At 67.2% G+C, this 114,669-nt stretch carries 102 protein-coding genes and 1 tRNA gene (1 of these 103 only partly in view); 70 read left to right on the forward strand and 33 right to left on the reverse strand.

Annotation, left to right across the window (positions count from 1 at the left end):
* The 7 genes from AC1DF4_RS01940 to AC1DF4_RS01970 all read right to left on the reverse strand — a co-directional run.
* Positions 1-163 carry the 5' end (the start) of a CpaF family protein gene (locus tag AC1DF4_RS01940; protein ID WP_476911293.1) on the reverse strand. Its footprint begins 1,316 nt before the window's first position, so the window shows 163 of its 1,479 coding nt (coding positions 1-163); its start codon is at positions 161-163; its stop codon lies beyond the left edge, outside the window.
* On the reverse strand, positions 160-1,365 hold the full coding sequence (locus tag AC1DF4_RS01945; RefSeq protein WP_476911294.1) for a CpaE/TadZ family protein: 1,206 nt from the start codon (positions 1,363-1,365) through the stop codon (positions 160-162). Before AC1DF4_RS01945 ends, AC1DF4_RS01940 begins: the two co-directional genes overlap by 4 nt.
* A complete protein-coding gene (locus AC1DF4_RS01950; protein ID WP_476911295.1) occupies positions 1,362-2,027 on the reverse strand; it encodes an RcpC/CpaB family pilus assembly protein in 666 nt (221 codons plus the stop codon). Before AC1DF4_RS01950 ends, AC1DF4_RS01945 begins: the two co-directional genes overlap by 4 nt.
* A gap of 154 nt (positions 2,028-2,181) precedes the next feature.
* Positions 2,182-3,114, reverse strand: coding sequence for a pilus assembly protein TadG-related protein (locus tag AC1DF4_RS01955; protein WP_476911296.1), 933 nt, complete (start codon positions 3,112-3,114; stop codon positions 2,182-2,184).
* Between the two features lie 80 nt (positions 3,115-3,194).
* Positions 3,195-3,599, reverse strand: coding sequence for a TadE/TadG family type IV pilus assembly protein (locus tag AC1DF4_RS01960; protein ID WP_476911297.1), 405 nt, complete (start codon positions 3,597-3,599; stop codon positions 3,195-3,197).
* Between the two features lie 110 nt (positions 3,600-3,709).
* Positions 3,710-3,928, reverse strand: a complete 219-nt coding sequence (locus tag AC1DF4_RS01965) for a Flp family type IVb pilin (protein ID WP_476911298.1) — start codon at positions 3,926-3,928, stop codon at positions 3,710-3,712.
* Between the two features lie 268 nt (positions 3,929-4,196).
* A complete protein-coding gene (locus tag AC1DF4_RS01970; RefSeq protein ID WP_476911299.1) occupies positions 4,197-4,862 on the reverse strand; it encodes a prepilin peptidase in 666 nt (221 codons plus the stop codon).
* Between the two features lie 293 nt (positions 4,863-5,155).
* Here AC1DF4_RS01970 and rplM point away from each other — a divergent pair, with 293 nt between their 5' ends.
* From rplM to glmM, 3 genes are all read left to right on the forward strand, one after another.
* On the forward strand, positions 5,156-5,599 hold the full coding sequence (gene rplM, locus AC1DF4_RS01975) for a 50S ribosomal protein L13 (protein ID WP_056425332.1): 444 nt from the start codon (positions 5,156-5,158) through the stop codon (positions 5,597-5,599).
* A gap of 38 nt (positions 5,600-5,637) precedes the next feature.
* The gene (gene rpsI, locus AC1DF4_RS01980) at positions 5,638-6,144 is read left to right on the forward strand and encodes a 30S ribosomal protein S9 (protein ID WP_120951090.1); all 507 of its coding nucleotides are present in this window, start codon (positions 5,638-5,640) and stop codon (positions 6,142-6,144) included.
* A 112-nt stretch (positions 6,145-6,256) separates the two neighbouring features.
* The gene (gene glmM, locus AC1DF4_RS01985) at positions 6,257-7,618 is read left to right on the forward strand and encodes a phosphoglucosamine mutase (protein WP_476911300.1); all 1,362 of its coding nucleotides are present in this window, start codon (positions 6,257-6,259) and stop codon (positions 7,616-7,618) included.
* Positions 7,619-7,688: 70 nt separating this feature from the next.
* On the opposite strand, the gene mscL is transcribed toward glmM, so the two are convergent.
* Both mscL and AC1DF4_RS01995 read right to left on the reverse strand, forming a co-directional pair.
* Positions 7,689-8,096 carry a large conductance mechanosensitive channel protein MscL gene (mscL, locus tag AC1DF4_RS01990; RefSeq protein ID WP_476911301.1) on the reverse strand — a complete coding sequence of 136 codons (408 nt, stop codon included), beginning with the start codon at positions 8,094-8,096 and terminating at the stop codon, positions 7,689-7,691.
* A gap of 109 nt (positions 8,097-8,205) precedes the next feature.
* Positions 8,206-8,769 carry a M15 family metallopeptidase gene (locus AC1DF4_RS01995; RefSeq protein ID WP_476911302.1) on the reverse strand — a complete coding sequence of 188 codons (564 nt, stop codon included), beginning with the start codon at positions 8,767-8,769 and terminating at the stop codon, positions 8,206-8,208.
* Here AC1DF4_RS01995 and AC1DF4_RS02000 point away from each other — a divergent pair.
* Positions 8,762-9,112: a hypothetical protein gene (locus tag AC1DF4_RS02000; protein WP_476911303.1), complete on the forward strand. Its 351-nt coding sequence runs from the start codon at positions 8,762-8,764 to the stop codon at positions 9,110-9,112. The genes AC1DF4_RS01995 and AC1DF4_RS02000 overlap by 8 nt on opposite strands.
* A gap of 10 nt (positions 9,113-9,122) precedes the next feature.
* Here the strand turns inward: AC1DF4_RS02000 and coaA are convergent, their stop codons facing one another.
* On the reverse strand, positions 9,123-10,088 hold the full coding sequence (coaA, locus tag AC1DF4_RS02005) for a type I pantothenate kinase (RefSeq protein ID WP_346925930.1): 966 nt from the start codon (positions 10,086-10,088) through the stop codon (positions 9,123-9,125).
* 144 nt (positions 10,089-10,232) lie between these two features.
* On the opposite strand from coaA, the gene glmS reads away from it, so the two are divergent.
* The 8 genes from glmS (at position 10,233) to AC1DF4_RS02045 (ending at position 22,926) form a co-directional block, all read left to right on the forward strand.
* Positions 10,233-12,125: a glutamine--fructose-6-phosphate transaminase (isomerizing) gene (gene glmS, locus AC1DF4_RS02010; RefSeq protein WP_476911304.1), complete on the forward strand. Its 1,893-nt coding sequence runs from the start codon at positions 10,233-10,235 to the stop codon at positions 12,123-12,125.
* 4 nt (positions 12,126-12,129) lie between these two features.
* Entirely contained in the window at positions 12,130-12,477 is a 348-nt protein-coding gene (locus AC1DF4_RS02015) for a holo-ACP synthase (RefSeq protein WP_024366340.1), read from the forward strand.
* Between the two features lie 63 nt (positions 12,478-12,540).
* Positions 12,541-14,055: an NAD(P)H-hydrate epimerase gene (locus tag AC1DF4_RS02020; protein ID WP_476911305.1), complete on the forward strand. Its 1,515-nt coding sequence runs from the start codon at positions 12,541-12,543 to the stop codon at positions 14,053-14,055.
* Positions 14,056-14,146: 91 nt separating this feature from the next.
* Positions 14,147-16,498 (forward strand): glycogen debranching protein GlgX, encoded by a 2,352-nt coding sequence (glgX, locus tag AC1DF4_RS02025; protein ID WP_476911306.1) that lies wholly within the window; start codon positions 14,147-14,149, stop codon positions 16,496-16,498.
* Positions 16,495-18,825: a malto-oligosyltrehalose synthase gene (treY, locus tag AC1DF4_RS02030; protein ID WP_476911307.1), complete on the forward strand. Its 2,331-nt coding sequence runs from the start codon at positions 16,495-16,497 to the stop codon at positions 18,823-18,825. Before glgX ends, treY begins: the two co-directional genes overlap by 4 nt.
* A gap of 28 nt (positions 18,826-18,853) precedes the next feature.
* Positions 18,854-20,617, forward strand: coding sequence for a malto-oligosyltrehalose trehalohydrolase (gene treZ / locus AC1DF4_RS02035; RefSeq protein WP_476911617.1), 1,764 nt, complete (start codon positions 18,854-18,856; stop codon positions 20,615-20,617).
* Positions 20,618-20,633: 16 nt separating this feature from the next.
* The gene (gene mgrA / locus AC1DF4_RS02040) at positions 20,634-21,671 is read left to right on the forward strand and encodes an L-glyceraldehyde 3-phosphate reductase (RefSeq protein WP_476911308.1); all 1,038 of its coding nucleotides are present in this window, start codon (positions 20,634-20,636) and stop codon (positions 21,669-21,671) included.
* Between the two features lie 169 nt (positions 21,672-21,840).
* Positions 21,841-22,926 (forward strand): inositol-3-phosphate synthase, encoded by a 1,086-nt coding sequence (locus tag AC1DF4_RS02045; protein WP_476911309.1) that lies wholly within the window; start codon positions 21,841-21,843, stop codon positions 22,924-22,926.
* Between the two features lie 82 nt (positions 22,927-23,008).
* Here AC1DF4_RS02045 and AC1DF4_RS02050 read toward each other — a convergent pair whose 3' ends face one another.
* The 3 genes from AC1DF4_RS02050 to mshA form a co-directional block, all read right to left on the reverse strand.
* Entirely contained in the window at positions 23,009-23,926 is a 918-nt protein-coding gene (locus tag AC1DF4_RS02050) for a DUF559 domain-containing protein (RefSeq protein ID WP_476911310.1), read from the reverse strand.
* A 119-nt stretch (positions 23,927-24,045) separates the two neighbouring features.
* On the reverse strand, positions 24,046-25,803 hold the full coding sequence (locus AC1DF4_RS02055; RefSeq protein ID WP_476911311.1) for a formate--tetrahydrofolate ligase: 1,758 nt from the start codon (positions 25,801-25,803) through the stop codon (positions 24,046-24,048).
* The gene (gene mshA / locus AC1DF4_RS02060) at positions 25,796-27,148 is read right to left on the reverse strand and encodes a D-inositol-3-phosphate glycosyltransferase (protein ID WP_476911312.1); all 1,353 of its coding nucleotides are present in this window, start codon (positions 27,146-27,148) and stop codon (positions 25,796-25,798) included. The genes AC1DF4_RS02055 and mshA overlap by 8 nt, the downstream gene beginning before the upstream one ends.
* Positions 27,149-27,310: 162 nt before the next feature.
* On the opposite strand from mshA, the gene AC1DF4_RS02065 reads away from it, so the two are divergent.
* Positions 27,311-27,847, forward strand: coding sequence for an N-acetyltransferase family protein (locus tag AC1DF4_RS02065; RefSeq protein WP_476911313.1), 537 nt, complete (start codon positions 27,311-27,313; stop codon positions 27,845-27,847).
* A gap of 26 nt (positions 27,848-27,873) precedes the next feature.
* Here the strand turns inward: AC1DF4_RS02065 and AC1DF4_RS02070 are convergent, their stop codons facing one another.
* Positions 27,874-29,283 carry a family 4 glycosyl hydrolase gene (locus tag AC1DF4_RS02070; protein ID WP_476911314.1) on the reverse strand — a complete coding sequence of 470 codons (1,410 nt, stop codon included), beginning with the start codon at positions 29,281-29,283 and terminating at the stop codon, positions 27,874-27,876.
* Positions 29,284-29,365: 82 nt separating this feature from the next.
* On the opposite strand from AC1DF4_RS02070, the gene AC1DF4_RS02075 reads away from it, so the two are divergent.
* The 6 genes from AC1DF4_RS02075 to tsaD all read left to right on the forward strand — a co-directional run bounded on the left by AC1DF4_RS02075 (position 29,366) and on the right by tsaD (position 34,850).
* Complete coding sequence (locus AC1DF4_RS02075; protein ID WP_476911315.1) at positions 29,366-30,457, forward strand: PfkB family carbohydrate kinase; 1,092 nt, start codon at positions 29,366-29,368, stop codon at positions 30,455-30,457.
* Positions 30,458-30,639: 182 nt separating this feature from the next.
* The gene (alr, locus tag AC1DF4_RS02080) at positions 30,640-31,860 is read left to right on the forward strand and encodes an alanine racemase (protein ID WP_476911316.1); all 1,221 of its coding nucleotides are present in this window, start codon (positions 30,640-30,642) and stop codon (positions 31,858-31,860) included.
* Positions 31,857-32,492: a tRNA (adenosine(37)-N6)-threonylcarbamoyltransferase complex ATPase subunit type 1 TsaE gene (tsaE, locus tag AC1DF4_RS02085; RefSeq protein ID WP_476911317.1), complete on the forward strand. Its 636-nt coding sequence runs from the start codon at positions 31,857-31,859 to the stop codon at positions 32,490-32,492. Before alr ends, tsaE begins: the two co-directional genes overlap by 4 nt.
* A complete protein-coding gene (tsaB, locus tag AC1DF4_RS02090; protein WP_476911318.1) occupies positions 32,492-33,163 on the forward strand; it encodes a tRNA (adenosine(37)-N6)-threonylcarbamoyltransferase complex dimerization subunit type 1 TsaB in 672 nt (223 codons plus the stop codon). The genes tsaE and tsaB overlap by 1 nt, the downstream gene beginning before the upstream one ends.
* A gap of 77 nt (positions 33,164-33,240) precedes the next feature.
* Complete coding sequence (gene rimI, locus AC1DF4_RS02095) at positions 33,241-33,720, forward strand: ribosomal protein S18-alanine N-acetyltransferase (RefSeq protein ID WP_476911319.1); 480 nt, start codon at positions 33,241-33,243, stop codon at positions 33,718-33,720.
* Positions 33,717-34,850: a tRNA (adenosine(37)-N6)-threonylcarbamoyltransferase complex transferase subunit TsaD gene (tsaD, locus tag AC1DF4_RS02100; protein ID WP_476911320.1), complete on the forward strand. Its 1,134-nt coding sequence runs from the start codon at positions 33,717-33,719 to the stop codon at positions 34,848-34,850. The genes rimI and tsaD overlap by 4 nt, the downstream gene beginning before the upstream one ends.
* 27 nt (positions 34,851-34,877) lie before the next feature.
* Here tsaD and AC1DF4_RS02105 read toward each other — a convergent pair whose 3' ends face one another.
* A complete protein-coding gene (locus AC1DF4_RS02105; RefSeq protein ID WP_476911321.1) occupies positions 34,878-36,029 on the reverse strand; it encodes a glutamate--cysteine ligase in 1,152 nt (383 codons plus the stop codon).
* Between the two features lie 229 nt (positions 36,030-36,258).
* Between AC1DF4_RS02105 and AC1DF4_RS02110 the strand changes: the two genes are divergently transcribed.
* Positions 36,259-37,080 carry a shikimate 5-dehydrogenase gene (locus AC1DF4_RS02110; RefSeq protein ID WP_476911322.1) on the forward strand — a complete coding sequence of 274 codons (822 nt, stop codon included), beginning with the start codon at positions 36,259-36,261 and terminating at the stop codon, positions 37,078-37,080.
* A gap of 25 nt (positions 37,081-37,105) precedes the next feature.
* On the opposite strand, the gene AC1DF4_RS02115 is transcribed toward AC1DF4_RS02110, so the two are convergent.
* Complete coding sequence (locus tag AC1DF4_RS02115; RefSeq protein ID WP_476911323.1) at positions 37,106-38,326, reverse strand: class I SAM-dependent methyltransferase; 1,221 nt, start codon at positions 38,324-38,326, stop codon at positions 37,106-37,108.
* A 57-nt stretch (positions 38,327-38,383) separates the two neighbouring features.
* On the opposite strand from AC1DF4_RS02115, the gene AC1DF4_RS02120 reads away from it, so the two are divergent.
* The 3 genes from AC1DF4_RS02120 (at position 38,384) to groL (ending at position 41,562) form a co-directional block, all read left to right on the forward strand.
* Positions 38,384-38,815 carry a hypothetical protein gene (locus AC1DF4_RS02120; RefSeq protein ID WP_476911324.1) on the forward strand — a complete coding sequence of 144 codons (432 nt, stop codon included), beginning with the start codon at positions 38,384-38,386 and terminating at the stop codon, positions 38,813-38,815.
* 763 nt (positions 38,816-39,578) lie between these two features.
* Positions 39,579-39,875 (forward strand): co-chaperone GroES, encoded by a 297-nt coding sequence (gene groES / locus AC1DF4_RS02125; RefSeq protein ID WP_066437027.1) that lies wholly within the window; start codon positions 39,579-39,581, stop codon positions 39,873-39,875.
* Between the two features lie 76 nt (positions 39,876-39,951).
* Entirely contained in the window at positions 39,952-41,562 is a 1,611-nt protein-coding gene (gene groL, locus AC1DF4_RS02130; RefSeq protein WP_476911325.1) for a chaperonin GroEL, read from the forward strand.
* Between the two features lie 110 nt (positions 41,563-41,672).
* Here groL and AC1DF4_RS02135 read toward each other — a convergent pair whose 3' ends face one another.
* A complete protein-coding gene (locus AC1DF4_RS02135; RefSeq protein WP_476911326.1) occupies positions 41,673-42,641 on the reverse strand; it encodes a DUF389 domain-containing protein in 969 nt (322 codons plus the stop codon).
* A gap of 147 nt (positions 42,642-42,788) precedes the next feature.
* Between AC1DF4_RS02135 and AC1DF4_RS02140 the strand changes: the two genes are divergently transcribed.
* The 5 genes from AC1DF4_RS02140 to AC1DF4_RS02160 all read left to right on the forward strand — a co-directional run bounded on the left by AC1DF4_RS02140 (position 42,789) and on the right by AC1DF4_RS02160 (position 50,607).
* A complete protein-coding gene (locus tag AC1DF4_RS02140; protein WP_476911327.1) occupies positions 42,789-44,867 on the forward strand; it encodes an acyltransferase family protein in 2,079 nt (692 codons plus the stop codon).
* Positions 44,868-45,044: 177 nt separating this feature from the next.
* Positions 45,045-46,556 (forward strand): IMP dehydrogenase, encoded by a 1,512-nt coding sequence (guaB, locus tag AC1DF4_RS02145; RefSeq protein ID WP_441404406.1) that lies wholly within the window; start codon positions 45,045-45,047, stop codon positions 46,554-46,556.
* A gap of 276 nt (positions 46,557-46,832) precedes the next feature.
* Positions 46,833-48,182, forward strand: a complete 1,350-nt coding sequence (locus tag AC1DF4_RS02150) for a hypothetical protein (RefSeq protein ID WP_476911328.1) — start codon at positions 46,833-46,835, stop codon at positions 48,180-48,182.
* 109 nt (positions 48,183-48,291) lie between these two features.
* The gene (locus tag AC1DF4_RS02155; protein ID WP_476911329.1) at positions 48,292-48,702 is read left to right on the forward strand and encodes a hypothetical protein; all 411 of its coding nucleotides are present in this window, start codon (positions 48,292-48,294) and stop codon (positions 48,700-48,702) included.
* 63 nt (positions 48,703-48,765) lie between these two features.
* Positions 48,766-50,607, forward strand: coding sequence for an ABC transporter ATP-binding protein (locus AC1DF4_RS02160; protein ID WP_476911330.1), 1,842 nt, complete (start codon positions 48,766-48,768; stop codon positions 50,605-50,607).
* A gap of 16 nt (positions 50,608-50,623) precedes the next feature.
* Here AC1DF4_RS02160 and AC1DF4_RS02165 read toward each other — a convergent pair whose 3' ends face one another.
* Positions 50,624-51,262: a hypothetical protein gene (locus AC1DF4_RS02165; RefSeq protein ID WP_476911331.1), complete on the reverse strand. Its 639-nt coding sequence runs from the start codon at positions 51,260-51,262 to the stop codon at positions 50,624-50,626.
* 87 nt (positions 51,263-51,349) lie between these two features.
* Here AC1DF4_RS02165 and AC1DF4_RS02170 point away from each other — a divergent pair, with 87 nt between their 5' ends.
* The 7 genes from AC1DF4_RS02170 to AC1DF4_RS02200 all read left to right on the forward strand — a co-directional run bounded on the left by AC1DF4_RS02170 (position 51,350) and on the right by AC1DF4_RS02200 (position 62,444).
* Positions 51,350-52,486 carry a GuaB3 family IMP dehydrogenase-related protein gene (locus AC1DF4_RS02170; RefSeq protein WP_476911332.1) on the forward strand — a complete coding sequence of 379 codons (1,137 nt, stop codon included), beginning with the start codon at positions 51,350-51,352 and terminating at the stop codon, positions 52,484-52,486.
* Positions 52,487-52,559: 73 nt separating this feature from the next.
* Complete coding sequence (locus AC1DF4_RS02175) at positions 52,560-54,311, forward strand: glycerol-3-phosphate dehydrogenase/oxidase (RefSeq protein WP_476911333.1); 1,752 nt, start codon at positions 52,560-52,562, stop codon at positions 54,309-54,311.
* A gap of 71 nt (positions 54,312-54,382) precedes the next feature.
* Positions 54,383-54,871 carry a PTS sugar transporter subunit IIA gene (locus AC1DF4_RS02180; protein ID WP_476911334.1) on the forward strand — a complete coding sequence of 163 codons (489 nt, stop codon included), beginning with the start codon at positions 54,383-54,385 and terminating at the stop codon, positions 54,869-54,871.
* A gap of 72 nt (positions 54,872-54,943) precedes the next feature.
* The gene (locus AC1DF4_RS02185) at positions 54,944-55,807 is read left to right on the forward strand and encodes an SURF1 family protein (RefSeq protein WP_476911335.1); all 864 of its coding nucleotides are present in this window, start codon (positions 54,944-54,946) and stop codon (positions 55,805-55,807) included.
* Positions 55,804-56,316, forward strand: a complete 513-nt coding sequence (locus AC1DF4_RS02190; protein ID WP_476911336.1) for a DUF3817 domain-containing protein — start codon at positions 55,804-55,806, stop codon at positions 56,314-56,316. The genes AC1DF4_RS02185 and AC1DF4_RS02190 overlap by 4 nt, the downstream gene beginning before the upstream one ends.
* Before the next feature lie 137 nt (positions 56,317-56,453).
* Entirely contained in the window at positions 56,454-58,043 is a 1,590-nt protein-coding gene (gene guaA / locus AC1DF4_RS02195; RefSeq protein WP_476911337.1) for a glutamine-hydrolyzing GMP synthase, read from the forward strand.
* A gap of 288 nt (positions 58,044-58,331) precedes the next feature.
* The gene (locus tag AC1DF4_RS02200; RefSeq protein WP_476911338.1) at positions 58,332-62,444 is read left to right on the forward strand and encodes an AAA family ATPase; all 4,113 of its coding nucleotides are present in this window, start codon (positions 58,332-58,334) and stop codon (positions 62,442-62,444) included.
* Between the two features lie 73 nt (positions 62,445-62,517).
* Here AC1DF4_RS02200 and AC1DF4_RS02205 read toward each other — a convergent pair whose 3' ends face one another.
* The 3 genes from AC1DF4_RS02205 to AC1DF4_RS02215 form a co-directional block, all read right to left on the reverse strand.
* Positions 62,518-63,345 carry an RcpC/CpaB family pilus assembly protein gene (locus tag AC1DF4_RS02205; protein ID WP_476911339.1) on the reverse strand — a complete coding sequence of 276 codons (828 nt, stop codon included), beginning with the start codon at positions 63,343-63,345 and terminating at the stop codon, positions 62,518-62,520.
* A 124-nt stretch (positions 63,346-63,469) separates the two neighbouring features.
* Positions 63,470-63,727: an FmdB family zinc ribbon protein gene (locus tag AC1DF4_RS02210; RefSeq protein ID WP_476911340.1), complete on the reverse strand. Its 258-nt coding sequence runs from the start codon at positions 63,725-63,727 to the stop codon at positions 63,470-63,472.
* A 146-nt stretch (positions 63,728-63,873) separates the two neighbouring features.
* On the reverse strand, positions 63,874-64,509 hold the full coding sequence (locus AC1DF4_RS02215) for a 5-formyltetrahydrofolate cyclo-ligase (protein WP_476911341.1): 636 nt from the start codon (positions 64,507-64,509) through the stop codon (positions 63,874-63,876).
* A 97-nt stretch (positions 64,510-64,606) separates the two neighbouring features.
* On the opposite strand from AC1DF4_RS02215, the gene galU reads away from it, so the two are divergent.
* From galU to AC1DF4_RS02245, 6 genes are all read left to right on the forward strand, one after another.
* Positions 64,607-65,524 carry a UTP--glucose-1-phosphate uridylyltransferase GalU gene (gene galU, locus AC1DF4_RS02220; protein WP_476911342.1) on the forward strand — a complete coding sequence of 306 codons (918 nt, stop codon included), beginning with the start codon at positions 64,607-64,609 and terminating at the stop codon, positions 65,522-65,524.
* Positions 65,525-65,529: 5 nt separating this feature from the next.
* The gene (locus AC1DF4_RS02225; RefSeq protein WP_476911343.1) at positions 65,530-66,150 is read left to right on the forward strand and encodes a GNAT family N-acetyltransferase; all 621 of its coding nucleotides are present in this window, start codon (positions 65,530-65,532) and stop codon (positions 66,148-66,150) included.
* Positions 66,151-66,267: 117 nt separating this feature from the next.
* The gene (locus AC1DF4_RS02230; protein ID WP_476911344.1) at positions 66,268-67,251 is read left to right on the forward strand and encodes a hypothetical protein; all 984 of its coding nucleotides are present in this window, start codon (positions 66,268-66,270) and stop codon (positions 67,249-67,251) included.
* A 124-nt stretch (positions 67,252-67,375) separates the two neighbouring features.
* Positions 67,376-68,176 (forward strand): SDR family oxidoreductase, encoded by an 801-nt coding sequence (locus AC1DF4_RS02235; protein ID WP_476911345.1) that lies wholly within the window; start codon positions 67,376-67,378, stop codon positions 68,174-68,176.
* Positions 68,177-68,222: 46 nt separating this feature from the next.
* Positions 68,223-68,295, forward strand: a tRNA-Ala gene (locus tag AC1DF4_RS02240).
* Between the two features lie 56 nt (positions 68,296-68,351).
* Positions 68,352-68,903 carry a hypothetical protein gene (locus tag AC1DF4_RS02245; RefSeq protein WP_476911346.1) on the forward strand — a complete coding sequence of 184 codons (552 nt, stop codon included), beginning with the start codon at positions 68,352-68,354 and terminating at the stop codon, positions 68,901-68,903.
* Positions 68,904-69,014: 111 nt separating this feature from the next.
* Here the strand turns inward: AC1DF4_RS02245 and AC1DF4_RS02250 are convergent, their stop codons facing one another.
* Positions 69,015-69,521 carry a hypothetical protein gene (locus AC1DF4_RS02250; RefSeq protein WP_476911347.1) on the reverse strand — a complete coding sequence of 169 codons (507 nt, stop codon included), beginning with the start codon at positions 69,519-69,521 and terminating at the stop codon, positions 69,015-69,017.
* Between the two features lie 347 nt (positions 69,522-69,868).
* Here AC1DF4_RS02250 and AC1DF4_RS02255 point away from each other — a divergent pair, with 347 nt between their 5' ends.
* The 5 genes from AC1DF4_RS02255 to AC1DF4_RS02275 all read left to right on the forward strand — a co-directional run bounded on the left by AC1DF4_RS02255 (position 69,869) and on the right by AC1DF4_RS02275 (position 75,711).
* On the forward strand, positions 69,869-70,411 hold the full coding sequence (locus tag AC1DF4_RS02255; RefSeq protein WP_476911348.1) for a PadR family transcriptional regulator: 543 nt from the start codon (positions 69,869-69,871) through the stop codon (positions 70,409-70,411).
* A gap of 5 nt (positions 70,412-70,416) precedes the next feature.
* Positions 70,417-72,126, forward strand: coding sequence for an ABC1 kinase family protein (locus AC1DF4_RS02260; protein WP_476911349.1), 1,710 nt, complete (start codon positions 70,417-70,419; stop codon positions 72,124-72,126).
* A gap of 57 nt (positions 72,127-72,183) precedes the next feature.
* Entirely contained in the window at positions 72,184-72,651 is a 468-nt protein-coding gene (locus AC1DF4_RS02265; protein ID WP_476911350.1) for a GatB/YqeY domain-containing protein, read from the forward strand.
* 304 nt (positions 72,652-72,955) lie between these two features.
* Positions 72,956-74,059 (forward strand): methyltransferase, encoded by a 1,104-nt coding sequence (locus tag AC1DF4_RS02270; protein ID WP_476911618.1) that lies wholly within the window; start codon positions 72,956-72,958, stop codon positions 74,057-74,059.
* Between the two features lie 59 nt (positions 74,060-74,118).
* Positions 74,119-75,711, forward strand: coding sequence for an ABC-F family ATP-binding cassette domain-containing protein (locus AC1DF4_RS02275; protein WP_476911351.1), 1,593 nt, complete (start codon positions 74,119-74,121; stop codon positions 75,709-75,711).
* Positions 75,712-75,714: 3 nt separating this feature from the next.
* Here the strand turns inward: AC1DF4_RS02275 and AC1DF4_RS02280 are convergent, their stop codons facing one another.
* Positions 75,715-76,107 carry a VOC family protein gene (locus AC1DF4_RS02280; RefSeq protein ID WP_476911352.1) on the reverse strand — a complete coding sequence of 131 codons (393 nt, stop codon included), beginning with the start codon at positions 76,105-76,107 and terminating at the stop codon, positions 75,715-75,717.
* A 150-nt stretch (positions 76,108-76,257) separates the two neighbouring features.
* Here AC1DF4_RS02280 and AC1DF4_RS02285 point away from each other — a divergent pair, with 150 nt between their 5' ends.
* Positions 76,258-76,572 carry a hypothetical protein gene (locus AC1DF4_RS02285; RefSeq protein WP_476911353.1) on the forward strand — a complete coding sequence of 105 codons (315 nt, stop codon included), beginning with the start codon at positions 76,258-76,260 and terminating at the stop codon, positions 76,570-76,572.
* A 27-nt stretch (positions 76,573-76,599) separates the two neighbouring features.
* On the opposite strand, the gene corA is transcribed toward AC1DF4_RS02285, so the two are convergent.
* Both corA and AC1DF4_RS02295 read right to left on the reverse strand, forming a co-directional pair.
* Positions 76,600-77,595, reverse strand: a complete 996-nt coding sequence (gene corA, locus AC1DF4_RS02290; RefSeq protein ID WP_476911354.1) for a magnesium/cobalt transporter CorA — start codon at positions 77,593-77,595, stop codon at positions 76,600-76,602.
* Between the two features lie 75 nt (positions 77,596-77,670).
* On the reverse strand, positions 77,671-78,186 hold the full coding sequence (locus tag AC1DF4_RS02295; protein WP_476864030.1) for an Lrp/AsnC family transcriptional regulator: 516 nt from the start codon (positions 78,184-78,186) through the stop codon (positions 77,671-77,673).
* 157 nt (positions 78,187-78,343) lie between these two features.
* Between AC1DF4_RS02295 and AC1DF4_RS02300 the strand changes: the two genes are divergently transcribed.
* Complete coding sequence (locus AC1DF4_RS02300) at positions 78,344-79,585, forward strand: MFS transporter (protein ID WP_476911355.1); 1,242 nt, start codon at positions 78,344-78,346, stop codon at positions 79,583-79,585.
* Positions 79,586-79,633: 48 nt separating this feature from the next.
* Here AC1DF4_RS02300 and AC1DF4_RS02305 read toward each other — a convergent pair whose 3' ends face one another.
* Positions 79,634-80,140, reverse strand: a complete 507-nt coding sequence (locus AC1DF4_RS02305; protein ID WP_056425512.1) for an Lrp/AsnC family transcriptional regulator — start codon at positions 80,138-80,140, stop codon at positions 79,634-79,636.
* 132 nt (positions 80,141-80,272) lie between these two features.
* On the opposite strand from AC1DF4_RS02305, the gene AC1DF4_RS02310 reads away from it, so the two are divergent.
* On the forward strand, positions 80,273-81,436 hold the full coding sequence (locus AC1DF4_RS02310) for a trans-sulfuration enzyme family protein (protein ID WP_476911356.1): 1,164 nt from the start codon (positions 80,273-80,275) through the stop codon (positions 81,434-81,436).
* On the opposite strand, the gene AC1DF4_RS02315 is transcribed toward AC1DF4_RS02310, so the two are convergent.
* Positions 81,426-82,769, reverse strand: coding sequence for an MFS transporter (locus AC1DF4_RS02315; RefSeq protein WP_476911357.1), 1,344 nt, complete (start codon positions 82,767-82,769; stop codon positions 81,426-81,428). The two genes, AC1DF4_RS02310 and AC1DF4_RS02315, sit on opposite strands and share 11 nt — an antisense overlap.
* A 90-nt stretch (positions 82,770-82,859) precedes the next feature.
* Between AC1DF4_RS02315 and AC1DF4_RS02320 the strand changes: the two genes are divergently transcribed.
* On the forward strand, positions 82,860-83,843 hold the full coding sequence (locus tag AC1DF4_RS02320) for a LysR family transcriptional regulator (RefSeq protein ID WP_476911619.1): 984 nt from the start codon (positions 82,860-82,862) through the stop codon (positions 83,841-83,843).
* Between the two features lie 27 nt (positions 83,844-83,870).
* On the opposite strand, the gene AC1DF4_RS02325 is transcribed toward AC1DF4_RS02320, so the two are convergent.
* On the reverse strand, positions 83,871-84,905 hold the full coding sequence (locus AC1DF4_RS02325; protein WP_476911358.1) for a nitronate monooxygenase: 1,035 nt from the start codon (positions 84,903-84,905) through the stop codon (positions 83,871-83,873).
* A gap of 35 nt (positions 84,906-84,940) precedes the next feature.
* Here AC1DF4_RS02325 and AC1DF4_RS02330 point away from each other — a divergent pair, with 35 nt between their 5' ends.
* From AC1DF4_RS02330 to AC1DF4_RS02370, 9 genes are all read left to right on the forward strand, one after another.
* The gene (locus AC1DF4_RS02330) at positions 84,941-85,879 is read left to right on the forward strand and encodes an N-acetylglucosamine kinase (protein ID WP_476911359.1); all 939 of its coding nucleotides are present in this window, start codon (positions 84,941-84,943) and stop codon (positions 85,877-85,879) included.
* A 46-nt stretch (positions 85,880-85,925) separates the two neighbouring features.
* Positions 85,926-86,378: an NUDIX hydrolase gene (locus tag AC1DF4_RS02335; protein WP_476911360.1), complete on the forward strand. Its 453-nt coding sequence runs from the start codon at positions 85,926-85,928 to the stop codon at positions 86,376-86,378.
* 252 nt (positions 86,379-86,630) lie between these two features.
* Positions 86,631-87,833: a ribosome small subunit-dependent GTPase A gene (rsgA, locus tag AC1DF4_RS02340; protein WP_476911361.1), complete on the forward strand. Its 1,203-nt coding sequence runs from the start codon at positions 86,631-86,633 to the stop codon at positions 87,831-87,833.
* Between the two features lie 286 nt (positions 87,834-88,119).
* Complete coding sequence (locus AC1DF4_RS02345) at positions 88,120-89,214, forward strand: ABC transporter ATP-binding protein (RefSeq protein ID WP_476911362.1); 1,095 nt, start codon at positions 88,120-88,122, stop codon at positions 89,212-89,214.
* The gene (locus AC1DF4_RS02350; protein ID WP_476911363.1) at positions 89,214-89,954 is read left to right on the forward strand and encodes an ABC transporter permease; all 741 of its coding nucleotides are present in this window, start codon (positions 89,214-89,216) and stop codon (positions 89,952-89,954) included. Before AC1DF4_RS02345 ends, AC1DF4_RS02350 begins: the two co-directional genes overlap by 1 nt.
* Positions 89,951-90,697, forward strand: a complete 747-nt coding sequence (locus AC1DF4_RS02355) for an ABC transporter permease (RefSeq protein ID WP_476911364.1) — start codon at positions 89,951-89,953, stop codon at positions 90,695-90,697. Before AC1DF4_RS02350 ends, AC1DF4_RS02355 begins: the two co-directional genes overlap by 4 nt.
* Positions 90,694-91,656: an ABC transporter substrate-binding protein gene (locus tag AC1DF4_RS02360; protein WP_476911365.1), complete on the forward strand. Its 963-nt coding sequence runs from the start codon at positions 90,694-90,696 to the stop codon at positions 91,654-91,656. The genes AC1DF4_RS02355 and AC1DF4_RS02360 overlap by 4 nt, the downstream gene beginning before the upstream one ends.
* Before the next feature lie 163 nt (positions 91,657-91,819).
* Positions 91,820-93,040, forward strand: a complete 1,221-nt coding sequence (locus tag AC1DF4_RS02365; protein WP_476911366.1) for a pyridoxal phosphate-dependent aminotransferase — start codon at positions 91,820-91,822, stop codon at positions 93,038-93,040.
* Positions 93,041-93,108: 68 nt separating this feature from the next.
* Positions 93,109-93,963, forward strand: coding sequence for a PPK2 family polyphosphate kinase (locus AC1DF4_RS02370; protein WP_476911367.1), 855 nt, complete (start codon positions 93,109-93,111; stop codon positions 93,961-93,963).
* A 27-nt stretch (positions 93,964-93,990) separates the two neighbouring features.
* On the opposite strand, the gene AC1DF4_RS02375 is transcribed toward AC1DF4_RS02370, so the two are convergent.
* Complete coding sequence (locus tag AC1DF4_RS02375) at positions 93,991-94,221, reverse strand: exodeoxyribonuclease VII small subunit (protein WP_476911368.1); 231 nt, start codon at positions 94,219-94,221, stop codon at positions 93,991-93,993.
* A gap of 86 nt (positions 94,222-94,307) precedes the next feature.
* Positions 94,308-95,594 carry an exodeoxyribonuclease VII large subunit gene (gene xseA / locus AC1DF4_RS02380; RefSeq protein ID WP_476911369.1) on the reverse strand — a complete coding sequence of 429 codons (1,287 nt, stop codon included), beginning with the start codon at positions 95,592-95,594 and terminating at the stop codon, positions 94,308-94,310.
* A 232-nt stretch (positions 95,595-95,826) separates the two neighbouring features.
* On the opposite strand from xseA, the gene AC1DF4_RS02385 reads away from it, so the two are divergent.
* Together AC1DF4_RS02385 and AC1DF4_RS02390 are read left to right on the forward strand one after the other, a co-directional pair.
* Positions 95,827-96,669 carry a hypothetical protein gene (locus AC1DF4_RS02385; RefSeq protein ID WP_476911370.1) on the forward strand — a complete coding sequence of 281 codons (843 nt, stop codon included), beginning with the start codon at positions 95,827-95,829 and terminating at the stop codon, positions 96,667-96,669.
* A 46-nt stretch (positions 96,670-96,715) separates the two neighbouring features.
* Entirely contained in the window at positions 96,716-97,807 is a 1,092-nt protein-coding gene (locus AC1DF4_RS02390; RefSeq protein ID WP_476911371.1) for a 4-hydroxy-3-methylbut-2-enyl diphosphate reductase, read from the forward strand.
* Between the two features lie 22 nt (positions 97,808-97,829).
* On the opposite strand, the gene AC1DF4_RS02395 is transcribed toward AC1DF4_RS02390, so the two are convergent.
* Positions 97,830-99,152, reverse strand: coding sequence for a DNA recombination protein RmuC (locus AC1DF4_RS02395; protein WP_476911372.1), 1,323 nt, complete (start codon positions 99,150-99,152; stop codon positions 97,830-97,832).
* Positions 99,153-99,304: 152 nt separating this feature from the next.
* Here AC1DF4_RS02395 and ychF point away from each other — a divergent pair, with 152 nt between their 5' ends.
* The 4 genes from ychF (at position 99,305) to AC1DF4_RS02415 (ending at position 105,321) form a co-directional block, all read left to right on the forward strand.
* Positions 99,305-100,390, forward strand: a complete 1,086-nt coding sequence (ychF, locus tag AC1DF4_RS02400) for a redox-regulated ATPase YchF (RefSeq protein ID WP_476911373.1) — start codon at positions 99,305-99,307, stop codon at positions 100,388-100,390.
* Positions 100,391-100,716: 326 nt separating this feature from the next.
* Complete coding sequence (locus AC1DF4_RS02405; RefSeq protein WP_476911374.1) at positions 100,717-102,498, forward strand: ABC transporter family substrate-binding protein; 1,782 nt, start codon at positions 100,717-100,719, stop codon at positions 102,496-102,498.
* Between the two features lie 181 nt (positions 102,499-102,679).
* Complete coding sequence (locus tag AC1DF4_RS02410; protein WP_476911375.1) at positions 102,680-104,221, forward strand: ABC transporter permease; 1,542 nt, start codon at positions 102,680-102,682, stop codon at positions 104,219-104,221.
* A complete protein-coding gene (locus AC1DF4_RS02415) occupies positions 104,218-105,321 on the forward strand; it encodes an ABC transporter permease (RefSeq protein WP_476911376.1) in 1,104 nt (367 codons plus the stop codon). The genes AC1DF4_RS02410 and AC1DF4_RS02415 overlap by 4 nt, the downstream gene beginning before the upstream one ends.
* A 33-nt stretch (positions 105,322-105,354) precedes the next feature.
* On the opposite strand, the gene AC1DF4_RS02420 is transcribed toward AC1DF4_RS02415, so the two are convergent.
* On the reverse strand, positions 105,355-105,984 hold the full coding sequence (locus AC1DF4_RS02420; protein ID WP_476911377.1) for a PH domain-containing protein: 630 nt from the start codon (positions 105,982-105,984) through the stop codon (positions 105,355-105,357).
* 79 nt (positions 105,985-106,063) lie between these two features.
* Between AC1DF4_RS02420 and AC1DF4_RS02425 the strand changes: the two genes are divergently transcribed.
* The 5 genes from AC1DF4_RS02425 (at position 106,064) to AC1DF4_RS02445 (ending at position 113,570) form a co-directional block, all read left to right on the forward strand.
* Positions 106,064-107,893: an ABC transporter ATP-binding protein gene (locus tag AC1DF4_RS02425; RefSeq protein WP_476911378.1), complete on the forward strand. Its 1,830-nt coding sequence runs from the start codon at positions 106,064-106,066 to the stop codon at positions 107,891-107,893.
* 251 nt (positions 107,894-108,144) lie between these two features.
* Positions 108,145-109,830: a peptide ABC transporter substrate-binding protein gene (locus AC1DF4_RS02430; RefSeq protein WP_476911379.1), complete on the forward strand. Its 1,686-nt coding sequence runs from the start codon at positions 108,145-108,147 to the stop codon at positions 109,828-109,830.
* Positions 109,831-109,970: 140 nt separating this feature from the next.
* Complete coding sequence (locus tag AC1DF4_RS02435; RefSeq protein WP_441404458.1) at positions 109,971-110,900, forward strand: ABC transporter permease; 930 nt, start codon at positions 109,971-109,973, stop codon at positions 110,898-110,900.
* Positions 110,890-111,840 carry an ABC transporter permease gene (locus AC1DF4_RS02440; protein ID WP_441404459.1) on the forward strand — a complete coding sequence of 317 codons (951 nt, stop codon included), beginning with the start codon at positions 110,890-110,892 and terminating at the stop codon, positions 111,838-111,840. The genes AC1DF4_RS02435 and AC1DF4_RS02440 overlap by 11 nt, the downstream gene beginning before the upstream one ends.
* An 11-nt stretch (positions 111,841-111,851) precedes the next feature.
* Complete coding sequence (locus tag AC1DF4_RS02445; protein ID WP_476911380.1) at positions 111,852-113,570, forward strand: ABC transporter ATP-binding protein; 1,719 nt, start codon at positions 111,852-111,854, stop codon at positions 113,568-113,570.
* 105 nt (positions 113,571-113,675) lie between these two features.
* On the opposite strand, the gene AC1DF4_RS02450 is transcribed toward AC1DF4_RS02445, so the two are convergent.
* Positions 113,676-114,581 (reverse strand): SGNH/GDSL hydrolase family protein, encoded by a 906-nt coding sequence (locus AC1DF4_RS02450; RefSeq protein WP_476911381.1) that lies wholly within the window; start codon positions 114,579-114,581, stop codon positions 113,676-113,678.
* Between the last annotated feature and the right edge of the window lie 88 nt (positions 114,582-114,669).

Consider the following 114,669-nt stretch of genomic DNA (forward strand, 5'->3'; position numbering starts at 1 on the left):
AATCGGTCTGCAGCTCGGCTGCCGTCTTGGCTTCCAGAATCCGGCCAAGGGTGGCGGGGGCGGCCGGGAGCGGGGCAACGTCCGACTCTGCCGGTGCTTTGTCCAGGTTTGGAGCGGGCTGGGTGCCCCCGCGCAATTGCTGGAATCGGTCTGTGAGGCTCACTGGAATACCGCCCTTCTGTGCAGTTGCTTGTGCGGTCTGGCGGCCCAATCGGGCTTGAACCGGTCGACCAGTTGGCGAAGACCCCTGGAGGCAGGATCCCGGTTGCCCTCCTGGAGCACGGGAACGCCTTTGTTCGTGGAGAACGGGAGGTTCTTGGAACGTGGCAAGACCACGTCAACCGGCGCCCCGATCGTGGCCTCAACGTCCTTCAAACTCAGTCCTGCCCGACGGTCCGCCATGTTCAACACGATGTGGCGTCGCTCCGGTACCAATGCCAGCTCCTCCAGGATCTGGAAGCCCGTCCGGATTCCCCTGATGCTCGGAACATCCATGCCGCAGATCCAAACAGCGTCCGTGGCTTGTTCGAGCGTGGCCAGGACGTGCTCGCCGAGGCCCGGCGCTGTGTCCACCACGATGTAGCGGAACTCCTGCCGAAGCTGTTCCAGCAGATGGGAGACGTGCGCGGCGGTGATCCGGTCCATCTCCACCGGGGAACGCGGTGCGCACAAGGCGTAGATCCCGGCCGGGTGGACCGTCAAATAGGTCTTGAGGACCATCGAATCCTGGCTGGCGGCACCCAGTACCGCGTCAGTGATGGTGAACTCCGGCTCCAGCAGCAACCCGCTGGCCACGTCACCGAATTGCAGATCGAGATCGACAATGACGACGCTCATGGGGGCCGTCTTACCGAGCCCCACCGCGAGGTTGGTGGCCACCGTCGTCTTGCCGACACCGCCCTTCGGCGACATCACGGCGATGATCCGACCGAGGGCGTCATTGTCCACATGCTCGGAAGTTTGGGGGGCGAGTCCCCGACGCCTTCCTGCCGCAGCCAGGCTTGCCCGTTCCAGCATGACGCGGATGGTGTCCGGGTCAGCCCCCGGGTCCAAAAGGTCGCGGACACCAGCCCGCATCGCCTGCAAGACCGTTTCCGGCGTGGACAGCGCGGCCAAAATGACACTGATCTCGGGATACTGAAGGTCAACCACCGACGCGAGTTTCAGCGAACCGTCCACGGAGATGCCCGGACCCAAGATCAGCACCTCGGGCGGCTCCCCGACCATTTGGCGGAGTACATCCCCCGGACCGTCGGGAAGGTAGTCGACCTGAAAGACCTGGAGTGATCCGTGCATTCCGGCTACCGCAAGGCGGACGAGCCGTTCAAAATCGCCGTTGGGCGTGATGAGTACGAAGCGGCTCATCGGAACAACCTTGAGGAGTCCACGTACGATGCTCCCTCTTCCACTGCATCGCCCGGTTCCTTGGACAAGTAGACCTTGCCGAACTCTGCCGCGAAAACGATCCGCTCCGCATCCGCCGAGTTCCTGGCGATGGTGATGAGGTACGTATCGTCGGTCTGTGCCTTGGTGGTGCCGGAAGTAGAGGAGACCTGGCTGGTTCCCGACGCAGCGCCGGCATTGCCGGTCTGCGCTGCCGATCCATTGCTGAACTGTGCCGCCGTTACGAGCACCTTGTGGAAGCTCAGCTGTGTCTTGCTCGATTTAGCTCCCGGCTGGCCGTCCGCCCCGGTGTCGGTGGCCTGTTCCAGCGACAGGAAGACACCTACTGTATCGCCGGCCGTCACTTTGCCGCCGGCGACGCGTTCGATCGGCAATTTGAGCGTGAGTTCCTGGAGCCCGGCCGGGACCTGGATCCGCGACGGGCCAAGGTAGGACTTCTCTTCGACCATCCGGGTGGAAAGCAGTTGTTCGCCCGGGACCAGCGAGACGGCCGCCACCTTCGAACCCAGGGTGGACAGGTCCGTAACGGTTTGTTCGGCCAGCGCCACCTTTGGTACGGACTTCTTGATGACCGATGCTGCAATCTCGTCAGCGGTAGCTCCGGCCGGTATAGCCTTTTGCACCACGTAGATTGTTTCAGTTTCCGTCCCGGCCAAAGCGCGTTTTTCTGCATTTTGAACATACGAGACCAGTAGTACAGTTCCGATAATTGCCACAAGTAATGCGGCGATGCCTCCCAGCAGGCGTGTCTTCATTTTATAGCTCCTTAGAAATTACCTATTTGACGAGCCGAATTTTGACGGATCCGAGATCCGGTCCGCTCCCCACGGGGCCGCCTGCGGAATCAATGGATTCAAATCTTACGAACTGCCCGATGATGCCGCGGCAAGGGTTGTCGCAGGCATTGGCTGCACTTACGTCGGGCACTCCGGACCTGAAGACCCGGATGGAGCTGCTGCCGGTGAACCGCCAGCCGATCATCCTGAACGTTGCGTAGCCGCGGATGTGGAACCAGGCATTGGTGCCGGTGCCACCCGCTTCGTCGTAGACCGGGAAGGTCCCCTCCACGTCGCCGCCGGCCAGGATCGTGTTCTTCCAACCGGTCACGATGGCGTCGCAGGCATCTCCGCCGGGCGGGGTATTGGGATAGTCGGCACCAGTATTGCTGCCCGCGATATCGTCTGCAGAAGTGCTGGCCTGGCAAGGGGCGGTTTGATCAAGCCAACCGAAACCGCCGGGGATGACATGGCCCGCAGTAGACGTGCACGTTCCGCTGCCGGGCTTGTACTTGATCAACTGGATGTCGCCGGTGTCTTCGGCCCCGGAGAGGTCGTACTGGCAGTCCGAGAAGGCCAGGGGGAAGGCGGTCGCTCCGCCAATGGGCTCGACCGCGGCTGTCGCGGTTGCCCTGACCGTCGCCGGTGGCGCATTGAGAGCACTTGCGAACATTTTGGTGAGAAAGGTGTTGGAGCCGCTAACAGTGGAGGTGACGACGGTCACCTGGTTGGGAACGGAGAGGTCCACCGAATCGACGTTGGTGGCGCCGTCGTTGGAGTTGCCACCGGACATTGCCTGTGCCCACGCCAGGGCCTGGTCAGGGCAATCGGACGGCGTGGTGTGGCACTGCTGCATGGCCGCCATGGCTCCGGCGTCGGCCGCGTTCTGGAGTTGTGCGTGTTCGGCATAAATCTGACCGACGTCGACAGCCATCGCCCCGGCTCCGATCAGTACAAGCGTCATCACGGCGACCAGGACTCCGGTGGCGCCCCGCTCTTTGTCGCTGCTCCGCCTCAGCCGCCGCATCGCATTGATCCTTCGCCTTCGAGAGTCAGGCTCGCGCCCAGCAGCCCGGTCAGAGCGCCGGCGGTGTACGTGACAGTGACCGCAGCATTGCCGGGAACTCCCGTGCAGACACTGGTGAAATCAAAACCGAAGGATCCGGCGTCGAGTCCCGGTGCCGCGGCTATGCCGGCCGCCGCAGCCAGTGTCTCGTCTTGTTCCACGGCCAGCGTCCTGGCGGCCACGCGAGCAGCCTGGGTGACGGAGATCTGCAGGTTGTACATATGTGAGAACTCGACAATGCCGCCGATCAGGAGCAGGAGGACGGGGGCCACGAGACCAAATTCGACGGCGGCGGCCCCCCGCTCGCGCCCTTCAACGCCCGCGGCGGGCGCCCTTGACTTGCTGCGCTTCATTGGATCCCCCCAGGGATAGATGCAGCTGAGGATGGAAACGAAATGTGCCGCGTCCGCGAGATACGGACGCGGCACACCGGGTGTTGCTGAGACCAGACGAGAAGTGCGGGCTACGGTCGGACGGGAGCGTCCCAACGGCCGACTTCGGCGCCGAGATCGGTGAACCACTGGCTGAGGGCCGTGCCGAAGGTGAATGTGCCGCCGATAACAATGAAGGCAATAAACGCGACCAGGAGCGAGTATTCCGTCGCGGTGGCGCCCTTTTCGGAAGCGAACTTGTCCTTGACGCCAGAGACAAAAGCGAGCATTGAGACCATGAGACCAGTCATTGTTTTTTCCTTTTCCAGAGATTTGAGTATGAGACGGAGTTCCAGAAAATCCCCTTTGCTAATTCGCTGGAGATCCGTTGGGACAACATTTGCACGGCCCCAAACGGCCCTGCAATGCCGGGAGATACTCGACTTCTGGGAAGGAATATTGGGCAAACACCTAGGCCTTTTGCCGGTGTACTCAGTACGGGAATGCGACCCCTAAGTAACTACCTGTTTTGATACGCACGCTTACTAATGAGCATGAAAGTGACAGGAGTTGCAGGAGTTAGCGAAGGAGCAGGATGACGGCAAGTCCTGCTGCCAGCATCGACGGACCGTAGGCCACCTCTCGTGGCTTGTTTCCGCGGTTTTTTGCTAAGAGAACGGCGGATGCGAGGCCGCCGGCGACGAAGGCCAGGGCGCCGCCATAGAAGAGCTGCGACCAGCCTAGGTAGCCTAAGTACAGTCCAAGTGGCGCGGCGAGCTTCACATCGCCCATTCCGAGGCCGTTTTTGCTGGTCAGGGCCAAAAATAGGTAGAAAAAGAACAAGATTGCGGACCCCGCGGCTCCGCGAAGCAGGTCGCCCGCGGCCCCCGAGACCAGTGCGGCGAAGCCCAGGAGGGCAAAGCCGGCCGCCAGCAGGGGTCCAACGAGCCGGTTCGGCAGTAAATGATGCACGATATCGATGCGCGCTAACGGAACGGCGAGAATGCCGAGTAATACATAAGCGGGAAGGTCCGCAGTATTACCGAAGCGCCAGGCGAGCAGGGCAGAGAGGGCAAAGGAGGCCCCCGCCGTCGTAAGCATCTCCCGTCTGGAGGCATCGCCGGCCAGCTGGGGGAGGGCGCGGCGGGTGAACAGTCCAACCAGTAGCCCCAGCACCGCGCCGGCCAGCCCGATCCCGGCAATAAACAGTGGCGTTGCGGAGCCAGCGGCGGCGGTGTCGAGCACGGTTCCTCCTGGGATGCGGCGGGCCGGGGCGGGCGAGATGCATCCGGACACCCCATTTTGACCCAGTGACACGTCATCGGCTATTCTTGGTAGTCGTTGTGCGTGTCCTTCTCGATGATGCGTGCCCGCTTGGGAATCCGGTTGCAGGATGACTACCCAGCGAGCACATTCGAGACTTCAGGATGACTGGTTACATGGAGCCCTCACCTCTGTTCCGGTAGCGCATAGATAGTAGGTGCACCTTCGTGTGACGCCTAAAACAAGAACGCCAGAACAAGAACGAGGCAAACACCGTGCGTACGTACACCCCGAAGCCCGGCGATATCAACCGCCAGTGGCACGTCATTGACGCCACCGACGTTGTCCTTGGTCGTCTTGCCAGCCAGACCGCAATCCTGCTGCGCGGCAAGCACAAGGCCACCTTTGCGTCCCACATGGACATGGGCGACTTCGTCATCATCATCAACGCTGAAAAGGTTGCCCTCACCGGCGCCAAGCTGGAGCAGAAGCGCGCATACCGCCACTCCGGTTACCCGGGCGGCCTGACCTCCGTTAACTACGCGGAGCTCCTGGAATCCAACCCGGTCCGCGCCGTGGAGAAGGCCATCAAGGGCATGCTCCCGAAGAACTCCCTCGCTGCACAGCAGCTGGGCAAGCTGAAGGTCTACAAGGGTGCCGAGCACCCCCACGCCGCTCAGCAGCCCAAGACTTTCGAAATCACCCAGGTCGCCCAGTAGTCCTGGCCACCAAACAACTTATCTATACAAGGAGAATCGTGGCTCAGAACGAAGAGACCACCGAGGCCGTTGTGGCTGAGGAAAACCTGACCAGCTACACCTCGGAAAGCGGTCCTGCGGAAGCAGAAGCGCCCAAGAAGGAACGCCCGGCCCTGACCGTTGCCGGCGCTGCAGTTGGCCGTCGCAAGGAAGCTGTTGCCCGCGTTCGCGTTGTACCGGGCTCCGGCAAGTGGACCATCAACGGCCGCGAGCTGGCCAACTACTTCCCGAACAAGCTGCACCAGCAGGACGTCAACGAGCCCTTCAAGATCCTCGATCTTGATGGCGCCTACGACGTCATTGCCCGCATCCACGGTGGCGGCATCTCCGGCCAGGCCGGTGCCCTGCGCCTCGGCATTGCCCGTTCGCTGAACGAGATCGACACCGAAAACAACCGCGCCACCCTGAAGAAGGCCGGTTACCTGCGTCGTGACGCCCGCGTCATCGAGCGCAAGAAGGCTGGTCTCAAGAAGGCCCGTAAGGCTCAGCAGTACTCCAAGCGCTAAAAAGCGCTTCCGAGCGCACTTGCGCTTGCACGAAGGCCCGTTCCGCCACTCGGCGGGGCGGGCTTTCGCGTTAAAGTCGGACTTGCTCGGCACATCGACTAAACTTGACCCGATGTCTAGATTATTTGGAACAGATGGTGTCCGGGGATTGGCGAACGGCCTGCTGACGGCCGAGCTGGCGTTGCAGCTGGCCCAGGCCGCCGCCGTCGTGCTTGGCCACGACCGCAATACCAACGCAACGCGGCCGCGCGCCGTGGTAGCCCGCGACCCCCGCGCGAGCGGTGAGTTCATTGCGGCTGCGGTGGAAGCGGGGCTCTCAAGCTCCGGGATCGACGTGTATGACGCCGGCGTGCTCCCGACCCCGGCAGCGGCCTATCTCGTGGCCGACCTGGACGCCGACTTCGGTGTCATGATCTCCGCCTCGCACAACCCCGCCCCGGACAACGGCATCAAGTTCTTTGCCCGCGGCGGCCAGAAGCTTCCTGACGATGTGGAAGACGCCATCGAGGAACAGCTCGGCAAGGAGCCCTTCCGCCCGGTCGGGGGAGAGGTGGGCCGGATCCAGCGCTTCTCCGACGCCGAGGACCGCTATATCGTCCATCTGCTCGGCACCCTCCCGCACCGCCTGGACGGACTCAAGGTTGTGCTGGATTGCGCGCACGGCGCGGCAAGCGGCTGTTCCCCCCAGGTCTTCAAGGATGCCGGCGCCGATGTCATTGTCATCGGAGCCGAACCGGACGGCCTCAACATCAACGAAGGCGTCGGGTCCACCCACCTGGGCCCGCTGAAGCAGGCGGTCCTGCAGCACGGTGCCGATCTGGGCATTGCGCACGACGGCGACGCGGACCGCTGCCTTGCGGTGGACCACGAAGGAGGCGAAGTCGACGGCGATGAGATCATGGCCATCCTCGCCGTGGCACTGAAAGCTTCCGGCAAGCTCAAGGACGACGTCCTCGTGGCGACCGTGATGAGCAACCTCGGACTCAAGATCGCCCTGCGCGAAGCCGGCATCAGCCTGCGCGAAACCGGCGTTGGCGACCGCTACGTCCTGGAAGGGATGCGCGAAGGCGGCTTCAACCTCGGCGGCGAGCAGTCCGGCCACGTGATCTTCGCCGACCACGCCACAACGGGCGATGGAGTTCTCACCGGCCTGCAGATTGCGGCGCAGGTAGCACTCACGGGCCGTCCGCTGAAGGAACTGGCTGCCGTGATGACCAAACTTCCGCAGGTCCTGATCAACGTCAAGGGTGTGGACCGCACCCGGGTCAAGGGCGATGAAGCCGTGGCTGAGGCGGTAGCCCTCGCCGAGGCCGAGCTGGGCGATACCGGCCGCGTGCTCCTGCGCCCCTCCGGCACGGAACCGGTGGTGCGCGTTATGGTCGAGGCGGCCTCCCAGGAGACCGCCCAAGCCGTGGCCGAGCGCCTGTCGCAGGTGGTCCGCACCGAGCTGGCCCTGGAGCTCGTCGCCGACTGAGTCGTCCGATCACTAAACAACAATGGCGCGTCCCCCACCAAGGGGACGCGCCATTGTCGGTTTTGTGCTGCTAAAGGGTTCGCTCCGCGCGGAGGGCGTCGCGGATTTCGGTCAGCAGCGCGATCTGGGGATCCTCGGCCGCTTCCTCCTTGACTTCCTGGTTGATGCCAAGCCGGCGATTGCGCCGTTCGATCATGTGGTTCATCGGCACGACCACCACGAAGTAAATCGCGGCCGCGACTAGGAGGAAGTTGACGATCGCCGTGAGCAGCACACCGAACTTAATGTCATTGCCGTTAAAGGTGACCACGGCGAAGCTGTCGAAGTTGGGCGCGCCCACCAGGCCTGAGATGAACGGCATCAGGACGCTTTGGACGAGTGCCGTTACCACGGCGCCAAACGCGGCGCCGATGACGACTGCGACGGCAAGGTCTATGACGTTGCCTTTGAGTATGAAGTTCTTGAATCCTGTCAGCATGTCCCCAAGCTAACCCGGCCGCGTGAGCACCCTGTGTCTCGGAGGTAAGTTCCGGGCTCCGTGTCGGTGTGTGGCGCCGCGTGCGCCGCCGGGCGCACGCATGGGCTAACTATCGGTACGCCGGCGCCGCTTCCAGCCCAAAGTATTCCTCCAGAGTCGCAATACCCCGGGTGTTCATCTGGCCGGCCGCTTCCACACCCACGTAGCGTAGGTGCCAGGGCTCATAGTAGTAGCCGGTGGTCTCGTGGAACATCCAGGGGTAGCGCACCACGAAGCCGAACAAGTGGGCGTTGGCCTTCGCCCAGACGGCTGCGGGCTGGCTCGCGAACGCTGGCGTGAAGCTGTCCCGCCCGCTGCCGTCGCCGATGTCGAAGGACCAGCCGGTCTGGTGTTCTGAATAGCCGGGCCGCGCGGAGGCGGTGTCCGCCGCGGCCTGCCCGTCCGCCTGCACCCACTTGTTGTAGGTGGCGATCTGGGTGTTGAACGAGCGGTATCCGCTCGCGAGCGTGATGACGACTCCGCTGGCTGCGGCGGCCGCGAACATCCTCTCCGCCGCTGCCGCCGTCGTGCTGTTGAGCAGCGCCGCCTCGCCGGAGGTCGCCAGGCGCACGCGTGGCCGGACGAGGTCGGCCGGCACAAACGCGGCGGGGGAGAGCGGCCGGTGCTTGTTCACGACCACCCACGGGCTTGCCGGGTCAGTGAGCGAGTGCCGGGGCGCGGCTGCGGCGGAAGGCGCCGCGGGAGGTGTGGTCCCTGGCGCCGTTGCCGCGGGACTGCCCGGCAGAGGCTCCGCGGACGGCGTGGCGCTTGCCGTGGCAGACGGCGTCGCGGTGAAAGTTGTCGTCGCCGCGGACGGCCCCGCAGCCGCGGACGACGTCGGCCTGGCGGCTTCAGGGGAGCAGGCGCTCAGGGCGGCGAAACCCGATCCTGCCAGCAGCAGGCGGCCGAAGACCCGCCTGCTGGGAGCGGGACGGGCGGATTCCGGCGCCTCCGGGCGTTCTGCTGACCGGTCATAGCACACCTGTGCTAGACCTTGCGCAGCAGCATGCGGCGGATGGAGTGGTCGGCATCCTTGGTCAGCACCAGCTGCGCGCGGCCGCGGGTGGGGAGGACGTTCTCCTCAAGGTTCGGCTCGTTGATGCGCTTCCAGATCTCGCGGGCCGTCTGTTCCGCCTCGGCGTCCGAGAGCGTCGCGTAACGGTGGAAGTAGGACTCCGGCTGGGCGAACGCCGTGGTCCGCAGTTTGCGGAAGCGGTCCACGTACCACTCCTCGATATAGGACGTTTTGGCATCAACATAGATGGAAAAATCGAAGAAGTCACTTAGGGCCAGCCCCTGCCGGCCGTCATGCCGCGGACGTGCCGGCGCCAGGACGTTCAGCCCCTCGACGATCAGCACGTCGGGGCGGCGCACCACCACTTCCTTCCCGGGGACGATGTCGTAAGTCACGTGGGAGTACCAAGGCGCACGGACTTCCTCGGCGCCGCCCTTGATTTCGCTCACAAACCGGAGCAGCGCGCGGCGGTCATAGGACTCCGGGAATCCCTTGCGCTCCAGGAGCTGGCGCCGCTTGAGTTCCGCCAGCGGGTACAGGAAGCCGTCCGTGGTGATGAGTTCAACGTTGGGGGTCCCGGGCCAGCGGCGGAGCATCTCGCGCAGCACACGGGCGATGGTCGACTTGCCCACGGCCACCGAACCGGCGACGCCGATCACAAACGGGGTGCGCTGGGTCTGCTCGCCGAGGAAGGTGGTGGTTGCCGCATGGAGCTGGCCGGCCGCCTCGACATACAGGTGCAGCAGCCGGGACAACGGGAGGTAGACCTCGCGGATTTCCTTCATATCGAGCGGATCGCCGAGGCCGCGGAGACGGAGTACGTCCTCCTGGTTGAGGGGCTGCTCCATCTGGGCAGCGAGCCGGGACCACGTCTGCCGGTCCAGCTCCACGAACGGGGAGCCGCCGTCGCCGTTCGCTTCATTGCGTTGCAAAGTCACCCTAGAGATTCTGCCCTCCGCCGGGCCGAGAGCGAAATGGGCGGCCCCTCCCGGGCGGCAGACAAGGCCGCACGGGCAGTGGGCGGCGTGTTGTGAGCAGTTATCCTACGTCCCCCCTCGAGGAAACCCGCTAGGCTTGAGTCCATGTGTGGAATCGTTGGATATGTGGGCCACTCCGCTGGCCGTGTAAATGCTGGACACAATGCCCTGGACGTTGTCCTTGAGGGATTGCGGCGCCTGGAGTACCGGGGCTACGACTCTGCGGGCATTGCCGTGGTAGCCGACGGAACGATTTCGTCCCGCAAGAAGTCAGGCAAACTGAGCAACCTTATTGCCGAGCTTGAGGCCAGCCCGCTGCCGGATTCGCTGACCGGCATCGGTCACACGCGCTGGGCGACCCACGGCGGCCCGACGGACCAGAACGCGCACCCGCATCTCGCCGATGAGGGCAAGCTGGCCGTGATCCACAACGGCATCATCGAAAACTTCGCCGAGCTGAAGCTGGAACTCAAGCGCAAGGGCGTGACGTTCCTCTCCGAAACCGATACCGAGGTCGCGGCCGCGCTCCTGGGCGACATCTACCGGAACCAGCTCAAGGGCGACGCCGCCAACGGCGGCCTCACGAAGGCCATGCAGCTCGCCTGCCAGCGCCTCGAAGGCGCCTTCACTCTCCTCGCCGTGCACGCGGACCAGCCCGACGTCGTCGTGGCGGCCCGCCGCAACTCCCCGCTGGTCGTCGGCCTCGGTGAGGGCGAGAACTTCCTCGGCTCCGACGTCTCCGGCTTCATCGACTACACGCGCCGCGCCGTCGAACTCGGCCAGGACCAGATCGTCACGATCACCGCCGACACCGTGGAGATCACCGACTTCTACGGCGCCCCGGCCGAAGGCAAGGAATACCACGTCAACTGGGACCCGGCCTCGGCGGAAAAGGGCGGCTTCCCGTCCTTCATGGAAAAGGAAATCCACGACCAGCCGGACGCCGTCCTGCAGACCCTGCTGGGCCGCTCGGACATCAACGGCAAGCTGACCCTCGACGAGCTCCGTGTCGATCCGGAACTCCTCAAGAGCGTCGACAAGATCATCGTCCTCGCCTGCGGAACCTCCGCCTACGCCGGTCAGGTCGCCAAGTACGCGATCGAGCACTGGTGCCGGATTCCCACCGAGGTGGAGCTTTCCCACGAATTCCGCTACCGCGACCCGATCGTGGACGAGAACACCCTGATTGTCTCCATCTCCCAGTCGGGCGAGACCATGGACACCCTGATGGCCGTCCGCTACGCCAAGGAACAGGGTGCCAAGACCGTCTCGATCTGCAACACCAACGGGTCGACCATCCCGCGCGAATCCGACGCCGTGCTGTACACCCACGCCGGCCCGGAAATCGCCGTCGCCTCCACCAAGGCCTTCCTGGCACAGATCACCGCCGCTTACCTCCTGGGCCTCTACCTGGCCCAGTTGCGGGGCAACAAGTTCCAGGGCGAGATCAAGGACATCCTGGCGGACCTCAATAAGATTCCGGCCAAGATCCAGCAGATCCTCGACAACGAAGCCCAGATCAAGGAACTCGGCCAGTCGATGGCTGACGCCAAGTCCGTGCTGTTCCTGGGCCGCCACGTCGGCTTCCCGGTGGCAATGGAGGGCGCGCTCAAGCTCAAGGAGCTCGCCTACATCCACGCCGAGGGGTTTGCCGCCGGTGAACTCAAGCACGGCCCGATCGCGCTGATCGAGGAAGGCCAGCCCGTCTTCGTGGTGGTTCCCTCGCCCCGCGGCCGCGACTCGCTGCACTCCAAGGTTGTCTCCAACATCCAGGAAGTCCGGGCGCGCGGCGCCAAGACCATCGTGATCGCGGAAGAGGGGGACGAAGCCGTCAAGGCCTACGCCGAGCATGTCTTCTACATCCCGGAGACCCCCACGCTGCTGGCCCCGCTGCTCAGCACGGTTCCGCTGCAGATCTTTGCCCTGGCCCTGGCCTCCGCCAAGGGTTACGACGTGGACCAGCCTCGCAACCTGGCCAAGAGCGTGACCGTAGAATAACGCCATGATCGTTGGCATTGGCGTAGACGTCGTAGACATTGAACGGTTCGGCCGGCAGCTGGAGCGGACCCCCGGGTTGCGCGACCGGCTGTTCGTCCCCGCGGAACGCGAACTGAACACCCGTTCCCTGGCTGCCCGGTTCGCGGCCAAGGAGGCTGTGGCCAAGGTCCTGGGCGCTCCCGCCGGCATGAACTGGCAGGACTGCTGGATCGGCCTGGACCAGAACGGGCCCACCGTTCAGGTCAAGGGCACGGTGCTGGCCGTGGCGGAGTCCAAGGGCGTCAAACGCTGGCACCTTTCGATGAGTCACGACGGCGGCATCGCCACGGCGACGGTCATCGCCGAGGGCTAAGCGTCACCAGCCCGGACCGAACCGGACTTTCCGCAGCGACTGCACCGCGAATGGACTGAAACCATGATCAGCGCCTATACCGGAACCCAGATACGAACGGCTGAAAAGCCGTTCCTGGACAACGGTATGGGCGCTGTTCTTATGCAGCGCGCCGCCTACGGGCTGGCCAACGCGGTGGTCCGGGAACTCCGGGGCCGCGGGAAACGCCTATACGGCGCCAGCGTCACAGTGCTCGCCGGCAAGGGAAACAACGGCGGGGACGGGCTTTTCGCCGCCGCCATGCTGGCCGGCCGCGGCATGCGGACGACGGCGGTTCTCACCGCACGGGAGGCCCACCCCGAAGGGCTCGCTGCGCTGGAAAAGGCCGGAGGCCGGGTCCTCCGCCTGGCTTCGGAGAACACAAACGTTGCAGCCGCGGCCGCCGCACGGTCCGACGTCGTCATTGACGCGATCCTGGGCACCGGCGCACAGGGCGGGCTCCGGGGTCCGGCCGCCACGCTGATCGACGCTCTGGGACGCTCGCGTCCGGGACTCGTGGTTGCCTGCGACATTCCCAGCGGCGTGGACGCCGATAGCGGCGAGGCCCACAGCCCGGTGCTCCGCGCGGATCTGACGGTCACCTTCGGGGCGGCCAAAGCCGGATTGCTGGCCGATCCCGGGGCCGACTCCGCGGGCCGGGTGCAGGTCATTCCGATCGGAATCGAGGCTGCCCTGCCCGAACCGGTCCTGCGCCGCTTCGAAGCAAAGGACCTGTCGGTGCTGCTTCCCCATCCCGGGCGGCGCTCCCACAAGTACTCCCGCGGTGTCCTGGGCGTCGTCGCCGGCTCGCAGCGGTACCCCGGCGCGGCGGTGCTCGCCTGCCGCGGCGCACTGGCGTCCGGGGTGGGCATGGTCCGTTACCTTGGGCCGCCGGACGTCGCCGACCTGGTCCGCCGGTCCTGCCCCGAGGTCGTGTGCGGAACCGCCAGCGCCGCGGAGACCCATGTCCAGGCCTGGCTCCTCGGCCCGGGCCTCGATGAAGAGGCCCACGAGCAGCTCGAGCGCGTCCGCGAAGCGGCAGCCACCGGGCTGCCGGTCGTGGCTGACGCCGGGGCGCTGCCTGCCCTGCCCCGCGACCTCGATCCCCGGTTCGTGCTGACGCCGCATGCCGGCGAACTGGCCGCGCTGCTGGCCCGATACGGCGCTGACCCCGGCCGCACCGGAGTGGAGGACTCCACCCTCGCTGCAGCCAGGCAGGCCAGTGGGCTGACTGGGGCCACAGTCCTCCTCAAGGGCGCGACCACGCTGGTGGCGGCGCCCACGGGTTCCGTCTTCAGCCAGGCCGAGGCCACCCCCTGGCTGGCAACGGCCGGCAGCGGCGACGTTCTGGCGGGTGTGCTCGGTTCCCTGCTGGCGCAGCTGGCAGAAGACTCCGGGGGGTTCAACTCTCTCGGAGTCTCCGCCGCAGAGCGCTGGGCCGGGATCGCGGCCATGGCCGCCAGCGTCCACGGCCGCGCGGGCAGCCTCGCCTCCGCCGGCGGGCCGGTCAGCGCCAGCGGCATCGCGGAGGCACTTCCTGAGGTGCTGAGGGCGATGTAACCAAGAGTGCACATAGCGTCCCGACAGGGATGATAACCCTACTTACAAGTAGTCTGTCTAGAGATTGTCCGCATCTGCACGAGGAGAACACATGGAAGTCTGGCCCGGAACGGCTTACCCGCTGGGAGCCACCTTTGACGGCACTGGCACTAACTTTGCCCTGTTCAGCGAACGTGCCGAGCGGGTGGAGCTCTGCCTCCTGGCTGATGACTTGACCGAGACGCGGATTGAGCTGACCGAGGTGGACGGCTACGTGTGGCACTGCTACCTCCCGCAGGTCCAGCCCGGACAGAAGTACGGCTACCGGGTCCACGGCCCGTACGAGCCGGAGCACGGCAACCGGTTCAACCCGAACAAGCTCCTGATGGACCCGTATGCCAAGGCCGTCCAGGGCCAGATCGACTGGGATCCGGCGCTCTTCACGTACGAATTCGGTGACCCCGACTCCCGGAACGACGCCGACTCGGCGCCGCACACGATGCACGGCGTGGTCATCAACCCGTTCTTCGAGTGGGACGGCGACCGGCAGCTGCGGATCCCTTACCACCAGTCCGTCATCTACGAGGCCCACGTCAAAGGCCTGACCGAGCTGCACCCGGAGGTCCCCGAAGAGCAGCGCGGCACCTATGCTGGCGTCGCCCACCCGGCGGTGATTGAGCACCTGAAGAAGCTCGGCGTCACCGCGATCGAGCTCATGCCCGTCCACCAGTTCGTCAATGACGGCACGCTCGAGGAGAAGGGCCTCAACAACTACTGGGGCTACAACACCATCGGCTTCTTCGCCCCGCAGAACACGTACAGCTCCTCCGGCGACGTGGGGCACCAGGTCCAGGAATTCAAGGCCATGGTGCGCGAGCTGCACAAGGCCGGCATGGAAGTGATCCTGGATGTGGTCTACAACCACACTGCGGAAGGCAACCACCTCGGCCCCACGCTTTCCTTCAAGGGCATCGACAACCAGGCGTACTACCGGCTGGTTGACGACGACATGAAGCACTACATGGACTACACCGGCACCGGAAACTCCCTCAACGTCCGGCACCCGCACTCGCTCCAGCTGCTCATGGACTCCCTGCGCTACTGGGTCACGGAAATGCACGTCGACGGCTTCCGCTTCGACCTTGCCTCCACGCTGGCCCGCGAGTTTTACGACGTGGACAAGCTGTCCACCTTTTTCGAGCTCATCCAGCAGGACCCGATTGTCTCCCAGGTCAAGCTCATCGCCGAGCCGTGGGACATCGGCCCGGGCGGCTACCAGGTGGGCAACTTCCCGCCGCAGTGGACCGAATGGAACGGCAAGTACCGCGACACCGTCCGTGACTTCTGGCGCGGAGAGCCCTCCACCCTGGGCGAATTCGCCTCCCGCCTGACCGGCTCCGCGGACCTGTACGAAAGCTCCGCGCGCCGCCCGGTGGCCTCGATCAACTTCGTCACGGCCCACGACGGCTTCACCATGCGCGACCTCGTCTCCTACAACGAGAAGCACAACGACGCCAACGGCGAGGGCAACAACGACGGCGAATCGCACAACAGGTCCTGGAACTGCGGCGAAGAGGGGGACACGGACAACGACCACGTCCTGACCCTCCGCGCCCGCCAGCAGCGCAACTTCATCGCCACCCTGCTGCTCTCGCAGGGTGTCCCCATGCTGCTGCACGGTGACGAACTGGGCCGCACGCAGCAGGGCAACAACAACACGTACTGCCAGGACTCCGAGCTGAGCTGGATCCACTGGGACGCGATGGACCAGCCGCTGGTGGAGTTCACCGCCGTCGTCAACAAGATCCGCCATGACCACCCGACGTTCCGGCGCAGCCGCTTCTTCGACGGCCGTCCGGTGCGCCGCGGTGAGGGCGAGAAGCTGCCGGATATTGTCTGGCTGAAAACGGACGGCACCGAAATGCTGCCGGAGGACTGGGGCAGCGGCTTCGGACGAACCATCGGTGTGTTCTACAACGGGCACGGCATCCAGGAGCAGGATTCCCGCGGGCGCCGGATCACCGACGACAGCTTCCTGCTGGGCTTCAACGCCCACGACGACGACGTGGACTTTGCCCTGCCGGCCGACGAGTTTTCACCGTTCTGGGACGTCCTGGTGGACACCGCGGACCAGGCCAACACCGAGGAACCGCTCAAAGCCGGTTCCGTGCTGAAGCTGGCGGCCAAGTCGATGGTGGTGCTCCGGGCACACTCCGGCCCCGAGGTGGAAGTGGACTACTCCGCAGCGGCGTCGCTGGCCGCGATGGCCGAACACGAGGACACGGAGCAGGCCGAAGCCGACGGCGAAGGTGCTGCGGCTCCGGAGGCGCCGGCGGATCCGGCCCCGGCCGATCCAGCCCCCGCGGCGCCGGCTCCGAATGCTCCCGCCAAGGGTTCCTCGAAGGGTTCCACGAAAAAGGCGGAGGCTGACAAGCCGAAGAGCCCGAAGGGACCCGCCAAATGAGGACCCCGGTTTCCACCTACCGGCTTCAGATCCGGCCCGGCTTCACCCTCCAGGATGCTGCCGGGATCGTGCCCTACCTGAAGTCGCTCGGCGTGGACTGGATCTACCTCTCGCCGATCCTGACCGCGGAGAAGGGCTCGGACCACGGCTACGACGTCACCGACCCCTCCGTGATCGACCCGGACCGCGGCGGCCCGGAGGGTCTGGCCGCCGCGTCGCAGGCAGCGCGGGACGCCGGGATGGGCGTGCTCGTCGACATCGTGCCCAACCATGTCGGCGTCGCAACCCCGGTGCAGAACCCGTGGTGGTGGGCCTTGCTCAAGGAGGGCCAGCAGTCCCGCTACGCCCCGGCGTTCGACGTCGACTGGGACTTCGGCGGCGGCCGGATCCGGATTCCCGTGCTGGGATCGGACTCCGACGTTGACGCACTGGAAATCAAGGACGGGGAGCTGCGGTACTACGACCACCGCTTCCCGCTGGCCGAGGGCAGCTACACCGAGGGGGATGACCCCCGCGAGGTCCACGGCCGGCAGCACTACGAGCTGGTCGGCTGGCGCCGGGCCGACAATGAGCTGAACTACCGCCGGTTCTTCGCCGTCAACAGCCTGGCCGGCATCCGGGTCGAGCTCCCGGAGGTCTTCGATGAGGCCCACGCCGAGATCGTGCGCTGGTTCCGCGAGGGGCTGGTCGACGGACTCCGGATCGACCACCCGGACGGACTGGCCGATCCGGAAGGTTACCTCCGCCGGCTCCGCGAGGTCACGGGCGGCAGCTACCTGCTGATCGAGAAGATCCTCGAACCGGGGGAGGTGCTGCCGGCCGGTTTCGACTGCGAGGGCACCACCGGCTATGACGCCCTCGCGGACGTGGACCGGCTCTTCGTCGACCCAGCGGGGCAGGACACCCTCGACGCCCTCGACACGGAACTGCGCGGCGGCCGGGCAGCGGACTACGAGGACATGATCCGGGGCACCAAGCGCCGGATCACAGACGGCATCCTCCACTCCGAGATGCTCCGGCTGGCGCGGCTGGTGCCGTCCGGTGCCGGGCTCAGCATCGAAGCGGCCGCCGATGCCCTGTCCGAGATCATCGCCGCCTTCCCGGTGTACCGCAGTTACCTGCCTGAGGGCGCGGATGTCCTGAAGGAGGCGTGCGAACTTGCTGTCCGCCGTCGTCCTGAGCTTGCCGACGCAGTCGGGCTGCTGCTGCCGCTGCTCCTCGACGCCGGACCGGAACCGGGCGCCGAACTGGGACGCCGCTTCCAGCAGACCTCTGGGATGGTCATGGCCAAGGGCGTGGAGGACACCGCGTTCTTCCGCTACACCCGGCTGGGCACCCTGACCGAGGTGGGGGCGGATCCCACCGAGTTCTCGGTGGCGCCGGAGGAGTTCCACCACCGGATGGCCCGACGCCAGGCCGAGCAACCGCTCTCCATGACCACGCTCAGCACCCACGACACAAAACGCAGCGAGGACACCCGCGCCCGGATCTCGGTCCTCGCTGAGCTGGCGCCGGAATGGCGGGCCGCCCTGGCCCGGCTCCAGGAACTGGCACCGCTGCCTGACGGGCCGCTCGCCAACCTGCTGTGGCAGGCCATCGCCGGAGCCTGGCCCGCGGACCGTGAGCGCCTTCAGTCGTATGCGCAGAAGGCTGCCCGGGAAGCCGGCAACTCGACCGACTGGCTCGACCCCGACGCCGCCTTCGAGGAGAAGCTGGCCGCCGTCGTCGACGCGGCCTTCGACAACCCCGGCGCCAGGGCGGAACTGGAATCCCTGGTCGAACTCCTGGCGCCGTATGGCGCCGTCAATTCGCTGGGGGCCAAGCTGGTGCAGCTGACCATGCCGGGAGTCCCCGATGTTTACCAGGGCACGGAGTTCTGGGACCGTTCGCTGACCGACCCGGACAACCGGCGGCCGTTCGACTACGGTGCGCGGCGCGCGGCCCTGGCCGCGCTCGACGCAGGCGACCGCCCGGCGTCGTACACCGACGACGCGGCGAAGCTCCTGGTCACGTCGCGGGCGCTGCGCCTGCGCCGCGACCGCCCGGAGCTGTTCGCGGGCTACCGGCCCATTGCCGCCACCGGGGCGGCGGCCGGGCACCTGGTCGGCTTCGACCGCGGCGGTGAGGCAGGCGAGGGCGCTGTGACGCTCGCGACACGGCTGCCCCGCGGCTTGGAACAGGCGGGCGGCTGGCGGGACACCGCCGTCGAACTTGCCGTGGAAATGACGGACGAACTGACGGGTGCCACCTTCGGCCCGGGCACCGTGGACGTGGCCGCCATCCTGGCCAGCTACCCGGTTGCCCTGCTGGTCCCTGCCAAGTACTGAACGAACCACCGATATACGGAAAGCTGTGATCACTTTGCCTGCTGACGGACAGAAACGCTTTGACCTTTGGGCACCGGAAGCAGGCACCGTGACGCTGCTTGCCGACGGCCGGCAGTACCCGATGACACGGCGGCCCTGCGGCGACACCGACGGCTGGTGGACCGCGCCGGACGCCCCCGCCGGGGACGTGGACTACGGGTACCTGCTCGACGGGGACACCACACCGCTGCCGGACCCCCGGTCCCGGCGGCAGCCCGACGGCGTCCACTCCCTGTCGCGGACGTTCGACGCCGGCCGCCACGAATGGGCGGACGGGCAGTGGCAGGGCCGCGGGCTGCAGGGCGCCGTGATCTACGAGATGCACGTGGGGACGTTCACCCCCGAGGGCACGCTGGACGCGGCCGCCGGGAAACTGGACTACCTCGTGGAGCTCGGCGTCGATTTCGTGGAGCTCCTGCCGGTGAACGGCTTCAACGGCACCCACAACTGGGGCTACGACGGCGTCCTCTGGTACGCCGTGCACGAAGGGTATGGCGGGCCCGCCGCGTACCAGCGCTTCGTGGACGCCGCCCATGCTGCCGGGCTGGGCGTCATTCAGGACGTGGTCTACAACCATCTCGGGCCCAGCGGAAACTACCTTCCGCGCTTCGGGCCGTACCTGAAATCGGGGGAGGGCAACACCTGGGGCGACTCGGTCAACCTCGACGGGCCAGGGTCCGACGTCGTGCGCCGCTACATCCTTGAGAACGCCGCCATGTGGCTGCGCGACTACCACGTGGACGGGCTCCGGCTCGATGCCGTGCACGCGTTCAAGGACGAGCGGGCCGTCCACCTGCTGGAGGAGTTCGGTGCGCTCGCGGATGAAGTCTCCGCCGAGACCGGACGCCCCGCCACGATGATCGCCGAGTCGGACCTTAACGATCCGCGCCTGCTCTACCCCCGGGACGCCAACGGCTACGGCCTGGCAGGGCAGTGGAGCGATGACTTCCACCATGCCGTGCACGTCAACGTCAGCGGCGAGGCCACGGGCTACTACGCCGACTTCGAGTCCCTTGAGGCCCTGGCCAAGGTCCTGGTTGACGGCTTCTTCCATGACGGCAGCTACTCCAGCTTCCGCGGACGGCACCACGGCCGGCCCATCAACACGGCCGCGGTGCACCCGGCAGCACTGGTGGTCTGCAGCCAGAACCATGACCAGATCGGCAACCGCGCCACGGGCGACCGGCTCTCCCAGACCCTGAGGTACGGGCAGCTGGCGCTCGCCGCCGTCGCGACCCTCACCTCGCCGTTCACGCCGATGCTGTTTATGGGCGAGGAGTACGGAGCCACCACGCCGTGGCAGTTCTTCACCTCGCATCCGGAGCCGGAGCTCGGGAAGGCCACCGCGGAGGGCAGGATCAGGGAGTTCGAGCGGATGGGCTGGGATCCCGCCGTCGTGCCGGACCCGCAGGATCCGGACACCTTTACGCGCTCCCGGCTCAATTGGGCCGAAGCCGCCGAAGGTGACCATGCCCGCCTGCTGGAGCTGTACCGGCGGCTGATCGCGCTGCGCCGTTCGACGCCGGAGCTCGCCGGCCTGGGCTTCGAGGACACCGCGGTGGCCTTCAGCGAGGCCGACGGCTGGCTCCGACTGCGCCGCGGCGGCGTGGAGGTGGCAATGAACTTCTCCGCCGAGCCGAACCGGCTCGCCGTTGCCGGCGCCTCAATGGTCTTGGCCACCGACGACGGCGTGCGCCTCGACGGCGGCCAGCTGGACCTGCCGGGCCACAGTGCCGCCATCATCTCGAAGTAAGACAGGAAGAATACGTATGACTTATGTTGCAGCAGGAACCAGGTACGACTCCATGCCCTACCGCCGGGTGGGCCGCAGCGGGCTGAAGCTCCCCGCCATATCGCTCGGCCTCTGGCACAACTTTGGCGACGACAAGCCGTTCGAAACGCAGCGCGCCATCCTGCGCCGGGCCTTCGACCTCGGCGTCAACCACTTCGACCTGGCCAACAACTACGGACCGCCGGCCGGTTCCGCGGAAACCAACTTCGGCAGGCACCTCCGGGATGACTTCACCCCCTACCGTGATGAGCTCATCATTTCCACCAAGGCCGGGTACAACATGTGGCCGGGACCGTTCGGCGAATGGGGCTCCCGCAAGTACCTGCTCGCCAGCCTGGACCAGTCGCTGAACCGGATGGGCCTGGATTACGTGGACATCTTCTACAGCCACCGCCCGGACCCGGAAACGCCGATGGAAGAGACCATGGGCGCCCTGGACCAGGCCGTCCGCTCCGGGAAGGCCCTCTACGCCGGCATCTCCTCCTACACCCCGGAGCAGACCCTCGAGGCCGCCCGGATCCTCAAGGAGCTCGGCACCCCGCTGCTGATCCACCAGCCGAGCTACTCCATGCTGAACCGCTGGACCGAAAACGGCAGCCCGAACCTCTATGAGGCGCTCGAACAGGTGGGGGCGGGCTCGATCGCGTTCTCGCCGCTGGCGCAGGGCATGCTGACCGGCCGCTACCTGGACGGGATCCCGGCCGATTCCCGGGCCGCGCAGGAAAAGTCCCTGGACGAGGAGAGCATCACGGAGGACAAGCTGGACCGCGTGCGGGGTTTGCACCGGATCGCCGAAAGCCGGGGGCAGTCCCTCGCGCAGATGGCCGTCGCCTGGATCCTGCGCGAGCAGGGCAAGGGTTCTTCAGTGACGTCCGCGCTGGTCGGCGCGTCCAGCGTCCGCCAGCTCGAGGACACCCTCTCCGCGATCAACAACCTCGACTTCACCGCGGAGGAGCTGACGGCGATCGACGAGTTCGCCGTCGAGTCCGACATCAACCTGTGGGCTCAGAAGTAGGCGGCACCGCCTCCCCGTAACACCGGCGGCGCGGCGGCCGGGAACAACCCGGGCTGCCGCGCTGTTGACTAGAATGTTAAGGGCGCCGTACGGCGCCGTGCCCGCTGCCGCCGTCGTGCATCAGAGTACTTCCGCGCCGGGCATATGAAGTTGTCCCCAAAGGAGTTCCGTGTCTTCACATCCGATTCGTGTTGCAATCGTCGGCGTAGGTAACTGTGCCACTTCCCTGGTCCAGGGCGTTGAGTACTACCGGGATGCCGATCCCCAGGCCACGATCCCGGGTCTGATGCACGTGGAGTTCGGCAAGTACCACGTCAACGACGTCAAGTTCGTTGCCGCGTTCGACGTCGATGCCAAGAAGGTCGGCCAGGACCTGTCCGCCGCCATTCTGGCCAGCGAAAACAACACCATCAAGATCGCAGACGTCCCGCCGGCCGGCGTTACGGTCCAGCGCGGCCCGACCCTCGACGGGCTCGGCAAGTACTACCTCGAGACCATCGAGCAGTCCCCGGAGGAGCCGGTCGACGTCGTCCAGGCCCTCAAGGACGCCAAGGTTGACGTTATGGTCTGCTACCTGCCGGTCGGGTCGCAGGAAGCCGCGGAGTTCTACGCCCAGTGCGCGATCGACGCCGGCGTGGCGTTCGTCAACGCCCTTCCGGTCTTCATCGCCGGCACCAAGGCCTGGGCGGACAAGTTCACCGCCGCGGGTGTCCCGATCGTTGGCGATGACATCAAGAGCCAGATCGGCGCCACCATCACGCACCGCGTCATGGCCAAGCTGTTCGAGGACCGCGGCGTCACCCTGGACCGCACGTACCAGCTGAACGTGGGCGGCAACATGGACTTCAAGAACATGCTGGAACGCGACCGCCTCGAGTCCAAGAAGATCTCCAAGACCCAGGCCGTCACGTCCAACGTGGAAGCCGAGCTTGCGGCGAAGGACGTCCACATCGGCCCCTCGGACTACGTCCAGTGGCTCGATGACCGCAAGTGGGCCTTCGTCCGCCTCGAGGGCCGCAACTTCGGCGACGCCCCGGTGTCGCTGGAATACAAGCTCGAAGTCTGGGACTCGCCCAACTCCGCCGGCGTGATCATCGACGCCGTCCGCGCCGCCAAGATCGGCTTGGACCGCGGCGTCGGCGGCCCCCTGCTCTCCGCGTCGAGCTACTTCATGAAGTCCCCGCCGGAACAGTTCAACGACGACCTCGCCCGCGAAAAGGTCGAGGCCTTCATCCGCGGCGACCTGGAGCGCTAACCCCGCCTTTCCCCAGTTGCCCTATCACTTACGGTGCCTAAACAGCCGGTTTAGCCGCCACAAGTGATAGGGCAACCGGCGTTTAACGGCCGTAGAGCGCTAGGCGGACCCGTCGGACGGCACCGCGGAAGTCATCCGCCAGGTCGTCCGCGTTGAATTTGAAATAGCGCCAGCCTGCCGCGTTGAACGTTTCGTCGCGGCGGTTGTCGCGGGACTGCTGTTCGCGCGTGAGGTGGTGGCCGCCGTCGTACTGGATTGCAACCCTTTGCCTCCGGTATCCGAGGTCGGCCGCGGGGGAGAGAGGATCGTCCGGCACCATCCTGAGCTGCAGCTCGGGCTCCGGCAGCCCGGCAGCGGTCAATGCCAGGCGCAGGAAGGTTTCCGGCGCGGCGTCGGAGCCGGGCCGGATCAGCTCCAGCGCCTGGCGCGCTTTCACGATTCCTTTAAGCTTGGGGTGGCGGGTGAGCATGTCCTGCAACTGGGGCAGCGTCGCCCACGGCACCGAACGGCCCTCCAGTTCCAGGCGAGGCTGCCGCACGAGCTGGTCGCCCACGGCCACGAGATCCTCCAGCGGCAGGAGACGGGCAAGGTCCAGCCAGGTCCGGGCAGGCGTTGAAATCCGGATGCCGTCCCAGACCATGAGCTCGTCGTCGAACGCAAGAACGGTATGCCCCACCACACCCTCACGCCGGACGGGTGGCAGCGCCTTCGGTTTGCTCAGATGGAGCTCCCGGCCGCCACGAAACCAGGACGGGAGCCACAGTCCCAGCAACACGGCGGCCGTAAGGTGCGAAACCCACGCACCGGGCGTCGCGGCTGAGAGGGCACGCGCAAGGCCGCGGAGTTCAAACTCCCAGCCGGCGGGCAGATAGAGCAACCGGCCGGCCGTTACGAGATCGGACGCGCGGAGCCGGGCGTTACCCAGAGTGGCAGCCCGGGCCTCATAGACGGTGAACGGGGCCGAGGCGAGGCGGGCCGGCAATGCAGCAGGTGGTCGCATGTGGACCATTCTGATCCGAACGCTGGCTCCCCGCTCCGGTTATCCACAGGGGCCCGTTGAGCTATCACTTTTGTCCCCATCCGCCGGGAATGGCAGCCAAAAATGATAGCGCAACGGGGTTAGAAGAGGCCGACGGGGTTGCCTTCGGCGTCGACGTCCATCCGCATCGCGGCCGGAACCTTGGGCAGCCCCGGCATGGTCATGACCGCGCCGGTGAGCGCCACGATGAAGCCGGCTCCGGTCTTGGGAATCAGGTCGCGGACGTGCACGGTGAAACCCTTCGGCGCGCCGAGCTTGCTCGCGTCGTCGCTGAAGGAATACTGCGTCTTCGCCATGCAGACCGGGAAGCCGGACCAGCCGTTCTTCTCTATTTCCGCGAGCCGCTTGAGCGCCGGGACGGAGAAATCCACCCCGTCGGCGCCGTAGATCTCCTGCACAATCGTCCGGATCTTGTCCTCCACTGACATCTCCAGCGGGTACAGGTGCCGGAAGGTGTGCGGCGCGTCGATCGCCGCGGCCACCTTGGCAGCGAGTTCGTCGCCGCCGTCGCCGCCCCCGCCGCGGCCCCAGACATCGGCCACGGCCGCCTGGACGCCCTCGGCGGCGCACCACTCCAGCAGCCAGTCCAGCTCCTCCGCGGTGTCCGTGGCGAACTTATTGATCGCCACGACCGGCGTGATCCCGAACTTCTCCACGTTCCGCACATGGCGCTGAAGATTGACGACGCCGGCAGCCAGCGCGTCCAGGTTGGGTTCCTTCAGCCGGTCCTTGGGGATGCCGCCGTGCATCTTCAGGGCGCGGACGGTCGCCACCACGACGACGGCGGACGGCGCGACGTCGGCGACGCGGGACTTGATGTCCATGTACTTCTCCGCGCCAAGGTCGGCGCCGAAGCCGGCCTCGGTGACGACGATGTCCGCCAGGCTGCGCGCGGTCTGGGTGGCGATCAGGGAATTGCACCCGTGGGCGATGTTGGCGAACGGGCCGCCGTGGACCAGGGCCGGGGTACCGGCGATGGTCTGCACCAGGTTCGGTTTGATGGCGTCCTTGAGCAGCATGGTCAGGGCACCCTGGACACCCAGCTCGGCCACCGTGACCGGCTGCCGGTCGTAGGTGTAGCCGAACGTGATCCGGCCCAGCCGTTCCCGAAGGTCGGAAAGATCCGTGGCGAGGCAGAACACCGCCATGATCTCCGAGGCCACGGTGATGTCGAAGCCGTCCTGCCGGGGGATGCCCTGCGTCGGGCCGCCCAGGCCGATCACCACCTCGCGCAGCGAACGGTCGTTCATGTCCAGCACCCGCTTGAAGGTCATCCGGCGCGGGTCGATGTTCAGCTCGTTGCCCTGGTAGATGTGGTTGTCCACGAGCGCCATCAGGGCGTTGTTCGCCGACGTGACGGCATGGAAGTCGCCGGTGAAGTGCAGGTTGATCTCGTCCATCGGCAACACCTGGGAGTAGCCGCCGCCCGTGGCGCCGCCCTTCATGCCCAGGATCGGGCCGAGCGAGGGTTCGCGCAGGGCAATCATCACCTTGTGGCCGGCCCGGGCCAGCGAGTCCGCGAGCCCCACCGTGGTGGTGGACTTGCCCTCGCCGGCGGGGGTGGGGGACATCGCGGAGACCAGCACCACCTTGCCGGGGGCGCGCGGCGTGGCGCCCGCCGTCGAACCCGCGAGCTTGGCCGGATCGATCTTCGCCTTATACCGGCCGTGGAAGTCCAGGGCCTCGGCGTTGATCCCGGCAGCGGCGGCAATCTCCTCGATCGGCCGCATGGTGGCCCGCTGCGCGATCTCCAGGTCACTCAGGGGAGCTGCCCCCGCGGCCGCGGTGTCGGGCCCGCCACCAGCGGCGGCGGTTCCGGGAATCGTGGTTTCAGACATCGTTGTCCTTTGGCTCGTGGCGTCGGTGGGTGTGACGGCCAGTGATTTCAGGCCGCTGTTGCCGGCCCATGGTTCCGGCTGAGGGCGTGTGGCCCACCGGAATGGTCAGGTTTCCAAAATGCTGGCTCAGTGCGGTGTGATAGCTCTCCAGCGTGATGGCGGCGGTGCGTTGCCAGCCGAATTCCTGCGCATGCAGGGCCGCTGCCCGCCCCATGTCCTCACGGGTCGCGGGGTCGTCGTAGAGGGCTTCCAGGACGTCGGCCCAGTCGGCGGCCTTGTGGCCCTCCACGAGCATCCCGGTGCGGCCGTCGAAGATGGCGCGGGACAGCCCGCCGACCTTGGTGGCCACCACCGGCGTGCCGCAGGCCTGGGCTTCGAGCGCCACGAGACCAAAGGATTCGCTGTAGGAGGGCATCACGACGACGTCGGCGGAACGGTACCAGCCGGCGAGTTTCGGTGCGCTGACGGGCGGATGGTGCGTGACGACGTCGTCCATTCCGGCAGCGCTGATCAGCGACTTCAGATCGAAGTCCTTGGACCCGCTGACCGCGCCGACGATGGTCAGCTGGAGGTCGATGTCCGGACGCCGTGCGCGCAGCAGGGCGGCGGCCTTGATCAGGATCTGCGGGCCCTTGAGGCGCTGGATCCGCCCGGCGAACAACAGGTGGAAGCGGCCCGGCGGCACCCCGTGGGCGGCCCGGGCCCGGCCGCGGAAGGCCGGGGTGAAGATGTCCAGGTCCACGCCCGGCGGGGCGACATCGATGTGGTCGTTGTCGGCGTTGTAGTGCGAGACCAGTTCCGCCGCCTCGGTGCCCGTGTTGGCGATCAGCCGGGTGGCGCCGTCGACAATCCGCTGCTCGCCGTCCTCGCGCCGCCGCGGTTCCGGCTGCTCACCGGAGACCAGCAGGAGGTTCTTCACCTTGGCCATGGTGTGCATCGTGTGCACGAGCGGCAGGCCCCACAGGCCGGCGAGCTCCAGCCCGGCCACGCCGGAAACCCAGTAGTGCGAATGGATCACGTCGTACCGGCCGTGCGGCTGGAGCTGCCGGATCCGGTCGATCTCGGCCACCATGCTGTGCAGCAGTTCGGGCAGTTCTTCCTTGGGCAGTTTCCGGGGCGGTCCGGCCAGGACGTTATGGACGCAGACCCCGGGGGAGGGGTGCTCGACGGCGGCCTGCGCGGCGGACGTGGACCGGGTGAAGATCTCCACTTCGACGCCGGTCTCGGCCAGGGCCGCCGCGAGGGCACGGATGTACACGTTCATGCCCCCGGCGTCCCCGGAACCGGGCTGCTCCATCGGCGAGGTGTGCAGGGAGAGGAAGGCGACGCGGCGGATCAGCGACATTCTTCTCCTTATCCCCAGCCCGAACAGATACTCCCGGTCACGTCCTGGTGAACACTGCCGGAACTGCATTTCGATAAAACATTACTCCTGAAGTCCCCGCGGGTTCACCGGCCGGAGGGCGACGCCGGTCACAGGGCAGGGCGTGCTGCTAACGTGACGGCTGTGAGCACACGCGACGAGACAGCATCCACCGGCCCCGGCTGGGAAATCCGTCCGGCCACCGGGGCTGATTGGCCGGCGATCTGGGCGATCCTTGAGCCCGTCATCGCGGCCGGGGAGACCTTCACCTGGGACCGGGACACCACCGAGCACCAGGCCCGCGAACGCTGGTTCAAGCAGCCCCCGGGCCAGGCCTTTGTCGCGGTAGGGCGGGGCGAGCTCGACGGCGTTGTCCTGGGCACCGGCGAGCTGCACGCGAACCAGGGCGGAGGCGGAAGCCACGTCGCCAATGCCGGGTACATGGTCCACCCCGCACACGGGGGCAAGGGGCTGGCCCGCGCCCTCTGCGCTTATTCCCTCGACGCGGCACGGGCCGCCGGGTTCCGCGCCATGCAGTTCAACGCCGTCGTGGAAAGCAATGCCCGGGCCGTCTCTGCCTGGCAGTCCATGGGCTTCGCGGTGCTGGCCACCATCCCGGAAGCGTTCCTGCACCCGCAGCTGGGCTATGTGGGCCTTCACGTGATGTACCGCAGGCTGTAGCTGCACCGGTCCCCGGCACGGTTTCCTCAGTCCCGGAAGAGCGCCCGCAGTTCCGGGAACGCGCCCTCGTAGCCGGCCAGCAGTTTTCCCGCGAGGTCCCCGGAACCGACCAGTGGGTGCCCGGCGAAGGCCGCCAGCGCCGCTTCCCGGCGGCCCGTCCCGGAGGTCCCGGCCTCCCGGCTGGTGGCCGTGACGACGAGGCGTTCGACGTCCTTCACCCGCCGGAGCAGGGCCAGTTGCGCCGGCGCCGGAAGCGCCTGCGGCAGGGGCACGACGCCGTCGGGAGTCACCCGGCAGGGAACCTCGACGACGGCGTCCGCGGGCAGCCCCGGAATCGCCGCCGCCGCGGCGCCGTTCCCGGCGTCGCTGGTGGTGTTGGGGGTGTTGAGGATCAGCTCCGCCGGCCCGCCGCCGGAGAGCGCGCGCATGACCGCGAGCGCGACCCGTTCGTAGCCGCCCCCGGCCAGGTCCGTCTCATCGCGGCGCTCGCCGGCCGGGCGGGCCTCGGCGAGGTAGCCCTCTTCGCGGGAGCGGCGGGCGGCGTCCCACAGCCGGTAGGCCTCGGCCCCGGCCGCCGCGAGCCGCGGATACAGCTCGGTCTGCTGCCGGTCGATGGACTCGCCGCGGGTTGTGGGGGAGGATCGGATGCCGGCCAGGGCACGCCCGGTCTCGTAGAAGTAATAAAGGTATTCGTTGGGCAGGCACCCCAGATCCGCCAGGAAGGGCTGCGGAAACAGCCGGCCCTCCTCGAAGCCGGCCAACGCGCCGGCGTCGGCCAGCAGCCCGGGCAGCGCGTCCCGGCCGCCGGACTCCAGCCGGTACAGCCAGCCCAGATGGTTCAGCCCGTAGTAGCCCACGCCGTCGAGCCTGCCCTCGGGAAGCTCGACGCCGGCGGCGTGGGCCGCCCGATATACCAGCCCGCTGGCCGAATCGCAGATGCCGACCACCTTGCGGCCGAGCACCGGAACCAGCGCTTCGGTGACCATGCCGGCCGGGTTCGTGAAGTTCAGCAGCCACGCGTCCGGGCAGTGGCGCCGCATCTGCCCGGCGAGTTCGAGCATGCGGGGGATGGACCGCAGCGCGTAGGAGATGCCGCCGGCCCCCGTGGTCTCCTGGCCCAGGAGACCCAGGTCCAGGGCCACCCGCTCATCGGTTGTGCGGCCGGCTGTCCCGCCGGGACGGATCGCGGCAAACACCAGGTCCGTGCCGGTGAGCGCCTCGGGCAGGGAGGTGGTGGCGCGGACCGCGGGAGGGGCGGCGCCGGGCGGTTGCTGCGCCGCGAAGGCGGCGAGGACGGCGTTGATGGCGGTGAGCCGGCCGGGATCGACGTCGTACAGCACCAGTTCCCGGACCAGCCCGGCGAAGGGCCCCGTGCAGAGCGCCCGGTAGACCAGCGGTACCCGGAATCCGCCGCCTCCGGCAATCATCAGCCGCATGCGGACAGTTTATGCATAGTGGCCCTTCCTGGCCCGCGCGGATGCCTATCCAGCGGTACCGGGACGGCGTAATGTGCCATACATGGACGCGATGCCGACGCGGCGTTTTGACCCGCTTTCCGCCGTCCGGACCCCGACGGCGGATGGTTTCGACCTGCTGCTGACCGGGACCGTCTTCCAGGACATCATCTTCACCGGCCTGCCGCACGCCCCGGTCGCGGGGACCGAGATCTGGAGCGACGGGATGGGCAGCTGCCCCGGCGGCGTGGCCAACCAGGCCATTGCCGCGGCCCGGCTGGGGCTGCGGACCGGGCTGGCGGCCGCGTTCGGCGACGACGGCTACGGCGACTACAACTGGAAGATCCTGGCCGGACAGGAACACGTGGACCTGTCGCTGTCCCGGCGGGTGCCAGGCTGGCACTCGCCGGTCACGGTATCCCTCAGCGTGGAGCATGACCGGTCCATGGTGACGCACGGCCATCCGGCTCCGGTGAGTTCCAGCGACCTGGTTGGCTGCCCTCCGCCGTCGCTCGCCGCCGTCGCCGAGCTCGGTGAGGAGCTGGAACCGTGGGCGCTCGACGCGTACAAGGCCGGTGTCCGGCTGTTCGGCGACGTCGGCTGGGATCCCACCGGCGTCTGGTCCTCCACCCGGCTCGACAACCTGCAGTACTTCCACGCCTTCATGCCGAACCAGCACGAGGCGATGTCCTTCACGGGCCATGACAATCCGTGGGCAGCGCTCTACTCCCTGGCGGACAGGGTCCCGGTCGCCGTCGTGACCCTGGGGGCGCAGGGGGCGATGGCCGTGGACTCCGAAACGGGCGAAGAAGAGTGGGTGCCGTCGCTGCCGGTGTCCGCCTATGATCCGACCGGGGCGGGCGACTGTTTCGGCGCGGCCTTCATCGTCGGCTGCCTGGCCGGCTGGCCGCTCGGCGACCGGCTGCGGTTCGCCAATCTCTGTGCCGCCCTGGCCGTGCAGGAGGTCGGCGGATCACTGGCAGCACCCGGCTGGGGGGACATCGCCGACTGGTGGCAGCGGGCCAACGCCCGGAAGGAACGCCAGAGCAGCCAGTGGCTTCGGCGCTACAGTTTCCTCGAGGACATCGTCCGTGATGTTCCGCCGGAAGCGCAGCGCCGGGCGACGGCGACCATCGCGCACCTTTCGGACGCGTAGCCGGCGCGTTGGTACGGCTCCTTCCCGCCGGACATGCCCTCCGTTCGGGCTAAGGAACGGGCAGAATGCCATTGTGCCCACTCGTGCGCGTGAACACTGGGCATGTCCCCCGGGGCGGGGGAGGAAGGCCGCAAATGGAGCCCGAATTAAGCCGCATGCGCCGCCACCCCTAGAATCGTTAAGTGACTTACCCAGCAGCAACAGGTGACTTCCTGCCCGTCCCGGAGGCTCCGCCAGCCTACGCCGAGGAACGCTCGGCAGTTATCGACCTCGAAGCCATCCGGCACAATGTCCGCCGCCTGGCGGCCGTGGCGTCGCCGGCCCAGGTGATGGCAGTGGTCAAAGCCGACGCCTACGGCCACGGCGCCGTTCCCGTTGCCCGTGCGGCTCTCGGCGCCGGCGCCAACTGGCTGGGGACCGCCCACATTTCCGAGGCCCTGGCCCTGCGCGCCGCCGGCATCGAGGCGCCCCTGCTGGCCTGGCTGCACACCCCGGAGAGCAACTTCGCCGCCGCCGTGGCCGCCGGGATCGACATCGGCTGCTCGGGCTGGGAACTGGAACGCATCGTTGCGGCCGCCCGCGAGCAGGAACGGCCGGCCCGCGTGCACCTCAAGGTGGACACCGGACTCGGCCGCAACGGCGCCACCCTGGACGCCTGGGACGGCCTCGTCGGCGAAGCCATGGAATACCAGGACCAGGGCCTGCTGCGTGTGGTCGGGATCTTCTCCCACCTGGCCGTCGCGGACGAACCCGAGCGCCCGGAAACCGACGACCAGCTGGAGGCCTTCCGCGAAGCCCTTGCCATCGCCCAGGACGCCGGGGTGGATCCCGAGGTGCGGCACCTCGCCAACACCCCGGCCACCCTGTCCCGGCCCGACACCCACTTTGACCTGGTCCGCGTGGGTCTGGGCCTCTACGGGTTGTCGCCGTTCGAGGGGCAGAGTTCGGAAGAGCTGGGCCTGCGTCCCGCCATGACGGTCCGCACGGTTGTTTCGCACTGCAAGGATGTCCCTGCCGGACAGGGCGTCTCCTACGGGCTGAACTACCGCACGGGCAGCACCAGCACGCTGGGGCTGATCCCGCTGGGCTACGCCGACGGCGTCCCGCGGATCGCCACCGGAGGGCCGGTCCGCGTGGACGGCGTGAACTACCCCGTGGTGGGCCGCATCGCGATGGACCAGATGGTGATCGACCTCGGCCCGCTCAACGTTTCCGCCGGCGGGCACAGCGTCCTCGGCGCCGAGGCCGTGCTGTTTGGCAACGGCGACGACGGCGGACCCACCGCAGAGGACTGGGCCCGGGCAGCCGGCACCAACAACTACGAGATCGTTACGCGGATCAGCCCGAGGGTGCCGCGCCGCTACATCAATGAAGAACTGCCGAGCGACGAGTCCCGGCCGTGAGCGCTGCGGCCTGGGAACGGACCTTGGGCGTCCGGACCGCGGATGAAACCCACGCCCTCGCGGCGGGCCTCGGCGCCCAGCTCCGGGCCGGGGACCTGCTGGTCCTGACCGGCGAACTGGGAGCAGGGAAAACCACGTTCACCCAGGGCCTCGGGGAAGGGCTGGGCGTCCGGGCCGGCATCATCTCGCCGACGTTCGTGCTGGTCCGCATCCACCCGAACCTGCCCGACGGTCCCCGGCCGGGCGGCCCGGACCTGGTGCATGTGGACGCGTACCGGCTGGGTTCGGCCTCGGAAATCGACGATATCGATCTGGAAAACACCATGGACAGCGCCGTGACCGTGGTGGAGTGGGGCCGCGGCCGGGTGGAGCACCTGAGCGACAGCCGGCTCGAGGTGGACCTGCTCCGCAGCCTGGGCGGCGGCACCCACGCCCCGGAAGCCCATAGCCCGGAAAACATCCATGACATGGGAGTGGCACAGGACCCCGAAGTGCTCGATTTCGACACCGACGACGACGACGAGCCGCGCACGATCGTGATCCGCGGCTTCGGTCCGCGCTGGGTGAACCCGCCCGCGTTCCCTGCGCCCGCGGGGAACGACCCCCTGCCTTACCCTCTGGAAGAGAACTGATGCTGATCCTCGCCATCGACACCTCGGCCGTGGCCAGCGCCGCGCTGGTCTCCGATGACACCCCGGAATCCCTCGTGGGCAGTTTCTCCACCCAGGACACCCGGAGCCACGCCGAAGTGCTGGCCCCGGGGATTGAGGCGCTCCTCGCGGAGGCAGGCGTGGGCGGCGCCGACGTCGACGCGGTGGTCACCGGGGTGGGACCCGGCCCGTTCACGGGCCTGCGCTCGGGCATCGTCACGGCCCGCACCCTCTCCTTCGTCTGGGGCAAACCGCTCTACGGCCTCATGAGCCTGGATGCCATCGCCCTGGAGGTGGCTGAGTCCACGGACGCGGCTCCGGAGTTCATCGTCGCCACGGATGCGCGGCGCAAAGAGGTCTACTGGGCCCGGTACATCCTCAGCGGCGGCCAGTTGCCGCAACTGCTGGACGGCCCGCACGTCGGTTTCGCAGCGGACCTCCCCGAGCTTCCGGTCTACGGCGCGGGCGCCGGACTCTATGCCGACGTCGTCAAGGCCGTCCCCGGCTTCAGCTCCCGCCAGCCGGAGGCCCTTTCGCTGGGCCAGTTCGCCCTGGCGCGGCTCGCGGCGGGGGAGCAGCTGCTCGGATCCACACCGCTTTACCTGCGCGAGTCAGATGCCCAGGTGCCCGGCCCGCGGAAGAGGGCACTGTGAACACTGGGCCCGCAGGAAAAAACACAGGAAAAAACGCAGGACCGGCCCGGCTGCCGGGCGGGGTTTCGCTGCGGGAGATGACCGCAGCGGACATTCCCGCCGTGCATGAGCTGGAGCGCAGGCTATTCCCGGTGGACGCCTGGCCGCTGCAGATGTTCGTCACCGAGCTGGCGCATTCAGAAACCCGGCGCTACGTCGTGGCCGAACTGACCGGGCAGATTGTGGGCTACGCCGGGCTGATGTGCATCCGGCCGATCGCGGACGTCCAGACAATCGCCGTCGTGCCCGAGCAGGAAGGCAAGGGAATCGGCTCCGCGCTGCTCACCGAACTCATCCGGGAAAGCCTGCTGCGCCGCGCCGAGGACGTGCTCCTGGAGGTCCGGGCCGACAACCCCCGTGCCCAGCAGCTCTACCGCCGCTACGGGTTCGAACAGATCCACGTCCGCCGCCGCTACTACCGCGACGGCGTCGACGCGCTGATCATGCGCCTCCGGCTCAGCGCCCCCGAACCAGACTCGACGCCCGCCCCGACGCCCAGGGAAGCAGACCGCCCATGAACGACACCCAGCATGACGGGCCGCTGGTCCTCGGCATCGAATCCTCGTGTGACGAGACCGGCGTCGGCATTGTCCGCGGGACGCAACTGCTGACCAACACGGTGTCCTCGTCGATGGAGGAACATGTCAGGTTCGGCGGCGTGATCCCCGAGATCGCCTCGCGCGCACACCTGGACGCCTTCGTTCCCACGCTCCGCGAAGCCCTGGCCGAGGCAGGGGTGACACTGGAGGACGTCGATGCGATCGCCGTGACTTCCGGTCCAGGGCTCGCCGGAGCCCTGATGGTTGGTGTCTGCGCGGCCAAGGCGCTCGCCGTCGCCACCGGAAAACCGCTGTACGCCATCAACCACCTCGTCGCGCACGTCGGCGTCGGGCTGCTCCAGACGGACGACGGCGGCCCGCAGGCCCTAACCGGGTTCCCGCCGGGAACTGCACTGCAGGGGAACGCATTGCCGGATAACCTGGGCGCCCTGCTGGTCTCCGGCGGACACACCGAAATCCTGCGGATCCGCAGCATCACCGACGACGTTGAGCTGCTCGGCTCCACGATCGACGACGCCGCCGGCGAGGCCTACGACAAGGTGGCCCGGCTCCTGGGCCTCGGCTACCCGGGCGGCCCGGCGATCGACAAGCTGGCGCGCACCGGCAACGCTAAGGCAATCCGGTTCCCGCGCGGACTGAGCCAGCCCAAATACATGGGGACCGCGGAGGAACCCGGCCCGCACCGCTACGACTGGTCCTTCAGCGGACTCAAGACCGCCGTCGCGCGGTGCGTGGAGCAGTTCGAGGCCCGCGGCGAGACGGTGCCGGTGGCTGACATAGCCGCCGCCTTCCAGGAAGCCGTGGTGGACATCATTACGTCCAAGGCGGTGCTGGCCTGCCGGGAGAACGGCATCACCGAACTGCTGCTGGGCGGCGGTGTGGCCGCGAACTCACGGCTGCGCCAGCTCACGGAACAGCGCTGCAGCGCGGCAGGGATCAGGCTGACCGTCCCGCCGCTGGCACTGTGCACTGACAACGGCGCCATGGTCGCGGCCCTCGGCGCCCAGCTGGTGATGGCAGGGATCGCCCCGAGTGGCATCGGCTTCGCGCCGGATTCCTCGATGCCGGTCACCACCGTCTCGGCCTGACGCGGGCCGGCGACGGGGCGGCCCGGTCTAGGCTTCGGGGCCCTTGCGCATCTGCTGGACCAGATCCAGTACGACGGCGCGCAGGTCACCGCCGTGCTCCGCCGCCACACGACGCTGCCGCTGGTACCCGGCGCCGCGCTCGATGATCTTCAGGACATCTGCCAGCTCGGCGGCGCAGCCCAGTTTCAAAGCGACGGGTTCCAGCCGCGCGACCGTCTCGCGGATGTGGTCCGTGACGAGCTGCTCATTGCCCGCGGCGTCGAGAATGATGATGGCGTCGAGGCCGTAGCGGGCCGCACGCCATTTGTTCTCCTGCACATGCCAGGGCGGCATAGTGGGAATCGTGCCGCCGTTGTCCAGCGTGGTGGAGAACTCGTCGACGAGGCATTGGGTCAGGGCGGCGATGGCGCCGATTTCCTCCAGCGAGGCCAGGCCGTCGCAGATGCGCATCTCGATGGTGCCGAAATGCGGGACCGGCCGGATGTCCCAGCGGATCTCCGAGAGCGAGTCGATGACTCCGGTGGTGAACATGTCCTGGGCGTAGGCCTCGAAGTCGTCCCAATTGGCGAACTGGAACGGCAGGCCCGCCGTGGGGAGCTGCTGGAACATCAGGGCCCGCTGCGAGGCGTATCCGGTGTCCTCGCCACCCCAGAACGGGCTGGACGCGGAAAGCGCCTGGAACTGCGGGAAGTAGTTCACCAGGCCGTCCAGGACGGGGAGCACCTTGTCCCGGCTGTCCAGGCCCACATGCACGTGGACGCCGTAGATCACCATCTGGCGGCCCCACCACTGGGTGCGGTCAATGAGCTTGGCGTAGCGCTCCTTGTCCGTCACCGGCTGGAGCTGCGGGGGGCTGAACGGGTGGCTGCCGGCGCAAAAGACCTCGACGCCCATGGGATCGGTGACGTCACGGACGGCGGCGAGGGAACTGCTCAGGTCCGCCTTTGCCTCGGCCACGGTGTTGCAGATTCCGGTGACGAGCTCCACCGTGTTCAGCAGCAGCTCCTGCTTGATGTGCGGGTGCTCGTCGTCTTCGTTCAGTTCGGGATGCTTCGCGGCGACACCGCGGAGGACCTCCTTGGCCACGGAGGCAAGCTCGCCGGTTTCCGCGTCCACGAGGGCGAGTTCCCATTCCACACCAAGAGTTGATTGCCTGGATGAAGCGAAATCAATCTTCATGTGGTCCCTTCATTGTTTAGCTGTCGTTTTCCCCGCCGGGGCCGGCAACGTCACGGGCGGATTCGCCGGACAGTTGGGGAGGCAACGGTGGTCCAAGTCTAGTGCAGGGGTCGCATCGAGCCGGCGGCCAGATTGCACCGAAGACGTGAAAGTGTTCACAAAGCAGTCGGGTGGGGGCGCTGCGCCCGGGCGAGAGCCCTTCCCGCCCCGCCTGGCGTTTAATGGAGGGGTGCCCATCCTGAATAAAGACATGACCCTGTGCATCTCACTCTCGGCCCGACCGAGCAACAACGGGACGCGCTTCCACAACCACCTGTATGAACAGCTCGGCCTGAACTGGATCTACAAGGCCTTCGCCCCGACGGACCTCGCCCAGGCGATCGCCGGCGTGCGCGGGCTCGGAATCCGCGGCTGCGCCGTGTCGATGCCGTACAAGGAGGACGTCATCGCCCTCGTGGATGTGATGGACCCCTCCGCGAAGGCCATCGACTCGGTCAACACGATCGTCAACGACGGCGGCACGCTCACCGCCTACAACACCGACTACACGGCGATCGAGCAGCTGCTGCAGCGCAACAGCGTGCCCTCCTCGTACTCGGTCCTGCTCAGGGGTGCCGGCGGCATGGCCAAGGCCACCGCGGCGGCACTGCGCGACGCCGGCTTCCGGGAGGTCACCGTGATCGCGCGCAACGAGGAAGCGGGGCGGGCACTCGCGGGGCTCTATGGGTTCACCTGGCGCGCCGACGTCGATTCGTCCGCGGCCGCCGACATGATCATCAACGTGACCCCTATTGGTATGGCGGGAGGCCCCGAGGCCGACTCCCTGTCCTTCCCCCGGGAGGCGGTGGACGCCGCGAAGGTGGTCTTCGACGTCGTCGCGCTGCCGGCCGAGACCCCGCTGGTCAAGGCCGCCCGGGCGGCCGGCAAAACCGTGATCACCGGCGCGGAAGTGGCCACCATCCAGGCGCTGGAGCAGTTTGTGCTGTATACCGGGATCCGGCCCAGCGACGAACAGGTCCGGGCAGCCGAGGACTTCATGCGGGCCCAGTAGGCCGCCGGAATCCGGAGAACCAGTCCTAGACCGGTTCCACCGAAACGGCCACCCGCTCCTCGCCGATCCTGGTGAGGACCAGGGTGGCCGTTTTCTTGCCCTTATTCTTTCCGCCGCCCGGGAGGAGCTGTTTGCGCAGCTCTTCCGGGGTGACCGACGTGCCGCGCTTCTTGATATCCAGGACTCCGATGCCCTGGTCCTTGACCCAGGCCTTGAGTGCCTTGACGTTGTAGGGCATCACCTCCAGCACCTTGTAGGCCCGGGCGAAGGGCGTGTCGCGCAGTTCCGGGGCGCAGATGTAGGCGATGTGCTCGTCCACGAGGTGCCCGCCCAGCTGGAGCGCGACGTCGGCCACCAGCCCGGCGCGGATGACGGCGCCGTCGGGCTCATACAGGTATCCCTCGACCGGCCCCACGGGGGCGGCCGGGCCGCCGTCGAAGTCCTCGGAACTGGTGAGCTCCGCCGCCCCGGCGGGGCCGAGCAGGAGGGCCGCCCGCCGGATCCCCGGACGCCGGACCGCGTTGAACCACAACGCCACTTCGGTGACGTCCCCGCCAACGGACACCCACTGGGCTTCGCAGTCCTTGGGAACAGAGTCGTGCGGCATGCCCGGGCCCATCTTCACGCCCACGGCCAGGCCTGCGCCGGCCAGCGACTCAACGAAGGACAGCGGCGGGGAGAAGTCCTCCGCATCCCAGATCCGCTTGGTGCCCGAGGTGGAGGTCGTGCGGCGCGCCGGATCCAGCCAGACGCCGCCCATTCCGTCGAGGGGCACCGTCGTCGCATCGGCATGGACCACTGTGGCGTTCCGGAAGGGGATCAGGTTCATCGTGGCGCATGCCGCCGTCGTCTCGTCCATTTCCACAGCAGTGACGGTAATGTCCAGCGAGGCGAGCGCCATGGCGTCGGCGCCGAGGCCGCAGCCAAGATCAGCCACGTGCCGCACGCCGGCCTCCGCGAAGCGCTGCGCGTGCCGGGCCGCCACGGTGAGCCGGGTGGCCTGCTCCAGGCCCGCCTGGGTGAAGATCATCTGCCGGGCGAACTCGCCGAACTTGGCTTCCGCCTTGGTCCGCAGCCGCGACTGGGTGAGCGCGGCGGAGACGAGTTCGGGGGAGTGGCCGGCCTTCCGGAGGGAGGCGTTGAGACGGAACGCCTCGTCCTCCCGGTACGGGCCCAGCGACGCCAGCAGCTCCCAGCCTTCGGGGTTAAGGAGCGGGGCGATCTGGTCCTGCGGTGCGTCAGCCATGGTCACAAGCCTAGTTCAGGGCGCCGGTGGGGCCGTGCGCCCGATAGGCTTGACGGCATGGATGACAGCGGCACAGCAAACGACGGCACGGACGAACGCTACCGGGAGGTCGACGCCGCACAGCAGGACGCCGACGGCGGCCGTCCCGCCCGCCAGGGGCTCGCCCGCTACGCCCGGCCGGCGCTGATCGCCGGCGCCGTCATCGCCGTCGTTTGCGCGGCGCTGCTGGTCATCATCTTCTTCCTGGACTCCTTCAACGCCACCGTCTATTCGGTCGGCGGCAAGGACGTTACGGACGCCACCGACGAGGCGAAATCCATCCGCGAGAGCTACGCCGCGGCCCGCATCGGCGGCATCATCTTCCTGGTCACCGGAATTGTCCTGGCTGCGGCGGGAGGCCTGGTGCTGTACCGGCACCGCAACGAGCCCGGCCCGGACGACGAGGACAACGGCGAGGACGTGGACTTCGAGGACCTCGGCGGCCGGTAGTCACCCAACGCCTGCTGGACATGCCCCGCTCCCGGCATTCAGCGTGGGCATGTCCCTCCGTGAAGTCCCGGAACCGCGGGGCATGTCCATTCCTTGGCACGGACAGAGGGCATGATGCCAATGTGTCCACCGGGTGCAACAGAGAATGAGCATGTCCCTCTAGTCCGCCCGGAAGACCCTGGGCACGCACCCCTGTGCAGCCCCGGAACCGCGGGGCATGTCCATCCTTCGGCGCGGGCACAGGGCATGATGCCAATGTGTCCACCGGCCGCGACAGGGAATGAGCATGTCCCTCGGCGCAGCCCGGAAAACCGTGGGCACGCCCCTCTGGCCAGCCCGGGCCCACTGGGCATGTCCATTCTGCAGAGCCAGGTGAGGGCATGTCCCTCTTGCCGGCCCGGAACCGCGGGGCATGTCCATTCCTTGGCACGGGCAGAGGGCATGATGCCAATGTGTCCACCGGCCGCAACGAGGAATGAGCATGTCCCTCTGTGCCGCCCGGGAACAGTGGGCATGTCCCTCTGGCCGCCCCGAAACAGCGGCATGTCCATTGGGTAATAGCGTTCACCGGGAACGAACTTCTGGCACTCGCCTTGACCGAGTGCTAACTACTTACATAGAGTCATCATTAGCACTCTCCCTAGGAGGGTGCTAACACCTGAAGCTAGACAGCCAGGCTGCTGCCGGCACCGCGACGACGGTCTGTACGCCATGGCACCACAGCTTTAAAGTCCACGAATTTGCTGACGAATAGGAGAGGTCCTTGTCGGTCTCTATTAAGCCTCTTGAGGATCGTATTGTTGTCCGCCCGCTCGAAGCCGAGCAGACCACGGCCTCCGGCCTGGTTATCCCGGACTCCGCGCAGGAAAAGCCGCAGGAAGGCGAAGTTGTTGCAGTAGGCCCCGGCCGCTTCGACGACAACGGCAACCGCGTTCCGGTCGACGTCACCGTCGGCGACGTTGTCATCTACTCCAAGTACGGCGGAACCGAAGTCAAGACCGGCGGCACCGAGTACCTCGTGCTGTCCGCCCGCGACGTCCTGGCGATCGTCGTAAAGTAACTCTCTTGGACCCCGCGCCGCCGATCCTTCTTTGACGGGTCAGTTGCGCGGGGTTCTGTCTTGAAAGGACAAAACCATGGCAAAGCAGCTTGCGTTTAACGACGCTGCCCGCCGGTCGCTTGAAGCCGGCATCGATAAGCTCGCCAACACGGTCAAGGTGACGCTCGGCCCGCGCGGCCGCAACGTCGTGCTGGACAAGAAGTGGGGCGCCCCCACGATCACCAACGACGGCGTCACCATCGCCCGTGAAGTCGAGCTGGACGACCCGTACGAGAACCTTGGCGCGCAGCTTGCCAAGGAGGTCGCCACCAAGACCAACGACGTCGCCGGTGACGGCACCACCACCGCCACGGTCCTGGCCCAGGCCCTCGTCAAGGAAGGCCTCCGCAACGTTGCGGCCGGCGCCGCCCCGGGCGAGATCAAGCGCGGCATCGAGGTCTCGGTCGAGGCCGTCGCCGCCCGCCTGCTCGAAAACGCACGCCCGGTCGAAGGCACCCAGGTCGCCAACGTCGCCTCCATCTCCGCCCAGAGCGACGAGGTCGGCGAGCTCCTGGCCGAGGCATTCGGCAAGGTCGGCAAGGATGGTGTGATCACCATCGAGGAATCCTCCACCACGCAGACCGAACTGGTCCTCACCGAGGGCATGCAGTTCGACAAGGGCTACCTGTCCCCGTACTTCGTCACCGACGCGGAACGCCAGGAAGCTGTCCTCGAAGACGCGCTGATCCTGATCAACCAGGGCAAGATCTCGTCCGTCCAGGACTTCCTGCCGCTGCTGGAAAAGGCGCTGCAGAGCTCCAAGCCGCTCTTCATCATTGCCGAAGACGTCGACGGCGAGGCTCTGTCCACGCTGATCGTCAACCGCATCCGCGGCACCCTGAACGTTGTTGCCGTCAAGGCGCCGGGCTTCGGCGACCGCCGCAAGGCCATGCTGCAGGACATCGCCACCCTCACGGGTGCGCAGGTTGTCTCGCCGGAACTGGGCCTCAGCCTGGACACGGTCGGCCTCGAGGTGCTGGGTACTGCCCGGCGCATCACGGTGACCAAGGACAACACCACCATCGTTGACGGCGCCGGATCGGCCGAGGACGTCGCAGCCCGGGTTTCCCAGCTGCGCGCGGAGCTGACCCGCACCGATTCCGACTGGGACAAGGAAAAGCTGCAGGAACGCCTGGCCAAGCTGGCCGGCGGCATCGGCGTGATCAAGGTTGGCGCAGCCACCGAGGTCGAGCTGAAGGAAAAGAAGCACCGCATTGAGGACGCCGTGTCCTCGACCCGCGCTGCCCTTGAAGAAGGCATCGTTGCCGGCGGCGGCTCCGCCCTCATCCACGCCCTCAAGGCGCTCGACGAGGACCCGGCTGTCCAGGCACTCGAAGGCGACGCTGCCGCTGCTGTTGGCATCGTCCGCCGGGCGCTGACCCAGCCGCTGCGCTGGATCGCCCAGAACGCCGGCTTCGACGGCTATGTCGTCGTCGCCAAGGTGGCCGAATCGGCTGTCAACCAGGGCTTCAACGCCAAGAGTGGCGTCTACGAAGACCTGATCGCGGCCGGCGTCATCGACCCGGTGAAGGTAACGCGTGCGGCCCTCCGCAACGCGGCTTCCATCGCGGCACTGGTGCTCACCACGGAAACCCTCGTGGTCGAGAAGCCGGCTGACGAAGACGAGCACGCGGGCCACAGCCACTAGCTCCAAGCCGCTGCAGTCCAGGCCGGTCCGGCGTCAGCCGGGCCGGCCTTTGCTGTGCCCGCCCGGTTGTGCGCCGGCCTGCCCCGTCCCGCCCCCGGAGGGCCGGGTGCCTAGCGTTGCGCCCGCGGTGCCTTGCGCCTCAGGCGCACCGCCGCGGCGTCGGGCAGCCGTTTGGTGATGAGGCGGTAGAAGACCAGCACGGCAACAGCCGCCGCCACGATTCCGACCAGGTTCAGGGCCAGTTGAAGGGCGGAACCCGCCGCTTTCTCATACTCGCCCAGTACCAGCGCGACGGCCACGAATCCGGCAGCGGGGACCGTGGTCACGGAGATGAAGACGCCGGTCAGGGCGGCGGAGCGCCCGGTGATCACGGACAGCATTCCGGCGATGCCGGCCAGTACGGCGACAATCAGGGAATACGGGCCCGGGTGGTAGATAAAGTCTGCTGCCGAGCCCCGGTCCAGGACATCGGCGGGGAAGAGGCCCAGCGGGACGGAGAGCCAGGCCGTGAACGCCGCTGCCAGCATGGCGACGGGGAAGCCGACGCCGAGGGCGAGCGCGGCGCGCCGACCCAGGTTCCATTGCCGCCGCACCAGCGCCACGGCCAGCGCCGCCAGCGGGCCGAACTCAGGACCGACAGCCATCGCTCCGACGATCAGAATCGTCGAGTCCGTGACGATGCCGATGGCCACCAGCTGGGTCGCCAGGATGAGGAAGGCAAGGAAGCTCCACGTCAGCCGCGAGTCTTCGCCCGTCTGCCGGGACACCTCATCCCAGATCACGGCGTCCGCGCCTTCGCCGGGCGCGTCGGCGCTGGCCTTGTCCGCCCGGTCGGACAGCACCAGCTCCGGCATGGTGACCGAGATCGACCCCCGCTCCTGGACATTCAGGAGATGGAGCTTCTCCACCAGCCGCTCCACGGACTCCCGCGCCAGCAGGACATGGATGACATCCCCCGGAGGGAGGACGGACGCGCCGGGCTGGCGGGACACCTCGGCGACGCCAACCACGTCGGTGGAGCAGTCCACCACGGCGTCGGACAACTCTTCCGGGACACAAATGCGCAGTTGTGCGATCACGATGCGGCCTCCTCTGGCTCGTTACAGGGTAGCCGCCGGAACCGCGGAACACCGGCGGAGAGGCGGCCCCATCGCCGCCGTGATTGGCCAGACAAATTACGGTTCGGTAACATTGACGTTTTGGAAACCTGCCTGAAGGGGCTTCTTGTGTCGAACGAGCGAACAACGGCCGGCCCGCAGGCAGCGGACCCGGGTTCCGAAGTACGCGCAAAAGCCGGCTACCGGCCCGAGGTCCAGGGCCTCCGCGCCCTCGCGGTCCTCATGGTGGTCACGTACCACGTGTGGCTCGGCCGGGTCTCCGGCGGCGTTGACATCTTCCTGCTGATCTCGGCCTTCCTGATGACCCTCAGCTTCGCCCGCAAGGTCGAAAGCGGCAAGCCCCTGCGTCTGGCGAGCCACTGGCTTCACCTGCTCAAGCGGCTGCTGCCGGCCGTCGTCGTCGTGATCCTCGGCGTCCTGGCCGGAACCCGGCTGGTCCTGCCCGAGAGCCGCTGGCCGGACGTGCTGGACCAGGCGTGGGCGTCACTGCTCTACCGGCAGAACTGGCTCCTCGCGGACACCGCCGTCGACTACTACGCGCAGGACCACGCAGGTGCCAGCCCGCTGCAGCACTTCTGGTCGCTGTCCATCCAGGGCCAGGTCTTCCTGCTCTGGCCGCTCGTGTTCGCCGGCGCAGCCGTACTCCTGCGCCTCCTCCGCCGGACCCCCGTCGGCCGCAGGGTGAGCTACGCCGCCCTCCTGGCCGCCGCATTCGGTGCGATCTTCGTTGTATCGCTCGCGTTTTCCATCGAGCAGACCGTCACTAACCAGTCCTACGCCTACTTCGATACGCGAACCCGGCTCTGGGAATTCGCCCTCGGCTCGCTGCTGGCGCTTGCGCTGCCGCACCTTCGGCCCGGCAAAGTGCTGCGCGTGGTCCTCGGCTGGACGGGTCTCGCCGCGATGCTCTCCTGCGGACTCCTGCTGACCGTGGACCGCTCTTTCCCCGGTTTCATTGCGCTGTGGCCGACGCTGGCCGCCGCCGCCATCATCGTGGCCGGACAGAGCGGCAGCCGCTTCGGCGTGGACCGTTTCCTGACCTGGAAGCCGCTGGTGAAGCTCGGCGACAACTCTTACGCACTGTACCTCTGGCACTGGCCGCTGCTGGTGCTGGCCCTCGCCGCGACGGGCATCAACGCCCCGAACCTGGTCCAGGGCCTCGCGATTGTCTCCGCGTCGATCGTGCTGGCCGTGCTGACCACCCGGTTCGTGGAGAAGCCGCTGCGCGACTGGCACTGGCCCCAGCGCCGCGTCTGGCGCACCGCCGTCGTGATCGCGGCATGCGGCGCCCTGCTGGCCGGGCCGGTGTCCGTGTGGCAGAGCAGGATGATGGCGGACGAGGCCGTTGCCGCCGCGCAGCCGAGAGAACTCACTCCCGGCGCGGCTGCCCTGGCCCCCGAAAATGCCGGCAAGCCGACGCCGGAGGCCAAGATCATTCCGGCTCCCGTGGCCATGAAGAACGAGTGGGCTGACATCGACGGTCTGTGCACCGACGGAAACGTCCCCGGCGACCCGCTGCTCGCGGGCTGCCTGCAGAACAGCCGGCCGGACAAGGTCACCAAACGCATCGTGGTGCTCGGCGACTCCCACGCCCAGCAGTACATGGCCGCGCTCGGCCCGATCGCCCGCAGCCACGGCTGGGAAGTCGTCGCCCTCCTCAAGGGCAACTGCCGCTTCGGCGGGGAGTCCCCGGAAAGGGACGCCGAATGCAACGCCTTCAACAAGGCCAGCGCCCAGTACGTCCTGGACCACCAGCCCGACGCGGTGTTCACCGTCGCCTCACTGACGCACAAAGACGCGCCCTTCGAGACCGAGGTGCCGCAATACGTCGAAGGCATCAAGCCCTTCACCGATGCCGGCATGGACGTGGTGGGCATCCGCGACAACCCCCGCTTCAACATGAACATGCCCGAATGCGTCCAGAAGAACGGGCCCGACGCCGTCAAGTGCAACGTTCCGCTGCAGGAGTCCCTTGCCGAGTCCTCACCCCTGGACGCGTACCGCGGGAAGGTGCCGCGCCTGCACCTGATGGACCTCAGCGACTTCATCTGCGCCGACGGGATCTGCCCGGCCGTGGTCGGAAATGTGTACGTCTACAAGGACGACAACCATCTGACCAAGACCTATGTCCAGACCATGATCCCGATGTTCGAACAGCGGCTGCTGAAGGCCACCGGCTGGAAGTGACAGGGCAGCGTCACCGGGCCGGTGCCGTTGCTCACATTAGCGCCCCGGAATATGGGGATTGGGCCCAAGGTTCTACTATTTATTCAACACTTCTGCACAGGCCATGCCCGTAATGACGGGCTGGTCATCTGTTGCAATCCCTACCCGTAACCCGTACCCAAGGTAAGAGGCGCACTCATGACCCAGCCCGAACACAACCCCTTCGGCTTCATCGGACTGACGTACGACGACGTCCTGCTGCTGCCCGGCCACACCGATGTGATCCCCTCCGAGGCCGACACCTCCTCCCGGATCTCCAAGCGCATCTCGGTCCAGACCCCGCTGCTCTCCGCCGCGATGGACACGGTCACCGAGTCGCGGATGGCGATCGCCATGGCACGCCAGGGCGGCCTCGGCGTCGTGCACCGCAACCTGTCCATCGCCGACCAGGCGGACCAGGTGGACCGGGTCAAGCGCAGCGAATCCGGCATGATCACCAACCCGCTCACCATCGGCCCCGAGGCCACGCTCGCCGAGCTGGACGAGATCTGCTCGCACTACCGCGTCTCCGGCCTGCCGGTCGTGGATGAAGGCATGCGGCTCCTGGGCATCGTCACCAACCGCGACACGCGCTTCGTGCCGGAAACCGACTTCCCGATCCGGCTCGTCAGCGACGTCATGACCAAGATGCCCCTTGTCACCGGGCACGTCGGCATCAGCCGCGAGGAAGCCTCGCACAAGCTGGCCACCAACAAGATCGAAAAGCTCCCGCTCGTGGACGAGCAGGGCCGGCTCAAGGGCCTCATCACCACCAAGGACTTCACCAAAGCCGAGCAGTACCCGCTGGCCACCAAGGACGAAGAAGGCCGCCTGCGCGTCGGTGCTGCCATCGGATTCTTCGGCGACGGCTGGGAGCGGGCCATGGCCCTGATCGACGCCGGCGTGGACGCGCTCTTCGTGGACACCGCCAACGGCCACTCCCAGGGTGTGCTCGACATGATCCGCCGGCTGAAGTCCGATCCCGTCGCGGCGCACGTGGACATCATCGGCGGCCAGGCCGCCACCCGCGAAGGCGCCCAGGCGCTCATCGACGCCGGTGCCGACGGCATCAAGGTCGGCGTGGGTCCCGGCTCCATCTGCACCACCCGCGTGGTCGCCGGCGTCGGCGTCCCGCAGATCACCGCCATCTACGAGTCCGCCAAGGCAGCCATTCCCGCCGGCGTGCCGCTGATCGCCGACGGCGGACTGCAGTACTCGGGCGACATCGGCAAGGCCCTGGTGGCCGGCGCGGACACGGTGATGCTTGGCTCCCTCCTCGCCGGCTGCGACGAGTCCCCGGGCGATCTGATCTTCGTCAACGGCAAGCAGTTCAAGCTCTACCGCGGCATGGGGTCCCTCGGCGCCATGCAGACCCGCGGCAAGAACACTTCCTACTCCAAGGACCGGTACTTCCAGGCCGACGTCTCCGGCGATGACAAGCTCATCCCCGAAGGCATCGAGGGCCGGGTGGCCTACCGCGGCCCCCTGGCCTCGGTGGCGTACCAGCTGGTGGGCGGCCTCCGCCAGACCATGTTCTACACCGGCGCCCCGACCGTGCCGGAACTCAAGGCCCGCGGCAAGTTCGTTCGGATCACGGCGGCCGGGCTGAAGGAGTCCCACCCGCACGACATCCAGATGACCGTGGAGGCACCGAACTACGGTTCGCGCTAGTCCCCACCCGCTCCCTAACCTCGCAAGTCCGCACCGGCTCCCGGCCCTCGCAAGCTCGGGTCGGGGCCCTCGCCGGAGCGGCTCCACGGCCAGGGAACCCTGCGGGCGTGGCCCCAACGCTGACACGCGACACACAGGCCATGGGGATCTCTCCCCATGGCCTGTCTGCGTCTGTGCAAGGTAGCCTCGAGGCTGGCCGTTGGTGCCGGGACTCCCGGACCGCGGAAGAGTGGCGCGGACAGCGGCACGGTGGCGCAGACTGCAGGGGGACGGCACGTGGCTATTGGATTTCAGGGGGCGGACCCTGCCCAGCTCAGGCGGCTCGGCGCCCAAATGGGTTCTTCCGGCCGGACGCTGCTGGCACAGCTGGGCACACTGGGCGCCGGCGTTGCCCAGGCACCGTGGCCAGGGCCCGACGCCGAACGGTTCCGGCACGACTGGCAGTCCAGCCACAGCAGAGCGTTGCGCCAGGCCGCCGCTTTTCTGGCTGCAGCGGGCGAGGAGCTGGTCCGCAACGCCGCGGAGCAGGAACAGGCCAGCCGGGCCGGCGGTGCCGGAACTGCAGCGGGCGCACACCCGGGGGCGCCCACTCCGCAACCTGCCGACCTTGAGGGGAAGTCGCCTGCGCAGATCCGGTCCTGGTGGGACGGGCTCGCCGCGGAGCAGCGCACGGCCTTCATTGCCGAACATCCGGTCCTGGCCGGAAACACCAATGGCATCCCGTTCGAGGACCGCGTCCGTGCCAACGCCATCAATGCCCAGCACCGGATCGACTGGCTCCGCAGCTCCGACCCGGAGCCCGAATTCAATCCGCTGATCATGGCGGCAGGGTATCCGGCCATGTACGCAAAGGAACACGAAGCGTGGGCGGCGCGGCAGGCGGGGAAGGATTACTTGCAGAGCGTAGTTGACGGAAAGGTCAAACTCGCCGCCTACGACCCGGCGCACAGCGCGATTGTGGAAATGGTCGGTGACTACGACGCCGACACCACGACCGTCGTCACGTATGTGCCCGGAACCCGGACCAATGAGCAGTCCTTTTATGGCGGCGGCCCGCAATCCGTAGCCCAATGGCTGGTTGGTTCGGACCCAACGGAGGGTACCGTCGCTTTCGTCTATAAAGGATCCGAATTTCCCGATGGCGGCTTTGCCGAAGCCTTTTTCGACGAAGCCAAGAGCGACGATTTCGTCGCCGCGACGGCCCCGGTGCTGCGGGATTTCCAGGCCGCCGTCGAGCTGGAGAAACCGGCCGGAGCGCAGGCAGTTGCCGTCGGCCACAGCTGGGGATTGCGGAACGTCACTGGATCCGAGGTCGCCGGCGCCCGCTACGACAAGGTCATTGCCCTGTCCGGAGCCGCGATGCCGCCGGGCTGGACAGCAGACCCAAGCACCCGGTACTCCAGCTACACGTACCCTGACATCCTGTTAACCGCGGAGCGCAGCGGAGTTGTGGGAGACAACTACCCCATGAAGGAGCCCGCCTTTGAGAAGCATGTGTACGCCCCGCCGGGAGGCAGCAACTGGCAGGAGGCCTACAGCATTGACAACCACAGCCTCATCGCCACGACGGATCCGTTCAATGCACCGGCCCTGGAAGACATCCGAAATGAGATCCGTGCGCGGTAGCGGCCGGGTGACCGCCAGGGCCCGTCATTGGTGCGTGGCCCTTGCCGTCAGCCTGTGCCTTGGCCTGTCAGCCTGCGGAGCAGGATCCGGAAAACAAGAAAGCGAATCGATGACACCCATAACGTTGGAAACCGCCAAGTCCAAGCTCCTGGCCGTGCAGCACGAGATCATCGGGATGGTGCCGGCCGATGTTGTCGTCTCGGTGTTCGAAAACGACACCTCCAGCCTGATGCCCTGCCGGGGCGAGCAGAAGAAGTGGGTGGGGACCGGGCAGGTCGAGCTGCTGCCGGGCCTGGACCGGACGAAGTTCCTGGACGAAGTCCGGGATTCCCTCTCCGGCCGGTCGGGCTGGTCCGCGACGGACGGCACGGACAACGACGGTAATCGCCGGGTGGAGCTCCTCCATGAAGACGGCACGCAGTTGCTGGTGTCCTTCTGGGACGGCCCGGAGAGCCTTCAAATCGGCAGCTTCAGCGCGTGCTTCGAGTTCCCGGAATACCAATACGGCGAGAAGTACTAGGCGGCCAAGGCGGCAGCGAAACCCTGCATGCCCCGCGTCGGCGGCCCCAACTAGGCTGGAGGCATGTCCGAACTCCTGCCCGCGCGTGAGCCCAAGCGGAAACTGGCGCTGAGGCCCTACGCCCGGGCGGTGGCCCAGGTGCTGCGCGTCAGCTTCCGGGCCTCGCCCGCCGCCGTCGTGATGAAGATCGTGGGCTCGCTGATCTCGGCGCTGCTGCCGCTCGTCACCACCTACTTCGCCGCGCTCACCACCACGGCCCTCGCAGCCGCCTACGCGGGCGACGCCGAGGCAGGGCAGCAGGCGATCGTCTACGTCATCATCACGGCAGCCCTGGGACTGTTCTGGGGCGCCTTCAGCAGCGTCGACCGGTACATCCAGCAACTCATGAGCTTCAAGGTCGGCGCGATCGTGGGCGACCTGATGTACGAACGGTTCCTGGCCCTCGAATTCTGGCGCTACGACGACAAGGAAACGGTGGACCTGTACGACCGGGCCAAGCGCTTCTCCGATTCCTACGCCCGCGTCCTGGACCGGATCGCCGCCATCTTCACCCAGCTGGTCTCGGTGATCCTCGCGATCGGCGCGCTGACGCTGGTCAGCTGGTGGATCGCCGTGATCGTCCTCGTGGCGATCGTGCCCAGCGTCTACCTGCAGTTCAAGCTCTCCCGCGAACAGATCGCGCACTGGAACACGCAGGTGGACTCGCGCCGGCAGCGGCGGATGATCGAAACCAACCTGCTGCGGCCCCAGCACATCGCCGAAATGCGCCTCTACGGGATCGTCGGCTACCTGATGGGGCTGCGGTCACGGCTGCGGGACGCAGACGAACGGAGACGGCTGGACTTCCAGAAGCGCTACATTCCCAAGCAGCTCGCCGCGGACGCCCTGCAGTATGGCGCCGAGGTTGTGTCGCTGATCTGGGTGGTCGGCCAGATCATCGCCCACGCGCAGCCGGTGGGGCAGTTCCTCTACGTCCAGCAGATCGTCAGCCGGGCCTTGTCCACGGCCAACAGCCTGGTCTCCTCGCTCAGCTCGATCGACGAGGACCTCGCCAACCTCAAGGACTACGAGCTGTTCATGGCGCTGCCGGTCCACTCCGACCACGCCCCGCCCCTGCTGCAGGCGCCCAGGACGGTGGAGCTGCGGGACATCCGCTTCACCTACACGGGCAGCGAGCTTGAGGTCATCAAGGGCATTTCGCTGACCATCCGCGAAGGCCAGCACATCGCGATCGTGGGGGAGAACGGCGCCGGCAAGTCCACCCTCATCCGGATCCTCGCCGGGCTCTACCGCCCGGACTCCGGGCAGGTGATGCTCGACGGCGTCGACCTCGCCGCCGTCGACGTGAAGTCCTGGCACCGCCATCTGGCGGTGCTCAGCCAGGAGTTCCTGAAATACGAGTTCGCCACCGCCGCGGAGAACATTCTCTTCGGCGACGTCGAATCACCGCGCAACGACGAGCGGATCCGCCGCTCCGCCGCTGACGCGGAGGCCCTGGAGTTCATCAACAAGCTGCCCAACGGCCTGGACAACCACGTCAGCAACTGGATGGAGGACCCGCGCGGGCGGAAGGGGAGCGGGCTGTCCGGCGGGCAGTGGCAGCGGCTCGCGATGGCACGGAACTTCTACCGGAGCGCCTCCTTCATGGTCATGGACGAACCGACCTCGGCCATCGACGCGCTGGCGGAACACCGGATCTTCACCCGGCTCTTCGCCGAACGCAGCAGCACCATCATCGCGATCAGCCACCGCCTCGCCACCATCGAGAAGGCGGACATCGTCTACATGCTCGAGGACGGCCGGATCGTGGAGCAGGGCACCCACAAGGAGCTGGTGGCCCTGCGCGGCCGCTACTTCCGGATGTTCGAGTCCCAGCTCGCCGTGGACGACGCCGAAGGCATCTGAGACGCGGGCCGCCGCTTCAGCTCCGGGAGGGGAACTTCTTCCCATCGGCGGTCGACTCCACCACGGTGGTCCGGACCCGCGCCAGGCTGGGTTCCGGGGGAACGCTGCTGAAACCAAAAGTGACTCCCGGCCGGATGGCGGTTAGGGACCCGGCGTCTCCGCCGTCCCAGCCGACACTCGCCGAGTCGATGCAGTGAAGATCGGTCACGCCGTAGTACTCCTGCCGTCCGCCTTTAGCGGCACCCGCGGTGCGAACGCCCGGGCTGAGCCGGGACGCGAGCGGGTTGACGGCCCGCAGCCAATCAGGATGCACAGCGACCGGCCGGGGGACCAGCCGTGCGATGGTGCCCAGCCGGGTCCGCGCGCCGATGGCGGCGCGGATCCGGAGTGGGCCGGCGTCAACCCTGAGCTGGTGCGCGCCGTGGGACGCGGCGACGTCGAGCACACGGGTCTCGTCAAAGGTGTAGACCGCGGCGATGAAGTCGGCCACCTCAGCGGTCGGGGCGAGCAGGATCCGGTGGCCGGAAGGCAGTTCCACCATGGCGTCGGCGAACGGCCCGAAGGGGGACTGCTGCCAGAGACCCACCACCGCCCGCAAACCGGACGCCGTCCCGATCCCGGCAATGTGGCCGTCGAAGACCCACCGTTTCCTCATCCCGCCAGACTACTGGCCGCAGCGGCACCGCCGTCACGCCGGACCGCCTCCGGCGGTGACGGGCGCTCGCTGGGATAACCTAGAGCAGTGACTTACGAGATTGAGATTGGCCGAGGCAAGCGTGGGCGCCGTGCCTACTCCCTGGATGACATTGCGATCGTCCCCAACCGACGGACGCGTGATCCCAAGGATGTGTCCGTCGCATGGCAGATCGATGCCTACAAGTTCGACATGCCGGTCATCGCTGCTCCCATGGATTCGGCCATGTCGCCGGAGACCGTCATCGCCCTGGGACGCCTCGGCGGGCTCGGCGTCCTGGACCTGGAGGGCCTCTGGACCCGCTACGAGGACCCGCAGGCCGTGCTGGACCAGATCGCTGCGCTCCAGGACGAAACCAACAGCCCGGCTGTCACACGCCGGATGCAGGAGCTCTACCAGGCCCCGATCCAGCCGGAACTGATCACCTCCAGGCTCGCCGAAATCCGCGCCGCCGGCGTCACGGTGGCGGGCTCCCTCACGCCGCAGCGGACCCAGGAACACTACAAGACCGTCGTGGCCGCCGGCGTCGACATCTTCGTGATCCGCGGCACCACCGTCTCGGCCGAACACGTCTCGAAAGACCACGAGCCGCTCAACCTCAAGCAGTTCATTTACGAACTCGACGTCCCCGTGATCGTTGGCGGGGCCGCGGGATACACCCCGGCGCTGCACCTGATGCGCACCGGTGCCGCCGGCGTGCTGGTCGGCTTCGGCGGCGGCGCCACGAGCACCACCCGCCGCGCCCTGGGCATCCACTCGCCCATGGCCTCCGCCATCTCCGACGTCGCCGCCGCCCGGCGCGACTACATGGATGAGTCCGGCGGCCGCTACGTCCACGTGATCGCCGACGGCGGCATGGGCTCCTCCGGTGACATCGTCAAGGCCATCGCCATGGGCGCCGACGCCGTAATGCTGGGCAGCGCCCTCGCCCGCGCCGAAGAAGCCCCGGGCAAGGGCTGGCACTGGGGCCAGGAGGCGCACCACCTTGAACTTCCCCGCGGAGACAGGGTCAACGTCGGCACGGTCGGACCGCTCGAAGAGGTCCTCTTCGGACCCGGCCACCACACCAACGGAACCGCCAACCTGATTGGTGCGCTGCGCCGTTCCATGGCGACCACCGGGTACTCGGACCTGAAGGAATTCCAGCGCGTCGACGTCGTTGTGTCGCCTTACGCCGGAAACTGACGCCCCCTGCCCATCCGGAGAAGTTGGAAGTAGTGTGGTGCACTACGAGCTTTGATCCGGATGGAGGCGTGAAATGAACAGTTTTCCCGGCGGTTCTCCCAAGGCCGGCGGTGCCCTTGGGCCTGCGGAACGCGAAGCGTCACTCGCGGTACTCAGGGGCACCACGGACCCCGGCAAGGAACTCGACATTCTGATCGTCGGCGGCGGAATCGTCGGCACGGGCGCCGCCCTGGACGCCGTCACGCGCGGCCTGAGCGTCGGCATCGTCGAGGCCAACGACTGGGCCGCTGGCACGTCCTCCCGCTCCTCGAAGCTTATCCACGGCGGCCTCCGCTACCTGGAAATGCTCGACTTCGCCCTCGTCAAAGAGGCGCTGCACGAGCGCGGGTTGATCCTATCTGCACTCGCCCCGCATCTGGCCCGGCCCGTCCCGTTCCTCTACCCGCTCACCAAACCGTTCCTCGAACGGCCGTACGTGGGCGCCGGCATCGCGTTGTACGACGCCATGTCCATCTCCACCGGCCAGCGCCGCGGCGTGCCGTTCCACAAGCACCTGAGCCGCCGGGGGACGCTGCGCGCTGCACCCAGCCTCAAGGATGACGCGTTCGTCGGGTCCATCCGGTACTACGACGGCCAGGTCGACGATGCCAAGTACTGCGCCAACCTGGTCCGCACCGCCGCGTACTATGGCGCCCACGCGGTGAACCAGATGTCCGTGGTCTCTTTCCTCCGGGAAGGCGAACGCGTAGTCGGTGCGAAGGTGGTCAACCATGAGGACGGCTCCACCTTCAACATCAAGGCCAAGCAGGTCATCAACGCCACCGGCGTCTGGACGGACGAAACCCAGGCCATGGTGACCGACCGCGGCCAGCTCAAGGTGCGGGCCTCGAAGGGCATCCACCTCGTGGTGCCCCGGGACCGGTTCCAATCGACCGTCGGACTGATCCTGCGGACCGAAAAGTCCGTCCTCTTCGTCATTCCCTGGGGCCGGCACTGGATCATCGGCACCACCGACACCGACTGGCACCTCGACAAGGCCCACCCGGCCGCGTCCAGCAAGGACATCGACTACATCCTCGAACATGTGAACAAAGTCCTGAAACGCCCGCTGACCCGCGAGGATGTCGAGGGGGTCTACGCCGGGCTCCGGCCGCTGCTCGCCGGCGAAAACGACTCCACGGCCAAGCTGTCCCGCGAACATGTCGTGGCCCACCCGGTGCCCGGGCTCGTCGTGGTGGCCGGCGGCAAATGGACCACCTACCGGGTCATGGCCAAGGACGCCGTCGACGAAGCGACCCGCAGCATGGACGAACGGGTCCCGCCCAGCTGCACGGAATCCATTCCGCTGCTCGGCGCCAGCGGATTCAAGGCCGCGTGGAACAAACGCAACCGGATGGCCGAGGAGACCGGCGTCCACGTGGCGCGGATCGAGCACCTGCTCAACCGCTACGGCTCCATGGCCCCGGAAGTGCTGGCCCTCATAACCGAGAACCCGGAACTGGGCGAGCCCCTGCCGGGCGCGGACGATTACCTCGCCGCCGAGGCCGTGTACGCCGCCACCCATGAGGGCGCCCGCCACGTGCAGGATGTCCTGACCCGCCGGACCAGGATTTCGATCGAGGCCTGGGACCGCGGTGTGTCCGCCGCACCGGTAGTCGCTAAACTGATGGGAGAAGTCCTCGGCTGGAGCGATGCCCAGCGCGAGGGCGAGATCAAGCACTACCTGGCCAGGGTCGACGCCGAACGGCTCAGCCAGGAGCAGCCGGACGACGAATCTGCGGACGCAGCACGACTGGGCGTCGAGGACATCGTTCCGCTGCGCTGACCGGCAGCGTCCGCCGGCAGCCTCGACCCCGAGGCTGCCGGCGCACTGACGCCACTTCGAAGGGATACCACTTGGCGGAACCACTGGACCGGTACGACGCCGAGCTCACCACCCCCGACATGGTGATCCTCGAGATGGACGCCACCGACAAGCTTGATGCCGCCTCCCAACTGGCGGAACGGATGCATGCCGCCGGCCGCATTTCGGATCTCCCCGGCTTCCTGCAACACGTCAACGCCCGTGAGCACCAGCTGGCCACGGGCCTGCCCGGCGGCATCGGCCTGCCGCATGCACGCAGCGAATTCGTCTCCAGGACGTCCATCGCCGTCGGCATCACCAAATACGGCAAGGCGCTCGATTTCGGCGCTACCGACGGGCCCGCAACAGTGGTCCTCCTGATCGCGACGCCTGCCAGCTCGTTTTCCGAGCACCTCGAAGTGCTGGCCACCCTCGCCCGGTCATTGTCGAAGGAATCATTCCGCGAATCCCTCCGCCGGGCCTACGACCCCGAAGTGATCGCGGAACTCATCAACTCCAGCCTGGTCTTCTTCGACCACTAAAAAGCTGTGAGGGCTGCCCCACTCTTTCGCCCCGTTTCGTTGTTCTACACGCCGACGAAGTACGGTTAAGGGGTGCTGAAAACTGCCCTCAAACCCCGCTGGATCGCCGGACTGGTGTTCGCGATCGTCGTTTCAGGGGTGTTTGTGCTGCTCAGCCAGTGGCAGTTCGGCCGCTCGACCCAGCCGGAAGTGACGGTCTCCACCACGACGGAGAACCCCAAACCGCTCACCACGGCGCTCCAGCCCGGGGACTTCTTCCCCGGTTCGGTCGCAGACCAGGTCGTCACCGCGACCGGAAGCTACGATCCGCAGAAGCAGGTCCTGGTCCCGGGCCGGCTGAACGGCGGTGTCTCGGGCTACTGGATCGTGTCGGCCCTGGCCGTGACGGACGCCCCCGTGCTGACCGGAGCCGGCGCCTCGCCCCAGACCTGGATCCCGGTCGCCCGAGGCTGGGTTGCCGACCCCGCGGACGCCGCCGCGCCGCCGTCGGGCGTCATTGAACTGACCGGACGGCTGCTGCCGTCCGAAGCCCCGCTGCCGGGGACCGACGCCGGCTCCGGGCGGGCCAGCGCCGTGTCCGTCGCGGAACTCATCAACATCTGGGACATCAGCAGCTATCCCGGCTTTGTCGCGGCGGCTTCCGAAGTCTCCGCCGGCAGCGAAGTCGGTGCGGCCGCGTCCGGCGGAGAGGTGAAGCCGCTGAACATCGGGCCGCAGCCTCCTGCCGGAAAGATCAACTGGCTCAACCTCTTCTACGCCGCCGAGTGGGTGGTGTTTGCCGGGTTCGCGCTGTTCATCTGGTGGCGCCTGGTGAAGGACGACTACCGCCGCGGACTCGAGGACGCCCTCGACGAGGAGCAGGACGCTGCGGCGCAACCCGTCCCCAACCCCGACCCCACCGAACCGCGCCCCACCGAAACGAAAGTGCAACCATGATCGAGCCACAGCCGGCCGTACAGCCGCAGCAGTCCAACTCAACGGGAACCGCGGGCGGTAAGAAGCGCCGCTTTGGCGGAACCGAGGCCCAGATCCGTTCTGCGCTGAAGTTCTACAAGGTGCTCGCGTACATGACCGGCACCATGCTGCTTCTGCTCTGCGCCGAGCTGATCGCCCGGTACGCGTTCGGACAGTACCTTTTCGTGGGCGGCACCAACGCCGTCACCGGCGAGCCGTTCGGCTTCGGATTCGCCGACGCCGAACCGCCCGGAGTTATCGGCGGCGTGAACCTCTCCGTGGCAGTGCTGATCGTGCACGGCTGGATGTACGTCGTGTACCTCATGTCCAACTTCCGCCTGTGGTCGCTGATGCGCTGGCCCTTCATGAAGATGATCATCCTGGCGCTCGGAGGCGTAGTGCCGTTCCTGTCCTTCTTCGTGGAGAAGAAATTCCACGCCGAGGTGGAGGCCGAACTGGCCGCCAACCCGCAGGCCCCGCAGCGCTACTGAAACCCCCGGCCCGCGGCGCAGTGGCCGGCCGCCCGCCGTCGGGCTTTCGTGTGAGTTCGCTTACCCGGCGGCCGTTTCCGGGCCTGGACCGGCTTCTCAATGTGCGGGCCGGCGGCGCCGCAAAGTAGGCTTGTACGGTGACTACTCCCACTGCATCCCAGACGTCCCACAAGCCCGTGCTGGTTGTTGACTACGGTGCCCAGTACGCGCAGCTGATCGCCCGCCGCGTCCGGGAAGCGAACGTGTATTCGGAAGTGGTTCCGCATACCTACAGCACCGAGCAGCTCCTGGCCAAGAATCCCGCCGCCATCATCCTCTCCGGCGGCCCCGCCAGCGTTTACGCCGAAGGCGCGCCCAGCGTCGGAGCGGACCTCTTCGAGGCCGGGATCCCGGTCTTCGGCATCTGCTACGGCTTCCAGGCCATGGCCAACGCCCTCGGCGGCAAGGTCGCCCAGACCGGGCTCCGCGAGTACGGTGCCACCGAGACCACCACCATCGGTGAGGGCCGCTCCATCCTGGCGGGCATGCCCCAGCACCAGAGCACTTGGATGAGCCACGGCGACTCCGTGCACGAAGCTCCGGAAGGCTTTGAAGTCCTCGCGACGACGGCGGGCGCCGACGTCGCCGCCTTCGCCAACGAAGAGAAGGGCCTCTACGGAGTGCAGTGGCACCCCGAAGTGAAGCACTCGGCGTACGGCCAGCAGGTCCTCGAAAACTTCCTGTTCAAGGGCGCCAAGCTGGAGCCGAACTGGACTACCGGCAACATCCTCGAGGAGCAGGTCGACCGGATCCGCGAACAGATCGGCGACGCCCGGGTCATCTGCGGCCTGTCCGGCGGCGTGGATTCCGCCGTCGCCGCCGCCCTGGTCCAGCGCGCCGTCGGCGACCAGTTGACCTGTGTGTTCGTGGACCACGGGCTGCTGCGCGAAGGCGAGGCCGAACAGGTCGAACGCGACTTCGTGGCCGCGACCGGCGTCAAGCTCTACGTCGCCAACGAGCAGGAACGCTTCCAGGCCGCCCTCGCCGGTGTCAGCGACCCGGAGACCAAGCGCAAGATCATCGGCCGCGAATTCATCCGCGCCTTCGAGGAAGCCGAACTGGCGATCATCGCCGAGGCGGCCGCGCACGGCGAGAAGATCAAGTTCCTCGTCCAGGGCACGCTGTACCCCGACGTCGTCGAATCCGGCGGCGGCGAAGGTGCCGCGAACATCAAGAGCCACCACAACGTGGGCGGCCTGCCGGAAGACCTGCAGTTCGAACTCGTCGAACCGCTGCGCGCCCTGTTCAAGGACGAGGTCCGCGCCGTCGGCGCCCAGTTGGGCCTGCCGCAGGAAATCGTGGGGCGACAGCCGTTCCCCGGGCCGGGCCTCGGCATCCGGATCGTCGGCGAAGTCACCAAGGAGCGGCTGGACCTGCTGCGCAAGGCCGACGCCATCGCGCGGGCGGAACTGACCGCCGCCGGGCTCGACAACGAGGTCTGGCAGATGCCGGTTGTGCTGCTGGCCGATGTCCGCAGCGTCGGTGTCCAGGGTGATGGCCGGACTTATGGCCACCCGATCGTGCTGCGCCCGGTCTCCTCCGAAGACGCCATGACGGCGGACTGGTCGCGGCTGCCCTACGACCTGCTGGCCAGGATCTCCAACCGCATTACCAACGAGGTGGACGGCGTGAACCGCGTGGTGCTCGACGTGACGAGCAAGCCGCCGGGAACCATCGAATGGGAATAGCCCGGTAAAGGGCGTGTGAAATGGCCGGTCTCCGTGGGAGGCCGGCCATTTCACATCTGGCCACTTCACGTCCGGCCGGGCCGCCCGGCACGGATCCGTGCGGCCGCTTTGGGCGGAGGATGGCGTTCCGGCAAATTCGGCCCGAATTTGCGTCCCGCCAGTGTTGCGGAGCCTCACCGGCGCCGGATTCGGGCTACCCTCGAAAGCATGCCGGTATGGTCCAGGACGTCCCGCGCGAGCACGGAAAACGTGAGCAGAGTAAACGCGAGCACAGAAAAGAAGGCAGCAGTGTCAGTTGGTCAAGGCCACCCCGAGGGCTCCGAGGAGCTCAGGAAATGGCTGTCGGGGCTCAAACCCGTCACCGGAGCGGACACCATGCTGCGCTTCACCAAGACGCCTGAAGGCTCCATCGACCTGACCCACGCCCATCCGTCCGGCCTGGCGCAGCTGATGGCCGGCCGGCGCACCCGGCTCTCCACCCTGATCCGTGACCACCAGCAGTACGTCGTCGCCGCGCGGGCCTCCCGTAACCTGCGCTCCAAGATTTTCGAACTGGCCAACGACCGCGGCATCGACGCGGGGTACTTCTCCGCGGGCACGGTCGTCTGGACCTCCGCCGTCGGAGGCAAACCCCAGCGCGTTTCCGCCCCCGTCATGCTGACCGCCATCTCCCTGACGGTCCGGCCGGGCGAGGATGACTACGAACTGCAGCTGACCGAACAGGCCAAGATCAACCCTGCGCTGATCCGGCACCTGAAAACCATCCACGGGATCGTCTTCGACGTCAACGCCGTCACCCGCATGGCTTACAGCACGGCCCGGTTTGATCCGCAGCCTGTCCTCGACCGCCTTGGCACCCTCATCCAGCCGATCCACGGCGCCGACGTCGAACACAACCTTCTGGTCTCCACCTTCGCCGACCTGTCCGGGAGCCTCGACGACCCGTGGATCAACGGGAACCATCCCCTCGTGACGGCGCTGGGCCGCGCTGCCGCCGGCGGAGCGGTGGAAGTTCCTGAGCTCAAGACCGGGCGCTTCCCCACCACCGACGAGCGCGACCCGGCTGATGAACTGCTCCTGCTCGACGCCGACACGGACCAGCAGTACGTCGTCGACGCCGTCCGCGCGGGGGACTCGCTCGTGGTCAGCAGCCCGCCCGGCACCGGCCAGACCCAGACGGCCATCAATACCATCGGGGCCCTCGTCGATCAGGGCAAGACCGTCCTGGTGCTGGGGGACCGGCGCGCCAGCCTGGGCGAGATCTCCGCCGAGCTGGACACGCTGGGGTTGGACTCTGCCCTGTTCCAGCTCGCCGGCAACGCAACGCCGCTGCAGCTGAAGGGCCAGCTGGTCCGGGCGATCGTGCGCAACGAGAAGTCCCTCGAGCCCCAGCTCAGCAACCTGCACACCACCCTGATCGAGCACCGCCACGCCCTGCGGGACCACGTCGCCTCACTGCACAACGTCCGCCAGCGGTGGGGCTGCTCACCGTATGAGGCCATGCAGTCGCTGGCCGAGCTGACGTCCATTCAGCCAGCGCCGGCCACCACCGTACGGCTCAAGCGCAGTGTGCTGGACAACATCCGGGACCGGGAGGAACTGGCCGGGCGGCTACGCCGCGCGGCCGAACTGGGAAGCTTCAGCCGGGCGTCGACGACGAGCCCCTGGCACGGCGCCCGCCTCCTGACCCGCAAGGAAACCCAGGAAGCCCAGCAGGTAGCCCAATCCGTGGCGCGGAAGCTTCCCGAGCTGCGGGAACTCATGAACGGCGTCGCCGACCATGCCGAGATCCGACTTGGCAGCACGTTCGCCGAATGGGGCGACCAGGTTGAGCTCCTTGTCGCGGTGCGCGAAAGCCTCGACAAGTTCACCCCGGATATCTTCGACCGTCCGGTCCACGACCTCATCTCCGCCACCGCAGCCTCGTCCTGGCGCCGCGAACGGAACATCGAGATGCCATCCATGCAGCGCTCCCGCCTGCGGCGGGTCGCTAAGGAGTATGTCCGCCCGGGCGTCCACATCGCCGACCTGCACAGCTCCCTCGTCCTCGTCCAGGAACAGCGGGCCGCGTGGTCCGACTACGCCACGACGCAGCGCCATCCGGCGGTCCCCTCCGGCCTGGCGGAGATCATCGGCCTGTACCGCGAACTGGAAGCAGAACTGGCCGAATTGGGCCAGGCCGTGAGGCACACAGCGGCGGGCGGCGAGCTGCACAACACGCCCTATGGGCAACTCATGGAGCGCCTGGAGCGGCTGGTTGCCGACACCGGGACGCTGGAGACCCTGCCGGAGCGGACGCTCCTGGTGGAGAACATGCGCGAGCATGGCCTCGGCGAACTTCTCGCCGACCTTGCCGAGCGCGAAGTTCCGGCCGGATCCGTGGCTGCGGAGCTTGAGCTCGCCTGGTGGCAGTCCGCGCTGGAAGCCATGATCAGCGGGGATGACTACCTGGCCATGTCCGACGGCGACGCCCTGCGCCAGCTGGAGGCCGAGTACCGTCTCGCGGACAACGCCCACATCGCCAGCGGCGCGGCCCGTCTGCGCTGGAAGCTTGCAGAACGCTGGCGGACCGCCATCGCTGAGCACCCGCGCCAGGCGGAGCTGCTCCGCAGCCTGCTCAAGGACGGCAGGGTCACCCTGTCGGCGTTGACCGGGCAGGCCCCGGAACTGCTGCCCATGCTGGTCCCCGTGTGGTCGGTCAGCCCCTATCTCCTGACAGCGGTCTTGCCGGCGACACAGCGGTTCGACGCCGTCGTCATCCTTGATGCCGAGGCGACGTCGCTGCAGGCGGTCCTGCCGGCCCTCGCCCGCGCCCAACAGGTCATTGCCTTTGGTGACGACCGGATTGCCAGCCCGCGGACCTTCACCGTGAGTGTGGAGCGGCTCGCCGCCGGCGAAAGCTCCCATCAGGGTGTCGAGAGCGCATACAAGGCGCTGGCCGCCGTCTTGCCCGTCTGGAACCTTCGGAATGTCTACCGTGCCGTTGACGAAGATCTCGTGCGGCAGCTGAGCAAGGGCTTCTACGACAGCGGGCTGCGGCGGTTGCCGGAAGGCCAGTCCGCCACCGGCCTGGACCGCGCCCTGACCGTCGAGTACCTGCCGGACGGCACCGGACTGCCCAGCGCGGACCACGACGGCGTTGAATCCGTCGTGGCCGAGGTGAACCGTGCGGTGGAACTTGTTTTCGAACACGCCCGCCTGCGGCCGCGGACTTCGCTGGCCGTTGTCACCGGCAGCCTCCGGCACGCTGCCCGGATCGGCGAGTCCATCCGGCTGCAGCTGCCCAACCATCCGCTGCTGGCCGGCTTCTTCACGGCCGGGGACGAATCCTTCCGGGTGGTGGACCTGGAACGCGCCCAGGGCCTGGTCCGCGATCACGTGATCTTCTCACCGGGCTATGGCCGCACCCCGCACGGGCGTGCGCTCCACAGCCTCGGTCCGCTGTCCGCGGACGGCGGACGGGCCAGGTTCGCCCTCGCCATGACACGGGCGCGCCGGTCCCTGCACGTGCTGAGCTGCTTCCGGCCCGAGGATCTCGACGTGACCAGGTTGAGCCACGGAGCAGTGGACTTCTACGAACTCCTGGACCGGGAAATCGCCGGCAACTCCGATCTTGGCAGCCCGGCGTCGCGCGCCGCCGCCAGCGAACAGGCCCTGGGGGCAGACCCCCTCGTGGCTGACCTCGGCGACCGGCTCCGCGCCCGGGGCGCCCGGGTCTGGCACCAGTACGACGGCGCCCTGAACATGGTGGCCGCAGCCGACCCGCTGAGCACCCTCGGACAGGACGACGCGGAAATTCCCCGGCCTGTGGCGATTGAATCCGACGGCACCGAGCAGTACCGCCGGCTGACTGTCCGCGAACGCAGCAGGCTGCGTCCGCAGCTCCTGGAGCGACTTGGCTGGCGTTACATGCCACTATGGACCATAGAGGTCTTCACCGATCCTTCGGCCTGCGCCGACCGCATCGGCGGGTACCTTGGCCTGGAGAAACCGGCCGTAACGCACCGGAAGCAGGCCTCGCCGGGATTCTTTGACGACGACGTCGAGAACCTGGCCGTGAACGAAGCGCAGGCCGCGGAGGAGCGGCCGCCGTCCGGGTGGCCGGACGGCGCACAACATTACAGAACAGATCAGGGCAGTAAGGAGGCCGGCGGCATGACTGCAGACGGCGATACCCGAAACAGTGGCGAATCCCGGAACGACGGAGAGATCAAGAACAGCGGGGAAATCCGGGACCGCGGCCGGGACAACCTTTCGCAGCCGGCCGCACCGGCGACCGTCCCTGCCGGTGTGCTGCCGAACAAAGCCTCCGAAGACGATCCGAGGCGCTGGGGGGACGAGCAGGGCGGCTACGACCACGACTCCTGGCTCCAGGAGCAGAAGCCTCCGCACTGGGGCTAAGGGACGAACCCGGGCCGAACCTCGGGCAGCGTCCCCGGCGGTGTTCCGGACGGGCTGGGGCCGCTATGCCCCGCTAGCCCGGTACGGCCCCCACAAGGACAAAGAACAGCTTCCCCTGCGTGGAAGCGCCGGCGAGCCGGCGTGCCTCTTCGGCGTCGGCAGCTACGACCATGAGGCCCTCCGTTTCCCCGGCAGCCAGCCACTGGCCTGCCTCGCTGCCGTGCCCGGAGGTCCAAAGCACCGGCACGGCCGCAGCCAGCACCTGGGACGCGGCCGTCTGGTCAAAGTTGTCGCCGGTTGTCATGACCACATTGACGAGTTGTCCGGGGGAGAGCAGCTGGATTGATGCGGGATCGGCCATCCGGAGCGGTACGGCGGCAGTTCCCGGAGGGCTTCCTGCCAGCAGGCCGGGACCAAGAAGTTGCGAATCGGACAGCAGCTGGCCCTTCCGGAGCGCCACGGCAAGCTGCTTGCCGTGCGGGGAAACGTTGCCGCCATAGCTGCCCGCCGGCACCAGGTCCCGCGGAACGCTCAGGAGGGTCAGGTCTTCCGGGCCGAGTACCTCCCCGGACGGCAGGTCCCTAGCAGCGGCGAAGGCGGAGACCGTGAAGGCCGGGGCCGGCGTGAGCTGCTGCACGGTGATGCCCGCCGCGATGCACAGCAGCAGTGCCACAGCCAGCCGCCGGTTGCGCTCCAGCCAGCGGACCAGGCGGCGGAACGGCCGGCCAGCGGGTCTCCGGCCCCGCGGCGGACTCCCGGAGTTCGGGCCGCCGGAACTGCGCCCAACGGAACGGGCGCCGAACCCGGGAAGCGAGGGGCGCAAGGCACCGCGAAGGAGGGCACGAAGGATTTCCGCCGGGAAGTTGCCGGCGGCCGGGACAGAACGCGCAAAGGTGGCCATGGCGCGATCCTACGCATCGGCGGGAACACCGGGCGGGCGCAGTTTGGGCTATGTGGAGAAACAGCCAAGAAATTCCGCGGTCAGGCGGGAAGCCGTTGCGGGCCCGCAACCGTGCGGGCAATACCTAGCTTGCGGAAGCCGCGGCGGGCGCCGGAGTTGCGGCCGGGGCCGGGGCAGGAGCCGGGGACACCGTGCTGCCCTTGGTGTCGCGTGAGTCGGTCCGGTAGAAACCGGAGCCCTTGAAGACGACGCCCACGCTGTTGAACTTCTTGCGGAGCGTGCCCTGGCACTCGGGGCAGGACGTGAGGGAGCTGTCGGTGAACGACTGCACGATCTCGAAGGCGTGGCTGCAGTCCTTGCAGGCGTATGCATACGTGGGCACTGGAAATCCTCCTCTGGGACAAACGAGCAGGTCCCGTGCTGTCCGGTCCGGATTACTGCCGGGATGTCTCCGGCGGAATCCGTTCCTTAGCAGTCGCAGGGCCTGAGTGCTAATTCTATCACCCCGGCCGCGCGGCCCCTCATGCGCTATGGCTGCAGCAGGAGCAAGCCGCCCGGGGTCAGTGCGGCGGCCACCTTCCGGTCGAAGGACTCCGCCGGGATGCTGCCGGCCGGAAGCACCTCGCTGTCGAAGACGACCGCTGCTGTCGGCAGGGGCGGCAACAACCCGCCGTCGGACGACCCGGCCCGGGATGGCAGGACGGCCGTCAGCGCCGCCAGGAACTTGTCGTAGTACCCGCCGCCTTGACCGACCCGGTTCCCGGAAAAATCGACGGCGGTGGCAGGCAGGAAGATGCCGTGCGCGTGCAGCATGACCGCCGTGCCGTGGCGTTCCCCCGCGGGCTCCTGGATCGGCGCATAGCGGCTCCGGACCGATTCGGAGGCCGGCGTCCAGTACACCCAGCTCAGCTCCAGGCCGGGTTCGCAGACCGGGAGCAGGAGCCTGTGCCCTGCCTCATGCAGCGCCGTCAGCAGGGGAAGCGTCGGCGGCTCCGAACCCACGCCCAGATAGGCGGCAAAGGTGCCCGGGCGGCCGCCGGTCAGGCCTGTTGCCCATGCCAGGCCGTGCCGGGCGATGTCCGCCCCGGCGCTCGACCGGCCGGTGTTCGTCAGCGCGCCGCGCCTGGCCCGGTGGCCGGCCCGGATCTCTTCCTTCGACGCCATGACGCCCCGTCCCTCCGCGTGATGCAGCCGGGAAGAGGAGGTTCTCCGGCGGCTCGAATGATTACGCAATGTTTGGTCCCTCCGTTAGATTAGTCGAGTGACTACACTCAACGCTCCCGTCCGCAAGGCCGTCATTCCCGCAGCCGGCCTCGGCACCAGGTTCCTTCCGGCCACCAAGGCCATGCCGAAGGAAATGCTGCCCGTCGTGGACAAGCCGGCCATCCAATATGTCGTCGAGGAAGCCGTCAGCGTGGGCTTGAACGACATCCTGATGATCACCGGACGCAACAAGCGCGCGCTGGAGGACCACTTCGACCGCGTCCCCGCGCTGGAAGCCACCCTCGAGGACAAGGGTGACACGGCCAAGCTCGAGTCCATCCAGGCCGCCAGCAACCTGGGTGACATCCACTACGTGCGCCAGGGCGATCCGATGGGCCTGGGCCACGCCGTCCTCCGCGCCAAGCAGCACGTAGGTTACGAACCCTTCGCCGTCCTTCTGGGCGATGACCTGATCGACGCCCGCGATGAACTGCTCAGCACCATGATCGAAGTCCAGGCCAAGACCGGCGGCTCGGTTGTTGCCCTGATCGAGGTGGACCCGTCCCAGATCAGCGCCTACGGCTGTGCCGACATCCAGGCGGTCGAGGGTGAAGAGTATGTCCGCATCGATCACCTCGTGGAGAAGCCCGACGTCGACGACGCCCCGTCCAACCTCGCGGTGATCGGCCGCTACGTCCTCCACCCGGCAGTCTTCGAGGTCCTGGAACGCACCGAGCCCGGCCGTGGCGGCGAAATCCAGCTGACGGACGCGCTCCAGGAACTCGCGGCGGGCGACGGCGAAGGCTACGGCGTGTACGGCGTCGTCTTCCGCGGCCGCCGCTACGACACCGGCGACAAGCTCAGCTACCTCAAGGCCTGCGTGCAGCTCGCCTGCGACAGCGAAGACCTCGGCCCCGGCCTGCGGGAATGGCTGCCCGCGTTCGCCGCCAGCCTCGCGCCGAGCCTGACCAAATAACTCCCGTGGGGGGCAGCTTCAACTGGCCGGCGACCCTTGAGTGCGGCGACCTCGTGTTGCGCCCCATCCGGTACCGGGACCGCAAGGAATGGACCGAAGTCCGCTCACGCAACAGCGAGTGGCTGGCCCCTTGGGAAGCGTCCAACCCCGTTCCCGGGGGTGGCCTGCCCGACTACCGCCAGATGGTTCGTTCCCTCAAGACCCAGGCCGCCCAGGCAACGGCTCTGCCATTCCTGATCACGGCATGGACCCCGGGCGTCCGCGAACCCGTGATCGTTGGCCAGCTGACGGTGTCCTCCATCGTGTGGGGCTCGGCGATGATGGCCACGCTCGGATACTGGGTGGACAAGGACCGGGCAGGCCAGGGCATTGCCCCGACCGCTGTGGCTTTGGCAACGGACTACTGCTTCCAGACGCTCGGATTGCACCGGATGGAGATCAACATCCGGCCTGAAAACGGACCCAGCCTGCGCGTGGTTGAGAAACTCGGCTTTCGCGACGAGGGTTACCGGCCGCGGTTCCTGCACATCAACGGTGAATGGGCGGACCACCGCACCTTCGCGCTGACCTCCGAAGAAATCCCCGGGGGGCTGCTGGCACGCTGGCAGCAGAGCCGTCCCGCGTGAGCGGCCAGAGCCCGCCTGACCAGCCGTTACGCCTTAAATCCACTCAATTGGCAGTTGTCCCGCGACACACCGGGGACAATGCCGCCCAGTACCGCCCATAGCTCATACGGTTTTGATGTGGACTTCCCTCTTAGCAGCTCTGTGATCCTTGTCATTGCTGTTGCGCTCTGGATTGTGTGGGTTGCTCCCTACATGCTCCGGAACGGACGCCACCAGCTGCAGCCCGCGGGCGAGTTCGGAGCGGACGTCATCGATCTAGAAACAGCCCCGCAAGCCGGGCACGTCATGAAGATGGCGGCCCAGCAGGAGAATCCCATGACCAGTACCCAGCACACCGTGTCCGGCCCGGGAACCGCAGGGTTCGACGGCGGCCTCAAGCCTGCTGCCCCCGGTCCGGCATTCAAGATCCGCTACGGCCGGCTGGCCCTCGCGCTGGCAGGTCTGCTCGCACTGCTGACAGGGCTGGTCTCCGGGGTCCTGCGAATTTTCGGGCTCGGTCCGCTGTGGCTTCCCGTCGCGGCGCTGCTCGGCGCCGTGGCCTCAGTCTTTATGCTCCGCTGGCTCGCGGTCCGGGACCGCCGTCGTAAAATGAACGCCGCGTTTCGGTCGGCCATTTCCGCGCCGGCACGCCCGTCCCGGTCCGCCCCGGAGCGGGCGCCGCTCGGGGAGCCGGCAGGGGAGCCCCGTGAACGGGCTGAGAGCCCGCTCTTCGACGCCCAGGCCGACGCCGCGGAACGCAAACCTGCACCGAAGCCGCTGACCGCACAGGAACTCCGCCAGGCGGCACTGGCGGAAGCCGTGGCCTCGGGTGACACATCGGTTCGCCGTCCCGCGGATTCCCCGGCCGGCGAAGGTTCGAGCTGGGAGCCGGTGGAAGTCCCGAAGCCCAAGTATGTGGAGGCGCCGAAAGCCGAACGGGCCGCCCCCGAGCCGCTCGATCTGCCGGAGGCCCCAAAGGCCGTCGGTAAGCCATCACTGAAGCAGGGCCTTCCGCAGTCCCCGGCTGGCAGCCTCGGCACGGAATCCGAATCGAAACCCCTGGGCAAGGCGCAGAGCGCCCTGAGCAACCTGGACGATGTCCTGCAGCGACGCCGGGCCTGAACCGCTACGTCGAGCCCCGGGCAGCCAACAATGGCCGCCCGGGGCTTTGTTGTGTCCCGGACTTTCGGGTTCCGGCAGAGGTCCAATAGGGCCGGTATTACGTGCGGCCCGGTAGCCTCAGGGCATGACTCGAATTTGCGTTGCCGGCGGAACCGGCCAGGTGGGCAGCGAAGTGGTGCGGGGGGCTATCGCCGGCGGGCACGATGTGGCGGCCATCTGCCGGAATCCACCTCCGGCCGGTGCCCCTGCCCGGCTGGCCGGCGCGGAATTCTTTTCTGCCGACGTCACTACTGGCGAGGGGCTGGCGGCGGCACTGGCCGGGGCCGACGTCGTGATTGACTGCCTGGAAGGGCGCTCCGGGAAGGCCCTGAAAGGCTTCGCCGACGGCGGAGCGCGCCTTCTCGCCGCGGCCCAGGACGCAGGGGTGGGCAGGGCCGTGATGCTGTCGATCATCAATTGCGACCGGAGCAGCTTCGGCTACTACGCCTCGAAGGCGGCCAAGGAACAGGTCTACGAGCGGTCCGGCATGGAGACCGTCGCGCTCCGGGCGACGCAGTTCCATTCCCTGCTGGCGACGATGTTCGGTGCCGGCTCGAAACTGCTGATCATTCCCGTGGTCAAAGGTGCCCGGTTCCAGCCAATTGCCCCTTCCGACGTCGCCGCCGCCCTGCTTGGGGCTGCGCTGGAACCCTCGGTGGACCTGCGGCACAGCGTCCGAACCATCGGCGGCCCCGAGATCCACGGCATGGACGACTTTGCCCGGCAGTGGAAGGCCGTCAACGGCTCCCGCGGACGGCTGGTGCAGTTCCCGTTGCCCGGTGCCATGGGCAGCTACCTGCGCGCGGGGCTGAATCTGGTCCCGGAGCAACGCCACGCCGGTGAGACATTCAGCGGCTGGTTGGCAAAGAACGCGGATAGTTTGTAGCCTAGGGACACCGGCAACGCCGTACCTGCGGGAACGGCGTTGCTTCGGGGCTATAGCTCAGTTGGTAGAGCGCTTCGTTCGCATCGAAGAGGTCAGGAGTTCGAATCTCCTTAGCTCCACAGTACGATCCGGTTTCGATGCAGCATGGCAGGTTGCCCAGTCTAGGATGACCGGCATGAGGAAGTGGATAGCCGCTCACCGCAAGATGGTTGCCCTGGTGGTCCTTGTCGCTGCGTGGGCTGCGGTGGTCGCGTTGTGGGTCGGCTTCGGCTACCCGTTGGACCGGATTGTCTTCAACGCTGCGCTGTGGGCAGTCTTCATGGCAGCCTTCTGGTACTCCCTGACCCGGCGGCAACGTAAGGCAGCCTCCAGGCTGGAATCGCACGGCGAGATGCTGGTGTACGTCCGCTACCCTAACTCGCTTCCCGGGTCCCTCAGCGGAATCTGGAACATGGGGGTCGCCACCTACGACGGGACCGCGATGAAATTTCAGCCGGCCGTCTACGACGCGCTGGAGCCCTCCGGCCGGCCCACGACTTTCAGTGCCATGGCTCCGGTATCCAAGGAGGCCAGAACCCTCGATCGCAAAGAGCGTAGATACGTCACCCAGCGGGAATTCCAGGCCATCCGGCTCGCCACCGACAAGGGGGACATTGAAGTGGCCGCCGGGCCGGAATCACTCCGAAAGATTCTCGACATGCTCCGTACGGACGAGGAGACAAGCTGACTTCACTCGCGACCGGCGAACGGATCGGGACGCTTGGTGGTGGCCGGCTCGGTGCTCTTGGGCGCCATGTCTGCGGACAGCGCCGTTGCTGGCTCCGGGCCTACAGGAGCTTCATCCGACGGTGATTTCTATGCCGGCGACCGCGCCTGTCCATGCGCCTCCGTCCGGGTGGAGGCGGATCAGATGCGCGCCCACGGACCCCTCCTTAAGCTGGATGACCTGCGACTGGGTTCCCTTGCAATCCAGCTCGAAATCCGTACGTTCGCTGCCTCCGACGATTTCCTGGGAAAGCGAGACGAGCGCCTGAGAGGCACCCACGCACGCGACCGTCACCGTGTGTGGGCCGGCGGCTGTCACCGTCGCGGATTTGCTGAATCCCACCCCGGGCCCATCTGCCGGACCGGAGACGGCCAGCAGCACCGGCTTGGCCGCGCCTGCCAGGCGCTGCTCCAGCTCAGCATAGTTGCGCGTTTCAACGGTCAACAGGTCCTCCCCCTTCGACGGCAAGGCGGCAGCCGGCCGGACACTTGACCTGGCTTCCGTTGGACCCGGATCGCCCTCGTCCTCATAGGCGCACCCGGTCAGGACAGCCCCGGCCAGCACGCCAACGAGCACCACGAGGCCACGGACTCTTCTCGTTCCCCCAGGACCAAACATGGGCCGAGTCTACGGTCAGCCCGCCGAAAGGCAAGCCGCGCGCCACCTCCTGGAGGGTCAGGGAGTCGTCACCCTCGCGTCAGTGTGCCCGGACTGCGGGCCGGTATGCCGCGTTCGAATCTCCTTAGCCACGGATTGCAGGGGTCGTCGAACCCTTGCCTGCCGGGCACGAGCCGCTGCGTCTCGTCGACTCAGGTCTCCAGGCTGCGCTTCGCGGAGATGCTCCCACCGCCCGTGGCCCCTGAAAATATCTGGATGTATCGTTGGCTATCGCTGTATATCGTTCACGATTCACAGAGGAGAACAAGATGCATGATTCATACCCGGCCGGCGGATTCCGCGGCAACAATATCGACAGTGTGTGGCAGGCAGTTGAAGAGCTGCGTTCGAGGTTCGAAAAGCGGTCGGGTTCCCGCGCCGGCCGGGGCGAGGTGCGGTCGGCCGTGCTGAAACTTCTCGCGGAGCGGCCGATGCACGGCTACCAGATCATCCGTGAAATCGAGGAGCGCAGCGGTGGCAGCTGGAAGCCCAGCGCAGGCTCCGTCTATCCGACGTTGCAACTGCTCGCCGATGAAGGGTTTATCACTGCCGAAGAGTCCAATGGGCGCAAGATCTACTCGCTGACTGAAGCGGGCCGGGAGGATGTGGCGGGCGCCGGCCCGTCAGCGCCCTGGGACTCGACGGCCCCGGCGTCGGGCACGGGCTTCGGCGCGCTCCCCAAGGCAGGCGTCGAGCTTGCACAGGCCGCGTCCCAGGTGGGCCGCACCGGCACGCCGGAGCAAGTGCAGGAGGCCGTGGCCGTGCTCGACGATGCGCGCCGCCGGCTGTACGCGATCCTCGCCCAGGGCTGACGGGGGTGACGTCGGTTCGCCGGGACCGCGCAGCGGTATCTGGCTCCGGGGAGCACCGTGCCCGGTACCGCCGTATCCTGCGCTTCGCCGCGTGGCATCTCGCGGTGACATGGTGGTTCGAGCTGCTCATCCCTCGCCTCGGGCTGGTCCGGATGGCCGAGCGCAGCAGGACAAAAAGGATGCAGCGGTTCGCGCAGCGCTTCCATGTGCTGGCTGTGGATCTCGGCGGCCTCATGATCAAAGTCGGTCAGTTCCTGTCCACCAGGCTGGACGTGCTGCCGCCCGAGATCACCCAGGAACTAGAGGGGCTGCAGGATGAGGTGCCGCCCGTTTCTTTCTCCGAAATCCGCGCACTCGCCGAAGCTGAGCTGGGCGCGCCGCTGGAAGAGTTATTCGCCTCGGTTGAGGAGGCGCCGATCGCAGCGGCGTCCCTCGGGCAGGCGCACCCGGCGAGGCTTCGCCCTGGCGACGCCGCCGACACCGGGCTCGACCGCGTGGTGCTGAAAGTCCAGCGCCCGGGCATTAAGGCGATTGTCGACGTCGACCTGGCGGCACTGCGCAAAGTGGCCGGCTGGCTCAGCCACGTGCGGCTGGTGTCCGATCGTGCCGACATGCCCGCCCTTGTCGAGGAGTTTGCGCAGACCAGTCTCGACGAGATCGACTACCTGAATGAGGCGGCGAATTCGGCGCGGTTCGCTGCTGATTTCGCCGACGACGGCCGGGTGGAGGTGCCCGACGTCGTCTGGGAACGGAGCACCCGCCGCGTGCTTGCCCTCGAAGACGTCACGGCGATTAAGATCACGGACTCGGAGGCCCTGCGGGCGGCGGGCATCGATCCGGCCCTGGTTGCACCGGTGTTTGCTTCCGTCATGTTCGACCAATTGTTTGCCAACGGTTTTTTCCACGCCGATCCGCACCCGGGCAACATCTTTGTCACGCCGGATACCGGTCCATCCGCAGAGCGCGCCTGGAAGCTGACCTTCATCGACTTCGGCATGATGGGCGAGGTTTCGGCGGGCACGCGCAGCGGCCTGCGGAAGCTGCTCATCGCTGCCGCGTCCCGTGATGGCAAGGGGTTGATGACCGCGATCAGCGATGTGGGGGTGTTGATGCCCTCGGCCGACACAGTCGAGCTCGAGCGGGCAATGACGCACCTCTTTGCCCGGTTCGGCGGGATGGGCTTCGCAGAGCTTCGCGAGGTGGACCCGCGGGAGTTCCGTGACTTTGCGGTGGAGTTCGGCGATGTGGTGCGCTCGTTGCCGTTCCAGATGCCGGAGAACTTCCTGCTCATTATCCGGGCGATGTCACTGACGTCGGGTGTGTGCAGCTCCTTGGACCCGCGGTTCAATCTGTGGGATTCGGTGGAACCCTACGCCGCTCAGTTGCTGCGCGACGAGCGCGGCAACATTGTGCGGGACGTGACCCAGCAGGCGCTCGATGCCGCCGGGCTGGCCCTCGGCGCGCCGAAACGCCTGGACAGGCTGCTCGCCCGGCTCGAGGATGGTTCACTGGCGGTTGCCAGTCCCCGCCTCGAGCGGCAGGTGGGACGGCTTACCCGCACCGCGCAGCGATCGGTATCGGTGCTCATATTCGCCGCCCTGCTCATCGCGGGATCTGTGGTCCGGGCGGACGACACGGTGCTGGGCAATTTCCTGATGATCGCGTCGGCCGTTCCGCTGCTGCACGGATTGTGGGCGGGGCGCGGCGGCTACTGAGGCACCGGGCCCCGCACAGGCCCGCCAGCTATCCTGTCCAGTGAGACGAGGAGAATCATGACCACCCTGAAAGAACGCCTGCACGCCGACGTCGTCAGCCACATGAAGGACCGCAACAAGATCGCGCTCACCACCGTGCGCAACGTCCTGGGCGAAATTGAAACCCGCGAGAAGTCCGGCAAAACCCCGATTGTGCTGGACGACGCCCAAGTGACGTCCCTGCTGCAAAAGGAAGCCGCCAAGCGCCGCGACACCGCCCGCATCTACACCGAAGCGGGGGAGTCCGAGCGGGCCGCGGCCGAAATCGCCGAAGCCGAAATCATCGAGGCCTACCTGCCGAAGGCGCTGACCGCGGCCGAGGTGGAGGCCATCGTCGACGAGGTCATCACTTCCCTTACGGCCGACGGCACCGAACTGACCATGCGCCAGCTCGGCGCGGTGATGAAACCGGTGACCGCCAAAGTCGCCGGACGCTTCGACGGCAAGGCCGTCAGCGAGATTGTGCGCAGCCGTATCGCGCAGTGACAGTTGGCCCGGCAGCATACCTCCCAGCCGGGAGGATGGCTGCCGGCGCCCGCCTGTATCCTGAGAAGGCACGTCAGGTGCCACCACCCGCCAACCTCGTGCGCGCTTCGTGACCGGATTATTGTCCGCGAAACTCTCGACTCGATCACCGGTGCATCGCCGAATCCCCCGCAACCTTCAGCTTCCGCCCTCGGATTCTGGGATTGGACCTCTTATCGTCACCGCCGTGCCGGGCAGCCCCCTGGAAACCCCGACGCCGACCGGCAAGCCACCGCAGGCACCCGCCGTCGACGCGCCCGCCGTCGTGACGTGGACCGAGGCCGGCGACAGCAGGACGGCCCGGTGGCGGTCGGCGAACGGACGGCCTGCGCCCTCGCGCATCGAAGTGGTCACCGACTCCCTGACAGCCGATGACGCGAACCGGATGGCGTCCCAAGGCATCGCGATGCTCTGGCAGGGTGACTTCCACAACGCCCGGCAGATTCTCAACGCCCTCGACCGGCGTCTGGGCGCCGGGAAGAAAAAGGCCGCGGACTCCCCGGCCGATGAGTTCTACCGGCACCGCCAGTCCCGCTCGCACCGCGCACGCGTCCTCGGCCTGCTGCTGATTCCGCTGGACCCGGGCCCGGTCGTGCCCCTGCGGCGCGCTCCGGACATCCAGGCGGCCGCTGCGGAGGCGTACGGGGATATCGCCGAACCCTCGGTGGTGTCCCTCCATGAGCTTGTCGGGGCAATCGGTGCCCACGAGTGGCGCAGGAACGGCGTCTGGGTCGAAGCCCTGCAGGGCCGCATCCATCCGCACTACGGCACGTTCTTCCCGACCCGCAGCGAATATGTTGACTTGGTGGCCGCAGCTCCGCTGCCGTCTGAAAAGCTGGCGTTCGACGTCGGAACCGGCACCGGGGTGCTGGCCGCCGTTCTCGCCCGCCGCGGCGTCAAACGCGTGGTGGCGACGGACAACGAGCCCCGCGCGATTGCCTGCGCCAGCGAGAACTTCCAGAACCTGGGGGTCCAGGACCGTGCGGAGGCAGTCCTGACCGACATGTTCCCGCCCGGCCGCGCACCGCTCATCGTGTGCAACCCGCCCTGGATTCCGGCCACGCCGCATTCCTCCCTGGACAATGCCGTCTATGACCCCGGCAGCCGGATGCTGTTCCGGTTCCTGAACGAGCTCTCCGACCACCTGGAACCCGGCGGCGAGGGCTGGCTCGTCCTGTCGGACCTGGCCGAGCACCTGGGCCTGCGGTCCCGGAACGATCTGCTGGGCGCCATTGAGGCGGCCGGACTGAAAGTGGTGGAGCGGTTCGACACCAGGCCAACCCACCCCAAGGCCTCCGACCGCAACGATCCGCTGTACGCCGCCCGGGCGGCCGAAGTCACGTCGCTGTGGCGGCTCGTATCCCGTTAGTGCCGGGCTCCGCCGCGCGCAACTGCCCTTCCCGACCCTAAATCGAGAGAGAAATACCCATGAGCCTGATCCGGCTGCAAGATGTCAGCGTGCGCTTCGATAACACCCAGATTCTCCGGGAGGCATTCTTCCGGCTGGAGCCCGGGGACCGGGTGGGCCTGATCGGCAAGAACGGCTCCGGCAAGACCACCATCCTCAAGCTGGTCCTGGACCAGGTGACACCGGACACCGGCACCGTCACCCTGGAACCGGGCACCAAGGTGGGGTACTTCTCCCAGTTCTCCGAACTCGACGGCGAAGCCTCGATTCTGGAGGTGCTCGACACCCTGTTCTCGGACATCAAGGCAGTCGAAACCGAGTTGGCCGCCATCGACGCGGCCATCGCGGCCTGTCCCTCGGACGCCGAGCTCGACCGGCACATCAGCCGCCAGGCAGAACTGTTCGAGGACATGGAACGGCTCGACGGCTGGGACTACCCGCGGCGCATCGACACCGTCCTGACGACCCTGGGCTTCGATGAGGCGCACCGCACCTGTGCGATCGACGAGCTGTCCGGCGGCTGGCGCAACCGGGCAGCCTTGGCCAAGATCCTCCTCGAAGGCCCCGACGTGCTGCTGCTCGACGAGCCCACCAACTTCCTGGACGTTGCCGGCGTCGAATGGCTCGAAAGCTGGTTCCGGGACTTCAAGGGCGCCGCGATCATCGTCTCCCACGACCGGAAGTTCCTCGACGCCGTCGTCACCCGGATCATCGAGGTGGAGAACTTCCACCTGCACGAATACCCGGGCAACTTCGGCGAGTACGTCGTGCAGAAACAGTTCCGGCTCAAGACCCTGGAACAGCAGTTTGTGCACGAATCCGAGCTCCTGGCCTTTGAAGCCGAAGGGATCGCCGACCGTCGCGAGGCAGCCAAGGCGGCCAGCCGCGGGCTGGGGAACCAGCTGGCCAAAATCAAGAAGTCCCGCACGCCCCGCCCCGTGGACCAGATCGTCACGGAGATCTACGGCGGCCTGCACGTCAAGGACGTCCTCTGCCGGGTGGAGGGACTGGGCAAGTCCTACGGCGAGAAGCTGCTGTTCGACGATCTGAGCTTCGAGATCCGCCGCGGCAACCGGATCGTGGTCCTCGGTTCCAACGGCAGCGGCAAGTCCACGCTCCTGAAGGTGCTGACCGGCGAAGAGCAGGCAGACTCCGGCGAGGTGGCATGGGCCAAGGGGCCGGGGTTCGTCTCCTACAACCAGATGCTCGAGGACCTGGACGATGCCGACACCGTGTCCCATGCGGTCAACGCCCTGCCGGACAGCCTGGCGTTCAGCGCCACGAAGAAGTCAGTCAACCGGTTCCTCGCGATGTTCCAGTTCTCCGAGGCGGACCTCAAGCAGAAAATCGGGAACCTCTCCGGCGGGCAGAAGGCGCGCGTCGCCATGGCGCAGTGCCTGCTGTCCGGCGCCTCGGTGCTCTTGCTGGACGAGCCGACCAACCACCTGGACATGTCCAGCACCCAGGTCATGGAGCGCGCTCTGGTGCATTTCCCCGGAGCCGTCGTGGTGGTCAGTCACGACCGGTTCTTCAGCGAAAAAATCGCCAACCGCCACCTCGTGTTTGGAGCCGACGGCGCGGCCGCCGGCGAAATCGACGTCCGCGCCGCGTAGGGGCTAGCCCCAGGCCGGCGGTGAACTTAAGTCGATGACGGTCCCGTCGGGGGTCCGCAGGTAGGACACCGTCTGGCCCCAGGGCTGCGCCGCCGGGTGCTGAAGCGGCGTGGCGCCGGCGTCGACGGCCCGGGCAAAGTCATCGTCGACCGCCTCGCTGACCAGGGCGATCTCCACACTGATCTCCGACGGCGGCGGCGGGGTGCAGCGGTATCCCTCGGGCAAGTGCCCCTGGCCGGCGCTGAAGGACGCCACCGAGATGGTCGTGTCGCCGGCGTGGACTTCGCCGTAGCCGGCCTCCGGGATGAAGCGGGTCTTGAGGCCAAAGGCCTGCTTGTAGAAGGCCAGGGACGCCTCGACGTCGGCGACGTACAGAATGACTTTTCCAAATTTCATCGGGATCTCCTCCTTGTTGGGCGGTACGGGCGGTAGCGGCGGCAGCCGGATGTGCCGGGCCGCTACTTACCTGACGCGCAGGCTGCGGGGAATGTGACAGCACTCTTTCCGGAGCTCCTCACACGGGCGTCCCCGCGGGATAATAGGAGCATGACCGAACAGGACCAGGACCGCGACCCTTGGGATGAGTTCGACAGGCTCACGCCCGGGGCACCGGACCGCGTTGAGGGCTACCCAGGGGGCGAACCCGTAGGCTTCGGTTTCCGCACGGGAGTGCGCAGCGCGAAGGTGGCCATCGGCTTCGCCGTCTACGCCCTGACCCTGGGGACTGTCCTGGTGGTGATCGGGGCAGCCGTCTTCATCGGCGAAAGCCAGTGGGCGCTGCTGGGGCTCATGGTGCTGATCGAGGTGGCTTTTGTCCTGGCCTTTACGCGGCTGGTCGAGCAGGCACGGCGGCGCCGCTGACAGTCCCCGGCGCCGGAGCGGCCAGGGCTAGAGCCAGCCTTTGTTCTTGAAGATGCCGTACATCAGGGCTGCCGTGCCGGCCATTAGCCCGATCGCCATCGGGTAGCCGAAACTCCACTGCAGTTCGGGCATCACGTTAAAGTTCATGCCGTAGATACCGGCGACGAATGACGGTGCGAAGAGGATGGCCGCCCAGGACGAGATCTTCTTCACCTGCTCGTTCTGCTCGGCGCTGGCCTCGTTCTGGCGGTTGGCGGTCAGCGTGCCGTCGAGCGTGAGGGCGTTCTGCAGCAGGTCCCGGAAGGAATCCGCCCGGGAAATCAGCCGCTCCACGTGGTCCTCGACGTCTCGGAGGTTGTGCTGGAGCTCGGAATTGACCTGGTACTTTTCGAAGCCGCGCCGCAGGGCCTCCATCATGGCCGGGAGCGGGTGGATGGCGCGCTGGAACTGGATGACTTCGCGGGCCAGTTCGTAGATCCGCCGGGAGACGGTGGAGTCGCCGCTGAACAGCTGGTCCTCGATCTCGTCGATGTCGTTCTCCAGCCCCGCCACGACGGGCACGTAGTCGTCCACCACCTGGTCCATTAGTGCGTAGAGCACAGCTTCCGGGCCGTGGCACAGGAGGTCGGGGCGCCGCTCCAGCTTCCGCCGCACCTGGGCCACCCCGCCGGTCTCGGCGTGCCGGACGGTGACGACGAAGTTCTTGCCGGTGAACACGTGGAGTTCGCCGAATTCCACGGTTTCTGTCTCGTCCAGGTACCGCGCGGGCCGCAGGACGGTAAAGAGGTTGTCGTCATAGCGTTCGAGTTTGGGGCGCTGGTGGGCCGAGATCGCATCTTCCACGGCGAGCCTGTGCAGCCCGAACTCCGCTGCCACGGCGGTCATCTCGACTTCCGTCGGCCGGTAGAGGCCGATCCACGCCATCCCGCCGTGCTGGTTCAGGGTCTCAAAGGTCTGCTCGAGGCTCTGTGGCTCGGCGCTGCGGACGCCGTCCACGTAGACGGCGTTATCGATGATAGTCACCGGGCCATTATCCCGGCTTCTACGGGCGTGGCCGCACGGGCACGGCGGGCCACGGCGTGCGGCGTGCCCGGCACATCACTTTGACCGGGCGGGGGCCGGGGAGCTGCCTTGGGCGAGCCGGCTGATCAGCGGTTCGGTGCGGTACTGGATGTGCGTGTGCAGGGCAAGGACTGTCTCGGTCCGGATGACCCCCTTGATCCGGAGGATGGAGCGCAGGGCGGCCTGCAGGTTGTGCGTGTCGGTGGCCACCACGCGGCACCAAACGTCGCCGCGCCCGGAGATCTCGTGGACTTCCAGGACCTGCGCGATCAGGCGCAGGGCGCCCACCACGCCGTCGAGTTCCCGGTGGTTGACCTCGATCGTGACGAAGGCGACGACGTCGTAGCCCACCGCCTCAAGATCGATCTCGCGGCCGCCGTCGTGGAGCAAACCGGAGCGTTGCATGCGCCGCACGCGGGACTGCGCGGTGTTGCGGGCGATGCCCAGGGTGTCGCTGAGTTCCCCGATCTGGATCCGCGGATCACGGATCAGCTCCAGCAGAATCTTCAGGTCGGTGGGGTCCAGGCTGTTCAAATCATCACTCCGGTTCATTCTGGCGGGGCTGGATTGACTGTTTTGATCAATCTTGGCACGAAAATCAGCCCGAAGGGTCAGCAATGTTGCATTGTTTAGGTATCAAAATCTTCACGGGCTGGCGGTTCCCCCATCACAGGGAACACGCGGCCCGCTTTCACGCAAGGGCACGGACATGACGGTCTTCAGCGAACTTCGCATGCGCCCGGCCACGGCAGACCGCTGGGCCTGGGACGCTTCTACGACGGCGCGGCTGGTGATGGCCGGCGTCGTGATCTTCACGCTGCTGGTCGGGGCGAATCTCGCCACCCCGCTGTACCCGCTGCTGCAGGCCAAGCTCGGAATCACCGCACTCGATGTCACCGTGGCCTTTTCCGCCTATGTCCTGGCACTCGTGGCCACCCTGGTCCTGGCCGGCCACTGGTCCGACCACATCGGCCGCCGTGCCGCCCTGGTGCTCGCGGTGCTCGTTGGCCTCGCCGGCGGCTCCGTCTTCGCCACGGCCGACAACCTGCTCGCGCTGTGCGCCGGCCGGGCCCTGCAGGGCATTGCGGTGGCGCTCGCCACCGGTGCCAGTTCGGCGGCCCTGCGGGAGCTGCTGCCCAGCCGCCCCGAATGGGCCTCGAGATTCACCCTGCTGGCGTCCGCCGGCGGCGTGGCGGCCGGGCCTGCCATCGGGGGAGTGCTCTCGCTCCTGCCCGGTCCCACCTCCACACCGTATTTCGTGCATTCCGTGGTCCTCGCCGCGCTGCTGGTTCCGCTGTCCCTGCTCAAGGCCCGGCCGGCCATCACCTCGATTGCGGGTCCGCAGCCGCTGCGGGTGCTGGCGCCCCGCCGGCCGTCGGTGTCCAGCGAGGCGCGCGGCGCCTTCTGGCTGGCGTCCTCCGTGGGGTTCCTCAGCTTCACCGTGTTCGGCTTCTGCCTCTCCCTGGCGCCGGGCTATTTCGCCCAGATCGTCCACGCCGATTCGCGGCCGCTGATCGGGCTGCTGGCGGGACTCACCCTCGGGTCCTCCGCGCTCAGCCAGCTGCTCGCCGTGCGGGGGCGGTTTGTGGTGCCGATCGGACTGGGCACGCTGGCCGTGTCGGTGCTGCTGATCGCGGCGGCTGCCGCCTGGAGCAGCCCCTGGCTGCTGATCCTCGCGAGCATCACCGCCGGCATCGGGCAGGGAGTGGCATTCCGGACCGTCTTCAACGATGTGGCCGGAAAAGTGGAGGCCGCGCGTCACGCCCAGATCATCAGCACCGTCTACGTCATCACGTACCTCGGCAGCGCCCTGCCCGTCATCGGGCTGGGCCTCGCCGCCGGCGTCGTCGGCCTGCAGACAGCGGTAGCGGGCTTCGTCGTGGTCTGTTCGATCGCGGCGGTCACCCTCGCGGCCATCACGCTGCGGTCGGTGCTGCGCAGCGCCGCCTGACGCTCGGGGCAGGGCGGCCCGGCCCCGAGCGACGGCGGCCCCGTGAGGCTAGTCCGGCAGCGGTCCCTGGTTGCCCTGGATGTGGTCGAACACGAGCGTGGTTTCCGTGTGGCCCACCACGGGATCGGTGGCCAGATTATCCAGCACCCAGTCGCGGAGGTCCTCGGTGGTGGCGACCGCGATGTGCAGCAGGTAATCCACCGAACCGGAAGTGTGGAAGGTCGAGAGCACGGCGGGAAGTTTGGGCACCCGGGACGTGAAGCGGTCGATCTGCTCGCGGTCGTGGGCGCGGAGCCTGACGGCAATGAGGGCCTGCACGGAGCGGCCGATCGCGGACAGGCTCAGCTTCGCCTCGAAGCCCTGGATGATCCCGCGGTCTGAGAGGGCGCGGGTGCGCATCAGGGCGGTGGACGGCGCGATGCCGACCAGCTCGGCCAGTTGTTTGTTGGAGATGCGGGCGTCGGCGACGAGTGCCGCGAGCAGGCGCTCGTCGATAGCGTCCAGCGGCTCGCCGGCACCCGCTCCCGGCCGAAGATTCTTCGCACTGCTACTCACGGATCCTCCTTGAAGTGTTGTCCGTTCATCATAAACGGCAGATTCCAACGCTTCCATTCACGGGCTCTACAAAACTCCGAATTATTGCCGGATACTTGCGGGATTCAATGGTGAATATTCATAAGGAGCAACGTGCTTTCTCAAGACTCGCTGGCTGTCCACGCCGGCCGGAACGGCCTCACTGAACTGGGCGTGCACGCAGTGCCGATCGATCTTTCCACCACGGCGCCGCTTCCCTCCGTTCACGACGGCGGTCTCGCCTATGAGCACATGGCCACCGGCGGCACGCACCAGGAAGGCCAGAGCACCGTCTACCAGCGGCTCTGGAATCCCACCGTGGCACGGTTCGAGGAGGGCGTCGCGGTCCTGGAAGACACTCCGGAGGCCGTCGCGTTCGCCACCGGGATGGCGGCGCTCAGCGCGGTGCTGCTTGCCGTCGTCGCCACCGGAAAGAAGCACGTGGTTGCGGTGCGGCCGCTGTACGGCGGAAGCGACTACCTGCTGGCCTCCGGTGTGCTCGGCAACGACGTCACGTTCACCACCCCGGAGGGTGTCCACGCTGCGCTCCGGCCCGACACCGGCCTGGTGATCCTCGAGACGCCGGCCAACCCGAGCCTGGAGCTCGTCGACATCGCCCGCGTGGCCGCCGCCGCGGACGGAGTCCCGCTGCTGGTCGACAACACCTTCGCGAGCCCGGTCCTCCAGCAGCCGTTCCGGCATGGTGCCGCCATGGTGCTGCACAGTGCCACCAAGTTCCTCGGCGGACACGGCGACGCCATGGGCGGCGTGGTGGCCGCGGCCCCCGAGTGGACCACGAGGCTGCGCCAGATCCGCGCCGTCACCGGCGGCATCCTCACCCCGTGGCCGGCCTACCTGCTGCACCGCGGGCTGGCCACGCTGCCGGTCCGCGTGCGCGCCCAACAGGCCAGCGCGCAGAAGGTCGCCGTCGCCCTGGCCGGCCACGGTCTCGTCCGGCGCGTCTTCTATCCGGGGCTGCCCGAGTGCGATCCGCAGGGTCTGATCGGGACGCAAATGGCCGGCCCGGGATCGCTGATGGCTTTCGAGGTGGACAGCGCCGAGCACGCCGAACGGATTCCGGGTGCGGTCGGAATGATCACCCATGCGGTTTCGCTCGGCGGCATCGACACGCTGATCCAGCATCCGGCCGGGCTGACCCACCGGCCGGTTGCCGCCGATGCCAAGCCGCACGCAAGCCTGCTGCGTGTGTCAGTGGGCCTGGAGGACCCCGCCGACGTCGTGGCCGACCTCGTGCAGGCCATCGAAGCTACGCGCTAACGCCCTCCGCCGGCGCCCCGGCCGCCGGCGCCGGCCGGGCGGGATGCACGACGGCGGTGATCACCGCCGTCGTGCAGGCCAGTCCGATGACGGTCAGGGCCAGGGCAGTCCAGCCGAGCGGCTGGAACACCAGCCCGCCGGCCCAGCCGATGACGCTGGATCCGAGGTAGTAGGCGAGGTTGTAGAGCGACGCCGCCTGGGCCCGGCCGGTCGTGGCGATCACGCCGGTCCAGCCGGCGCCGATGCTGTGCGCCGCGAAGAAGCCGCCGGTAAACAGGAGCAGGCCCGCCATGATGAGCGCCAGCAGCTGGGTGAGCGTCAGGGCCAGGCCCGCCACCATCAGTACCGTGCCCGCGATCAGCACCGTGCGCCGGCCGAACCGCGCCGCCAGCCCGCCGGCCCAGCGGGAGGAGACCGTCCCGGAGAGGTAGGCCAGGAAGATGAGGCTGATGATGGTGGCCGGCAGGCTGAAGGGTTCCCCGGAGAGCCGGAAACCAAGATAGTTGTAGACGGCCACGAAGCCGCCCATCAGCAGGAACGCCTGGACGTAGAGGGCCAGCAGCCGCGGATTCCTGCCGTGGCCCGCCAGTGTCCGGAGGGCTCCGCGGAGGCCGCCGGCCGCCGCTGCGGTGAAGCCCCGCGCCTGTGGCACCAGGACCAGGAACAGGGCCGCCGCGGCGGCGGCGAGGACCGAGACGGCCAGGGCGGCGGCCCGCCATCCCCACAGTTCCCCGGCCACGCCGGCCAGCAGCCGCCCGGCGAGTCCGCCCAGGGTGGTGCCGGCGACGTAGGTTCCGGCGGCCAGCGCTGCGTGGGCCCTGTTGACCTCCTCGTTGAGGTAGGCGATGGCGATCGCGGGGATGCCGCCCAGCGCCATGCCTTCGAGCATCCGGAGGCCCAGCAGCATCGGGAAACTGGTGGCCAGCGGAACCAGCAGGCCCAGGACCGTGGCGGCCGAGATGCCCCACATCATGGCCCGGACCCTGCCGATCCGGTCGGCCAGGAAGGACCATGGCAGTACCGTGACCGCCAGGCCCACGGTGGCCAGCGAGATGGTCAGCGCCGCCTCGGCGGCCGTGACCTGCAAGTCCGCCGCCATCATGGGCAGGACGGCCTGGGTGGAATAGAGCTGGGCGAACGTGGCGACGCCAGCGAACGCCAGTCCCGCGAGGATCTTCCGGTAGGCGGCGGACCCCTTGGCGTGCCCCGGCCAGGCGGGAACCCCGGCGGCGGCTTCTGCGACGCCGGCCGCTGCCGCTACGCCGTCTGCTGCGGCGCCCTCCCGGACCGGGCCGGTGGAAGTGGGGCGGGGGAACGGCAGGAGTCGTGGCATCTCCCCAGACTAGGCGTCCGGAGAACATGCTTCCAATGCATGATTCACATAGAATTCATAGCAAATGCGGAACTGATTGGAGCGCAGACCATGGACGTGGAGCACAAACACCTGATCCAGCTGTTGCCGCTGCTGCCCCTGCTGGCTGAGCTCGGGCGCACCCAGCATGTCACTGCGACCGCCGACGTGCTGGGGCTGCCCCAGTCGACTGTCAGCCGGAGCATCGCCAGAGCCAGCAGCATCATCGGGACGGAACTGCTGATCCGCGACGGCCGCGGTGTGCGGCTGACGCCCGCCGCCAAGGCGCTCCTGCCGCACATAGAGGCCGCGCTGGGCGAGTTCCAGGCCGGGCTGGACCTGGTCCGGCACGAATCGGAAGTGGTGCGGGGCCGGATCGCGGTCTCCTTCCAGCACACTTTTGGCGAGGCCATGCTGCCGCTGCTGATCAGTGCTTTCCGCAGCCGCCATCCCCAGCCGGCCTTCGAGCTCAGCCAAGGCGCCCGGGATGGCTGCCTGGCCGAACTCGCAGCCGGGGATGCGGACCTCGCCCTGACGGCTCCGATCGCCGCGCCGAGCCGGCTGATTTCCTCGGCAGCCTTGTACCGGGAACCGCTGCGGCTGGTGGTCCACCACCGGCATCCCCTCGCCAGGCGCCGCCGCGCCCGCCTTGAGGAGATCCGGCAGGACCCGTTCGTGGCGATGGGCCCCGGCTACGGCATGCGCTCGCTGACCGACGCCCTTTTCCGGGAGGCGGGCTTCCGGCCACGCATCGCCTTCGAGAGCCAGGACTCGCACACGGCCCGGGGACTCGTCTCGGCAGGACTCGGCGTGAGCATCCTCCCGCCGGGAGAGCTAACCCCCGGCCGTACCCCTGCAGCGCAGGCGGGCGATCTGGGATGGGTTGAGCTCGCCTTGGATTCCGGACTGGCCTTCCGCGAAATCGGTCTGGCCTGGCGGGAACGGCGCGGGGGAGCGGACGCCGAACCGGACCCGGTGAGGCTGTTCCGGGAGTTGGTGCTCAGCGAGGGCCCGGCACTGCTCGCCGGCTTCGTCCGGGGACGCTCCGGCGCCTGAGCCGGCGGTAGGCGGCTGAGCGTGCGGTCAGCCCAGGAGGCGGGCCATGACCTCCGCCACGGAACCGGTCCGGGCCTGCTGCCAGCCCGTCCCGGCCCAGAGGTTCAGCCGCTCCGCGTCTCCGGCCGCGGCCGCCGCCGCGCGCAGGGGAGCGGTGAGGTGGTGCACGGCGGGGTAGGACTCCGGGGCGTCGGGGTGGTCCCGGACAAAGTCATTGGCCAGCGCCCGGGCCGGCCGCCCGGTGAAAGCCCTCGTCAGCCGGGTCTCCGTGAAGCGCGGGCTGGCGAGGGCATCCTTGTGCAACTGCCGGGCGCCGCTCTCGTCTGTTCGGAGGAACGCGGTGCCCAGCTGGGCCGCCTGTGCCCCCGCAGCCAGCACCGTCTCCAGCCCTGCCCGGTCCATCACGCCGCCGGCGGCCACCAGCGGAAGTCCGACGGCGGACCGCACCAGGGTGACCAGCTCCGCCGTCGTGCCTGGTCGGCTGTCATTGCGCCCGCTGGCGCCAGGCTGGAAGGCCGCGCTGTGGCCGCCGGCGCCGGCGTGCTGCACCACCAGCGCGTCCACGCCCTGCCCGGCCGCCTCAAGCGCCTCGGCAACAGTGGTCACAGTGGCGAGCACCAAGGAACCGGCCTTCTGCAGCGCCCGGGCAACGTCGGTCCCGGGCAGCCCAAAGGCAAAACTGACCAGTTCCACCGGATCAGCCAGCAGGGCGTCGATCTTGCCGTGCCAGTGGTCGTCGTCGTCGAGCCGCAGCGGCGGCACGTCCACGCCGTACCGCAGCGCATCCGGCCGCAGCCTGGCGCGGTATTCTTCAAGCTGCGCCCGCACGGCCGCTGACGGCGGCAGCTGCGCGGGATCGGGAACGAAGACGTTCATGCCGAACCGTGCCCCCGCGGCACGGGCACTGCGGATCTCCGCCTCCATGGCTGCCACGCTCTTGTAACCCGCGGCCAGGAACGCCAGCCCGCCGGCGTCATGCGCGGCCTTCACGAACGCCGGGGTGGAGGTCCCGCCGGCCATTGGGGCGGCAATAATGCGGGTGCCGAAGATGGCGTTCGACATGTTCACTCCTGTGGGTGATTCAGTAGGCTGTTCCGGTGACCCATTCTGACATCCCGCCGGCGGCGGACACCGTGCCCTCCACTGCTTCCACGGCCGGCGCCGTGATCGGCCTCGATATCGGCGGGACCAAGACCCGGGGCGTCCGTTTCGAGGACGGCGCCGCGGTGGCCGATGAATCGGTAGGCAGCTCCAACGTCCAAAACGTCACCCGCGCGGAGGCGGCGCTGCACCTCGCGGAGCTCTTCAACAGGATCGGCGGCGGAACCGTCGCCCAGGTCTATGCGGGAGCCGGCGGCATCGATACCGACGCCGACGCCGAGGCGCTCGCCGCGCTGATCGCGCCGCACGTGCCGGGCGCCCGGATCACCGTGGTCCACGATTCGCGCCTCCTGCTCGCCGCTGGAGGCGCCAGCACCGGCGTCGCCGTCATCGGCGGCACCGGATCGGCTGCCTGGGGCCGGAACGGCCTCGGCGAGGAGGCCCGCGCCGGCGGCTGGGGCTATCTCCTGGGCGACGAGGGCAGCGGGTACTGGCTGGGCCGGGAAGCCGTCCGGCACAGCCTGCGCCGGATGAACCAGGGGCTGGAACCGGACGAACTGACCACGGCGCTGCTGGCCTCCTGCGGAGCTGATGACCCCAACAAGCTGATCGCGCTCTTCCATTCACCGGACACCGGACGCCGGTACTGGGCCGACAAGGCCCGGCTCGTGGTCGACGCTGCGGACGCCGGCCACACCGCGAGCCAGGAACTCGTGGACCAGGCCGGCCGCGACCTGGCCGGGCTCGCGGAGCAGACGGTCCGGCAACTCGGGATCGACGGCCCGGTGATCCTGGGCAGCGGACTGGGCATGAACGTCCGGCGGCTGCAGGAATCGTTCCGGTCCGCCCTGGCCGCCGCGGGGATCACCGACGTGCGGATCCTTGAGCAGGATCCCGTCTTTGGTGTGCTCCAGCTCGTGGCCGAGCAGGGCTGACCAGGCCTCAGGGCAACGACACTGTCAGGGCCACTACGCTTTAGGGATGAGCCTGAACTTTGACACCCGCCCCGCTGCCTACGCGGTCATCATCCGCGACGGCGCCATCCTGCTGGCGTACTGGAAGCAGGGCGGCAAGGAAGGCTGGACCCTGCCGGGCGGCGGCCTGGACCTGGGCGAGCACCCGGTCGACGGGTGCCGCCGGGAAATCCATGAGGAAACCGGGTACCACGCCGTGGTCGGCACCATGGTGGGGATCGACGTCGGGCATTGGCCGGCGGAAATCCGGATCGACGGCGGCGAACGGGATTTCCAGTCCCTCCGGCTCATCTACGAGGCGACCATCACCGGCGGGGAACTGCGGCACGAGGTGGACGGCAGCACGACGCACGCGGCCTGGATCCCGCTGGAGGACGTCGACGGGCTGAACAAGGTCTCGCTCGTCGACCTGGCGCTCCGGCTCTACCGGGAGCGGCCGCTGGACGGAAAACTTTCCTGACGGATTCCCTAGCCAGGCCGGCCGGGCCCGGTTACTCTGAATAAGCCGCAGGGAGGACCCCAGCGGGATCAACCACAGGAAACGGATAGCGGGGAGGTGGAGACGATGACTGCAACGGTCAGGTGCGCGGTGCGCGCCCACATCAGCCACCTCATTACTCCTGCCCCGGCCATCAGCACCCACTAGCCGCAACAGCTGCCAGGTTCCACCCGCAGCGCGGCACGTGCACCGGGGCCCATCAAAGGGTTTTCGTTGACAACTTTTCTTGCACGTCCGGGCGCTTCCGGCGCCACCCACACCGGCACCAACAACCTTCCCGAAGGTCCCGCGGGCTACGGCTTCACCGCGGCCGTCGCCGAACGCTTCGCCGACCACCCTCTGCCGGGCGGCACCGGTGCGGGCCGGGTCATCCGCGTGGACCGCACCCTGGTCCTGGTTGCCGCGCACGATGCGATCCTCCACCTGCCCTATCCCAACACCGGGGAACTGCCCGCCACCGGGGACTGGGTCTGGCTGGGATCCAATACCGCGGGGGAGTTCGCCATCACGGGGATTCTGCCGCGCCACTCCGAGCTGAGCCGCAAACGCGCCTTCGAATCCTCATCGGAGGCGCAGGTGCTCGGCGCCAACATGGACATCGTGGGCGTCGTGGTGCCCGTGGACCGGCCCCTCACCCACAACCGGCTCGAACGCACCCTCGTCGCTGCCTGGGACTCGGGTGCCACGCCGCTCGTCATCATCACCAAAGCGGACCTCGCGGACCTTGCGGACGACGTCGTCGGAAAGGTGATTCTCCAGGCCGCCGGCGTCGCGGTGGTCACCACGTCCGCGGAACAGGGCGACGGCCTCGACGAACTGCTGAGCCATCTCCCGCCCGGCGGCACCCTCGTGCTGCTGGGCCCGTCGGGGGCCGGCAAATCCACGCTCATCAACGCCCTCGTCGGCGTCGACGTCCAGGAAACCGGGGCGGTGCGAACCGGCGACGGAAAGGGCAAACACACCACCACGTCCCGCGAACTCGTTCCCCTGCCGGACGGCGCCGTGCTGATGGACACCCCGGGCGTGCGCGGTTTCGGGCTGTTCGACGCCGACGGCGGCATGGCCGAAATGTTCGGTGACGTAGAGGAACTCTTCGGGCAGTGCCGGTTCTCCGACTGTGCGCACGGCCGCGAACCAGGCTGCGCCGTGCAGGCCGCGATCGCGGACGGAACCCTCGAGGACCGCCGCTGGGCGAGCTACCTGAAACTCCAGCGCGAACTCGCGGCCCTGGCGCGGCGGCACGATTCGGCCGCCCGTCGCGCCTACGCACGGGAGTGGCACCAGAAAATATCCGCCGGAGGCAAGAGCCAGCGCGCGGCGGAAAGGGACAACCACGAGGCGGCTGAACAGCAGCGGGCAAAGCGTGGCGGCAAGGGCCGGGGCGGGGCTTCGGGAGGCGGCCGGCCGGCCCGCTGACCGGGCAGAGCGCCAAGAATCAGCGCGGGGTCGCTTCCGGCCCGTTCCGACCGCCGGAATGGGCGCAATGTGGCCCCGCGTTGCTTTGTTTCGGCGCGGCACCCATCCGATTTCGGCGGGGCACCGAATTGCTACGTCAGCCACAGCGCCCTTGACAATGTCCCTGACTTTGTCAGCCTCGCTGGTTAGGCTGGGTTCTACGTGCTTTACAGCCAAAAATCGGCGTGTCTATGATCAGTTGGCTGGACTGTCCGATGTTGCCTCCAACAGTTAGGTAAGCCCGGAAATGGCTGAAGCCATGATCGAGTTCCAGAGCGTCACCAAGCAGTACCAGAGCGGGCAGGCTGCGGTGGATGAGCTGACCATGTCCATTGACAAGGGTGCCATCACGGTCTTCGTCGGCCCCTCGGGCTGCGGCAAGACCACGTCCTTGCGGATGATCAACCGCATGGTCGAGCCGACGTCGGGGACCATCACCGTCGGCGGGGAGGACGTCACCTCGGTGCCGGCGGCGAAACTGCGCCGCTCCATGGGCTACGTCATGCAGTCGTCCGGGCTGATGCCGCACCGTTCCGTGCTGGACAACATCGCCACCGTGCCCCGGCTCAACGGCGTCTCCAAGGCCGAGGCGCGCAAGCGCGCGCAAGAGCTGCTCGACGTCGTCGGGCTGGCGTCCGGGCTGGGCAAGCGGTACCCCTCACAGCTTTCCGGCGGCCAGCAGCAGCGTGTCGGAGTGGCGCGCGCGCTCGCCGCGGACCCTCCCGTGCTGCTCATGGATGAGCCCTTCAGTGCCGTGGACCCCGTGGTCCGCGATGAACTCCAGCGGGAACTCCTCCGGCTCCAGCGCGACCTGGCCAAGACCATCGTTTTCGTCACCCACGACATTGACGAGGCCACCATCCTGGGGGACAAGGTGGCTGTCTTCGGACTCGGCGGCAAACTCGCCCAGTACGCAACACCGGAGGAAATCCTGCGCGCCCCGGCCAACGACTTCGTGGCGTCGTTCGTGGGCCGGGACCGCGGCTTCCGGCACCTGGGCTTCAGCCCGTCCGACGGCGTCACCGTGCACCCGGCGCGGACCATCACCCCGGAAGAACTTGGGCATGACGGCAATGCCTCGGGCGAATGGCAGCTGGTGGTCGATGACAGCCTTCGTCCCCTCGGCTGGTCCGGTCCGGGCAAGGGGGCCGCGACGGTTCCCGGCGGATCCCTGTTCCGGAAGGGCGACACGCTCCGCCGCGCCCTCGACGCGGCGCTGTCCTCGCCTTCAGGCCTCGGTGTCGCAGTGGACGCGGACGGCCGGGTGGCAGGGGTCATCACGGCCGAGGAAGTCCTCGCCGTGATCGAGTCGGACCGCCATATGCGTCAGGGCGCGCTCTGATGGAATGGTTCCTGGCAAACAGCGCCCAGGTCTTCAGCCTCGCGGGCCAGCACCTGGTCCTGGCCATCCTGCCGATGATCTTCGGGGTGCTCATCGCCGTCCCGCTGGCCCAGCTCGCCCGGCAGAACCGGGGGCTGCGGTCCGTGGTCCTGACGGCGTCTTCGCTGCTCTACACCATCCCGTCCCTGGCGCTTTTCATCATCCTGCCAACCGTCCTCGGGACCCGGATCCTGGACCCTGTCAACGTCGTGGTGGCCCTGACCATCTACGCCGTCGCACTGCTGGTGCGCGCCACCCTGGACGCTTTTGACTCGGTGGACGAGGATCTCCGGCAGGCCGCCGTGGCCATGGGGTTTAAGCCCTTCGCCCGATTCCTGCAGGTCGACCTGCCGCTGTCCCTGCCAGTGCTCTTCGCCGGGATGCGGGTGGTCTCAGTCAGCAACATCTCGCTGGTCAGCGTCGCTGCCCTGCTCGGCATCGGCAACCTCGGCATGCTCTTCACCTCGGGGATGCAACGCGACTTCGTCACCGAAGTGGTGGTGGGCATTATCGCCATCCTCATCCTCGCGTTGCTGATGGACGCCGTCCTGGTCCTGCTCGAACGGCTGCTGACCCCGTGGACCCGCGCTGCGGCGGCCACCGGCGGCGCCACCGATTCAGCTGCCGGCCCGGACACGGCAGGCACAGCTGCCGGTGCGCTGCGGTTCGCGCGTCCCAAGACCGGAGGGGGAAACGCATGAGCAACGTCGTCACTGAAACTTTCGCGTGGCTGGCCGATCCCGCGAACTGGTCCGGCAGCGCCGGAATCCCGGCGCGCCTCGCCGAGCATCTGTTCTACACGAGCCTGGTGATGGTGATCGCCACGGCCATCGCCGTCCCCATCGGGCTCTACGTCGGGCACACCGGCCGCGGGCGGGTCGGCGCAGTGGCCGTCGCCGGCGCCCTCCGCGCCCTGCCGACCCTCGGCCTGCTCACGCTGTTCGTCCTGCTGGCCGGCATCGGGCTCATGCCGCCGATCTGGGCCCTCGTGATCCTGACCGTTCCGCCGCTGCTGGCCGGCACGTACGCCGGCATCGCCAGCGTGGACCGGAACGTCGTCGACGCCGCGCGGGCCATGGGCATGACCGAGCTCCAAGTGCTCTTCCGCGCCGAGTTCCCCAACGCGCTGCCCGTCATGTACGGCGGCTTCCGCACCGGCGTGCTCCAGGCCATCGCCACGGTCTCGGTGGTGGCGTACATCAACCTCGGCGGCCTGGGCCGGTACCTCTTCGACGGGCTGGTGCTCTCCGACTTCCCCCAGATGCTGGGCGGGTCCCTGCTCATCGCCGGCCTGGCCATCGCCGTCGACCTTGTCCTTGCCCTCATCCAGAGGCTGTTCCTGTCCCAAGGGGCCTCTTCCCAGCCAAACCGGAGCCAGCAGGCTGCGGTTGATCTCACAGACCCCGTACCTGCGGGGACTGTTGTTCAAGGAGGTACGTCATGAAGGAAACCCGCCAACGAGCACTCGGCAGGCGCGCATTCGGCGGCCTGGCCGCCGGCGTCGGCCTGGCCGTGGCACTGTCCGCCTGCGGAGGCTCGTCCGATCCGCTCTCCACGGCACCCGCGAGCGGCGGAGCCACGTCCGGTTCCGGTGCGGCGCTGGTGATCGGCTCCGCCGACTTCCCGGAGAGCCAGATCATCGCCGAGGTCTATGCGGGTGCGCTCAACGGAGCCGGCGTCACCGCGAGCACCAAGCCGAACATCGGTTCCCGCGAGGTCTACTTCAAGGCCGTCCAGGACGGATCGGTGGACATCATCCCCGACTACAGCGGAAACCTGCTGCTGCACGTCAGCAAGGACGCCACAGAGGTGTCGGCCGAGGACATCTACAAGGCACTGCCGGGCAAGCTGCCCCAGGGACTGGCCGTGCTGGAGGCCGCCAAGGCCGAGGACAAGGACGCGATGGTCGTCACCAAAGCCACGGCGGAGAAGTACCAGCTGAAGTCGATCGAGGACCTCGCCAAGGTCTGCAGCGAAATCGTGATAGGCGCGCCGGCGACCTTCGCCGAACGCGCCTACGGCCTCCCGGGCCTCGAGAAGAACTACAACTGCGTGCCCAAGAAGCTGGAACCCTTCAGCGACGGCGGCGGCGCCGTCACGCTGAAGGCCCTCCTCTCCGACCAGGTCCAGGTGGCCGACATCTACACCACCACTCCGTCCATCGCGGACAACGACCTGGTGGTCCTGGAGGACCCGAAGAACAACTTCATCGCCCAGCAGGTCCTTCCGCTGTACAACACGGCCAAGATGACGGACAAGGCGAAGGAAACCCTCAACGCCGTGTCCAAGGTCCTGACCACTGAGGACCTCATCAACCTCAACCGCGCCGTCAGCGGCAGCCAGAAGCAGAACCCCAAGGACGCCGCGGCCGCCTGGCTTAAGGACAAGGGCCTGGTCAAGTAGGGCGCTTCCCGGCATTCTGACGCACGACGGCGGCTGCCACGCTTCCCCTGTTCCGGGGGGAACGCGGCGGCCGCCGTCGCGCGTTTTCCTGCCTGTGACGGCGGCACGGCCCTGTGAGTCAGATCTCAGCGGAAGTACATCCTCCATATGGCATATTTGATGAATGGCAGATTTCAAGCAGTCCACCAAGCTTCATAATGTCCTTTACGACATCCGTGGACCGATCCTTCAGGCCGCCCAGCAAATGGAGGCAGAGGGTCACCGCATCCTCAAACTGAACATCGGAAACCCCGCCCCGTTCGGGTTTGAAGCGCCGGACGCGATCCTTGTTGACATGATCCGCCACCTGCCGCATGCCCAGGGCTACAGCGATTCCCGCGGCATATTCTCCGCCCGCACCGCCGTCTCGCAGTACTACCAGACCCGCGGCATCCAGAACATCCACGTCGACGACATCTATCTCGGGAACGGCGTCAGCGAGCTCATCACGATGTCGCTGATGGCACTGCTCAACGACGGCGATGAGGTCCTGATCCCCACCCCCGACTATCCGCTGTGGACCGCCTCCGTGGCCCTCGCCGGCGGGAAGCCCGTGCATTACCTCTGCGATGAGGACTCGGGGTGGCAGCCGGACCTGGAGGACATGGAAGCGAAGATCACGCCGCGCACCAAGGGCATCGTGGTGATCAACCCGAACAACCCCACCGGCGCCGTCTATCCCGAGGACACCCTCAAGAAGATTGTCGCGCTGGCCGAAAAGCACGGCCTCGTCCTCTTCGCCGACGAGATCTACGAGAAGATCCTCTATGAGGACGCCGTCCACGTGAACATGGCCAGCCTGACCGGCGACCACGTCCTGTGCCTGACGTTCAGCGGCCTGTCCAAGGCCTACCGGGTCTGCGGCTACCGGGCCGGCTGGATGGCCATCTCCGGGCCGAAGAAGGACGCCGCGGACTACCTCGAGGGCATCAACCTGCTCGCGAACATGCGCCTGTGCGCCAACGTCCCTGCCCAGCACGCCATCCAGACGGCGCTCGGCGGGTACCAGAGCATCAACGACCTCATCCTGCCCGGCGGACGCCTGCTGGAGCAGCGCAACAAGGCCTATGACATGCTCAACGCCCTTCCCGGGGTCAGCACCCAGCAGGCCCGGGGCGCCATGTACCTCTTCCCGAAGCTCGACCCCGAGGTCTATCACATCCGCGACGACGAGAAGTTCGTCCTGGACCTGCTGCGCGAGCAGAAGATCCTGGTCTCCCACGGCCGGGCCTTCAACTGGGTCCGTCCGGACCACTTCCGCATGGTCACCCTGCCGCTGGTAAAGGACCTTGAAGAGGCAATCAACCGCATGGGGGACTTCCTGAGCCGGTACAAGGGGAACTAGGATTCGGGACAGCAGCGCTGCTGGAGGAACATCCGGTCGACAGGCTGCCTGAACCGGAAGAGGCTTTGATGGCAGATGTCGTGGACTTCGACGAACACCCCTCCGAGATCCTGAGGGCAGGCAAGAAGTTCATCCTCCGCGATGTCGACCCGGACTCCAGTCCGGGCTACACCGGTGACAAGGCTGCCGGAGAGAAGCTGCTCGCCGAGCTGGACGGCAAGCTCACGCAACTGCAGGAGCAACTCTTTGCGGAGTCCAGGACCGGTGGCAAGAAACGGGTGCTGCTGGTCCTGCAGGCCATGGACACCGCGGGCAAGGGCGGCATCGTCAATCACGTGATGGGCCAGATGAATCCGCAGGGCGTGCAGCTGAAGTCTTTCAAGGCACCCACGTCCGAAGAGCAGTCCTACGATTTCCTCTGGCGGATCGAAAAGGAAGTGCCCGCGGCCGGAATGGTGGGGGTCTTCGACCGCTCCCACTATGAGGACGTCCTGATCCACCGCGTGCATCGTTGGGCCGACGCCGAGGAACTGGAGCGCCGGTACCGGGCCATCAACGAATTCGAGGCCCGGCAGACGGCCGCCGGAACGAAAGTCGTCAAGGTCATGCTGCACATCAGCCGGGACGAGCAGCGGGAACGGCTGCTCGCGCGGCTGGAAGATCCCGCGAAAAGGTGGAAATACAGCGGCAACGACCTCAAGGAACGCGCCTTTTGGGAAGATTACATGGACGCGTACCAGGCCGCTTTTGAACAGACGAGCTCCGAGCTCGCCCCCTGGCACGTTGTCCCCGCCGACAAGAAGTGGTACGCCCGGATTGCCGTCCAGCAATTGCTGCTGGACGCGCTGGAAGGACTGGCGCTTGAGTGGCCCGTCCCGGAGCTCGACGTCGACATGGAATCCGAGCTGGTGCGGCGCTCCTAGCTATTCGGCCTTCGCTGCGACCCTAAACTAGCTGCCCTGGCCGGCCTGGTCCCGTGCCGCGGCCAGGCGCTTGCGGGCTCCCTCGAGCCACTCTTCGCAGCGCTTGGCCAGCGCCTCGCCGCGTTCCCAGAGCGCCAGGGACTCCTCGAGGCTCGCCCCGCCGGCTTCCAGCCGGCTGACGACGCCGACGAGCTGCTCACGGGCTTCCTCGTAGCTCAGACCCTCGATGTCGGTGTGCGGCGTTGCGTCTGCTGCCATGGCGTGTTGCTCCTTGCTGTGTCCCGCAGGACGGATTGTTCGGGTATGGTGGCCGGCCGGCCCGCTGGGCCCGGCCGGATGGCGCGTCACTCTTCGGCGGGTTCCTGCTCGCCGGTCGACTCCGCGGTGAACCGGCCCCCGGCCACGCGGACGGTCAGCGGTGTGCCCGACGGCGCCTGGTCGGGGTGCCGTACGACGTCCCGGCGGACCCCGGGATCCGATCCGGCACCGGCGAGCTGTACCACGGCGTAACCCCGGTCCAGGGTTTTCTGCGGCGAGAGGGCGCGGACCTGGGCCTTGAGGTGGACCAGTTGGTCGGCGGCCCGGACGACGGCGGTGGTGACCGCCGCCTGGGAGCGGCCCTTGAGCCGTTCGACGTCGTCGTGCCGGATGCTGACCATAACCTCGGGGGACGCCAGTACGGGACGGGAGCGCAAGGAGGCCAGGCGGTCGGTTTCACGGTCCACCAGCCGGACAGCGCCACGGCGCAGCTGGTCCCGGGCCTGGCGCACGCGCGCAAGCTCTTCCACGACGTCCGGGACGATCCGCTTGGCGGCGTCGGTCGGCGTGGAGGCGCGCAGGTCCGCGACATCGTCCAGGATCGGCCGGTCCGCCTCGTGGCCGATTGCGCTCACCACCGGGGTGGCGGCGGCGGACACCGCCCGGATGAGTTCCTCGTTGCTGAACGGCAGCAGATCCTCCAAGGCGCCGCCGCCGCGGGCGATGACGATCACGTCCACATGGGGGTCCGCATCCAGCTCGCGCAAGGCCGCGATCACCTGAGCGACCGCGGTATTGCCCTGCACGGCCACCTCGCGGACTTCGAATTCGACGGCGGGCCAGCGCAGGGCCGCGTTGCGGAGCACGTCCTTTTTGGCGTCCGAATCGCGGCCGGTGATCAGGCCGATCCGGTGGGGGAGCAAAGGCAGGCGCTTCTTGCGGGCGTCGGAAAACAGCCCTTCCGCGGCCAGGGCATGGCGCAGCCGTTCGATCCTGGCGAGCAGGTCCCCGAGGCCCACCGGCCGGATGTCCTTCACGGACATGTTCAGCCGGCCGGTCTTGAGCCAGAATTCGGCCTTGATCAGGGCCACCACCCGGGAACCCCGTTCCAGCGGGATTTCCTGCCGGTCCAGGACCTTGGTCCAGGCGGACGCCGGGAGGGAGATCTCGGCGTCAATGTCCCGCAGCGTCAGGTAGGCGTTGGTGCCCCGGCGGTTCATTTCGATGACCTGGCCTTCGACCCAGGCGGACGGGGCCCGGTCGATGTGCATCTTGAGTTTTTGGGACAGCAGCTGCAGCGGCCAGGGGTTGTCCGGGCTGGTCTCGGCGGCAGTGGCCGGGACCGTGGTGGCAGCCGCGACGTCCTCAGACATGCCGGGACCCCGGGGCGGAGATGGCCTTGTGCATATGGTGGTTGTCCTTTGCCGGAGCGGGGCTGTCAGCAGGAACGCCCCTCAGCGATCGCGCGTCCGGAAGGGCACCGGCAGACAACTCGAACTTGTCTGTTTCAACTCTATCCATAGCTCTACCATCGGGGACCGACTTTATCCTTCCGCCGGCCGCCCCCGTAGGATGGCACTACCCATCAACCTCCTAGGATTCTTTGTGCGCACTTTTGTCTCGGCCGTAGCGGTCCTCATCGGCCTTGTCCTGGCGGCTGTCGCCGTTCCGGCCATGTGGGTGGACCGGAACATTGTCCAGGAGGACGGCTTCGTGGTGTTCACCGCACCGCTCGGCAAGGACCCGGCATTCCAGGAGCGGCTGGCCTCGGCCTCCGTCGGCAGCCTTGGCGCGGACCGGATCCCCGAAGCGCTCACCGGACTGGTCACGCCCATCCTGGAAAGCGCCGCACAGTCCCTGACCAGCATGCCCGGCTACCCCGACGCCTGGACCGAAACACTCCGCAAGAGCCACCGGCTGAATTTCGCCGACCCCGCTGCCGGCCCTGCAGAGGGCGACGGCGTCACTGCGCTGACCCTGGACCTTGCGCCACTTGTGGGTCTGGTGGCGAAGCAGGTGGCGGATGCCACGACCCTGCCGCTGGAGGCCCCGGAGCAGTTGCTGGTCACCATCGGACAGCCCGAACACCGGCAGGTCCTCGACCGGGTGGCCGCCTTCGCGCCGATGGGCTACGCCGTGGCGGCCGGTGCGCTGATCGCCTTCGCGCTGGCCTTCGTGGCCGCCCGGCGGCGCTGGGCAGTCGTTGCCGGGATCGGGCTCGGGACCCTCGTGCTGGCCGGCGTCTGGACGCTGGCCGCCGACGCCGCCGGGCGTGCCGTGACGGCCACGAGCAGCGGCAATGAAGTCGCGGAGATCTTCAAGAACGAGTTCGTCGTGGCCGCCAGCTCAAGTTTCGGGCAGTGGGTGCTGGCGTCCGCCATAGCAGGCGGTGTTCTGCTGGCGGCCGGGCTCGTCCTGCGCGTCGTCGGCGGGCGCCGCCGCGCCTGAGTCCCGGCCACGACGGCGGCCCGCTCAACACCGGTAGCATTGGGGCATGACTTCCACCGCTGTTTCCATTCCGATGCCAACCGTTCCGCGCCGGCGGCGTACGCCGGAAGAAGTCCTGGCGGCAGCCCCGGTCTCCGGCACAAAGAAGGTCCTCCTCGCAGCCCCGCGCGGCTACTGCGCCGGCGTCGACCGTGCGGTCATCGCGGTGGAAAAGGCGCTGGAACACTACGGTCCGCCGGTCTACGTCCGCAAGCAGATCGTCCACAACGTGCATGTGGTCAGCTCGCTGGAAGAAAAGGGCGCCATCTTCGTTGACGAGACCGACGAGGTCCCCGAGGGCGCTCTGGTGATTTTCTCCGCGCACGGTGTCTCACCGGCCGTGGTCCAATCCGCCGAGGACCGCGGGCTGCGGACCATCGACGCCACCTGCCCCCTCGTGACCAAGGTGCACAAAGAGGCCGTGCGCTTCGCCAAGGACGACTTCGACATCCTGCTGATCGGCCATGACGGCCACGAGGAAGTTGAAGGAACCGCGGGCGAGGCCCCGGAGCACATCCAGATCATCAACGGCCCGCACGAGGTCGACAAGGTGACGGTCCGGGACCCGGAGAAGGTCATCTGGCTGTCCCAGACCACCCTCAGCGTGGACGAAACCATGGAAACCGTCCGCCTCCTCAAGGAACGGTTCCCCACCCTGCAGGACCCGCCCAGCGACGACATCTGCTACGCGACCACCAACCGCCAGGTGGCCATCAAGAAGATCTCCCCGCAGGCCGACCTCGTGATTGTGGTCGGATCGGCCAACTCCTCGAACTCGGTCCGGCTCGTGGAGGTGGCGCTGGAGTACGGTGCGAAGGCCTCCTACCGCGTGGATTTCGCCAACGAGGTGGACGAGACCTGGTTCGAAGGCGTGGCCACCGTCGGTGTCACCTCCGGTGCTTCGGTACCGGAAGTTCTGGTCAAGGACGTCCTGCGCCTGCTTGCCGATTACGGCTACGGCTCGGTGGAAGAAGTGGTCACGGCCGAAGAGGATCTGCTCTTCTCATTGCCCAAGGAGCTTCGCGCCACCCTGAAGCAGGCCGGCGACGTGACCCGTGCCCTCGGCGGCCGCGGGTCACGCGCTTCACAGACCTCCTAGGCATCCGTAGCCGGCCGTTTTTCTAGGCGGCCGACTCCCTGTCCTCCTCGCCTGAAGCGTCCGCCGCGTCGTCCGCCGCGTTGTCCATCCGGCGGCCACCGGACACGCCCCCGGACTCAAGAGCAGGCCCGTTCCCGGGCTGGAGTTCCGGGGCGGCCACGGAGCGCGGCGTCACCTCAACGGCCGCCGGCGTCGTCAGGCCCGCCGCGTCCAGGGCATTGAGTTTCCGTGCGGTCGGCAGCACCCGGGCCTCCAGCGTGCCCACCATGGAGTTGTAGCGGTCCACCGACGTCTTGAGCGACGCGCCCAGCTTCGTGACGTTCTCGCCAAGCGTTCCCATCCGCTCATAGAGCTGGTGGGCGAGTTCGAAGAGCTCCCGGGCACTGTCCGTCAGCACGTCCTGGCGCCAGGTGAAGGCGACGGACTTCAGGACAGCCAGCAGGGTTGAAGGTGAGGCCAGCACGACGTTCCTGGACAACGCGTAGTCCAGCAGAGCCGGGTCCGCCGACAGTGCAGCCGCAAGAATCGACTCGGCCGGCAGGAAGCAGACCACAAGCTCCGGGGAGTTGCCGGGAATGTCCCAGTACTTCTTGCTGCTCAGCGCGTCGACGTGGGCCTTCAGGGCCTTGGCATGGGCCAAGAGATGGGCCTGCTGCCCTGTCAGGGTCTGCGCGTATTGCTGCCCGCCGGCGGAGGCCCCCAGCTCCTGCGCCGCCAGATAGGCCGTAAGCGGCACCTTGGCGTCGACCACCAGCTGCTTCGCGCCGGGAAGCTGCACCACGAGGTCGGGACGGACACTGGTCTCCGCCGCGGTACCGTGCTGCTGCCCGCTGTGGACTTGTTCATGGAAATCGACATGGCGCAGCATCCCGGCCGCCTCGACCACGCGGCGCAGCTGGACCTCGCCCCACTGGCCGCGGGCGCTGTTGGACCGCAGCGCGGACTCCAGCGCGTGCGTCGAGCGCAGCAGCTGCTCGTCGGACAGCCGGGCCTCCTGCAGCTGCTGGGCCAGCTGTCCGTACTGCTCCAGGCGGTCGCGCTCCAGCAGTGACACCTGCTGCTGCACCGCGGTGAGCTTTTCCGCCACCGGCGCCAGGGCGCGCAGGACACTGCCGTCCTGGTTGCGGGACTCGCCGAGGTCCCGGTTCTGCGCAGCCAGAAGCCGCCTCTCGGCGTCGGCCGCGGCGAACTGCGCGCTGACGTCCGAGAGCCGGGCCGACACGGCGTCGAAGTCCTGCTCCACGGCGAGCGTGCGGCGACGGAGCAGCACGTAGACCACCGCTGCTCCGGCGACTGCGCCGACGAGCAGCATAAGCAAGGCAAGAATCAATCCAAAAGCATCCATGCCTTCACTTTGGCATGCCCCTGTGACAGTTTCCGGATGACGCCCGGCGGACGGCTACGCATCCAGCCCGGCAGACGGCCGGACGGGCGTCCGGGCAAGGGGCGTCCGGGCCGTCGCGGGGTCCCCGGCCACAGCAGGTAGAATTAGTACTCGTGGCTCTTACTATTGGCATCGTCGGACTGCCCAACGTCGGCAAATCAACACTTTTCAACGCACTGACCCGTAACCAGGTGCTCGCAGCGAACTACCCGTTCGCGACGATCGAGCCCAATGTCGGTGTCGTCAACCTGCCGGACCCGCGGCTTGCCAAGCTGGCCGCCGTTTTCGGCTCCCAGCGCCTGCTGCCCGCTCCGGTGTCCTTCGTGGACATCGCCGGGATCGTGAAAGGCGCGTCGGAGGGCGAAGGCCTGGGCAACAAGTTCCTGGCCAACATCCGCGAGGCCCAGGCCATCGTCCAGGTTATCCGCGTGTTTGATGACCCCGACGTCATTCACGTCGACGGTAAGGTGGATCCCCGCTCGGACATGGAGATCATCAACACCGAGCTGATCCTGGCCGACCTTCAGACCATCGAAAACGCCATTCCCCGGATCGAAAAAGAAGTCAAGATCAAGAAGCGGGAAGCGGCCGAGCTGGCCGCCATCAAGGCTGCCCAGGTTGTCCTGGAGCGCGGCGACACCATTTTTTCCTCGGTCAAGAGCGACAAGCTGGAGATGGAGCACCTCAAGGAGCTCGGCCTCCTGACCGCCAAACCGGTGATCTACGTCTTCAACGCGGACGAGGGAATCCTGGGCAGCCCGGAGAAGCAGGACGAACTGCGGGCCATGGTTGCCCCGGCGGACGCGATCTTCCTCGACGCCAAGCTCGAGTCCGACCTCGTTGAGCTCGACGAGGAAGAGGCCCGCGAAATGCTGGAGATGAACGGCCAGGACGAATCAGGCCTGGACCAGCTGGCCCGCGTCGGCTTCCACACCCTGGGGCTGCAGACCTACCTCACCGCAGGGCCCAAGGAAACCCGGGCCTGGACGATCCACCAGGGCGACACCGCGCCGCAGGCGGCCGGCGTGATCCACTCCGACTTCCAGCGCGGCTTCATCAAGGCCGAGGTCGTCTCCTTCGACGACCTCATCGAAGCCGGCTCCATGGCGGAGGCCAAGTCCCGCGGCAAGGTCCGTATTGAAGGCAAGGAATACGTGATGGCCGACGGCGACGTGGTGGAGTTCCGCTTCAACGTCTGACGGTTTTGATGAATTCATCAAGTAATTAAGGATTAACTCGAAAGGCCCCGATTGTTGAATCGGGGTCTTTCCTGTGTCCGGGGGAGATTAGCGCCCGTGCGCCTCCACGTCAATAGATTGTGGGGAATCTGGCCCGCGGACCGCCGTCAAATGTTGCAGCTCTGTAACGAACTTTACAGCTGGTCAACTTTCCTCGCGCAGGGTGGATTTTGGGGCTTACGCTACATCCCATGTGAGACGGGCCACACTGCCGCTGGGGGAGTGTGGACGTCTGCCCGGTGCCTACGGCCTCGGTCTCAACCACACCACAGAAACAAGGAGGCGGAATGCGCTTCGGTCGTATTTCCAAAGCAGTGGGCGTGGCAGCAGCAGCTGCCCTCGCCCTCAGCGCCTGCGCGGGCAACAGTGGCGGGACAACCCCGACCACCGCTGCGGCAGCAAGCAAATCAGGCGGATCTGCAACAGTCGTAGAGGTGAACGCGTTCAACACGTTCAACCCCAACACGGCGGACGGCAACACCGACATCAACTCGAAGATCAGCTACGCCACCCACTCGGGGTTCTTCTACATCGACAACAAGCTGAACGTTGTTCGCAACGAAAAGTTCGGCAAGATGGAAAAGACCTCGGACAACCCGCTGACGGTTAAGTACACCATCAACGAAGGCGTGAAGTGGTCCGACGGCACTCCCGTCACCGCAGCCGACCTCGTGCTGCAGTGGGCCGCCTTCTCCGGGTACTACGACGACGCCGACGCAGAGGCGAAGACCGGAACGTCCTACTTCTCCTATGCCGGTGACCCCACGGGCATCGCCCTGACGGACTTCCCGGAGCTTGGCGCGGACAACCGTTCCATGACCCTGACCTACTCAAAGCCGTTTGCCGACTGGGAAATCGCCATTGGCGGCCCCGGCATCGACATCCCGGCGCACGTCCTGGCCAAGAAGGCCGGACTGGCGGATGCCAAGGCATTCGTTGACCTGGTCAAGGGCATGCCGCGCGGCGACGCCAAGGCGCCGAAGCCGGCCAACGCGCAGCTCCAGGCAATGGCGGAGATGTGGAACACCGGCTTCGACTCCAAGACCCTGCCGGCCGACCCGAGCCTCTACCTCTCCAACGGCCCCTACATCGTCAAGGGTGTCAACCAGGACCAGTCCCTGACCATGATCAAGAACAAGGACTACAACTGGGGTCCGGAAGCCAAGCTGGACGAAATCACGGTCCGCTACATCGGTTCCGCTCCCGCCCAGGTGCAGGCGCTCAAGAACGGCGAAGCCGACATCATCGCACCGCAGGCCTCGGCCGACACGGTGGAGCAGCTGAAGGCGCTTGAGAGCCAGGGCGTCACGGTTGAGGTCGGAAACCAGCTTTCCTACGACCACATCGACCTTAACTACAGCGGCGTGTTCGCTGAGAAGAGTGTCCGCGAAGCGTTCATGAAGAGCGTCCCGCGCAAGGACATCGTCGACAAGATCGTCAAGAAGCTGGACCCGAAGGCCGCACCGCTGGACTCGCAGCTGTTTGTCCCGGACCAGGCCCTGTACGCCGATTCCGTCAAGGAAAACGGTTCTTCGGCCTACCAGGACGTGGACATCGAAGGTGCAAAGAAGCTCCTCAACGGTGCCACGCCTGAAGTCCGCATCATGTACAACAAGGACAACCCCAACCGTGCCGACATGTTCGCGCTGATCAGCGAGTCCGCCTCCAAGGCCGGCTTCAAGATCGTCGACGGCGGACTCGGCAAGTCTGACTGGGGCAAGGCCCTCGGCGACGGCTCCTACGATGCGACCATCTTCGGCTGGATCAACTCGGGTGTTGGCGTCTCCGGCGTTCCGCAGATCTTCAAGTCGGGCAACGACTCGAACTTCAACCTGTTCACCGATCCGGAAGCCGACAAGCTGATGGACGAACTGATTGTCACCACCGACAAGGCCAAGCAGGACGGGCTCATCAAGCAGATCGACAAGAAGATCTGGGATTCCGCCTACGGCCTGCCGCTGTTCCAGGCAGTCGGCGTGGACGCGTACAGCGACCGCATCACCGGCGTGAAGTACATGCCGAACCAGACCGGTGTCTGGTGGAACTTCTGGGAGTGGGCACAGAAGTAGCCGACGAACGCAAGTAACACTTGCTAGCTAAAGGCGTCGGGACCGGGCAATTTGGTCCCGACGCCTTTCTAGCGACACCCCCACGACGACGGCGGGCCCCGCCCCACCATCGCGGGACAACGGCCAAACTCTGCGACCGGTCCGGGCAACCCCTGGGCCCGAATACCGAGGTTCTATTCCAATGGTGACCTACATAGTCCGGCGGCTTATCACTGCCGCCCTCATACTTCTCGGCGCGTCCTTTCTGGTGTATCTCCTGACAGCGGCGTCAGGCGATCCCCTCGAGGAATTCCGCGCCATCAGCGCCGCCAACAAACAGCAGCTGATGGACGCCCGCATCGAACTGCTGCAACTGGACACACCTGCTCCCATCCGTTATTTCCAGTGGCTCGGCGGTGCGGCCGGGTGCCTCATCCCGTTCGCTGACGCCTGCGACCTGGGCAAGAACATCGCAGGCCAGCCCATCACGGACGCCCTGGGGCACGCGCTGGTCCAGACACTGACCCTGGTCACCGGAGCCACCGTGCTGGCGATCCTGATCGGCATCACGCTCGGCATCATCACGGCCCTGCGCCAGTACAGCACGCTGGACTACGGCGTGACGTTCATGGCCTTCCTGTTCTTCTCCCTCCCGATCTTCTGGGTCGCGGTCCTCCTGAAGGAGTTCGGCGCCATCGGGTTCAACAACTTCCTCAGGAATCCCGAGATACCCATACCGGCAGCCCTCGCCATCGGGGCCGTCCTTGGTGTGCTGACAGCCGTGACGGTCGGCGGCGAGATGAAGCGCAGGCTGCTCATCGGCGGCGTCGTCTTCTTGTTCGGTGCCGCTGTGCTGATGTACTTCTCCGCCACCGAGTGGTTCAAAACGCCCGGTCTGGGCCCGGTGGTCATTGCGATCGCCGGCGTCGGCATTGCGTTCGCCGTGACCCTGCTTTCCGCAGGGCTCAAGAACCGCAAGGCGCTGCAGTCGGCGCTGATCGCCGTCGGCGTCGGACTGGTTGTCTATTTCGTCATCCAGCCGCTGCTTAACGATGCAACGTTCCTGATGATCGTGCTCCTCGCTGTCGCGGCGATTCTGGTCGGACTGGGCATCGGTTACCTCATGGGCGGCTACGACCGCGGACAGTCCATGCGGGCTGCGGCGCTCACGTCGTTCCTGGTCGGATTCCTGATCCTGCTGGACCGCTACATGCAGGCGTGGCCCGGCTACTTCAACAACAGCCGGGTCCGGGGCCGCCCCATTGCCACCATCGGCGCCAGCACCCCGAACATCGAAGGCGACTTCTGGACCCTGAGCCTGGATTCGTTCACGCACCTGATCCTTCCGACCCTGGCGCTCATCCTGATTTCGCTGGCCGGCTACACACGCTTCACCCGTGCCTCGATGCTGGAAATCATGAACATGGACTACATCCGGACCGCCCGGGCGAAGGGCCTGTCGGAACGGACCGTCGTGATGCGCCATGCCTTCCGCAACGCGCTGATCCCGATCGCCACCATCGTCGCCTTCGACATCGGCGGGCTGATCGGCGGCGCCGTCATCACTGAGACCGTCTTCTCGGTCCGGGGGATGGGCTTCCTGTTCCTCGACGGCATCCAGCACGTCGATCCCAACCCCGTCATGGGCGTCTTCCTCTGTGTGGCCATCACGGCCATGGGTTTCAACCTCATTGCGGACCTTGCGTACTCCGCACTTGATCCACGCGTAAGGGTAAAAGCATGAGCCAGCCAAGTCAGCAGGACGAGATCATGGCCGAAGACGACGCCGGGCTGCGGCAGCCCGCGGCCGGCATCGAGCCGATCCTCGAAGCCAAGGGCCTGAGCCAAGGGCAGATCGTCCGGAAACGGTTCCTGGGCCACTCCGGCGCCATCATCGGACTGGTCGCCTTCGCCATCATTTTTGTCATGGCCTTCACCTCCGTGGGCTACTGGGGCATCCCCGGCTGGTGGAAATACAACCACGAGGAAGTGTCACCCCTGGTCAACGACGGTGTGCCCACCGCCTCGCTGTGGCCGCTCGCCTGGGGCGAACACCCCTTCGGCCAGGACCGGATCGGCCGCGACCTCTTCGCCATGACCATGCGCGGCGCCCAGCAGTCGATCACTGTCATGGTGGTGATCGGACTCATCGCCGGCTTTATCGGCGTCGTGGTCGGCGCCCTGGCCGGCTACTTCCGCGGCTGGACCGAAGCAGTGCTGATGCGCCTCACCGACGTCATCATCATCATTCCGGCGCTCCTGCTCGCTGCCGTGATGGCACAGATGGCCGGCCGACGGGACTCCGGCAGCTGGTTCGCCTCGTTCGCCAGCACCAACGGCATCCTCGCGCTGGGCATTTTCCTCGGCCTGATCACCTGGGTGGGACTCGCCCGCCTGATGCGCGGAGAATTCCTCTCGCTGCGCGAACGCGAGTTCGTGGACGCCGCACGCATCTCGGGCGCGAGCAATGCCCGGATCATCTTCAAGCACATCCTGCCCAACGCCATCGGCGTGCTGATCGTCAACGTCACGCTGACGATGTCCGCCGCGATCCTCACCGAGACGGCCCTGAGCTACCTCGGCGTCGGCGTCAAGGCCCCGGACACGTCACTGGGGCTGCTCATTTCGCAGAACCAGGAGGCCTTCGCCACCCGCCCGTGGCTGTTCTGGTTCCCGGGCCTGTTCATCGTGCTGATCTGCCTCAGCATCAACTTCATCGGCGACGGCCTGCGGGACGCCTTCGATCCGCGGCAGAAGAAGTTCAATGCGAAGAAAGCCAAGGACACCGGGCATCCGCTCGGGGCGACACCCGTCACCGCGTTCGACGGAACCAAGGGCGACTAGGTGGCCGCCACCTGCAGCACGTGCGCGGGCGGGCTACTGGGCGGCAATCGCCCAGTAGCTGGCCGCCAGCAACAGTACGACGGCGCCGCCCGCCGCCCAGCGGTACGTCACCTTCACGGCTGTGGTGGCGGCATCGCCGGCGGCCAGCGCGCCGCTTTCCACCAGTTCCTGCCAGCGCGCCCGCACGAGGCGGGCTGCCTGGCCGGAGTCCGTGGTTTTGAGGTCCCCGGGCCGCACGGACTGGCCCGGACCGTACGTTGTTGCCGGCAGGCCCCGGAGGTCTTCGGGCTGGGCATTGCGCCCGCCCCAGATGCCGGGAGCCGGCGCGGCCCAGGCCGCGTAGCTCTTATGGGCCGTGACCAGGGTGAGGGCAAAGCGGGTGTCGACATGCACCAGCGCTGCCCACGGCACCAGGACGGACCGGAACGGGTTCTCCAGGGTCACCCCGCCGTCGTGCACCACGACGGCGGGCATCCAGAACAGCTGCCAGCCGAGGAACGCGATCAGCAGCAGCGGCGCCGTTCCGGCCAGGGCCGCCGGGCCGGCGGTGACCGCCGTGACGACTATGCCCAGTGCGGCGACGGACCAGGACAGCCAGGCGAACCAGGCGTTCGTTCGGGCTTTGAAGATTTCGACGGTACCGGCATGTGGCGCAGAGCTCATGCCCCCAATAATTCAGTATTCCGAGCCGCAGCACTAATCCCCGGTGGACCGGCGGCCCGGGTGGAAGGAAAGCCCCATCATGACTGACTTCATCACCCTCGATCCGGCCATCACCCCCGTGCCGGGCAGGAACGAGCCCGTACTGGAGGTCCGCGGCCTGAGCGTCGATTTCGGCGTGGACAAGAAATGGGTGCCGGCCGCCATCGGCCTGAACTACGAGGTACGGGCCGGCGAGGTGCTGGCGATCGTGGGCGAGTCCGGCTCCGGCAAGAGTGCCAGCTCCATGGCCCTGCTGGGCCTGCTGCCGAGCAACAGCCGTGTGAGTGGAAGTGTCAAGCTCGCCGGACAGGAGTTGCTGGGGGCCAACGAAGCCAATATCCGTGCGGTCCGCGGCAAGGAAGTGGCCGTGATCTTCCAGGAGCCGATGACGGCCCTGAACCCGGTCTACACCGTGGGCGCTCAGATCGTAGAGACGGTGCGGCTGCACAGCGAGGTCTCTCCCGACGAAGCCCGGCTCCGGGCCCTGCGCATGCTCGAGCTCGTGGAGCTGCCTGACCCGGAGAAGGCGTTCCGCTCCTATCCCCACCAGCTCTCGGGCGGCCAGCGGCAGCGGGCCATGATCGCGCAGTCGCTGTCCTGCGATCCCAAACTGCTCATCGCCGACGAGCCCACCACGGCACTCGACGTGACGGTCCAGGCGGAAATTCTGGACCTTATGCGCAACCTGCGCAACAAGCTGGACAGCGCCATCGTGCTGATCACCCACGACATGGGCGTCGTGGCCGACCTTGCCGACCGCATCGCCGTGATGCGCCGCGGCGTGATCGTGGAAACCGGCACGGCGGCCGAGATCTTCCACAACCCGCAGCACGAATACACCAAGGCCCTCCTGGCCGCCGTCCCGCACCTGGGGCAGGGCGGCGCGGACTCCGCCGCGGAAGTGGACGTCACGGCAGCACTCGCCGCCGCCACGCATGCAGAACTCACCTCCATCCCGGAGGAGCAGCTCCTCCGGCGCGAGCGTGAAAACGCCGCCGCCCTGGCCGCCGCGGAAGCCGCCAAACCGCAGGGCCAGCCGGTGCTGGAACTGACCGACGTGGCCATCGAATACCCCAAGCAGGGCCGCGTGCCCGCCTTCCGCGCCGTGGAAGGCGCCAACCTGGCGATCTACCCGGGACAGGTCGTCGGGCTGGTGGGGGAGTCCGGTTCGGGCAAGACCACCATCGGCCGCGCCGCCGTCGGGCTGTTGCCGGTCGCCGCCGGCACCATGAAGGTCGTCGGCCAGGACATTTCGGCCGCGAAGCGGAACGGCCGGCAGCTCCAGGAGATGCGCCGCCATGTCGGCATGGTGTTCCAGGACCCGTCGTCGTCCCTGAACCCGCGGCTCCCCATTGGCGAGAGCATCGGCGAGCCGATGTTCCTGTCCGGTGTGGCGAAAGGCGCCGAGCTGCAGCAGCGGATCGAGGCGCTGCTGGATCAGGTCGAGCTCCCGCGCAACTACCGCAACCGCTACCCGCACGAACTGTCCGGCGGGCAGAAGCAGCGGGTGGGCATTGCCCGGGCGCTATCTCTCAAGCCCAAGCTGATGGTCGCCGACGAGCCCACCTCGGCACTGGACGTGTCCGTGCAGGCCAAGGTGCTGGACCTGTTCCAGAACCTGCAGAAGGAGCTCGGGTTCGCCTGCCTTTTCGTCACCCACGACCTCGCTGTCGTCGATGTGCTGGCGGACCGGATCTGCGTGATGCAGCGCGGCCGCATCGTCGAGCAGGGCACCCGGGACCAGATCCTTCGCAATCCGCAGGAGCCTTACACCCAGCGTCTCCTGGCTGCGGTGCCGCTGCCGGATCCGGAAAAGCAGCGGGAACGCCGCGAGTTGCGGGCGCAGCTTCTGGGTGCCGAATCGAGTTAACTCACGCTAACCGGGATTACCGGGCGCCGAATACTACCAGCCGGTAGCGTGTGACTTGAAATACATTGCGCTTGACGCTAGCGGTCATGCTTTTGTCGGGTCACGGTTTGGCAACAGAGTTCCACCATCTGGACAATCTGGGGTTAGGCTACTCGTATATGTAGGCCACGTCACAGGGGATACCTCTGTGCCTGCCTACGGGGAAGCATAAGTTTTTCCCTCACGAACTCCCACAACTCTTAGGAGGCGGAATGCGTTTTTCGCGCACTTCCAAAGCACTGGGCATGGTGGCCATCGCCGCTCTCGCCCTGACCGGATGCGGCGCCGGAGGCGGCACCTCAAACGGTGCCAGCCAGGCAGCCGGCGACCCCAACAAGGTCATCACCGCGTACAGCAACGAACCGCAGAACCCCCTGATGCCCGCCAACACCGGCGAAGTTTACGGCGGCCGCGTAGTCGAGCTCCTCTTCGAGGGCCTCACCAGCTACGACCCCAGTGGCAAGTCGGTTAACGCCCTGGCCGAGTCCATCGAATCCCCGGACGGCCAGAACTACACCATCAAGGTCAAGTCGGGCACCAAGTTCACCAACGGCGAGGCAGTCACCGCCAAGAGCTTCGTTGACGCCTGGAACTTTGCCGCGCTGAGCACCAACGCGCAGGGCAACAGCAGCTTCTTCGAGTCCGTCGAGGGCTACGACGCCGTCAGCGCCACCTCGAAGCAGATGGGAGCGGACGGCAAGGAAACTGAAGTTCCCGCCCCGACCGCCCAGACCCTTTCCGGCCTTGCGCTGAAGGATGATTCCACGATCACGGTCAAGCTGACGCAGCCGGAGGCCGACTGGCCGCTGCGCCTGGGCTACTCGGCATTCATGCCGCTGCCCGCCGACGCCATCAAGGACCCGAAGAAGTTCGGCGAGAACCCGATCGGCAACGGCCCGTACAAGATGGAGAAGGAAGGCGCCTGGCAGCACGACAGCCAGATCGCCCTGGTCAAGAACGCTGACTACAAGGGTGCCCGCGAAGCCAAGAACGGCGGCGTGACCTTCAAGTTCTACACCGATCCGGCCCCGGCCTACACCGACATCCAGGCCAACAACCTGGACGTCACTGACGTTCTGCCCACGAACGCCCTGAAGACCTACACCATGGACTTCCCGGAGAACAACCTGAACAAGCCGTACGCCGGCAACTCCACCCTGAACATCCCGGGCTACCTGCCCGAGTTCCAGGGCGAAGCGGGCCAGCTGCGCCGCCAGGCCCTCTCCATGGCGATCAACCGCGACGAGATCACCAAGGTCATCTTCTCCGGCACCCGCATCCCGGCCAAGGACTTCACGTCCCCGGCTGTTGACGGCTACAACGAAAACGTTGCCGGTTCCGAGGTCCTGAAGTTCGACGCCGCCAAGGCGAAGGACCTCTGGACCAAGGCTGACGCCATCAGCCCGTGGCCCGCAGACAAGACCCTGCAGCTCGCGTACAACACCGACGGCGGCAACAAGGAATGGATCGACGCCGTTGCCAACAACTTCAAGAACAACCTGGGAATCAAGGCCGAAGGCCAGCCGTTCGCCAAGTTCGCCGAAATCCTGAAGCTGCGTACCGCCAAGGAGCTGCCGGGCCTGACCCGCGCCGGCTGGCAGGCCGACTACCCGTCGCTCTACAACTTCCTCGGCCCGCTCCTGAAGACCGGCGCCAGCGCCAACTACGAGGGCTACACGAACCCTGAGTTCGACAAGCTCCTCAACGAGGGCCTCGGCGCCAAGTCCACGGACGACGCCAACAAGAAGTTCACCCAGGCACAGGAGATCCTGTTCAAGGACCTCCCCAACCTGCCGCTGTGGTACTCCGCACGCCAGGCCGTCTGGAGCCAGAATGTCAGCAACGTTGACTCCGGCTGGAACGGCGTTCTGCAGTACTGGGCCATCACGGCCAAGTAGTTCCTGAGTTCTGCGGAACTCTTTTCCACATCACTAAAGCTTGGGGGTCCGGCCTTGCCGGACCCCCATATGCTTGAAACCGGCAGGAAGCTGTCCCCCATGATTCCCCTTCGTTCCACCATCTCACCGGAGGCGCTGCTGTGATCCAGTTCATCCTCCGGCGCCTGCTGCAGGTCATTCCGGTATTCCTCGGAACCACCCTGCTCGTCTACTTCATGGTCTTTGCCCTTCCGGGCGACCCCATCCGTGCACTCTTCGGCGACCGCCCGCCGAGCGAGGCGGTCATCGCGCAGCTGCGCCAGCAGTACAACCTGGACGAACCGTTCTGGGTCCAGTACGGGCTGTTCCTCAAGAACCTCTTCACCTTCAACCTCGGCGTCGACTTCACCGGCCAGCCGATCGCCGACACCCTGGCCCGTGTCTTCCCCGTCACGGCCATGCTCGCCATCGAGGCCCTCATCATCCAGGGCGTCTTCGGCATCGCGTTCGGCCTGGTCGCCGGCCTGCGCAAGGGCGGCTTCTTCGACAGCACGGTCCTCGTGCTCTCGCTCGTTGTGATCGCCATTCCCACCTTCGTGCTCGGCTTCGCGCTGCAGCTGCTGATCGGCGTCCAACTGGGGTGGGCCAAACCCACGGTCGGCTCGAATGTCACGTGGGGAAGCCTGATCCTCCCCGCGGTCGTCCTCGGCATGGTCTCCTTCGCCTACGTGCTGCGCCTGACGCGTGCGTCCGTCATCGAGAACATGAACGCCGACTATGTCCGCACAGCCACCGCCAAGGGCCTGGCCCGCCGCCAGGTGGTGACCACCCACGTCCTGCGCAACTCGCTGATCCCCGTGATCACGTACCTCGGCGCAAGCCTGGGCGGCCTCATGGGCGGCGCGATCGTGACCGAAGCCATCTTCAACGTCCCCGGCGTTGGCCAAAAGCTCTACCAGGCCATTCTCCGGAGTGAAGGCCCCACCGTGGTCGCCATTGTGAGCGTCCTGGTGCTGGTCTTCGTTCTCGCCAACCTGTTGGTCGATCTGCTGTACGCCTGGCTTGACCCGAGGATCCGCTATGAAAACTAATCGAACATTCGAGCACTTCGTTGCCCCGGTCGAGGAGACCCCTCTGCTGGCAACGGATGCCGTCAAGGTTGACGACGCCCCGCTGAGCCTCTGGGCAGACGCGTGGCGCAAGCTCCGCCGTCGTCCGCTCTTCATCATTTCCGCGGTCATGATCGCGCTGATCATCATCGTGGCGATCTTCCCGGGGCTCTTCACCCAGGTTGCCCCGGACAACGGCTGTGTGCTGGCGAACTCCAACGGCGCTCCCACCGAAGGACACCCGCTCGGGTTCACCTTCCAGGGCTGCGACATCTACTCGCGCATCATCCACGGCACCCAGGCTTCGCTCATGGTGGGCGTGTTCTCCGTGATCTCCGTGCTGATCATCGGCGTCACCCTCGGCGCCCTGGCCGGCTTCTTCGGCGGCTGGGTGGATACGGTGATTGCCCGTCTCGGTGACATCTTCTTCGCCCTGCCCATCGTCCTCGGCGCCCTGGTCCTCACCCAGCTCCCGCTGATGCGTGAAAACCGCGGAGTCGGGACGGTGGTTCTGGTCCTTGTGGTGCTCGGCTGGCCGCAGATGGCCCGCATCACCCGCGGCGCTGTCATCGAGGTTCGCAACGCCGACTTCGTGACGGCTGCCCGGTCACTTGGTGTATCCCGGCTGGGATCCCTGGTCAGCCACGTGCTCCCGAACGCACTGGCACCGATCATCGTGCTCGCCACCATGGAACTCGGCGTCTTCATCGTTGCCGAAGCCACGCTCTCGTTCCTCGGAATCGGCATGCCCGGTTCCGTGATGTCCTGGGGCAATGACATCTCCGCCGCGCAGGCGTCCATCCGCACCAACCCGGCTGTGCTGCTCTACCCGGCAACAGCCCTGTCCATCACCGTGTTGAGCTTCATCATGCTGGGCGACGCCCTCCGTGATGCCCTCGATCCGAAGAGCCGTCAGCGATGAGGGAGGCAAACATGACGACTTCCGACGTCACGATTCAAGAAGCCGAAACCCCGGCCGACCGGCCCTTGCTGGAAATCCGCGATCTCGCGATTTCCTTCAAGACCGGCAGCGGCGAGGTCCAGGCCGTGCGGAACGCACACCTGACCATCATGCCCGGCGAGACGGTGGCCATTGTGGGCGAGTCCGGATCCGGCAAGTCGACGACGGCGCTGGCCGCGATCGGCCTGCTGCCCGGCAACGGCCGGGTCGCCGGCGGGCAGATCCTGCTCGACGGTGAAGACATCGCACACGCGTCCGAGAAGCGCATGATCGAACTGCGCGGCAACATCATCGGCATGGTCCCGCAGGACCCGATGTCCAACCTGAACCCGGTCTGGAAGATCGGCGACCAGGTCAGGGAAACACTGAAGGCGAACGGCCGCCCCAGCGGCCCGGACGACGTCGCCGAGGTCCTGGCGCAGGCCGGCCTGCCGGACGCCGCCCGGCGGGCGAAGCAGTACCCGCACGAGTTCTCCGGCGGCATGCGCCAGCGCGCGCTGATCGCCATCGGTTTGTCCTGCCAGCCCCGCCTGCTCATCGCCGATGAGCCGACGTCGGCCCTGGACGTCACTGTGCAGCGCCAGATCCTGGACCACCTCGAGAAGATGACCTCGGAACTGGGCACTTCCGTACTCCTCATCACCCACGACCTCGGCCTCGCCGCCGAACGTGCCGACAAAGTCGTGGTCATGTACCGCGGCAACGTCGTTGAGGCAGGTCCGTCCCTGGAGCTGCTGCAGAACCCGCAGCACCCCTACACCCAGCGGCTCGTGGCCTCGGCGCCGTCGCTGGCATCACGCCGCATCCAGGTGGCCAAGGAACTCGGCGTCTCGACGGACGAGCTGCTGGCATCCAGCGAGTCCGTTGCCGTTGAACCGGCCATGACTGAAGACGTGCTGCAGATCCAGAACCTGAGCAAGGTCTTCAAGATGCGCGCAGGGTTCGGCAAGTCGACCGACTTCACCGCCGTCGACGATGTCTCCTTCAACGTCAAGCGCGGAACGACGACGGCGATCGTGGGCGAGTCGGGCTCCGGCAAGTCCACCGTGGCGCAGATGGTGCTGAACCTGCTGGAGCCGACGTCCGGCAAGATCATCTTCGACGGCGTCGACACCTCCGCGCTGAACAGCAAGGAGATCTTCGCCTTCCGCCGCCGGGTGCAGCCGATCTTCCAGGACCCCTACGGTTCCCTGGATCCGATGTACAACATCTACCGGACCATCGAGGAACCCTTGCGGGTCCACAAGATCGGGGACAAGGCCAGCCGGGAGAAGAAGGTCCGCGAACTGCTGGACCAGGTGTCCCTGCCGCAGTCCACCATGCAGCGGTACCCGAACGAGCTCTCGGGCGGGCAGCGCCAGCGCGTCGCCATCGCCCGTGCCCTGGCACTGGATCCCGAAGTGATCATCTGTGACGAGGCCGTGTCCGCCCTGGACGTCCTGGTGCAGGCGCAGGTGCTGAACCTGCTCGCGGAACTGCAGTCCCGGCTGGGCCTGACCTACCTGTTCATCACCCACGACCTCGCGGTGGTGCGGCAGATCGCCGACCACGTGTGCGTCATGGAGAAGGGCAAGCTGGTCGAGACAGGTTCGACCGACGACGTCTTCGAAGCGCCGCAGCGGGATTACACCAAGGCGCTGCTCAACGCGATCCCTGGTGCACGCCTCATGCTGCCTCCGGAAGTTGCCTGATCGGGACAGAGTGAAATGACTGACACAGGAGCCGGTGTCCGCCCCTCGGGGCGGGCACCGGCTCCTGTCGTTTGGTCTCTTGTCGTTGGGGCGGCCCGGGCCGCGTCAGCGGGTTGCCGCGGGCTCAGCCGGCCCGGGACTTCCGTAACGCAAACCGAAGTCGTCCAGCCGGCGGGCCAGCAGGACGCCCAGTGCCGCGTGCCCCTCGGGGTTCATGTGCACGCCGTCGGCCATCGACCCGGTGAGGCTGTAGCGCGTCAGCCAGTCCCCGACGCCCACAAAGGGAATCGCGTGTTGGGCCGCAACAGTGCCCAGCAGTGCATCGACCTCGGTGCGCCGCCCACCGCCGTCGGACGTGCCGCGGGCGAGGGTTCCGACCATGGCCAGCTGCGCCTCGGGGTAGCGCTGCCGGACGCTGGCGATCAGGCGCTCGGCGTTCGTGGAAATCTGCTGGTCGGTTGCACCGCGGGAGGCGTCGTTCCCGCCGCCCTCAATGACCACGAGGGGCGGCGAACCGTAGGGGAGCAGCCAGTCGCCGCGCTGCAGGGCGTCGATGTAATTTCCGGTCTTGCCGTTGGACGCGACGAAGCCGGTGCCGCCGCGGCCGCAGAAGTGGACCGTGTAGCCCAGGCTGGCCAGGGCTGCCCGGGGCCAGGAATACGCGGGCTCGGACTGTGAGTCGCCGATCAGCACGGCCGTCCGAGCGACGTCCTCCACCACCACCTCATTCCGGCCGCTGGCGGGATTCCGGTAGACAGTGCCCGCCGGCATGCTGCCCGGGGCGGTCGACTGGGGAAGTCTGGTGCTGCCGTTCGAGCCGGCGGCCATCGGCTCGCCGGGAGCCCCGGCGGGCGCCGGAGCGGTTGCGCCGTAGAGACCGGGGGCGCCGGCGTCGGCGCTGCCGGTGGTTCCGGCGGTGCGGGGGGAGGAGGTCTGCCCGCAGCCGCCAACAAGGATGCCTACGGCGATCATCGGTGCGACCAAGCGGAACAGGGCCGGGGTGTTGCGCATTGATGTCTCCGAGCTGGCTGCTGCTGTCTCAGCAATGATGGGGCATCGGGGCAGGAATATCCAGTGACTTTACTCACACCCGGCGCGG

The sequence above is a fragment of the Arthrobacter sp. 05N429 genome, assembly GCF_056397045.1.

Coding starts and splice junctions, on each gene's coding strand:
- AC1DF4_RS01945 (WP_476911294.1), bottom strand. CDS start 1,365: ATGAGCCGCTTCGTACTCATCACGCCCAACGGCGATTTTGAACGGCTC.
- AC1DF4_RS01955 (WP_476911296.1), bottom strand. CDS start 3,114: ATGGCTGTCGACGTCGGTCAGATTTATGCCGAACACGCACAACTCCAG.
- AC1DF4_RS01960 (WP_476911297.1), bottom strand. CDS start 3,599: ATGAAGCGCAGCAAGTCAAGGGCGCCCGCCGCGGGCGTTGAAGGGCGC.
- AC1DF4_RS01965 (WP_476911298.1), bottom strand. CDS start 3,928: ATGACTGGTCTCATGGTCTCAATGCTCGCTTTTGTCTCTGGCGTCAAG.
- glmM (WP_476911300.1), top strand. CDS start 6,257: ATGTCTAGATTATTTGGAACAGATGGTGTCCGGGGATTGGCGAACGGC.
- mscL (WP_476911301.1), bottom strand. CDS start 8,096: ATGCTGACAGGATTCAAGAACTTCATACTCAAAGGCAACGTCATAGAC.
- glmS (WP_476911304.1), top strand. CDS start 10,233: ATGTGTGGAATCGTTGGATATGTGGGCCACTCCGCTGGCCGTGTAAAT.
- AC1DF4_RS02015 (WP_024366340.1), top strand. CDS start 12,130: ATGATCGTTGGCATTGGCGTAGACGTCGTAGACATTGAACGGTTCGGC.
- AC1DF4_RS02020 (WP_476911305.1), top strand. CDS start 12,541: ATGATCAGCGCCTATACCGGAACCCAGATACGAACGGCTGAAAAGCCG.
- glgX (WP_476911306.1), top strand. CDS start 14,147: ATGGAAGTCTGGCCCGGAACGGCTTACCCGCTGGGAGCCACCTTTGAC.
- treY (WP_476911307.1), top strand. CDS start 16,495: ATGAGGACCCCGGTTTCCACCTACCGGCTTCAGATCCGGCCCGGCTTC.
- mgrA (WP_476911308.1), top strand. CDS start 20,634: ATGACTTATGTTGCAGCAGGAACCAGGTACGACTCCATGCCCTACCGC.
- AC1DF4_RS02050 (WP_476911310.1), bottom strand. CDS start 23,926: ATGCGACCACCTGCTGCATTGCCGGCCCGCCTCGCCTCGGCCCCGTTC.
- AC1DF4_RS02055 (WP_476911311.1), bottom strand. CDS start 25,803: ATGTCTGAAACCACGATTCCCGGAACCGCCGCCGCTGGTGGCGGGCCC.
- mshA (WP_476911312.1), bottom strand. CDS start 27,148: ATGTCGCTGATCCGCCGCGTCGCCTTCCTCTCCCTGCACACCTCGCCG.
- AC1DF4_RS02070 (WP_476911314.1), bottom strand. CDS start 29,283: ATGCGGCTGATGATTGCCGGAGGCGGCGGATTCCGGGTACCGCTGGTC.
- AC1DF4_RS02075 (WP_476911315.1), top strand. CDS start 29,366: ATGGACGCGATGCCGACGCGGCGTTTTGACCCGCTTTCCGCCGTCCGG.
- tsaB (WP_476911318.1), top strand. CDS start 32,492: ATGCTGATCCTCGCCATCGACACCTCGGCCGTGGCCAGCGCCGCGCTG.
- rimI (WP_476911319.1), top strand. CDS start 33,241: ATGACCGCAGCGGACATTCCCGCCGTGCATGAGCTGGAGCGCAGGCTA.
- tsaD (WP_476911320.1), top strand. CDS start 33,717: ATGAACGACACCCAGCATGACGGGCCGCTGGTCCTCGGCATCGAATCC.
- AC1DF4_RS02105 (WP_476911321.1), bottom strand. CDS start 36,029: ATGAAGATTGATTTCGCTTCATCCAGGCAATCAACTCTTGGTGTGGAA.
- AC1DF4_RS02115 (WP_476911323.1), bottom strand. CDS start 38,326: ATGGCTGACGCACCGCAGGACCAGATCGCCCCGCTCCTTAACCCCGAA.
- AC1DF4_RS02120 (WP_476911324.1), top strand. CDS start 38,384: ATGGATGACAGCGGCACAGCAAACGACGGCACGGACGAACGCTACCGG.
- groL (WP_476911325.1), top strand. CDS start 39,952: ATGGCAAAGCAGCTTGCGTTTAACGACGCTGCCCGCCGGTCGCTTGAA.
- guaB (WP_441404406.1), top strand. CDS start 45,045: ATGACCCAGCCCGAACACAACCCCTTCGGCTTCATCGGACTGACGTAC.
- AC1DF4_RS02155 (WP_476911329.1), top strand. CDS start 48,292: ATGACACCCATAACGTTGGAAACCGCCAAGTCCAAGCTCCTGGCCGTG.
- AC1DF4_RS02160 (WP_476911330.1), top strand. CDS start 48,766: ATGTCCGAACTCCTGCCCGCGCGTGAGCCCAAGCGGAAACTGGCGCTG.
- AC1DF4_RS02165 (WP_476911331.1), bottom strand. CDS start 51,262: ATGAGGAAACGGTGGGTCTTCGACGGCCACATTGCCGGGATCGGGACG.
- AC1DF4_RS02175 (WP_476911333.1), top strand. CDS start 52,560: ATGAACAGTTTTCCCGGCGGTTCTCCCAAGGCCGGCGGTGCCCTTGGG.
- AC1DF4_RS02190 (WP_476911336.1), top strand. CDS start 55,804: ATGATCGAGCCACAGCCGGCCGTACAGCCGCAGCAGTCCAACTCAACG.
- AC1DF4_RS02205 (WP_476911339.1), bottom strand. CDS start 63,345: ATGGCCACCTTTGCGCGTTCTGTCCCGGCCGCCGGCAACTTCCCGGCG.
- AC1DF4_RS02215 (WP_476911341.1), bottom strand. CDS start 64,509: ATGGCGTCGAAGGAAGAGATCCGGGCCGGCCACCGGGCCAGGCGCGGC.
- AC1DF4_RS02235 (WP_476911345.1), top strand. CDS start 67,376: ATGACTCGAATTTGCGTTGCCGGCGGAACCGGCCAGGTGGGCAGCGAA.
- AC1DF4_RS02245 (WP_476911346.1), top strand. CDS start 68,352: ATGAGGAAGTGGATAGCCGCTCACCGCAAGATGGTTGCCCTGGTGGTC.
- AC1DF4_RS02255 (WP_476911348.1), top strand. CDS start 69,869: ATGCATGATTCATACCCGGCCGGCGGATTCCGCGGCAACAATATCGAC.
- AC1DF4_RS02265 (WP_476911350.1), top strand. CDS start 72,184: ATGACCACCCTGAAAGAACGCCTGCACGCCGACGTCGTCAGCCACATG.
- AC1DF4_RS02275 (WP_476911351.1), top strand. CDS start 74,119: ATGAGCCTGATCCGGCTGCAAGATGTCAGCGTGCGCTTCGATAACACC.
- AC1DF4_RS02280 (WP_476911352.1), bottom strand. CDS start 76,107: ATGAAATTTGGAAAAGTCATTCTGTACGTCGCCGACGTCGAGGCGTCC.
- AC1DF4_RS02285 (WP_476911353.1), top strand. CDS start 76,258: ATGACCGAACAGGACCAGGACCGCGACCCTTGGGATGAGTTCGACAGG.
- AC1DF4_RS02295 (WP_476864030.1), bottom strand. CDS start 78,186: ATGAACCGGAGTGATGATTTGAACAGCCTGGACCCCACCGACCTGAAG.
- AC1DF4_RS02300 (WP_476911355.1), top strand. CDS start 78,344: ATGACGGTCTTCAGCGAACTTCGCATGCGCCCGGCCACGGCAGACCGC.
- AC1DF4_RS02315 (WP_476911357.1), bottom strand. CDS start 82,769: ATGCCACGACTCCTGCCGTTCCCCCGCCCCACTTCCACCGGCCCGGTC.
- AC1DF4_RS02320 (WP_476911619.1), top strand. CDS start 82,860: ATGGACGTGGAGCACAAACACCTGATCCAGCTGTTGCCGCTGCTGCCC.
- AC1DF4_RS02325 (WP_476911358.1), bottom strand. CDS start 84,905: ATGTCGAACGCCATCTTCGGCACCCGCATTATTGCCGCCCCAATGGCC.
- AC1DF4_RS02335 (WP_476911360.1), top strand. CDS start 85,926: ATGAGCCTGAACTTTGACACCCGCCCCGCTGCCTACGCGGTCATCATC.
- AC1DF4_RS02345 (WP_476911362.1), top strand. CDS start 88,120: ATGGCTGAAGCCATGATCGAGTTCCAGAGCGTCACCAAGCAGTACCAG.
- AC1DF4_RS02350 (WP_476911363.1), top strand. CDS start 89,214: ATGGAATGGTTCCTGGCAAACAGCGCCCAGGTCTTCAGCCTCGCGGGC.
- AC1DF4_RS02355 (WP_476911364.1), top strand. CDS start 89,951: ATGAGCAACGTCGTCACTGAAACTTTCGCGTGGCTGGCCGATCCCGCG.
- AC1DF4_RS02360 (WP_476911365.1), top strand. CDS start 90,694: ATGAAGGAAACCCGCCAACGAGCACTCGGCAGGCGCGCATTCGGCGGC.
- AC1DF4_RS02365 (WP_476911366.1), top strand. CDS start 91,820: ATGGCAGATTTCAAGCAGTCCACCAAGCTTCATAATGTCCTTTACGAC.
- AC1DF4_RS02370 (WP_476911367.1), top strand. CDS start 93,109: ATGGCAGATGTCGTGGACTTCGACGAACACCCCTCCGAGATCCTGAGG.
- AC1DF4_RS02375 (WP_476911368.1), bottom strand. CDS start 94,221: ATGGCAGCAGACGCAACGCCGCACACCGACATCGAGGGTCTGAGCTAC.
- xseA (WP_476911369.1), bottom strand. CDS start 95,594: ATGTCTGAGGACGTCGCGGCTGCCACCACGGTCCCGGCCACTGCCGCC.
- AC1DF4_RS02390 (WP_476911371.1), top strand. CDS start 96,716: ATGACTTCCACCGCTGTTTCCATTCCGATGCCAACCGTTCCGCGCCGG.
- AC1DF4_RS02395 (WP_476911372.1), bottom strand. CDS start 99,152: ATGGATGCTTTTGGATTGATTCTTGCCTTGCTTATGCTGCTCGTCGGC.
- AC1DF4_RS02405 (WP_476911374.1), top strand. CDS start 100,717: ATGCGCTTCGGTCGTATTTCCAAAGCAGTGGGCGTGGCAGCAGCAGCT.
- AC1DF4_RS02410 (WP_476911375.1), top strand. CDS start 102,680: ATGGTGACCTACATAGTCCGGCGGCTTATCACTGCCGCCCTCATACTT.
- AC1DF4_RS02415 (WP_476911376.1), top strand. CDS start 104,218: ATGAGCCAGCCAAGTCAGCAGGACGAGATCATGGCCGAAGACGACGCC.
- AC1DF4_RS02420 (WP_476911377.1), bottom strand. CDS start 105,984: ATGAGCTCTGCGCCACATGCCGGTACCGTCGAAATCTTCAAAGCCCGA.
- AC1DF4_RS02425 (WP_476911378.1), top strand. CDS start 106,064: ATGACTGACTTCATCACCCTCGATCCGGCCATCACCCCCGTGCCGGGC.
- AC1DF4_RS02430 (WP_476911379.1), top strand. CDS start 108,145: ATGCGTTTTTCGCGCACTTCCAAAGCACTGGGCATGGTGGCCATCGCC.
- AC1DF4_RS02440 (WP_441404459.1), top strand. CDS start 110,890: ATGAAAACTAATCGAACATTCGAGCACTTCGTTGCCCCGGTCGAGGAG.
- AC1DF4_RS02445 (WP_476911380.1), top strand. CDS start 111,852: ATGACGACTTCCGACGTCACGATTCAAGAAGCCGAAACCCCGGCCGAC.
- AC1DF4_RS02450 (WP_476911381.1), bottom strand. CDS start 114,581: ATGCGCAACACCCCGGCCCTGTTCCGCTTGGTCGCACCGATGATCGCC.